Origin of the sequence: Comamonas sp. 7D-2, assembly GCF_022749555.1 — a bacterium.
GTDB lineage: Bacteria > Pseudomonadota > Gammaproteobacteria > Burkholderiales > Burkholderiaceae_C > Comamonas > Comamonas thiooxydans.
In genome coordinates, this window is sequence record NZ_CP094238.1 from 2058193 (window position 1) to 2171878 (window position 113686).

101 protein-coding genes and 2 tRNA genes (2 of these 103 running past the window's edge) are annotated in these 113686 nt (G+C 62.2%); 77 read left to right on the forward strand and 26 right to left on the reverse strand.

Features of this window, described 5'->3' with window-relative positions:
* From MPZ60_RS09530 to MPZ60_RS09585, 12 genes are all read left to right on the forward strand, one after another.
* On the forward strand, positions 1-568 hold the 3' portion of the coding sequence (locus tag MPZ60_RS09530) for an AraC family transcriptional regulator (RefSeq protein WP_012837849.1). Its footprint begins 452 nt before the window's first position; 568 of the gene's 1020 nt are visible here — the last part of the coding sequence; its start codon lies beyond the left edge, outside the window; the stop codon is at positions 566-568.
* A 76-nt stretch (positions 569-644) separates the two neighbouring features.
* The gene (locus tag MPZ60_RS09535; RefSeq protein ID WP_034351691.1) at positions 645-1304 is read left to right on the forward strand and encodes a TetR/AcrR family transcriptional regulator; all 660 of its coding nucleotides are present in this window, start codon (positions 645-647) and stop codon (positions 1302-1304) included.
* A complete protein-coding gene (locus tag MPZ60_RS09540) occupies positions 1304-2194 on the forward strand; it encodes an SDR family oxidoreductase (protein WP_034351693.1) in 891 nt (296 codons plus the stop codon). Before MPZ60_RS09535 ends, MPZ60_RS09540 begins: the two co-directional genes overlap by 1 nt.
* The gene (locus MPZ60_RS09545; RefSeq protein ID WP_034351695.1) at positions 2191-3834 is read left to right on the forward strand and encodes an acyl-CoA carboxylase subunit beta; all 1644 of its coding nucleotides are present in this window, start codon (positions 2191-2193) and stop codon (positions 3832-3834) included. Before MPZ60_RS09540 ends, MPZ60_RS09545 begins: the two co-directional genes overlap by 4 nt.
* A gap of 50 nt (positions 3835-3884) precedes the next feature.
* Positions 3885-5063, forward strand: a complete 1179-nt coding sequence (locus tag MPZ60_RS09550) for an acyl-CoA dehydrogenase family protein (protein WP_034351697.1) — start codon at positions 3885-3887, stop codon at positions 5061-5063.
* A 10-nt stretch (positions 5064-5073) separates the two neighbouring features.
* Positions 5074-5907, forward strand: coding sequence for an enoyl-CoA hydratase/isomerase family protein (locus MPZ60_RS09555; RefSeq protein WP_034351699.1), 834 nt, complete (start codon positions 5074-5076; stop codon positions 5905-5907).
* Positions 5904-7877: a biotin carboxylase N-terminal domain-containing protein gene (locus tag MPZ60_RS09560; protein WP_034351701.1), complete on the forward strand. Its 1974-nt coding sequence runs from the start codon at positions 5904-5906 to the stop codon at positions 7875-7877. Before MPZ60_RS09555 ends, MPZ60_RS09560 begins: the two co-directional genes overlap by 4 nt.
* On the forward strand, positions 7874-9016 hold the full coding sequence (locus MPZ60_RS09565) for an acyl-CoA dehydrogenase family protein (RefSeq protein ID WP_034351703.1): 1143 nt from the start codon (positions 7874-7876) through the stop codon (positions 9014-9016). The genes MPZ60_RS09560 and MPZ60_RS09565 overlap by 4 nt, the downstream gene beginning before the upstream one ends.
* A gap of 102 nt (positions 9017-9118) precedes the next feature.
* Positions 9119-9985, forward strand: coding sequence for a 3-keto-5-aminohexanoate cleavage protein (locus MPZ60_RS09570; protein WP_003069778.1), 867 nt, complete (start codon positions 9119-9121; stop codon positions 9983-9985).
* Positions 9986-10003: 18 nt separating this feature from the next.
* The gene (locus tag MPZ60_RS09575) at positions 10004-11545 is read left to right on the forward strand and encodes a class I adenylate-forming enzyme family protein (RefSeq protein ID WP_034351705.1); all 1542 of its coding nucleotides are present in this window, start codon (positions 10004-10006) and stop codon (positions 11543-11545) included.
* On the forward strand, positions 11542-12345 hold the full coding sequence (locus MPZ60_RS09580) for an SDR family oxidoreductase (protein ID WP_034351845.1): 804 nt from the start codon (positions 11542-11544) through the stop codon (positions 12343-12345). Before MPZ60_RS09575 ends, MPZ60_RS09580 begins: the two co-directional genes overlap by 4 nt.
* A 63-nt stretch (positions 12346-12408) precedes the next feature.
* Positions 12409-13998 carry a class I adenylate-forming enzyme family protein gene (locus tag MPZ60_RS09585; RefSeq protein ID WP_034351707.1) on the forward strand — a complete coding sequence of 530 codons (1590 nt, stop codon included), beginning with the start codon at positions 12409-12411 and terminating at the stop codon, positions 13996-13998.
* A 53-nt stretch (positions 13999-14051) separates the two neighbouring features.
* On the opposite strand, the gene MPZ60_RS09590 is transcribed toward MPZ60_RS09585, so the two are convergent.
* Positions 14052-14852: an SDR family oxidoreductase gene (locus MPZ60_RS09590; RefSeq protein WP_034351709.1), complete on the reverse strand. Its 801-nt coding sequence runs from the start codon at positions 14850-14852 to the stop codon at positions 14052-14054.
* A gap of 310 nt (positions 14853-15162) precedes the next feature.
* Between MPZ60_RS09590 and MPZ60_RS09595 the strand changes: the two genes are divergently transcribed.
* The 3 genes from MPZ60_RS09595 to MPZ60_RS09605 all read left to right on the forward strand — a co-directional run bounded on the left by MPZ60_RS09595 (position 15163) and on the right by MPZ60_RS09605 (position 18393).
* Complete coding sequence (locus tag MPZ60_RS09595) at positions 15163-15912, forward strand: SDR family NAD(P)-dependent oxidoreductase (protein WP_034351710.1); 750 nt, start codon at positions 15163-15165, stop codon at positions 15910-15912.
* A gap of 9 nt (positions 15913-15921) precedes the next feature.
* Positions 15922-17385 carry an NAD(P)/FAD-dependent oxidoreductase gene (locus tag MPZ60_RS09600; protein WP_034351712.1) on the forward strand — a complete coding sequence of 488 codons (1464 nt, stop codon included), beginning with the start codon at positions 15922-15924 and terminating at the stop codon, positions 17383-17385.
* 66 nt (positions 17386-17451) lie between these two features.
* Positions 17452-18393 carry an alpha/beta hydrolase gene (locus MPZ60_RS09605; protein WP_003063290.1) on the forward strand — a complete coding sequence of 314 codons (942 nt, stop codon included), beginning with the start codon at positions 17452-17454 and terminating at the stop codon, positions 18391-18393.
* A 257-nt stretch (positions 18394-18650) separates the two neighbouring features.
* Here MPZ60_RS09605 and MPZ60_RS09610 read toward each other — a convergent pair whose 3' ends face one another.
* Together MPZ60_RS09610 and MPZ60_RS09615 are read right to left on the reverse strand one after the other, a co-directional pair.
* A complete protein-coding gene (locus MPZ60_RS09610) occupies positions 18651-20657 on the reverse strand; it encodes a U32 family peptidase (protein WP_034351714.1) in 2007 nt (668 codons plus the stop codon).
* 59 nt (positions 20658-20716) lie between these two features.
* A complete protein-coding gene (locus MPZ60_RS09615; RefSeq protein ID WP_034351716.1) occupies positions 20717-21451 on the reverse strand; it encodes an NUDIX domain-containing protein in 735 nt (244 codons plus the stop codon).
* 239 nt (positions 21452-21690) lie between these two features.
* Between MPZ60_RS09615 and MPZ60_RS09620 the strand changes: the two genes are divergently transcribed.
* From MPZ60_RS09620 to MPZ60_RS09665, 10 genes are all read left to right on the forward strand, one after another.
* On the forward strand, positions 21691-22242 hold the full coding sequence (locus MPZ60_RS09620) for an RNA 2'-phosphotransferase (protein ID WP_034351718.1): 552 nt from the start codon (positions 21691-21693) through the stop codon (positions 22240-22242).
* A complete protein-coding gene (locus MPZ60_RS09625) occupies positions 22239-22862 on the forward strand; it encodes a phosphate acetyltransferase (protein WP_034351720.1) in 624 nt (207 codons plus the stop codon). The genes MPZ60_RS09620 and MPZ60_RS09625 overlap by 4 nt, the downstream gene beginning before the upstream one ends.
* Positions 22859-23428 carry an NADAR family protein gene (locus MPZ60_RS09630; RefSeq protein WP_034351722.1) on the forward strand — a complete coding sequence of 190 codons (570 nt, stop codon included), beginning with the start codon at positions 22859-22861 and terminating at the stop codon, positions 23426-23428. Before MPZ60_RS09625 ends, MPZ60_RS09630 begins: the two co-directional genes overlap by 4 nt.
* A complete protein-coding gene (locus MPZ60_RS09635) occupies positions 23425-24336 on the forward strand; it encodes an ADP-ribosylglycohydrolase family protein (RefSeq protein ID WP_034351724.1) in 912 nt (303 codons plus the stop codon). The genes MPZ60_RS09630 and MPZ60_RS09635 overlap by 4 nt, the downstream gene beginning before the upstream one ends.
* 503 nt (positions 24337-24839) lie before the next feature.
* Positions 24840-26027, forward strand: a complete 1188-nt coding sequence (locus MPZ60_RS09640) for a branched-chain amino acid ABC transporter substrate-binding protein (RefSeq protein ID WP_034351726.1) — start codon at positions 24840-24842, stop codon at positions 26025-26027.
* A gap of 62 nt (positions 26028-26089) precedes the next feature.
* Positions 26090-27463 carry a tRNA adenosine(34) deaminase TadA gene (gene tadA / locus MPZ60_RS09645; protein WP_034351728.1) on the forward strand — a complete coding sequence of 458 codons (1374 nt, stop codon included), beginning with the start codon at positions 26090-26092 and terminating at the stop codon, positions 27461-27463.
* A gap of 290 nt (positions 27464-27753) precedes the next feature.
* A complete protein-coding gene (locus MPZ60_RS09650; RefSeq protein WP_003063276.1) occupies positions 27754-28803 on the forward strand; it encodes an LD-carboxypeptidase in 1050 nt (349 codons plus the stop codon).
* A gap of 151 nt (positions 28804-28954) precedes the next feature.
* Positions 28955-29413: a hypothetical protein gene (locus MPZ60_RS09655; protein ID WP_034351734.1), complete on the forward strand. Its 459-nt coding sequence runs from the start codon at positions 28955-28957 to the stop codon at positions 29411-29413.
* Positions 29410-31209, forward strand: coding sequence for a hypothetical protein (locus tag MPZ60_RS09660; RefSeq protein WP_034351735.1), 1800 nt, complete (start codon positions 29410-29412; stop codon positions 31207-31209). The genes MPZ60_RS09655 and MPZ60_RS09660 overlap by 4 nt, the downstream gene beginning before the upstream one ends.
* A 134-nt stretch (positions 31210-31343) precedes the next feature.
* Positions 31344-31709: an STAS/SEC14 domain-containing protein gene (locus MPZ60_RS09665; protein ID WP_034351737.1), complete on the forward strand. Its 366-nt coding sequence runs from the start codon at positions 31344-31346 to the stop codon at positions 31707-31709.
* Positions 31710-31773: 64 nt separating this feature from the next.
* Here MPZ60_RS09665 and fusA read toward each other — a convergent pair whose 3' ends face one another.
* Positions 31774-33897 carry an elongation factor G gene (gene fusA / locus MPZ60_RS09670; protein ID WP_034351739.1) on the reverse strand — a complete coding sequence of 708 codons (2124 nt, stop codon included), beginning with the start codon at positions 33895-33897 and terminating at the stop codon, positions 31774-31776.
* Between the two features lie 224 nt (positions 33898-34121).
* On the opposite strand from fusA, the gene MPZ60_RS09675 reads away from it, so the two are divergent.
* Positions 34122-34367, forward strand: a complete 246-nt coding sequence (locus MPZ60_RS09675) for a hypothetical protein (RefSeq protein ID WP_034351741.1) — start codon at positions 34122-34124, stop codon at positions 34365-34367.
* 35 nt (positions 34368-34402) lie between these two features.
* Here MPZ60_RS09675 and MPZ60_RS09680 read toward each other — a convergent pair whose 3' ends face one another.
* Entirely contained in the window at positions 34403-34795 is a 393-nt protein-coding gene (locus MPZ60_RS09680) for a hypothetical protein (RefSeq protein WP_034351743.1), read from the reverse strand.
* Positions 34796-35259: 464 nt separating this feature from the next.
* Here MPZ60_RS09680 and MPZ60_RS09685 point away from each other — a divergent pair, with 464 nt between their 5' ends.
* On the forward strand, positions 35260-37812 hold the full coding sequence (locus tag MPZ60_RS09685; RefSeq protein ID WP_242607141.1) for a penicillin acylase family protein: 2553 nt from the start codon (positions 35260-35262) through the stop codon (positions 37810-37812).
* Positions 37813-37932: 120 nt separating this feature from the next.
* Here MPZ60_RS09685 and MPZ60_RS09690 read toward each other — a convergent pair whose 3' ends face one another.
* The gene (locus tag MPZ60_RS09690) at positions 37933-38913 is read right to left on the reverse strand and encodes an alpha/beta fold hydrolase (RefSeq protein ID WP_052057556.1); all 981 of its coding nucleotides are present in this window, start codon (positions 38911-38913) and stop codon (positions 37933-37935) included.
* A 157-nt stretch (positions 38914-39070) separates the two neighbouring features.
* Here MPZ60_RS09690 and MPZ60_RS09695 point away from each other — a divergent pair, with 157 nt between their 5' ends.
* From MPZ60_RS09695 to MPZ60_RS09725, 7 genes are all read left to right on the forward strand, one after another.
* Positions 39071-40132: an aldo/keto reductase gene (locus tag MPZ60_RS09695; RefSeq protein ID WP_034351748.1), complete on the forward strand. Its 1062-nt coding sequence runs from the start codon at positions 39071-39073 to the stop codon at positions 40130-40132.
* Between the two features lie 69 nt (positions 40133-40201).
* A complete protein-coding gene (gene ybaK, locus MPZ60_RS09700) occupies positions 40202-40702 on the forward strand; it encodes a Cys-tRNA(Pro) deacylase (protein ID WP_034351750.1) in 501 nt (166 codons plus the stop codon).
* A gap of 195 nt (positions 40703-40897) precedes the next feature.
* Positions 40898-41584: a glycerol-3-phosphate 1-O-acyltransferase PlsY gene (gene plsY / locus MPZ60_RS09705; protein ID WP_034351753.1), complete on the forward strand. Its 687-nt coding sequence runs from the start codon at positions 40898-40900 to the stop codon at positions 41582-41584.
* Between the two features lie 85 nt (positions 41585-41669).
* On the forward strand, positions 41670-43196 hold the full coding sequence (locus tag MPZ60_RS09710; protein ID WP_034351757.1) for a DUF4178 domain-containing protein: 1527 nt from the start codon (positions 41670-41672) through the stop codon (positions 43194-43196).
* A gap of 51 nt (positions 43197-43247) precedes the next feature.
* Positions 43248-43466: a DUF350 domain-containing protein gene (locus tag MPZ60_RS09715; protein ID WP_003063240.1), complete on the forward strand. Its 219-nt coding sequence runs from the start codon at positions 43248-43250 to the stop codon at positions 43464-43466.
* 196 nt (positions 43467-43662) lie between these two features.
* Positions 43663-45213, forward strand: a complete 1551-nt coding sequence (locus MPZ60_RS09720; RefSeq protein ID WP_034351759.1) for a polyamine aminopropyltransferase — start codon at positions 43663-43665, stop codon at positions 45211-45213.
* A complete protein-coding gene (locus MPZ60_RS09725; protein WP_034351761.1) occupies positions 45213-46949 on the forward strand; it encodes an FAD-dependent oxidoreductase in 1737 nt (578 codons plus the stop codon). Before MPZ60_RS09720 ends, MPZ60_RS09725 begins: the two co-directional genes overlap by 1 nt.
* Before the next feature lie 6 nt (positions 46950-46955).
* Here the strand turns inward: MPZ60_RS09725 and MPZ60_RS09730 are convergent, their stop codons facing one another.
* The 3 genes from MPZ60_RS09730 to MPZ60_RS09740 all read right to left on the reverse strand — a co-directional run bounded on the left by MPZ60_RS09730 (position 46956) and on the right by MPZ60_RS09740 (position 49214).
* Positions 46956-47948, reverse strand: a complete 993-nt coding sequence (locus MPZ60_RS09730) for an HD-GYP domain-containing protein (RefSeq protein ID WP_034351762.1) — start codon at positions 47946-47948, stop codon at positions 46956-46958.
* A gap of 15 nt (positions 47949-47963) precedes the next feature.
* On the reverse strand, positions 47964-48602 hold the full coding sequence (locus MPZ60_RS09735; protein WP_034351847.1) for a TIGR02281 family clan AA aspartic protease: 639 nt from the start codon (positions 48600-48602) through the stop codon (positions 47964-47966).
* 126 nt (positions 48603-48728) lie between these two features.
* Positions 48729-49214 (reverse strand): YajQ family cyclic di-GMP-binding protein, encoded by a 486-nt coding sequence (locus tag MPZ60_RS09740; RefSeq protein ID WP_003063225.1) that lies wholly within the window; start codon positions 49212-49214, stop codon positions 48729-48731.
* 103 nt (positions 49215-49317) lie between these two features.
* Between MPZ60_RS09740 and murB the strand changes: the two genes are divergently transcribed.
* Positions 49318-50415, forward strand: a complete 1098-nt coding sequence (gene murB, locus MPZ60_RS09745) for a UDP-N-acetylmuramate dehydrogenase (protein WP_034351763.1) — start codon at positions 49318-49320, stop codon at positions 50413-50415.
* 59 nt (positions 50416-50474) lie between these two features.
* On the opposite strand, the gene MPZ60_RS09750 is transcribed toward murB, so the two are convergent.
* On the reverse strand, positions 50475-50966 hold the full coding sequence (locus MPZ60_RS09750) for a hypothetical protein (RefSeq protein WP_034351767.1): 492 nt from the start codon (positions 50964-50966) through the stop codon (positions 50475-50477).
* A gap of 262 nt (positions 50967-51228) precedes the next feature.
* Here MPZ60_RS09750 and phaR point away from each other — a divergent pair, with 262 nt between their 5' ends.
* From phaR to MPZ60_RS09775, 5 genes are all read left to right on the forward strand, one after another.
* Entirely contained in the window at positions 51229-51774 is a 546-nt protein-coding gene (gene phaR, locus MPZ60_RS09755) for a polyhydroxyalkanoate synthesis repressor PhaR (protein ID WP_012837888.1), read from the forward strand.
* Between the two features lie 215 nt (positions 51775-51989).
* Positions 51990-53372, forward strand: coding sequence for a DUF1329 domain-containing protein (locus tag MPZ60_RS09760; protein ID WP_034351768.1), 1383 nt, complete (start codon positions 51990-51992; stop codon positions 53370-53372).
* A 143-nt stretch (positions 53373-53515) separates the two neighbouring features.
* The gene (locus MPZ60_RS09765) at positions 53516-54280 is read left to right on the forward strand and encodes an SDR family oxidoreductase (protein ID WP_034351769.1); all 765 of its coding nucleotides are present in this window, start codon (positions 53516-53518) and stop codon (positions 54278-54280) included.
* Positions 54281-54429: 149 nt separating this feature from the next.
* Positions 54430-54822, forward strand: coding sequence for a VOC family protein (locus MPZ60_RS09770; RefSeq protein WP_034351770.1), 393 nt, complete (start codon positions 54430-54432; stop codon positions 54820-54822).
* Positions 54823-55240: 418 nt separating this feature from the next.
* Positions 55241-56497 (forward strand): tetratricopeptide repeat protein, encoded by a 1257-nt coding sequence (locus MPZ60_RS09775; protein ID WP_242607142.1) that lies wholly within the window; start codon positions 55241-55243, stop codon positions 56495-56497.
* Between the two features lie 53 nt (positions 56498-56550).
* Here the strand turns inward: MPZ60_RS09775 and MPZ60_RS09780 are convergent, their stop codons facing one another.
* Complete coding sequence (locus MPZ60_RS09780; RefSeq protein ID WP_012837892.1) at positions 56551-56943, reverse strand: VOC family protein; 393 nt, start codon at positions 56941-56943, stop codon at positions 56551-56553.
* A gap of 129 nt (positions 56944-57072) precedes the next feature.
* Positions 57073-57636, reverse strand: a complete 564-nt coding sequence (locus MPZ60_RS09785) for a TetR/AcrR family transcriptional regulator (protein WP_003063204.1) — start codon at positions 57634-57636, stop codon at positions 57073-57075.
* A 193-nt stretch (positions 57637-57829) separates the two neighbouring features.
* On the opposite strand from MPZ60_RS09785, the gene MPZ60_RS09790 reads away from it, so the two are divergent.
* The 7 genes from MPZ60_RS09790 (at position 57830) to MPZ60_RS09820 (ending at position 68454) form a co-directional block, all read left to right on the forward strand.
* Positions 57830-58990, forward strand: coding sequence for an efflux RND transporter periplasmic adaptor subunit (locus tag MPZ60_RS09790; protein ID WP_034351773.1), 1161 nt, complete (start codon positions 57830-57832; stop codon positions 58988-58990).
* 64 nt (positions 58991-59054) lie between these two features.
* Positions 59055-62201 (forward strand): efflux RND transporter permease subunit, encoded by a 3147-nt coding sequence (locus tag MPZ60_RS09795; RefSeq protein WP_034351776.1) that lies wholly within the window; start codon positions 59055-59057, stop codon positions 62199-62201.
* Entirely contained in the window at positions 62198-63613 is a 1416-nt protein-coding gene (locus tag MPZ60_RS09800; protein WP_034351778.1) for an efflux transporter outer membrane subunit, read from the forward strand. The genes MPZ60_RS09795 and MPZ60_RS09800 overlap by 4 nt, the downstream gene beginning before the upstream one ends.
* A gap of 328 nt (positions 63614-63941) precedes the next feature.
* Complete coding sequence (locus MPZ60_RS09805) at positions 63942-64433, forward strand: sigma-70 family RNA polymerase sigma factor (protein ID WP_052057557.1); 492 nt, start codon at positions 63942-63944, stop codon at positions 64431-64433.
* A gap of 3 nt (positions 64434-64436) precedes the next feature.
* Positions 64437-65453 carry a FecR domain-containing protein gene (locus MPZ60_RS09810; RefSeq protein WP_034351782.1) on the forward strand — a complete coding sequence of 339 codons (1017 nt, stop codon included), beginning with the start codon at positions 64437-64439 and terminating at the stop codon, positions 65451-65453.
* A gap of 136 nt (positions 65454-65589) precedes the next feature.
* Entirely contained in the window at positions 65590-68052 is a 2463-nt protein-coding gene (locus MPZ60_RS09815) for a TonB-dependent siderophore receptor (protein WP_242608137.1), read from the forward strand.
* A 159-nt stretch (positions 68053-68211) separates the two neighbouring features.
* Positions 68212-68454, forward strand: a complete 243-nt coding sequence (locus tag MPZ60_RS09820) for a hypothetical protein (protein ID WP_131324617.1) — start codon at positions 68212-68214, stop codon at positions 68452-68454.
* On the opposite strand, the gene MPZ60_RS09825 is transcribed toward MPZ60_RS09820, so the two are convergent.
* From MPZ60_RS09825 to MPZ60_RS09840, 4 genes are all read right to left on the reverse strand, one after another.
* A tRNA-Ser gene (locus MPZ60_RS09825) sits at positions 68414-68504 on the reverse strand. The genes MPZ60_RS09820 and MPZ60_RS09825 overlap by 41 nt on opposite strands.
* Before the next feature lie 67 nt (positions 68505-68571).
* Positions 68572-68662, reverse strand: a tRNA-Ser gene (locus tag MPZ60_RS09830).
* Positions 68663-68754: 92 nt separating this feature from the next.
* On the reverse strand, positions 68755-69675 hold the full coding sequence (locus MPZ60_RS09835; protein WP_003063190.1) for an SPFH domain-containing protein: 921 nt from the start codon (positions 69673-69675) through the stop codon (positions 68755-68757).
* 90 nt (positions 69676-69765) lie between these two features.
* Positions 69766-70191: an NfeD family protein gene (locus MPZ60_RS09840; RefSeq protein WP_034351786.1), complete on the reverse strand. Its 426-nt coding sequence runs from the start codon at positions 70189-70191 to the stop codon at positions 69766-69768.
* Positions 70192-70330: 139 nt separating this feature from the next.
* Between MPZ60_RS09840 and MPZ60_RS09845 the strand changes: the two genes are divergently transcribed.
* Both MPZ60_RS09845 and MPZ60_RS09850 read left to right on the forward strand, forming a co-directional pair.
* Positions 70331-72838, forward strand: coding sequence for an arginine/lysine/ornithine decarboxylase (locus MPZ60_RS09845; RefSeq protein ID WP_034351788.1), 2508 nt, complete (start codon positions 70331-70333; stop codon positions 72836-72838).
* An 89-nt stretch (positions 72839-72927) separates the two neighbouring features.
* A complete protein-coding gene (locus MPZ60_RS09850; RefSeq protein WP_034351850.1) occupies positions 72928-73371 on the forward strand; it encodes a VanZ family protein in 444 nt (147 codons plus the stop codon).
* Between the two features lie 91 nt (positions 73372-73462).
* On the opposite strand, the gene MPZ60_RS09855 is transcribed toward MPZ60_RS09850, so the two are convergent.
* The 3 genes from MPZ60_RS09855 to MPZ60_RS09865 all read right to left on the reverse strand — a co-directional run bounded on the left by MPZ60_RS09855 (position 73463) and on the right by MPZ60_RS09865 (position 76780).
* The gene (locus MPZ60_RS09855; RefSeq protein ID WP_242607147.1) at positions 73463-74425 is read right to left on the reverse strand and encodes a tripartite tricarboxylate transporter substrate binding protein; all 963 of its coding nucleotides are present in this window, start codon (positions 74423-74425) and stop codon (positions 73463-73465) included.
* Between the two features lie 159 nt (positions 74426-74584).
* Positions 74585-75799, reverse strand: coding sequence for a CaiB/BaiF CoA-transferase family protein (locus MPZ60_RS09860; protein ID WP_187771871.1), 1215 nt, complete (start codon positions 75797-75799; stop codon positions 74585-74587).
* 45 nt (positions 75800-75844) lie between these two features.
* The gene (locus MPZ60_RS09865) at positions 75845-76780 is read right to left on the reverse strand and encodes a hydroxymethylglutaryl-CoA lyase (protein WP_034351791.1); all 936 of its coding nucleotides are present in this window, start codon (positions 76778-76780) and stop codon (positions 75845-75847) included.
* Positions 76781-76921: 141 nt separating this feature from the next.
* On the opposite strand from MPZ60_RS09865, the gene MPZ60_RS09870 reads away from it, so the two are divergent.
* Positions 76922-77650 (forward strand): IclR family transcriptional regulator, encoded by a 729-nt coding sequence (locus tag MPZ60_RS09870; protein WP_034351792.1) that lies wholly within the window; start codon positions 76922-76924, stop codon positions 77648-77650.
* Between the two features lie 61 nt (positions 77651-77711).
* On the opposite strand, the gene MPZ60_RS09875 is transcribed toward MPZ60_RS09870, so the two are convergent.
* The 3 genes from MPZ60_RS09875 to fabI all read right to left on the reverse strand — a co-directional run bounded on the left by MPZ60_RS09875 (position 77712) and on the right by fabI (position 80290).
* Complete coding sequence (locus MPZ60_RS09875) at positions 77712-78617, reverse strand: DNA ligase (protein WP_080746248.1); 906 nt, start codon at positions 78615-78617, stop codon at positions 77712-77714.
* A gap of 178 nt (positions 78618-78795) precedes the next feature.
* On the reverse strand, positions 78796-79317 hold the full coding sequence (locus MPZ60_RS09880; protein ID WP_034351794.1) for a superoxide dismutase family protein: 522 nt from the start codon (positions 79315-79317) through the stop codon (positions 78796-78798).
* A 172-nt stretch (positions 79318-79489) separates the two neighbouring features.
* On the reverse strand, positions 79490-80290 hold the full coding sequence (fabI, locus tag MPZ60_RS09885; RefSeq protein ID WP_003063172.1) for an enoyl-ACP reductase FabI: 801 nt from the start codon (positions 80288-80290) through the stop codon (positions 79490-79492).
* A 120-nt stretch (positions 80291-80410) separates the two neighbouring features.
* Here fabI and MPZ60_RS09890 point away from each other — a divergent pair, with 120 nt between their 5' ends.
* From MPZ60_RS09890 to MPZ60_RS09910, 5 genes are all read left to right on the forward strand, one after another.
* On the forward strand, positions 80411-82225 hold the full coding sequence (locus tag MPZ60_RS09890; protein ID WP_080746249.1) for an extracellular solute-binding protein: 1815 nt from the start codon (positions 80411-80413) through the stop codon (positions 82223-82225).
* Positions 82226-82420: 195 nt separating this feature from the next.
* Complete coding sequence (locus MPZ60_RS09895) at positions 82421-83449, forward strand: microcin C ABC transporter permease YejB (RefSeq protein ID WP_034351795.1); 1029 nt, start codon at positions 82421-82423, stop codon at positions 83447-83449.
* Positions 83450-83497: 48 nt separating this feature from the next.
* Positions 83498-84598 carry an ABC transporter permease gene (locus tag MPZ60_RS09900; RefSeq protein ID WP_122974407.1) on the forward strand — a complete coding sequence of 367 codons (1101 nt, stop codon included), beginning with the start codon at positions 83498-83500 and terminating at the stop codon, positions 84596-84598.
* Positions 84595-86250 carry an ABC transporter ATP-binding protein gene (locus MPZ60_RS09905; protein WP_034351797.1) on the forward strand — a complete coding sequence of 552 codons (1656 nt, stop codon included), beginning with the start codon at positions 84595-84597 and terminating at the stop codon, positions 86248-86250. The genes MPZ60_RS09900 and MPZ60_RS09905 overlap by 4 nt, the downstream gene beginning before the upstream one ends.
* Before the next feature lie 197 nt (positions 86251-86447).
* Entirely contained in the window at positions 86448-86609 is a 162-nt protein-coding gene (locus MPZ60_RS09910; protein WP_003056362.1) for a hypothetical protein, read from the forward strand.
* A 102-nt stretch (positions 86610-86711) separates the two neighbouring features.
* Here MPZ60_RS09910 and MPZ60_RS09915 read toward each other — a convergent pair whose 3' ends face one another.
* Both MPZ60_RS09915 and MPZ60_RS09920 read right to left on the reverse strand, forming a co-directional pair.
* A complete protein-coding gene (locus tag MPZ60_RS09915) occupies positions 86712-87044 on the reverse strand; it encodes a chaperone modulator CbpM (RefSeq protein ID WP_003063164.1) in 333 nt (110 codons plus the stop codon).
* A gap of 11 nt (positions 87045-87055) precedes the next feature.
* Positions 87056-88036 (reverse strand): DnaJ C-terminal domain-containing protein, encoded by a 981-nt coding sequence (locus MPZ60_RS09920; protein WP_034351852.1) that lies wholly within the window; start codon positions 88034-88036, stop codon positions 87056-87058.
* A gap of 230 nt (positions 88037-88266) precedes the next feature.
* On the opposite strand from MPZ60_RS09920, the gene MPZ60_RS09925 reads away from it, so the two are divergent.
* From MPZ60_RS09925 to MPZ60_RS09960, 8 genes are all read left to right on the forward strand, one after another.
* Positions 88267-88647, forward strand: a complete 381-nt coding sequence (locus MPZ60_RS09925; RefSeq protein ID WP_034349992.1) for a thioredoxin family protein — start codon at positions 88267-88269, stop codon at positions 88645-88647.
* Between the two features lie 180 nt (positions 88648-88827).
* Positions 88828-89406: a ribosome maturation factor RimP gene (gene rimP / locus MPZ60_RS09930; RefSeq protein ID WP_034351798.1), complete on the forward strand. Its 579-nt coding sequence runs from the start codon at positions 88828-88830 to the stop codon at positions 89404-89406.
* A gap of 83 nt (positions 89407-89489) precedes the next feature.
* Positions 89490-90977: a transcription termination factor NusA gene (nusA, locus tag MPZ60_RS09935; protein WP_003063156.1), complete on the forward strand. Its 1488-nt coding sequence runs from the start codon at positions 89490-89492 to the stop codon at positions 90975-90977.
* 23 nt (positions 90978-91000) lie between these two features.
* Complete coding sequence (gene infB / locus MPZ60_RS09940) at positions 91001-93835, forward strand: translation initiation factor IF-2 (RefSeq protein ID WP_034351799.1); 2835 nt, start codon at positions 91001-91003, stop codon at positions 93833-93835.
* Between the two features lie 95 nt (positions 93836-93930).
* Positions 93931-94308, forward strand: coding sequence for a 30S ribosome-binding factor RbfA (gene rbfA, locus MPZ60_RS09945; protein ID WP_003056352.1), 378 nt, complete (start codon positions 93931-93933; stop codon positions 94306-94308).
* Positions 94309-94312: 4 nt separating this feature from the next.
* The gene (gene truB, locus MPZ60_RS09950; protein ID WP_034351800.1) at positions 94313-95305 is read left to right on the forward strand and encodes a tRNA pseudouridine(55) synthase TruB; all 993 of its coding nucleotides are present in this window, start codon (positions 94313-94315) and stop codon (positions 95303-95305) included.
* Positions 95302-97128 (forward strand): translational GTPase TypA, encoded by a 1827-nt coding sequence (typA, locus tag MPZ60_RS09955; RefSeq protein WP_034351801.1) that lies wholly within the window; start codon positions 95302-95304, stop codon positions 97126-97128. Before truB ends, typA begins: the two co-directional genes overlap by 4 nt.
* 16 nt (positions 97129-97144) lie before the next feature.
* The gene (locus MPZ60_RS09960) at positions 97145-97444 is read left to right on the forward strand and encodes a hypothetical protein (RefSeq protein WP_131324619.1); all 300 of its coding nucleotides are present in this window, start codon (positions 97145-97147) and stop codon (positions 97442-97444) included.
* A 12-nt stretch (positions 97445-97456) separates the two neighbouring features.
* Here the strand turns inward: MPZ60_RS09960 and MPZ60_RS09965 are convergent, their stop codons facing one another.
* Positions 97457-97762 (reverse strand): c-type cytochrome, encoded by a 306-nt coding sequence (locus MPZ60_RS09965; RefSeq protein ID WP_034350048.1) that lies wholly within the window; start codon positions 97760-97762, stop codon positions 97457-97459.
* 113 nt (positions 97763-97875) lie between these two features.
* Between MPZ60_RS09965 and MPZ60_RS09970 the strand changes: the two genes are divergently transcribed.
* From MPZ60_RS09970 to MPZ60_RS10000, 7 genes are all read left to right on the forward strand, one after another.
* Positions 97876-98115 carry a TIGR04438 family Trp-rich protein gene (locus tag MPZ60_RS09970; RefSeq protein WP_003063147.1) on the forward strand — a complete coding sequence of 80 codons (240 nt, stop codon included), beginning with the start codon at positions 97876-97878 and terminating at the stop codon, positions 98113-98115.
* Between the two features lie 140 nt (positions 98116-98255).
* Positions 98256-100115 carry a dihydroxy-acid dehydratase gene (ilvD, locus tag MPZ60_RS09975; protein ID WP_003063146.1) on the forward strand — a complete coding sequence of 620 codons (1860 nt, stop codon included), beginning with the start codon at positions 98256-98258 and terminating at the stop codon, positions 100113-100115.
* Positions 100116-100231: 116 nt separating this feature from the next.
* Positions 100232-101239, forward strand: coding sequence for a tripartite tricarboxylate transporter substrate binding protein (locus MPZ60_RS09980; RefSeq protein WP_034351802.1), 1008 nt, complete (start codon positions 100232-100234; stop codon positions 101237-101239).
* Positions 101240-101384: 145 nt separating this feature from the next.
* Positions 101385-102227 (forward strand): prolipoprotein diacylglyceryl transferase, encoded by an 843-nt coding sequence (gene lgt, locus MPZ60_RS09985; protein WP_034351803.1) that lies wholly within the window; start codon positions 101385-101387, stop codon positions 102225-102227.
* Between the two features lie 155 nt (positions 102228-102382).
* A complete protein-coding gene (locus MPZ60_RS09990) occupies positions 102383-103798 on the forward strand; it encodes a malonyl-CoA decarboxylase (RefSeq protein WP_034351853.1) in 1416 nt (471 codons plus the stop codon).
* A gap of 113 nt (positions 103799-103911) precedes the next feature.
* Complete coding sequence (locus tag MPZ60_RS09995) at positions 103912-104928, forward strand: tripartite tricarboxylate transporter substrate binding protein (RefSeq protein ID WP_034351804.1); 1017 nt, start codon at positions 103912-103914, stop codon at positions 104926-104928.
* A gap of 162 nt (positions 104929-105090) precedes the next feature.
* A complete protein-coding gene (locus MPZ60_RS10000; RefSeq protein ID WP_034351854.1) occupies positions 105091-106644 on the forward strand; it encodes a malonyl-CoA synthase in 1554 nt (517 codons plus the stop codon).
* Between the two features lie 330 nt (positions 106645-106974).
* On the opposite strand, the gene MPZ60_RS10005 is transcribed toward MPZ60_RS10000, so the two are convergent.
* Positions 106975-107418 (reverse strand): universal stress protein, encoded by a 444-nt coding sequence (locus MPZ60_RS10005; protein ID WP_003080460.1) that lies wholly within the window; start codon positions 107416-107418, stop codon positions 106975-106977.
* Positions 107419-107606: 188 nt separating this feature from the next.
* Here MPZ60_RS10005 and MPZ60_RS10010 point away from each other — a divergent pair, with 188 nt between their 5' ends.
* The 7 genes from MPZ60_RS10010 to ccoG form a co-directional block, all read left to right on the forward strand.
* Positions 107607-109988: a cation-translocating P-type ATPase gene (locus MPZ60_RS10010; RefSeq protein ID WP_034351805.1), complete on the forward strand. Its 2382-nt coding sequence runs from the start codon at positions 107607-107609 to the stop codon at positions 109986-109988.
* Positions 109988-110125, forward strand: coding sequence for a cbb3-type cytochrome oxidase assembly protein CcoS (gene ccoS, locus MPZ60_RS10015; RefSeq protein ID WP_003056328.1), 138 nt, complete (start codon positions 109988-109990; stop codon positions 110123-110125). Before MPZ60_RS10010 ends, ccoS begins: the two co-directional genes overlap by 1 nt.
* Positions 110126-110188: 63 nt before the next feature.
* Positions 110189-111625 carry a cytochrome-c oxidase, cbb3-type subunit I gene (ccoN, locus tag MPZ60_RS10020; RefSeq protein ID WP_034351806.1) on the forward strand — a complete coding sequence of 479 codons (1437 nt, stop codon included), beginning with the start codon at positions 110189-110191 and terminating at the stop codon, positions 111623-111625.
* 19 nt (positions 111626-111644) lie between these two features.
* Positions 111645-112277 (forward strand): cytochrome-c oxidase, cbb3-type subunit II, encoded by a 633-nt coding sequence (gene ccoO, locus MPZ60_RS10025; protein WP_003063130.1) that lies wholly within the window; start codon positions 111645-111647, stop codon positions 112275-112277.
* Between the two features lie 17 nt (positions 112278-112294).
* The gene (locus MPZ60_RS10030) at positions 112295-112432 is read left to right on the forward strand and encodes a CcoQ/FixQ family Cbb3-type cytochrome c oxidase assembly chaperone (protein WP_003063128.1); all 138 of its coding nucleotides are present in this window, start codon (positions 112295-112297) and stop codon (positions 112430-112432) included.
* 27 nt (positions 112433-112459) lie between these two features.
* Positions 112460-113371, forward strand: coding sequence for a cytochrome-c oxidase, cbb3-type subunit III (ccoP, locus tag MPZ60_RS10035; protein WP_003063126.1), 912 nt, complete (start codon positions 112460-112462; stop codon positions 113369-113371).
* Between the two features lie 82 nt (positions 113372-113453).
* Positions 113454-113686, forward strand: the start of a protein-coding gene (gene ccoG / locus MPZ60_RS10040; RefSeq protein WP_034351807.1) for a cytochrome c oxidase accessory protein CcoG. Its footprint extends 1210 nt past the window's final position; only the first 233 of its 1443 coding nucleotides appear in the window; the start codon lies at positions 113454-113456; its stop codon lies beyond the right edge, outside the window.

The window sequence follows — 113686 nt, forward strand, 5'->3', positions numbered from 1 at the left end:
GCGGCTTACTGCCTGGCTGATGGGCGGTACGCTCAAGGTGCAGCACTTTGACTTTGCCTTCGGCCAGCCTGATTACGCCAACGACTACGGCGATACCTTTCCGGCGCCATTGCATTTCGGTCTGCCGTTTTCGGCATTCTGGTTTGATGCGCGCAAGCTCGCCCGTGTCTGCAGTCGCGACGAGCAGGCACTGCAGACCTTTGTGGCCAGCTGGCCGGCGGCAGCCATCATGCCGCCGCGTACGGGAGAAGGTGTGGATGCCCGTGTGCATGCCCATTTGCTGCAGTCGCGTCCGCAGTGGGCGGGGCTGGAAGCCACGGCCGCTGAGCTGAACATGTCGGCCCCTACGCTGCAGCGCAAGCTGGCGGCTGCGGGCACCTCCTTTCAGGCCATCAAGGATGAGCTACGCCGGGATATCGCGGTCTCCCGACTGGGAACCAGCAAAGTCAGTTTTACGGAGCTAGCGGCAGACCTGGGGTTTGCCGACGCAGCGGCGTTTCAGCGTGCCTTCAAGGGCTGGACGGGCAGCTCGCCAGGCCTTTACCGTGCCAGGCCGGTTGAGAGCTGATTTCTTGAAAACCCTTGCGTACAAGCCCTAGTTATTTTTACAAAGCAAATGATTGGTAAAAATAGCAAAGGCCGATATGCTGCGTCTCATGCAAACAAGTCATGAAGCAGTCATAGTAAAAAAGCGCGGTCGCGGCAGGCCTCCGAAGTCGGCCGATGAGCGCAATGAAAGCATGCGTCGTGGCGAGCTGGTGAAGGTCGCGGCGCAGCTGTTCAGGCAGCGCGGATTTCACGGCACCAGCACCCGTGACATCGCCGCTGCTGCAGGTATGCAGTCGGGGTCTATCTTCTATTTTTTTGAGAGCAAGGAAGCCATTCTGCACGCGGTGATGCAGGATGGGATGACTCAAGCTGCGGTGAGTCAGAACGCTGCGCTGCAAGCACTGGGGGCACGTGCCAACGGCGTGGAACGACTGAGCGCTCTGGTGCGTAATCATCTGCAAATCATGGTCGGCGGCGAGAGCGACTTCATCCCCGTCATGCTTTACGAATGGCGCTTGCTCAGCGATGCGCAGCGCATGGAGGTGAGCGCACAAAAGGATGCCTACGAAGCGCAATGGATGCCCGTGTTGCAGGCGCTGCACCGCACGGGCAAGCTCAAGGCCCGTCCCGAAATCGCGCGACTGCTGATCTTTGGCGCATTGAACTGGACGGCTCAATGGTTTACCGAGGGTCGGGGGCTGACGCTGGATGAGCTTACCGAGCAAGCCCTGGCTTTATTCATTGGAGAGCGTTGATGTACCAATCCGTATTCCGTGCCGCATTGTTTGCGGGGCAGGTGGTTGTGGTGACCGGTAGCGGCTCGGGCATCGGCCGCTGTGTTGCGCACGAGCTGGCATCCCTGGGCGCCACAGTTGCCCTGGTGGGACGTAATCAGGACAAGCTGGTTGCTGTCCAAGCCGAGTTGCAGCAGGCCGGAGTTCCGGCAGACAGAGTCAGCCGGCACGGAGCGGATATACGGGATGAGGCTGCCGTCAAAGCGCTGGTGGCCGAGGTTCTGGCCCGCCACGGGCGCATCGACGCCCTGGTCAATAACGCGGGTGGGCAATACATTGCGCCCCTGGCCAGCATCGGAGCCAAGGGCTGGCAGGCCGTGCTGGACACGAACCTCACAGGAGGCTTCCTCATGGCGCGCGAATGCTTTGTGCAATACATGGCAGAGCATGGCGGCTCCATCGTCAATATGGTGGCCGATATGTGGGGCTCCATGCCGGGCATGGGGCACAGCGGCGCGGCGCGAGCAGGCATGGTCAGCCTTACCGAGACGGCGGCTGCGGAATGGGCGCCCCATGGCGTGCGTGTGAATGCCATCGCACCCGGCTACATCGCCTCCAGCGGCATGGATCACTATCCACCCGAAGCGGCTGCCATGTTGCGCAAGATGCCCGCTACCGTGCCGGCGGGGCGCTTTGGTAACGAGGCCGAGGTTTCCGCCTCCATCGTGTTTTTGCTCAGTCCCGCAGCCAGTTTCATCAGCGGCACGGTGCTGCGCGTCGATGGCGCCCGTCCCCAGGTGCGCATGGGCATGGGGCCGGTGGCCGCCAGTGCCGAGGTGCAGCAACGCGGCGCAGTGCGTGCATTTGATGGCTTTTCTCTCTACCAGACTCCCAAGGTGTTTCAGTCATGAGCGTCTTTGCATCGAAATGGAATGCAGCTGGCGAGCAGGCGCAGCAGCGCCGGGCCGCTACGCTGGCGCGCATCGCCGCGCTGCGTGAGCTGGAGCAGCGCGCCGCGCAGGCATCGCAACGCTCCAAGCCGCAGTTTGAAAAGCGTGGCCAGTTGCTGCCGCGCGAGCGCGTGGCCTTGCTGCTGGACCCGGGGGGCCCCTGGTTGCCGCTGTGCTCACTGGCAGGCTATCTGCAGGACAGGGCAGACCCTGAAAAATCCGTGCCAGGAGGCGGCATGTTGGCGGGCATCGGCTTTGTCAGCGGCGTGCGCTGCATGGTCGTGGCCAGCGACTCGGGCATCGAGGCGGGAGCCATCCAGGAAAAAGGCTTGGACAAGATGCTGCGCGTGCAGGAGATCGCGCTGCAGAACAAGCTGCCCTTCATCCATCTGGTCGAAAGCGCGGGAGCCAATCTCATGCGCTACCGCGTCGAGGGCTTTGTGATGGGCGGAGCCTTGTTTCGCAACCTGGCGCGGTTGTCGGCCGCAGGTTTGCCTGTCATCACCGTGCAGCATGGTTCGGGCACGGCTGGTGGTGCATATATGCCGGGGTTGTCGGATGTGGTCATCATGGTGCGCGGTCGCTCGCGTGCCTTTCTGGCTGGACCGCCCTTGCTCAAGGCGGCGACTGGTGAAATTGCGACCGAGGAAGAGCTGGGTGGTGCCGAGATGCACACCAGTGTCTCGGGGCTGGGCGAGTATCTCGCGGAGGACGACCGCCAAGCCCTGGGCATGGCACGCGCTGTGGTGTCTCAGCTGTCCCAGTGGAAAAGGCCTGAAGCGCTTGATATATCCAAACGGGAGGCTGCCGGTTCAGGAGTCGTCGAGCCGCGTTACGAGGCCGATGAGCTCTTGGGGCTGATGCCAGCGCACCATCGCGAGCCAGTGGATATGCACGAAGTCATGGCGCGGCTGGTCGATGGTTCCGAGCTGCTGCTGTTCAAGTCCGGCTACGGTGCGGCCACGCTGTGTGCGCAGGCGCATATCGGGGGCTATGCCGTGGGCCTGATCTCCAACAACGGTCCCATCGATGTGGCTGGTGCCAACAAGGCTGCGCATTTCATCCAATGGATGTGCCAGCTCGGTCATCCCATCATCTATCTGCAGAACACCACGGGCTATATGGTGGGCAAGGACAGCGAGCAGGCCGGCATGATCAAGCACGGCAGCAAGATGATCCAGGCCGTGACCAATGCCACCGTGCCGCAGATCACTATTCAGTGCGGGGCCAGCTTCGGTGCGGGCAACTACGGAATGTGCGGCCGCGGCTATGCGCCGCGCTTTCTTTTCAGCTGGCCCGGCGCCAAGACGGCAGTGATGGGCGGCGAGCAGGCGGCCAGCACCATGCGCCAGGTCACCGAGGCCGCCATGGCACGCAAGGGCTTGCCCGTCGATGCCGAGCTGATGCAAAAGCAGTACGACCAGATCGTGGCCATGTTCGAGGCCCAGGCTGATGCGCTGGTGACCAGTGGGCTGCTGCTGGATGACGGCGTGATCGACCCGCGCGACACCCGAGAAGTGCTCTCGTTCTGCCTGCAGACCTTGCACGAAGCGCAGCAGCGCACAGTGCGCCCCATGCAGTTCGGGGTCGCGCGCATGTAGTGCCGCACCTTTTCCCTTTTCTTCCAAACAGGACTCGACGGAGACAAGCCATGCAATGGACCCATGAACATCTGGAAGTGCGCAAGACCCTCAAGCGCTATATCGACGAGAAGATCAATCCTCATGTCGATGAATGGGAGCGGGAGGAGATCTTCCCGGCGCACCAGGTGTTCAAGGGGCTGGGTGATCTGGGCCTGCTGGGCCTGACCAAGCCCGAAGCCTATGGCGGCGCGGGGCTGGATTACTCTTACAGCCTGATGATGGCCGAGACATTGGGTCATATCCGCTGCGGCGGTGTGCCCATGGCCATTGGCGTGCAGACCGATATGTGCACGCCCGCACTGGCACGCTTTGGCAGCGACGCCTTGCGCGATCAGTTTCTGGCGCCCGCCATCGCGGGCGATATGGTGGGCTGCATAGGCGTGAGCGAGCCCGGTGCGGGCAGCGATGTGTCGGGTATCAAAAGCCATGCCCGCAAGGATGGCGATGACTACATCATCAGCGGCCAGAAGATGTGGATCACCAACAGCATTCAGGCGGACTGGATGTGCATGCTGGTCAACACCGGTGATGGACCGGTGCACAAGAATAAAAGTCTCATCATGGTGCCGCTGCGGGAGGGCCCGCGCGGCAAGCTGACCAAGGGCGTGGAAGTGGCGCAGAAGCTGCGCAAGATCGGCATGAACTCCTCGGACACGGGCCTGCTGTTCTTTGACGAGGTGCGCGTGCCGCAGCGCTATCTGGTGGGTCAGGAGGGGCAGGGCTTTATCTATCAGATGCAGCAGTTTCAGGAAGAGCGGCTCTGGGCCTCGGCCAGCGGCTTGCTCGCCATGGAGGACTGCATTCAGCAGACTATCGAGTGGGCACAGCAGCGACAGATGTTCGGCAGCACCCTGATCGATCAGCAATGGGTGCAGTTCAAGCTGGCCGAGCTGCAGACCGAAGTCGAGGCGCTGCGCGCGCTGACCTACCGTGCCGCACAGATATATATGGCGGGCCAGGATGCGCTGCAGCTGGCCAGCATGGCGAAGCTGAAGTCGGGGCGGTTGACGCGCGAAGTGGCCGATACCTGTCTGCAGTTCTGGGGTGGCATGGGTTTTACCTGGGACAACCGCGTCTCGCGCCTGTACCGCGACGGGCGTCTGGGCTCGATAGGCGGCGGTGCCGACGAGGTCATGCTGGGCATCATCGGCAAGACCATGGGACTGATCAAGCGCCAGGCGCACTGAGGAGCGGCGCATGACCCAGGTGCTTGAAATCGAACGTCTTCCCTTGGGCAACGGCTTTGTGGAATGGTGGCGGCTGAACTCGCCGCAAACCCGCAATGCGCTGACTGATGAGGTGGTGCAAGCCTTGCGCGATCACGCCGCCAGAGCGCAGAAGGATTCACTGCTGCGCGTGGTCGTGCTGTGCGGCAACGGCGGGCATTTCTGTGCGGGCGGTAGCCTCGGAGGCTTTGCCAGCAGCATAGGCTCTCCGCTGCCTGCGGGCGCGCAGGATCCGCTGGTTCAGGTCAACCGCGAGTTTGGTCATCTGCTGCAGCAGTTGGCAGAGTTGCCCCAGTTGCTGATCGCTGCCGTGCAGGGCACAGCCATGGGCGGCGGTGTGGGGCTGGTCTGCGTGGCCGACTGGGTGGTGGCGGATCAGCAGGCCGTCTTTGCCACACCCGAGGTGACGCTGGGCATCGTGCCTGCGCAGATCGCGCCGTTTGTGCTGCGCAGGCTGGGCGATGGTTCTGGGCGTCAATGGTTGCTGGGCGGTCAGCGCTGGTCCGCAAGCCAGGCGCAGAAGGTCGGTCTGGTGCAGACCGTGATCCAGGCCACAGACGCTGCCCACTGGCGCGAGCAGTTGCAGCATCAGCTTGAAATCTGCGCACTGGCTGCACCGCAGGCGGTGGCAGCCACCAAAAAATTGCTGGCAGCCATTGGCGGGCAAAGTCTGGATACATCGCTGAACCAGGGCGCGCAGGCCTTTGCCAGTGCACTGCGCAGCGCTGAGGCGGGGGCGGGGCTCAAGGCCTTTTCCAGCAAGCAGCCCGCGCCCTGGACCTGCAAGGCAGGAGGCACATCATGAAGCGCATTCTGATTGCCAATCGTGGCGAGATTGCGCTGCGCATCATGGCTACGGCCAGGCGCATGGGCATAGATACCGTGGCGGTGTACTCGGATGCGGACGCGGGAAGCCTCCATGTGCAACAGTCCACGCAGGCCTATGCACTGGGCGGGCTGACATCGGCACAGAGCTATCTGGACATGCACAAGCTGCTGGCGGCCGCCAAGGCAACAGGGGCCGATGCCGTGCACCCCGGCTACGGCTTTCTCAGCGAGGATGCCGGCTTTGCCCAGGCCGTCCAGGAAGCGGGCCTGATCTGGATTGGCCCGCCGCCGGCGGCGATTCGCCAGCTCGGCAGCAAGGCCGCAGCCAAGCAACTGGCCAAGGCCCATGGCGTGCCCTGTCTGCCGGGCTACGAAGGCGATGACCAGTGCGACGCGCGCTTTGCCGATGAAGCCGCCATGATTGGCTACCCCGTCATGGTCAAGGCCGTGGCAGGTGGTGGGGGGCGCGGCATGCGGCTTGTGGAAAGTGCCAACCAGTTGCATGCCGCTCTGAACAGCGCACGTTCGGAGGCTCTGGCTGGCTTCGGCAACGGTGACTTGCTGGTGGAGCGTGCCGTCATGCATCCGCGCCATGTGGAGGTGCAGGTGTTTGCGGACGGGCATGGCCATGTGATTCATCTGGGGGAGCGCGATTGCTCGGTTCAGCGTCGCCACCAGAAGATCATCGAGGAAGCCCCCAGTCCGGCCGTCAATGCCGAGCAGCGCGAGCATATGGGCAGTTGCGCCGTGGCCCTGGCCAAGGCCGCAGGCTATGTGGGGGCTGGTACGGTGGAATTCCTGGTCGAAGGCCGGCAGTTCTATCTGATGGAGATGAATACCAGACTGCAGGTCGAGCATCCTGTGACCGAGGCATTGACTGGTCTGGATCTGGTCGAATGGCAGATTCGCGTGGCGCGCGGCGAAGCCTTGCCGCTGACGCAGCAGCAGGTTCGGCTTGACGGCCATGCCATCGAGGTGCGGCTGTGCGCCGAAGACGAGAACTTTCAGCCCCATACCGGCGTGGTGCGGCATTTCTCGGCACCCGAGGCCGCCGTCTTCAGTCGCGCGCCGCTGCGCTTTGACCACGCGTTGCACACCGGCAGCGAAGTCACTCCCTATTACGACGCCATGCTGGGCAAGCTGATCGTCCATGCGCCAACGCGAGAGCAAGCCATCGACCGGCTGATTCATGCGCTGGGCCGGCTCAGGGTGCTGGGCTTGCCGACCAACCGCGCCTTTCTGATTGAATGCCTGAACGACGAGGTGTTCAGGCGCGGCCAGGCTCTGATCTCCTATCTGGCGGGCGATGCGCCACGCTTGCAGCAGTTGCTGCGAGAAAAGGAAGCTCTGGCGCACCAGCACTGGGGAGCGCTGTGCGCCGTGGGCCAAAGGCCGGGGCCGCTGGCTTGCAGTTATGCCCAGTTGCGCAAGCTGCAGCACCGGGGCCGGACACAGGAGCTGATGCTGCGGCCCGAGACCGCACAAAGCTGGCTGCTGCAGCGGCATGGCGCCGAGCCTGCGCTGCTGCAGGTCGACGAGTTGCTGGGCGATTGCTGGCGAGCGAGATGTGAGGGCCTGACCCAAACCGTGCAGGCCGTGCAACTGCCCGCCGGGCAGGGCGGCTCGCGCTGGCATCTGCAGGCCGGCGGCGTGGACTGGTGGCTCGAAGATGTGAGCTATGCCCCGCCCGAGAATGCGGCAGCAGCGGGCCAGACTGCAGAACTGCGCGCGCCGTTCAACGGCCGTGTGGTGCAACTGGGGGCGGTGGCCGGGCAGGCGCTCAAGGCCGGCGATGTGGTCGTGGTCATCGAATCCATGAAGCTGGAGCACAGTCTGAGCGTGAAGGCCGACTGTCGGGTCGAGGCCGTGCTGGTCAATGCCGGCCAGCAGGTGGCGCCAAGTCAGGTGCTGCTGAAACTGGCGCCCATGTCTGGAGGTCCTGCATGACGGATGCTGCTGAACGCGAAATGCTCTATGACCTGGTGCGTCGCTTTGCGCGCGAGCAAATCGCCCCCCATGTCACGGCCTGGGACGAGGCGGGCGAGTTCCCGCGCCAGCTCTATCGCCAGGCCGCCGAGCTGGGGCTGCTCGGCATTGGCTACCCCGAGGAGCTCGGTGGTACTGCGGCTACACACAGCCTGCGCGCAGCTCTGTGGCTGGCGCTGTGCCGCTACGGCGGCAGTGGCGGCGTGCTGGCCAGTCTGCTGTCGCACAACATCGGCCTGCCGCCCGTGGTGGCTCTGGGAAGTGATGCGCTCAAGCAGCAGGTGGTGCCCGATGTGCTCTTGGGCCGCAAGATCGCGGCGCTGGCGATTACCGAGCCCGGCGGCGGATCGGACGTAGCGGCGCTGCGTACCAGGGCCAGGCGCGATGGCCACGAGTATGTGATCGAGGGCGAGAAGACCTTCATCACCTCGGGCATGCGTGCGGACTGGATCACGGTGGCGGTGCGCACGGGCGAGGAGAGAGGTGCATCCGGCATCTCCCTGATCCTGGTGCCTGGCGGCAGCAAGGGTTTGAGACGCAGCCCGTTGCACAAGATGGGCTGGCAATGCTCGGACACGGCCCACCTGTTATTTGATGGTGTGCGCGTGCCGGCCAGCCATTTGCTCGGCGCCGAGGGTGAGGGTTTTCGCGCCATCATGCAGAACTTCAACGGTGAGCGCCTGGGCATTGCCTGTGGTGCACTGGGCTTTGCCCAGGCCTGCTATGACGAGGCGCTGGCCTGGGCCCAGCAGCGCCAGACCTTTGGCGTGACGCTCAATCAGCATCAGGTCATACGCCACAAGCTGGTGGATATGCAGCAGCGCCTGCGCAGCACCGAAGCCTGGCTCAACGCCGTCTGCGCACGTGCCGATGGCGGCGATAGCGGTGCGGATTGGGTGGGCGAGGTCTGCGTGCTCAAGAACCACGCCACCCAGACCATGCAGTTCTGCGCCGATACGGCGGTGCAGATTCTGGGTGGCATGGGCTTTATGCGCGGCACGCTGAGCGAGCGCATCTACCGCGAAGTCAAGGTGCTGACGATTGGCGGCGGCACCGAGGAAATCATGAAAGAGCTGGCCGCGCGCCAGTGGCGTATCTAGCGCGGCTGTTGCAGCGGCCTCAGCCGTTGCCGGGAAATTTGAGCGAAATCAGCCTGAAACGCTTGTGAATGAAGCGTTATCAGCTTCTATCCAAGGAGCGATATGTCCGACAAAGCCATTATTACCTGTTCCATTACCGGGGTACTGACCGATCCGAATCAGCATCATGTGCCCGTGACGCCAGAGCAACTGGCGCAGGAGGCGCGCCGAGCCTATGACGCAGGCGCATCGGTGGTTCATGTCCACTTCAGGCGCCAGGAGGAGGGCAAGGGTCATCTGCCCAGCTGGGATCCGGCAGTGGCCAGGGCCTGCGTGGATGCCATGCGTGCAGCCTGCCCCGAGCTCATCATCAATCAGACCACTGGCGTGGTCGGCCCCGACTACCAGGGACCGTTGGATTGTTTACGTGCCACGCGGCCAGAGATGGCGGCCTGCAATGCGGGCTCGCTCAACTATCTCAAGACCCGCAGCAATGGAAGCTGGGCCTGGCCGCCCATGCTGTTCGACAATCAGCCCGCCAAGGTGCAGGACTTTCTCGATGTGATGGCAGAGACCGGCACATTGCCCGAGTTCGAGTGCTTTGACGTGGGCATCGTGCGCTGCGTGGGCATGTATGTGGAAACCGGCATGTACCGAGGCCTGCCCGAATACAACTTCGTGATGGGGGTGGAGTCCGGCATGCCGGCAGACCCCGATCTGCTGCCCATACTGCTCAGGCTCAAGATCAAGGATGCGCCATGGCAGACCACGCTGATCGGGCGCAGCGAGATCTGGCCCACCCATTTGCGCACAGCCGAGCTCGGCGGACATCTGCGCAGCGGACTGGAAGACACTTTCTATCTGCCCGACGGCAGCAAGGTCACATCCAACGCTCCGCTGATAGAGCAGCTGGCTCGCTATGCGCGTGATGTGGGCCGTGAAGTCGCCACTCCCAGGGAGGCCAGGCAGATGCTGCACCTGGCGGCCTGAATCAGGGAGAAGTTACAGATGAACGCTTGTACTCTTCCTCGGACCGTGGCGCAGGCACTGGCGCAGACCGTGGCCGACCATCCCCACAGGAATGCCTATATCGACCAGGGGCGCGGCTACAGCTGGCAGCAGGTGGATGTCATGGCCAGCGCCTGGGCCGCCCATCTGTCCTCGCTGGGCCTGCGACCCGGTGAACGCATCGGCATCATCCTGCCCAACGGTCTGCCCTGGGTACTGAGCTATCTTGCGGCGGCGAAGACGGGGCTGGTCGTGGTGGGCCTTAGCGTCCGATACCGCGATGCCGAGCTGGACTTCATGTTGCAGGACAGCCAGGTCAAGGCCGTGCTTGCGCCGCGCGAGTTTGCCGGCTTCGACTACCAGAGCTATCTGGCGCAGGCCCGTCGGCGTTTTGCGGCGCTGGAGCATCTGCTGTGGGTGGATGAAGGATTCGAGCAAGCGCTGCAGTCCGGCGCGAAAGCCTTGCATGAAGGCGACGGTCCTGCACCGGATGACCTGCTGATGATCATTTACACATCCGGCACCACGGGCAGGCCCAAGGCAGCGGGGCTGACGCATCGCTCTCAATTGGGCTCAGCGTTGGCGCAGCATGCGCATGTGAAGGCTGCGGCGGACGACATGGTGCAACTGGCCATGCCGCTCAACCATGTGGGCGGCATTACCTGCGGCGTGCTGACCATGTTGCTGGTGGGCGGTTGCTGCGAGCTGGTGCCCATGTTCAGCCCCGAATCCGTGTTGAGGATGGCGCAAAAGCATCCGCCGACCTGGCTGGTGGGCGTGCCCACCATGCTGACGCTGCTGCTCATGCATCCGCTTCTGGTAGAGGTGGATATGAGCCGGCTGCGCCTGATTGTGGTGGGTGGATCGAATGTGGAGCCGGTTTTGCTGCAGCGGCTGCAGCAGCAGTTTCCGGGCGTGAACATCATGAATCTCTACGGCCTGTCAGAGACTTCCGGGGCCATCGCGATGACACCCTGGCAAGCGGATCAGCAAGCCCTGCTGCACAGCATAGGCAAGCCGCTGCAAGGGGTACAACTGCGCGTGGCCGGGGCTGATGGAGAGGAGCTGCGCAGTGGTGAGGTGGGGGAGCTGTGGTTTCGTGGTGCAGGGGTGATTCCGGCCTATGTGGGGCAGCAGCAGGACGAAGAGGTGTTTGCCGGCGGCTGGCTTCATTCGGGTGATCTGGGGTTTGTGGATGAGCAGGGCCTGATCCATCTCAAGGGGCGGCAAAAAGACATGTTCATACAGGGCGGCTTCAACGTCTATCCCAGCGAGGTGGAGGGCGTGATTGCCGGTCATGCGGGCGTGCTGATGGTCGCCGGCATAGGCGTGCCGGACCCCGTGCTGGGCGAGGTGGGGCGCTATTACATCGTGATCAGACCTGATGCCAGCGTGAGCGAGGAGGAACTGCTCACGCATTGCCGCCAGCAGCTCGCTGACTACAAGCTGCCGCGCCAGCTGGTGTTTCGCACCGAGTTGCCGTTGACCCCGGCAGGAAAGATCCAGAAAGCCTTGTTGCGAGCAGAGGAGTGCTGTTCATGAATGTGCAATTTGATTTTTCGGGCCGCCATGTGATGGTGTTTGGCGGCACCACAGGCATCAACCTGGGCATTGCCCAGCACTACGCGATGGCAGGAGCCCGGGTCTCGGTCGTCAGCCGCAAGCAGGCCAATGTGGACGCGGCCCTGGCGACGCTGGGGGCGCAGGCCTTTGGCGTGGTAGCCGATGTGCGCGATGAACCGGCGGTGGCAGCGGCGCTGGCGCAGGCCGTGGCTTGCCACGGGCCGCTCGACGTGCTGGTGTCTGGTGCGGCAGGCAACTTCCTCGCACCTGCGGAGCAGATGTCGTCCAACGCTTTCAGGGTGGTGGTGGACATCGATCTGCTGGGCAGCTTTCATGTCGCGCGTCAGGCTCTGGCGCACTTGCGGCAGCCGAGGGCGAGCCTGATCTTCATCACCGCGCCGCAGTCCACCGTGCCCATGATGTACCAGGCCCATGTCTGTGCAGCCAAGGCAGGAGTGGACCATCTGGCGCGGGTACTGGCACTGGAGTGGGGTGGCAGGGGCATTCGTGTGAACGCCATTTCCCCCGGCCCCATCGAGGGCACGGAAGGCATGCGTCGGCTGGCCCCGCAGGGAGCTGAAGGAGACGCTCTGGTACGCAGCATGGTGCCGCTGGGACGCATGGGCACGATCGCGGATATTGCCCGACTGGCCATGTTTCTGGGCAGCGATGCGGCCAGCTATATCTCCGGCACGGTCATTGCCTGTGACGGCGGGGCGCAGGGCCAGCTTTCGCCCATGGTTGCTGCCGCCGCGATGGCCATGCCGCAGCAGAATTAGAGACACAACAAGAAAAAGCGTGGGTTATGGGTTCCGGGTTGCACACTATCAAGGAGACAAACCATGATCGAGATGAGTCTGACGAAGGAGGCACGGCGCATCCGGCGCATTGCGCTGGGCGACCTGCTCCACCGCAGTGCGCGCAAGTCTGGCAGCCGCACGGCGCTGGTCGATGGTGCTGAGCGCATCAGCTATGCCGAGCTGGATGCGCGAAGTTCGCGCTTCGCGCATTATTTGCTCTCGACGCTGGGGACGGGCAAGCAGATCGGCATGCTGTGCGCCAATTCCATAGACATGGTGGTGGCCTGCAATGCCATTCACAAGGCGGGGCAGGTGTGGGTGCCCGTCAATATCAAGCTGGAGGTATCGAGCATCGACTACATCCTGCGGCATGCAGAGGTGTCGGCAGTGGTGGTCGATCAGGAGTTGCTGGCCCTGCCCGGGCTGGCCGAAATTCTGCAGCAATTGCAGGTGCCGCTCATCATCACGCGCCCGCAAACGCAGCAAGTACAGCCAGGACTGCCGGGCATATCGTTGGCACAGTCCGAGGCAGGCCAGTCCGATGCTTTGCCCGAGGTTGATATTGACGACAACCAGGCGGCCTTGCTCATGTACACCAGCGGCACCACGGGCAATCCCAAGGGCGTGGTGCATTCCCATCTGTCGGTATACGCGTCGGTCAAGGGCAATATCGACGAGATGAAATATGGCGAGGCCGATGTGCTCAGCGGCTGGTTGCCTCTGTTTCATTGCGCTCAGCATGCACTGGTGCAGACTGCGCTGGCGGCAGGTGCTTGCACCGTGCTCACGCGGCAGTTTGTGCCGGCGGAGGTGGGGCAACTGGTGATGAAAGAGGGTGTGACGATCTTTGTCGGGCTGCCCCTGATGTATGCAGCGGTGCTGGCCGATCCGGGTTTTGCGCCCACCACCATCCGGCAGTGCATCTATGCCATGGCACCCATTCCCAAACCCTTGATCGCCCAGATTGCGCAGCGCATGTGCCGCAATATCTCTCTAGCCACGGGGCAGACCGAGATATATCCGGCCACCATGACTTTCTACCCCTTGCTCAATGCCGAATGCGATGCCAATTTCTGGGGGCGCTCTCTGAGCACGTGTGAGACCGCCGTTATGGACGACGATGGCAATCTGCTGGGAGCGGGCCAGGTCGGCGAGATCGTGCATCGCGGCCCCAATGTCATGCTGGGTTATTTCAAGGACCCAAAGGCGACGGCAGAGGCACAGAAGTTTGGTTGGCACCATACCGGCGACCTGGGCATGTGGGACGCGCAGGGGCGCATGGAGTTCATAGATCGCAAGAAGGACATGATCAAGACCGGCGGCGAGAACGTGGCCAGCGTGAAGGTTGAAGCCGTGGTGCTGGCGCATCCTGAAGTGGCGGCCGCCGCCGTGTTCGGTCTGCCGCATCCCCACTGGAGCGAGGCGGTCTGTGCCTTTGTCATGCGCAAGCCGGGGGCTCAAGTGGATTCGGAGTCGATACTGGCCCATTGCCGCAATCATCTCAGCGGCTTTGAAGTGCCAAAACTAGTCCATTTTGTGGAGGCCTTCCCGTCCACGGCGACGGGCAAGGTGCAGAAAAACGTGATGCGACGCCAGTTCGAGCAGGTGGCCAGAGAGCTTTGGGGCACCTGATATCCGGGCGTGTCCGCAAATGCTGCCAGGGCCTGCAAAAGCAGGCCCTGGTTTCACTCTGCGATCTCCTGCGTCCAGGACAGCACCGGGTCGGTGCGCGTCTCGATGAGCTTGTTGCGGGCCTTGAGCAGCGGGTCCAGCATTTCCGGCTGAGGCACGATCCAGTATTCACCACGGTCAATGGCTGCAAAGACGCGGTTGGCAAACTCCTCGGTGTCCATACCGTTTTCGTCTAGCAAATGGGTCATCATGCCGTGAAACTTTGCCGACGCCGCGTCAGGCGCTTCTCGGAAGATGGCTGTCCTGACGGGGCCTGGTGCCAGCAGCGAGACCTTGATTTGCGGATCAATGGCCGCGAGTTCGCCAGCCAGACCTTCGGTCAGCGCGACCACTGCGAACTTGGTGGCGGAGTAGGGGGCCATCATGGCGCTGGGCAGAAAGCCGCCTACCGATGCTGTGTTGACGATGCGGGCAGGCCGGTTGGCCTTGAGCAGACGCGGCACAAAAGCGCGCAGGCCATTGACAATGCCGTTGACGTTGACTTGCCAGGCCTGCTGCCACTTGGCATCGCTGATCTCCCAGCTATTGCCGGTGCTGAGAACGCCTGCGTTGTTGAACAGCAGATCGACCTGACCGAAAGCTGCATAGGCCTTGTCGGCCAGTGTATCCAGCGACGCCTGGCTGGTGACATCGGTGGCCACGGCCAATGCCTGATCTCCCAGTTCCAGCGCGACTTTCTCAAGACCCGCCTGGTCGCGGTCTGCAACCACGACTTTCATTCCAAGAGTGACTGCCTTTTTGGCAAGGCCTGCACCAATTCCGCTGGCTGCACCGGTGATGACTGCAACTTTCATGATTTCCTCATTGGCTAAATGCGAATGAATTAAAGCATTTCCGGCTTATCTATATTTCTCACGAATTCCCGCTTGACAGTTATTGAAGGTGTTTACAGTATTTATTGATTTATTAAATGGAAAGACCTGCTTGACATATAAAAAATCCGGGCACAGTACGTCCAAATGAATTAATGGTTTCCACTAGGGACTGTAAACACAAACTTATTTTGTAAAGAGGAAAACTCAGAGTGATTTGAATTTGAAAAGAACAAAGAATCTCAATCCTCATCGCCAATTGGTGGCGGTCAGCCAGTATTGAGGTTTGAAAATGAATCCATTCATCAGTGGTTTGGAAGGAAAAGTGGTTCTGGTTACAGGTGGTGCCTCGGGCATAGGCCTGGCCAGCGCCCAGGCCCTGGCAGCCAGCGGAGCCAAGGTGGTGTGTGCCGATCTTCAGCAAAGCCAGGATTTGCCGCAGGGCTGCGAATTTCGCAAGCTCGACGTGAGCAGCGAGAAGCTGACCAATGAGTTGGTTGCTTACATGCTGGACCGCTATGGGCAGATTGATGGGCTGGTGACTTCGGCTGGCATTTCCCGCGTGGGTGATCTGGAGAGCATGCCCTTGCATGAGTGGGAGCAGGTACTGCAGGTCAATTTGACGGGGACCATGCTCAGTGCTCGTGCCGTGGCCAGCCACATGAAACGGCGGGGTCAGGGCTCCATCGTCACCATCGCCAGCATCAACGGAATGCTGGGCAACCCGACCAATCTGGCCTATTGCACCTCCAAGGGGGCTGTGATTCAGATGGTGCGCAGTCTGGCATCGGATCTCGGTCCTTACGGCGTGCGGGTCAACAGCATCAGCCCCGGCTATATCCATACACCCATGACCACCATGCTTGATGAACTGCCTGTAGGCCAGGCTTTCGAGGCCATGCATTTGCTCAAGCGTGCGGGCAGGCCGCAAGAGGTAGGTAATGCCGTGGCATTTTTGCTTTCCGATATTTCTTCATTTATTACCGGGGTCAATCTTCCGGTGGATGGTGGATTCTCTGCAGCAAAAGTAATTAATATTTAAGGAATTCCAATGAAATATGACGTCATAGTGATTGGTTGCGGAATGTCCGGAATTCTGGCTGGTATTCATCTGAAGAATAGCGGGAAGAAATTCATTATTCTGGAAAAGGCCGGGACATTGGGGGGGACCTGGCGGGATAATACTTATCCAGGCCTGACTTGCGATGTGCCATCGCACGCCTATACCTATTCTTTCGAGCCCAACCCCGAATGGTCTCGGGTACTTCCGCCCGGAGCCGAGATTCAGCAGTATTTCGAAGGCGTGTTCCAGAAGCACGGTATTGCCGATTTTTCGCAGTTCGGCACCGAAATCACGCGTGCCGAATGGACGTGCGATGCATGGACGCTGCAGGATCAGCATGGCAAGCAATACCAGGGCAAGGTGGTGGTTGCCGCCACAGGTGTGCTGCACCACCCCAACTATCCGCAGATCAAGGGCCTGGAGGAGTTCGAGGGGGACACGATTCACAGTGCGCGCTGGGATCATTCTGTACCGCTGGACGGCAAAAGGATCGCCGTCATCGGCACGGGATCAACGGGTGTGCAAATTGTCTCGGCACTGGCGTCGCGTGCCAGGGTGCGACATTTTCAGCGCACGGCACAATGGATTTTTCCGGTCGAGAATCCAGCTTTCAGCGAAGAGCAGCGTGCCGAATTCCGCAGCAACCGCGATCTGCTGGTTTATCTGCAGCGCGAACCCACTTATGTAGCCAATGTGGAGCGCTTTACCGAGGGTGTGCTGGATCCGAATTCGGAGCAGATTCAGGAAATTCAGAAAATCTGCCAGGACAACCTGGATGGCTCTGTTGCAGACGCAGCCTTGCGTGAAAAACTGCAGCCTCATTACCGGGCTGGTTGCAAGCGCCTGATTTATTCGCCCGACTATTACAAGGCGATCCAGCACCCCGATTCCGAGTTGATCACCGAAGCTATTGCCAAGGTCGAGAAAAAGGGAGTGCGTACCAGCGACGGCATGCTGCATGAGGTGGACATCATCGTCCTGGCCACGGGATTCAAGGCCGACCGCTATGTGCGCCCCATGAATGTGACGGGCCTGAACGGAGCCACGCTGGAGCAGGCCTGGAGCGATGTGCCCACGGCATACAAGTCCATCTCGGTGCCGGGCTTTCCCAACTTTTACTTCATGAACGGGCCGACCTCTCCCGTGGGCAACTTCTCGCTGATCGATACCTCGGAAATGCAGTGGGGCTATATCTCGCAGCTGATAGAGCGTGGTCAGCAAGCCGGTGTGGCAGGGCTTTCGGCCAGGCCCGAAGCCCTGGCTCAGTACGACCAGGAGCGCTTGCAGGCCGCCAAAGGCTCGGTCTTCGGCTCGGGCTGCAACAGCTGGTACCTGGACAGAAACGGTGTGCCCAACACATGGCCCTGGTCGCAGTCGCGCTTCCGGCAGGAGATGAGTGCGCCGGTATGGCAGGACTATATCCACCACCAGACCGAAGAGCTTGTGGCCTGAGTGCCGTCTTGCGCCCGTCCTGGCCTGTCCTGGTCGGGCGCGCTCCATCAACTTCAAGGAGTCCCAATGCAGATACACCCAGAAATGGCTGCTGTGCTGGAGCAGTTCAAGGATGCTCCGCCCATGGATTTTGTGGCCACTCCGGTGCCCGAAATCCGCAAGCTCATGGACCACATGGCCTTTCCGCCTGCCGACCTGCCCATGCATGAGGTGCGCGAGATCGACATTCCCGGTGGCGATGGCCAGCCGCTCAAGCTGCGCCTGTACCGTCCCGGCACCGCGCAGGCAGCGCCGGTCATGGTCTATTTTCACGGCGGTGGCTGGTGCATAGGCACGCTGGAAACGCATGACAATCTGTGCCGCCACCTGGCGCGTATAACCGGCATGAATATTGTGTCGGTCGATTACCGGCTGGCTCCCGAGCATGTCTTTCCTGCCGCGCTGGACGACGCCTATGCCGCCACGCGCTGGGTGGCACTGCATGCGGCCGAGCTGCATTGCGATGCGCGGCAGCTGATGGTGGCGGGCGACAGCGCGGGGGGCAATCTGGCCGTCGCCACCTGCCTGCGCGCAAAAGAAGACGGCTGGAGAGGCATATCCCAGCAACTGCTGTTCTATCCGGTCTGCGATGCGCATATGGATGCGCCATCGCATGCGCTTTATGGGCAGATGCCGTTTCTCACCACCGAAGCCATGGCCGCGATGTGGCATCACTATCACCCTGCCAGGCCTGCACATCCACTGGCCTCCATCATGCAGTACCCCGATCTCGCTGGTTTGCCGGCAGCGGTGCTGGTGACGGCGGAGCTGGACATATTGCGCGACGAAGGAGAGGCCTTTGGCCTGCGCCTGCAGCAGGCCGGCGTACCCGTTTCCAGCCTTCGTGCGCAAGGCATGTTGCATGGGTTTGCCAACTTCAGCACCCTGGTGCCGGCAGTGGCAAAGTTGCTGCAGGAGGCTTGTACAAAGCTGTCTTTTGGCAAGATATCGGCTGTTGGACAAGCCTGATACATGCAACTGTTCATGTATACAGTTATGTGTGGTGGATGCCTCAGTTTTATCCCCGCATCATGTGGACGCTCTTGTGGAAAACTATGCTTTCAAGCCTTGAAACCCGCGCCAGATGGTGATTTGCACGGATTGCCTAAAAAATAGACGATTTGAGCAAAGGGATTGAACCGAGGGTTTTTACCAGTGGTTTTGAGGCTGTAAAAAAGCCCGCCAACCGTTGCCGGTAGCGGGCTTTTTTGTGGGCTCAAACGTGCTCAGGAAAGTTGCTGAGGCGTGGGGCGTGTGCGGTAGAACTGCATGGGAGACTCTTTCATTTCCTTGGCATGCTGGTTGAGCACCGACTTCTTCATCTTGCCAACCACATGCATCTCGCAGGGCTTGCAGTCAAAGCGCAGCGTGAGCTTTTCCTTGCCGTTGATCAGCTGCAGCGGCTCTGCCTTGATGGTGCCCTTGACGCCGATCACGCCCTTGGCCTGTTTGGGACACAGGCTCATCGAGAAGCGCACGCAGTGCTTGGTGATCATCAGCGAGACTTCGCCTTCCTCTTCCTTGCTCTCGTAGGCGGCGTCGATGATCTTCACACCATGCTTCACATAGAAGTCATGGGCCTTCTGGTTGTAGACATTGGCCAGATAGGTCAGTGTGTCTTCAGGAAAAGGCGCGGGCGGCTCCACGGGCTTGGCGCGGGGCAGACGCACAAAGCCGTCGGCGCGGGCCTGTTCCAATGCGGCAACGGCATCGCGACGCAGCTGGTTGAGCACGGAGGCGGGTACAAACCAGGGCTGACTCAGGCTCAGTGAAATATCGTTCACCTCGAAAACCGTCGCGCCAAAGCGTCCCAGTTGCTCGCGCAGCGTGGCTTCTGCCTTGGCTGGGTCGGTGGCGCTCTGGTGCTCATGCGCGATGGCGGCAGCCCCGACAAACCCGTCCTCGTCGGTCAGCGTCAGCGCAAAGCCGGCAGCAGCTTCCTTGAACTCGGCCCATAGACCGATACGGCGCTCGCTGGACTTCTTCTCCAGCGTGCGTACCCAGTCCATATCGCGGTTGCGGTTGATTTCCAGGCCCTTGCGCAGATCCTTGAATTCGGCGATCTCGTTTTTGGGGAAGACGCGCCAGATGCCTTTTTTGGCGCTCACGCATTCGGCACGGTTGATGTGCACGCCCACCAGTTCCTTTTGCAGATCGTAGTAGCACAGACCGTCGCCGTTGTGCAGCTCGGCGGTCTTGTCGCTGGTTTCGATCTCGAACCATTTGTCGCCGACCTGTGTCACCCAGCCGATGGCACGACCCGGTGTCTTGGGCGTGTCGAAGGCGCCGATGTCATCCTTGCGGCCATTGACGAAGTAGTCTGTGAACTCGCGGTTGAAATTCTGGTCCGGATCGGGTTCGAACGAGAAAGTGGTGCGGCCTGACGACGAGCGCGCCAGCGGCTGATCGGAGAACTCGCGCTCCTCGATGATTTCGTCGAGCAGCTTGCGGTAATGGGCCGTGATGTTCTTCACATAGCCCATGTCCTTGTAGCGGCCCTCGATCTTGAAGCTGCGCACGCCGGCGTCGATCAGGGCGCGCAGGTTATCGCTCTGGTTGTTGTCCTTCATGGACAGCACGTGCTTTTCATGCGCGATGATGCGGCCGCTGGCGTCCGTTACTTCATAAGGCAGGCGGCAGGCCTGGTTGCAGTCGCCACGGTTGGCGCTGCGTCCGGTATGGGCATGGCTGATGAAGCACTGGCCCGAGTAGGCCACGCACAGCGCGCCATGCACAAAGTATTCGATGGTGGTGCGGCTCGGGTCTGTCGCGGCGCGCACGGCGGCAATCTGTTTCAGATCCAGCTCGCGCGCCAGCACGATCTGCGACAGGCCGGCGTCCTGCAGAAAGCGGGCCTTCTCGGGCGTGCGGATATCGGTCTGGGTGGACGCGTGCAGCTGGATGGGTGGCAGATCGAGTTCCAGCAGACCCATGTCCTGGATGATCAGCGCATCGGCGCCGGCGTTGTAGATCTGCCAGGCCATATCGCGTGCGCCCTGCAGCTCATCGTCGCGCAAGATGGTGTTGAGCGTGATGAAGATGCGGCTGCCAAAGCGGTGGGCGTGCTTGATGAGCCGCTCCAGATCGCGGATGTCATTGCCTGCAGTCGCTCGCGCGCCAAAGGCCGGTCCGCCGATATAGACGGCGTCCGCGCCGTGATTGACGGCTTCGATGCCGATATCGGCGTCGCGCGCCGGGGACAGGAGTTCGAGCTGGTGGGGCAGGAGAGACATAGGGGCAGGATTATCTCAGCAAGCCCCGGTTTCGGCACAGCGGCGGGTAATCGCCTGTATCAATGGCCGCGTGGGCTGAATGTGCGCGGAAATACCACGGGCCCGCTGCGGTCCGCCAGCCGGTAGCCCATGGCGGGGCGGTTCGACACGCCTTCCACATGGCCGGCTTCGACCAGAAAGTTCGCTGCCAGCATGCGGGTGCGAAAGCCGCTTTTGTCCACGCTGCGACCCAGCACGGTTTCATAGACTTGCTGCAACTGGGGCAGGGTGAAGGGCTCGCTCAGCAAAAAAGCGGGCAGCGAGGTGTATTCGACCTTGCTGCGCAGTCTCTCCACCGCCGTCTGCAAGATGCTGCCATGGTCAAACGCCAGTGCAGGCCGGCGCAGCAATTCATCCACTTCGAACCAGGCCACATCGGCCGCATTGGCGCCTTTGGTCAGTTGCAGCTCATGGGCGGGAATCAGCGCAAAGTACACATGGGTGGCCGACCAGCCACGCGGATCACGTGCCGCGCCGCCCCAGCTGCCAAGCTGTTCCAGATAAGGGCTGTCCACACCCGTCTTCTCCTTGAGCTTGCGCGCGGCGCAGGCCTGCAGATCGGCATCGAGATCCACATTCACAAACCCCCCGGGCAAGGCCCAGAGGCCGGGAAATGGATCATCGTCGTGACCTGGGCGTTGCACCAGCAATACATTCAAGCGGCCTTGCGCAATCGTGAAGATCACCACATCCACCGTGGTGTAGGGGCGAGGAAAGTCCGGCGCTGGCTTGGAGTGACGCTGTGTAACGCTCATAAATCAGGCTTGACGGGATGAATGATGGGTTGTATTGTACAACTTTCTTAAGTTGTTCAATGCAACTTATATCCTGTAGCTGGAGCCCGCTCCAAGCATGCAGACGCATGCCGACAAAGCCGGGCCTGGGTTTGCGACCAGGCTGTGGCACCGTGGAAAGTACGCCAAGGTCGGGCGCTGGGCAGCGCTAGAACCTGTCATGAGCCAGGTCGACAGCTTCAAACAAAGAGAACAAGAAAATGAAAAATCAAAACACCACCGCACGCAGCAAATTCCTCAGCCTGGTGCTGAGACACAGTCCCGAGACTATAGGCCTCAAGCTCGACGATGCAGGTTGGGCTCAGACCGATGAACTGCTGGCCTGTCTGGCGCGCTCCGGCCGACCCACCAGTCTGGAGGATTTGCAGACCATCGTGGCTGACAACAACAAGCAACGCTATTCCTTCAGCGCAGATGGCAAGCGCATACGCGCCAATCAGGGCCATTCCATCAAGGTAGAACTGGGTCTTGAGGCAAGGCGCCCTCCGGCAGTGCTCTACCACGGCACGGCCACGCGTTTTCTGGATGCGATCTTTCATGAGGGCCTGAACCGGCAGTCACGCCATCATGTCCACTTGTCCGAAAGCCAGGCAGTGGCTGCTCAGGTCGGCAGTCGTCACGGCAAGCTGGCCTTGCTGCAGGTGGACGCCGCGCGTATGCAGGGCGAGGGCCATGTGTTCTATCGCTCCGACAACGGCGTGTGGCTCACCGATGTCGTCCCGGCCCGGTATCTGCTGAAGCTGCCGTCATGAAAGTTTCAAAAATCATATCTATCGACGCAGATGGCGTGCTGCTGGACTACAACCTCGCCTATGCCTCAGCCTGGGAGCGGGTATTTGGCGAGCGTCCGGTGTTGAAGCAGCCTGACGCCTACTGGGCCATGGAGCGATGGGGTGTTGCCAACTTGCAGGGCGAGGCTCTGAACCGTTTTCGCGCCAGCTTTGATGCGCAGTTCTGGTCCGGCATTCCAGCGATTGCAGGTGCGATACAGGCTTGCGAGCAGCTGTGCGCCGCCGGTTACGAGCTGGTCTGTGTGTCGGCGATCAAGCCGCAGTTCGCCGAGGCTCGGCAGACCAATCTGCGCAAGCTGGGCTTTCCCATATCGCGTGTGATCGCCACCAGCAGCCGTACTGATCCAGGCCTCAGCCCCAAGGCTCAAGCCCTGGCCCAGTTGCAGCCCCTGGCATTTGTCGATGACTTTCTGCCGTATTTCGAAGGCGTGGGCGAGCGGATTCACAAGGCACTGGTGCTGCGCGAGCAAGGCGGGTCGCCCAATACCGGGCCGGGTCTGCAGGCTATTGACTCCACTCACGCCACGTTGGCGGGCTTTTCCCGTTGGTGGCTGAACCATTATCAAGAAGAACAGACATGAACCGAGATTACGAAATTCGATCCCTGACGGACCTGTTGGTCCAGCTCGATCAAGGCTACCGCCCCAAATTCCTTTGCTTCTGGGGCCATCAGCCCGAAAAGAATGGCTCGGTGGGCAAAGGCTGCCTGAGCCAGTGGTTTTCTGCTCCATTTACCGTCGAAGGAGACCGCTTTGCCACGGCAGAGCATTTCATGATGGCAGCCAAGGCGCGGCTGTTCGGGGATGAAGAGGCGCGCGCGCAGGTGCTGGCTGCGCCGTCTCCGGCCAGTGCCAAGCAGATAGGGCGCAGCGTGCGCAATTTTGACGAGGCACGCTGGAAGGCGGAGTGCTTCGATATCGTGGTGCGCGCCAGTGTGGCCAAGTTCTCGCAGAACCCGGCCATGGGGGAGTTTCTGCTGAGAACTGGTGAGCGTGTACTGGTCGAGGCCAGTCCGCGCGACCGCATCTGGGGCATCGGCATGGGCGCGGCCAATCCCGACGCAGAGCAGCCGCGCAAATGGCGCGGACAGAACCTGCTGGGTTTTGCGCTGATGGCCGCGCGTGCGCAGCTGAGGGCCGGACAATGAACACGCTGGACCGTTTTGAAGGAGCTCTGCTGGGCCTGGCCTGCGGCGATGCCGTGGGCACGACGCTGGAGTTCCGGGCGCGCGGCAGCTTTGCGCCGCTGACCGATATGGTGGGGGGCGGGCCGTTTTCACTGAGGGCCGGACAATGGACGGATGACACATCCATGGCTTTGTGCCTGGCCGAGAGCCTGGTCGTCAAGGGAGGTTGCGACCCCGGGGACCAGATGACGCGCTACGCCAACTGGTATCAGTGGGGTTACTGGAGCTCCACCGGTCACTGCTTTGATATCGGCATGGCAACGCGCGAGGCGATACAGCAATACCTGCGCACCGGCAATGCACTGGCGGGAAGTGAAGATGCGCGCAGCGCCGGCAATGGCTCGCTGATGCGGCTGGCTCCGGTGGCCATGGCGTATGCCCATGACGAGCAAGAGGTGCAGGAGATGGCGGCGCTGAGCTCCCGCACCACACATGCCGCTGCGGAGTGCCTGGATGCCTGCCGTCTGTTTGCCGTGACATTGAGCCGCGCCCTGCTGGGCGCCAACAAGGCGCAGGTGCTGGATCTTGCCGCGCTGCCGTTTGGCAGCCCACGCATTGCCGAGATTGCACAAGGCAGCTGGCGCGGCAAAAGCCGCGAGCAGATCCAGAGTTCGGGCTATGTGGTGCACAGTCTGGAAGCAGCTTTGTGGTGTTTTGACAGGCTTGAGAGCTTTGAAGCCGTCGTTCTGGAGGCGGCCAATCTGGGTGACGATGCCGACACCACAGCGGCCATTGCCGGCCAGATCGCGGGGGCGTTCTGGGGGCGCAGCGGCATTCCTGCGCACTGGCTGGAAAGACTGCATCAGCAGGCTGATATTCGCGCGCTGGCGCAATCGATTTATGCGCTGAATCAGGTGCTGGCCCGATAGATTGCGCGTGGCCATGCTCCCCATCGCGGGACCAGCTCACACCGTGCAGGCAGGTCACAGATCCTTGATTGTTACCGCGGAGGTCGCGAAAGCCGCACCGGGTCTGCGCGGTCTGCGGGTGCCTGTGGTCGTGCCAGTGGTGAACATGCAGGCCTCCAAAAAAGCTTGCCCGGCAGCCAGGAAAGTCCGGCCAAGCGTGCACCATCCCTGTCAACGCGGCACAATCAAGGCCGCTGAGTCGGCGACGGTGCGAGAGCCAGGTCGGCAGCTTCAGCCGAAATCCGAAATATCCCCAGCAGCCGGAGTCTGTGTTCAACGCAGGAAGAGTCGGGCCTGCTCGGGCTTGCTAGCAATTGCTCCAATGGAGTTCTGGTCCCTAGACTCCAGGGTTTGCCCCTTCGCTTGCACATCGAGTTGGTATCGCAGGCTTTGCCGCTACGCTTGAGGCTTTGGCCTGGCGTAGGCTTGCGTGCCACAGCCTTCCGCTTCATCAAGGAGAAAGCATGTCCATGACTGATCGCTCGGCCCAGAGCCGCTGTGTTCGCACCTCGTCTGCCCTGAGCCTGGCCCTGGTCGCCGCATCCCTGTCGTCCGCTTACGCGGCGGATGCGGAAAAGCCTCTGGTGGTGCGCATTGCCCATGGCGGACCGGTCTCCGGTCCTATCGCAGCCCTGGGCAAGGATGAGGAGAACGGCGTGCGCATGGCGATTGACGAGCTCAACGCCCGCAAGCTGCAACTGGGCGGCCGTCCCGTGCACTGGAAGCTGGAGGCCGGTGACGATGTGGGCGACCCCGGCCAGGCCACGGCGCTGGCACGCCGCTTCTGCGACAGGAAGGTGGCGGCCGTGGTGGGGCATCTTCAGTCGGGCACGACCTTGCCGGCTGCCAAGATCTACAACGACTGTGGCATTCCCAATATCACCCCCGCAGCCACCAACCCCGCGATTACCGAGGCAGGCTATGACGACACCTTCCGCGTCATCGCCAATGACCGGGCCATGGTCAATGCCCTGCTGGACTATGCCGTCAAGCACCAGGGCGTCAAACGCATCGCGATCGTGGACGATCGCACGGCCTATGGACAGGGCATCGTCAAGCTGTTTGAAGCCGCTGCGGCCGAGCGCGATGTGCAGATTGTCGACAAGCAGTACACCAGCGACAAGGCCACGCAGTTTTCGTCCATTCTCACGGCCATCAAAGGCCGCAAGCCCGATGCGATCTTCTTCGGCGGGCTCGACGCGCAGGCCGGTCTCATGCTGCGTCAGATGTCGCAGCTGGCCATGAATCAGGTGAAATTCCTGGGCGGTGATGCGCAATGTTCGGAGCGCCTGCCTGCCATGGCCGACAAGGTGCCAGCGCTCAAAAACGTGGTTTGCGTGATGAGCGGCAGCTCCCTGGGCAATATGCCAGGCGGTCTGCTCTGGAAGCAGAAATACGACCAGCATTTTCCCGGCCAGTATCAGGTTTACAGCCCTTACGCTTATGACGCGACCATGGTGCTGGCCAAGGCCATGCTGAGTGCCGATTCAGCCCAGGCCGAGGCCTATTTGCCCCGCTTGCGCCAGACGCGCTACGAAGGGGTGACGGGCACGATTGCCTTTGATTCGCAGGGCGAGTTGCAAAGCCCGCGGGTCACGCTCTACGGCTATGACTCCGGCGAGCGCAAGGAACTGGTGATCAGCGGTCATTGAGCGGTATCGGTGTTTCTTGAAGGAATATCTGCCAAGCCTTTGTCTGTCAGGCACATATAGCTATGGATTCTGATGCTTCCGTGCACGAACACTTCATGCGCCAGGCGCTGGAGCAGGCGCGCCGCGCCGCCGCCTGTGGCGAGGTGCCGGTGGGGGCCGTGGTCGTCAAGGACGGGCAGGTCATAGGCCGCGGTCATAACAGTCCGCTCTCTGCCCAGGACCCCACGGCCCATGCCGAGGTGCTGGCCCTGCGCGAAGCGGCTCGGACTCTGGGCAATTACCGGCTTGAGGGCTGCACGCTGTATGTGACGCTGGAGCCCTGCACCATGTGCAGCGGCGCCATGCTGCATGCGCGTGTGGATGCCGTGGTCTATGGCGCGGCCGAACCCAGGACCGGCGCCGCCGGTTCGGTGCTCGATGTCTTCGGCTACCCTGCCATCAATCACCAGACGCGGGTGCTGCGTGGCGTGCTGGCCGCGCAATGCTCGGCGCTGATGGCAGAGTTCTTCCAGCAGCGACGCCAGGAAAAAAAGGCGCGGCAGCCGCATCCGCTCAAGGACTGGGCGCTGCGCAATGCCGATGAGGCGTTTGCCGACCTGCCCGCCTGGCCCTGGCGGCCGCAGTGGCGCAGCGACCTGCCGGCGCTGCAGGGCCTGCGTCTGGCGGTGGTCGATGAAGGGCCAGAGGATGCAGCACTGACCTGGCTGTGCCTGCATGGCAGCCCGGGCTGGGGCTATGGCTTCCGGCATCTGCTGCCCGATTTGCTGGCCGCCGGTCATCGTGTGGTGGTGCCCGATCTGCCAGGGTTCGGGCGCAGCGACCAACCCAAGAAAGACAAACGGCACAGCGCGCAGTGGCATTTGCAGGTTATCGCCGAGCTGATCGAAGCGCTCAACCTGCGGCGGCTGGTCCTGGTCGGGCAGGGCGATGGTGGCCGCCTGGGTCTGGCTGCAGCGCAAGCCCTGCCAGAGCGCTTTGCCGGCGCGTGGCTGATCGATACCTGGCCGCTGAATGCGCAGCCAGAGCAGCGTCAGCAATGGTTTGAGCAGGCAGCGCGCAAGCCCGGCTGGGACGTGGCCAGGGCCATGGCCGAATTGGAAGGGCGCAGCAATGCCGAAGAGGACCGCGCCTGGAATGCACCGTTTGCGCAGCCCGGCCATCGGGCCGCACTCAAAGCCTGGCCGCGTCTGCAGACCGAGCTGGCTGCGCCTCCCGCCGATCTGCTGCAGCAATGGGCGCAGGCCGGCAGGCTGTGGCTGCAGCCCGCAGCCACGCAGCAGCCCGTGTCTGCTGCGCAATGGCAGGCAGCCTGGCTCCAGGCCGTGCCGCAGCTGGCGGCACAGGCCAGGGTCTGGCGGCAAACCCGGCCTGGCGCTCCGGTTCCTACAGCACAGCAGGGCGGTGGTGCAGCGGCTGTGGAATACTTTGCGCCGTAGCCCGATCGGTCAGACCGGCGGAGCAAGAATCTGAACCAGGACTTACGCAAACAAGAATGCAACAAGGGCTCGCCTTCCGAGGCAGTCGCCCGGCCTGAACCTGTTTTGCGGAAGTCGTATGAACTTCTGAATCTGCGGATTCACCCACTTTTCACGGAGCATGCGGCCGATGGCCGCATGAAAAGGCTTTGGCAACCTCGCGCAAATCCCCTGGATCCACTACCGCGCCCCAGCAGCAAGATCCTCACCACGCCCACTCGCACGGGCAGGAGCCGGACCACCAGGCTCATGTGCATGACGAGCACTGCAGCCATGAGCACGGTCACCACGATCATCACGACCATGTGCACAGCGCCGATGGCAGCTGCTGCGGCCATGATCACAGCCATGGCGGCAAGCATGTCTATATCTATTCGCCCTCGGGGGCGGTGCGCGACAAGGCAGCCTTCAAACGCGGCATCAAGCAGCTGGAGGCCCTGGGCCACGAGGTGGAGGTCGATGCCGATGCGCTGGCCAGCAGCCAGCGCTTTGCGGGTGACGACGCCACCCGCCTGGCTGCTATCCACCGTGCAGCGGCCAGCGGAGCCGACGTGGCGCTGATTTCGCGCGGCGGCTACGGTCTCACGCGCATTCTGCCGGGCATCAAGTACAAGACCGTGGCCAAGGCGATTGCGGGCGGCACCAAGTTTGTCGGCCTCAGCGACTTCACGGCTTTTCAGCTGGCCATGCTGGCACAGACCGGTTCGGTCACCTGGGCGGGGCCCGCGCTTAACGCCGACTTCGGTGTGGACAGCAAAAAGACCGGCGAGCCCGTGGACGACATCATGCTGGACTGCTTCGAGGACCTGCTCAGTGGTCAGGGCGAGGGCGCGGGCTGGCAGATGCCCAGGATTGGCGAGCTGCCCAATGGCAAGCCGCAACTCAAGGACTTTTATGTTCCTGGCGGGGCCACCTTGTGGGGCGGCAACCTGGCGGTGCTGGTGTCCTTGCTGGGCACGCCTTACTTCCCGCAGGTCGACGGCGGCATTCTGTTCATCGAAGACGTGGGCGAGCACCCCTACAAGATCGAGCGCATGCTGACCCAGTTGCTGCTGGCGGGCGTGCTGCAAAAGCAAAAAGCCATCATCTTTGGCCAGTTCACCGACTTCAAACTCACCACCCACGACAAGGGCTTCAAGCTGCAGACCGTTGTCGACTGGCTGCGCATGCAGCTTAAGCGCCCCGTGCTGCAAGGCCTGCCCTTCGGCCATGTGCCCACCAAGGTGCTGCTGCCCGTGGGCGCGCAGGTATCGCTGTCTGTGGAAGGGCGGGATGCGCTGATCTACTGGGGACATGTCTGACGACAGACTGCCGCTGAGGTTGAGCCGCCAGCATGGCCTGCGCCTCGTGTCTGTGCCTAAGGAGATTCAGTTTTAATAGCTGTTAACATAGACTACATATGGGCTGAATGCCAATCTGGCTTGTATTTTTGAGATCGGGAAGGACGCACGCATGGGCAAGGCTGCACTGCCGTGGACCGAGGAAATGCTGGCCCTGCTGGGCCAGGAAAAAGACGCCGTGCTGGCCCAGCGCTGGGGCACATCGGCCAAGACGGTCAACCTCAAGCGCAATGCGCTGGGCATTCCCGCCTTCGGGCATTTCCAGTGGACACAGTCAGCGCTGGCTCTGCTGGGCCGGGAAGCGGACGCCGAGGTGGCGAAGCAGCTGGGCATCAGCAAGGCCAGCGTGGTGGCCAAGCGCACCGAGCTCGGTATTGACTCGGTGACAGGAGTTGCTGCTAGCAGCGCTTTCGACTGGAGCGACGAGGCCGTGGCTTTGCTGGGTACGGCAGCCGACGCCAAGATTGCCGGGCAACTGGGCCTGAGCCGCCTCACGGTCTACAACGCGCGCATCGCCAGGGGGATTGCTGCTGCAGGCCGTGGGGCAGCGGGCAAGAGCCGCGAACCATGAACCGTGCTGGCGCGCCAGCGACCGAGCTTGGGCCGACCCGGCCGCGGACTCTGCTGCGCGCGGTACTGCTGGGCTGGCTGTGGCTGGCGGCCCTGGCCGGCTTTTCCCATCTGCTGACGCGCTTGCCGCCCTGGGGCTGGCTGTTCGCAGTCCTGTTGCTGGTGCTGTTGCCAGCCTGGGGGCATTGGCTGCTCCTGATGCTGCGCAAAAAGCTGCTGCGCTTGCAGTTCGCGCCGCAGGGGCATATCGGTCGCTGGCTTGGCGGCGGTTGGTGGCCGGCCTGTAAGGCATTGGCACTGGCCTTGCTGCTGTGCACCAGCTCACTCTGGCAGGCCTGGTTTCTGGCGCCCTGGGAATGGGCGCTGCTGGCGCTGGCACCCTTGCTTTATGTCTTGCTGGCCTGTGGCATGCAGGCGGGCCTGAAGCGAGAATTTTCATCGCCGGCCTTTGCCTGGGCCTGGGCCCAGCGCGCTGCCACCTGGCTGCTGCTGGTGCTTTGGGGCGGCAGCTGGCTCTGTGCCATGGCCAGTCAGCAGGATCTGGGGCGGGGGCTGGCCCCCGGCATGGAGCCTGAAGCGCTGAATCTTGCTCTGGCCCAGATTCACGCAGCGCCCTCTGGGCTGGTGCGCTGGGGGCTGGATGCCCTGCTGGCCGTGCAGCTGGCGAGTGGCGCCATGGCCGACCTGCCCCAGTTGCCCGTGCTGCGCCTGTTGCTGCTGGCGCTGTTCGGCCCGGTAGGCGTGTTGCTGTGCCTGGGGCGCGCCATGCAGGGGGCATCGGCTTCCTCGGCGCTGCTGCTGCAGGCCAGGCCTTCGGGGGCAGTGCGCAATGCCGCGCCTTTGCCTGCCGCGCCTTTGCTGGCCCTGGTTGCCGTGCTGGTGCTGGGCATTCTGGTGCAGACCACGGCCGCCCTTGACGGTCTGGCGCGTGCGCAGGAGAGCCCGCTGGCGCTCAAGCGCCTGCCCGAGTGCGAGCGCATCGGGCAGCAACTCTATCGCCTCGGCACGCTGGACGCCACACGTCAGCAGGTCCTGCAACTGCTGGGGCGGGCCCAGGCCGGGCAGGCCCTGTGCCAGAGCATCCCGGAGATGAGCCGGCAGCTGGATGCCGCCGTCGAGCGCTATCTGGACTGGTATTTCAGTCTGGGGGCGGAGTGGGGCCGCATCCTCAGTCTGCTCACGGGCGATGTGAGTCAGTTTCTGCAGAACAAGCTCAGCGAAACCCTGGGAGCCACGCCAGGGCTGGAGGGCTGGGTGCAGACCCTGCAAAAACAGGCGCAGACCAGCGGCGCCGCTCTGGCCGAGGGCCAGCAGCGCATCGAGCAAACCCTGGCGCGTCATCATCTGGCCCTGAGTCCCGAGCAATGTCTGGTGCGTGCCGAGGTTGCCAGCCTGCCTGCTCTGGAACTGCTGGGCGATGCACGCCAGCGGCTGACGGCTAGCGCCCTGGTGGGCACGGGGGGCGGTGCTTTTGCCGCGGCCGTCGCGGGCAAAGCCATGGCCAAGGCCTCGATGAAGGCCGCCAGCAAGGTGCTGGCCAAGGCGGCTGCCAAGCAGGGTCTGGGCAAGGCCGGGGCAGCGGTAGCCGGTGCGGCTGTGGGCTCTGTCGTTCCCGGTGTCGGCACGACAGTGGGGGCGGTGGCGGGAGCGGTCGCCGGTGTGGTGCTGGGCGTGGGGATTGACTGGGCGGCACTTTATGCCGAAGAACTGCTGACACGCGATGCCATGCGCGCCGATCTGCGTGCCGCGCTGGGCGAGCAGATGCAGAGCCTGAGCCGTGCCATGGGCTGCCAGTAAGCGAATCAGTCGCGTTTCAGCAAGTACGTACAGAGCGGCGGCAAGGGCAGAGAAAACCTGTGCTGCGGGTGCTGTCTAGGGCTGCATTCCAGTGAGCGCAGGCGTACAGTGAAGTTTCGCTGCAGGAGTTGCATATGCTCAATTACTCCCTCATGAAACCCGAAGGCATCTTGCTGCTGGAGCCCCATGGGCCCCTGACCGAGCAGGATTTTGACGGCGTCAGCCAGGATGTGGACGAATTCCTGGCCGAGCATCCCAAACTGCATGGGGTGATGATTCAGTCCAAGGACTTTCCAGGCTGGGAAAACTGGGCCGGCTTCAGCGCCCATATGGGCTTTGTCAGAGACCATCGCCATCAGGTGGAGCAGATCGCTCTGGTGACCGACAGTCATCTGGCGGGCATGGCCGAGTTCGTCGGCAGACATATCACGCATGCCGAGGTCAGGCATTTCCCCTTTACCGAAGATGCCATGGCCATGCAGTGGCTGCATGCGTCCTGAGTCGTCTGTCTGAACCCGCCCGGCAACTCTGCCGCCGAGCCGCGGCGGAGTTGCCTGGATCCGCCTAGCCCTGTTTTCGGTGACCGGTCGTCGCGTTCGCTGCGGCCGCCGCCTGCTGCGGGGCCTGCGCGTAGCGCTTGAACTCCATGGTGTAGGTGGCGCGGCCCTGAGTCATGGAGCGCAGATGCGTGGCATAGCCGAACATTTCCGATAGCGGCACCTCGGCCCTGATGGTCTTGCCGTCGCCTGCGATATCGTCCATGCCCTGCACGGCGCCGCGGCGCGAGGACAGATTGCCCATCACGGCGCCTGCGTATTCCTCGGGCGTCTCCACCTCGACGGCCATGATGGGCTCCAGGATCACCGGGTCGGCTTTCTTGCAGGCTTCCTTGAAGCCCAGGATGGCGGCCATGCGGAAGGCCTGCTCCGAGGAGTCCACCTCGTGGTAGGAGCCGAAGGTCAGCCGCACCCGCACATCGACCACCGGGTAGCCGGCCAGAACGCCCGAGTTCATGGCTTCGCGCAGGCCTTTTTCCACGGCGGGGATGAACTCGCGCGGAATCACGCCCCCCTTGATTTCATCGACAAATTCAAAGCCCTTGCCCGATTCCAGCGGCTCCACGCTCAGCACCACATGGCCGTACTGGCCCTTGCCACCGGACTGGCGAACGAACTTGCCGTCCACATCGCTGACTGTTTTGCGAATGGTTTCGCGGTAGGCCACCTGGGGCTTGCCCACATTGGCGGCCACATTGAATTCACGTTTCATGCGGTCGACGATGATTTCCAGGTGCAACTCGCCCATGCCGGCAATGATGGTCTGGCCCGATTCCTCGTCGGTGCTGACTCTGAAGGACGGGTCTTCGGCCGCGAGGCGCGCCAGTGCCAGGCCCATTTTTTCCTGGTCGGCCTTGCTCCTGGGCTCCACCGCCTGGGCGATCACGGGTTCGGGGAAGGAGATTTTTTCGAGCACGATGGGCGCTTGCGGATCGCACAGCGTCTCGCCCGTGCTCACGTCCTTGAGGCCCACGCAGGCCGCAATGTCGCCGGCGCGGATTTCGTCGATCTCCTGGCGTGCGTTGGCATGCATCTGCACGATGCGGCCTATGCGCTCCTTTTTACCGCGGGTCGGGTTGTAGACCAGATCGCCCTTGGCCAATACGCCCGAGTAAACGCGTACAAAGGTCAACTGGCCCACGAAGGGGTCGGTCATGAGCTTGAAGGCCAGGGCGGCGAATCTTTCGTCATCGCTGGCATGGCGTATCAGCGTGGTGCTGGCGCTGTCGTCCTCGCTATGCCCTTCGATGGCAGGAACATCGAGCGGCGAAGGCATGAGCTCGACAATCGCATCGAGCAGACGCTGCACGCCCCGGTTCTTGAAGGCCGAGCCGCAGAGCATGGGCTGAATTTCGGTGGCGATGGTGCGCAGGCGCAGGCCGGTGATGATGTCCTCGGCACCGAGGTCGCCGCTGTCCAGGTATTTCTCGGTCAGGGCTTCATTGGCCTCGGCAGCGGCTTCCACCATCTTCTGGCGCCATTCCTGTGCGCTGGCCAGAAGTGCAGCGGGGATCTCCTGGTACTCGAACTTCACCCCCTGCGACTCGTCGTCCCAGAAGATGGCTTTCATCTTGATGAGGTCGACCAGACCATGAAAATCGGCTTCGGCTCCGATGGGGATGACGATGGGAACCGGGTGGGCCTTGAGGCGGTCCACCATCATCTGGCGCACACGAAAGAAATCGGCGCCCACGCGGTCCATCTTGTTGACGAAGGCCAGGCGCGGCACCTTGTACTTGTTGGCCTGGCGCCAGACGGTCTCCGACTGTGGTTGCACGCCGCCCACGGAGTCGTAGACCATGACCGCGCCGTCGAGAACGCGCATGGAACGCTCGACCTCGATGGTGAAGTCCACGTGGCCGGGTGTGTCGATGATGTTGATGCGATGGGCCGGGAAGTTGTGCTCCATGCCCGACCAGAAGGCCGTGGTGGCCGCCGAGGTGATGGTGATGCCGCGTTCCTGCTCCTGCTCCATCCAGTCCATGGTGGCAGCGCCGTCATGGACTTCGCCCAGCTTGTGGTTGACCCCGGTATAGAACAGTATGCGCTCGGTGGTGGTGGTCTTGCCGGCATCGATATGCGCGGAGATGCCGATATTGCGATAGCGTTCTATGGGCGTGTGGCGAGCCATGATGACCTCCCTGAAACACAGTTCTGAAACTGAAGCGCCGGCACCATGTTGCGGAGCCGGCAAGCAGAGGAAACGCATCGGAAATACTAGAGAGATGGCTACAAACTCACTGCCAGAGTGGGTATGGCTCGCGGCATAAAACACAAGCAGCAGGCCAGGGTGCAAGGCCTGGAGCCTGGCGGGCATCCGGCTTTCCCTTCATTCAAGAACAAGGACTTGTGAACATGACACAGCAGAGCATTCAGATCGCAGCCCACAAAATGGTCTACATCCTGGTGGTGGAGCAAAGCCTGCGTGCCGGCGAAGGAATGAGCGAGAAAGCGCTTGCTGCCGACCTGCAAAAGCATGGCATCTTCGACGGCGAGCGTCAGTCCGCGCTGGACTGGGCCGTCACCAGGGGCTGGCTGCAAAAAGCAGGCGGCGAGGTGCGCTTGACCGAAGCCGGCTTTGACATGAATTTCACGCAGTAGCGGCAGGCGTCGGGCAGCAGCCGCCGCCCCGGCGTCTATTCCAGATAGACGCCTTTTTCCTTTTTGCGTGCCCGCATGCCGGTGCGCAGGAACAGCTCGCTGCCGCCCTGCACGGCCAGGGGCTGACTGGGCTTGCCGGCTGCTTTGGCCAGATGGGCATCGGCGCGCGCATTCCAGTGCTCCAGCAGATCCTGAAGGGCAAGGCGCTCTGCTTCGGTCAACTGCGGATGCTGCTCCAGGAAATTCTGCAGATACTGGCGCGCATCCTGCTCCAGCTGCTCGCGCGTGGTCGCCAGCGAGATATAGCTGATGTCATCGTCGCGCCCGCTGGTATGCGTGCCCAGCAGATAGCAGCCGATATAGTCGCCCCGGGGCTGACCCACGGCCGGGTCCTGGCTGAGTTTCTTGAACAGACTGAAGGGCCACATGCGTTGAATTCCTTGGGACTGACGCGAACGGGGAAGCACGACAGGCATGGAGCGCCATGCCTGATCCGAATCTGCGTAAGTCGTTTTACTAAGAACGCGTTTACGATCTCTACGCAGCCGCGTTGGAGCGCAATCGGGATGAGTTCGAAGCGATGGCTCGCCGCTTGCACCGGGGTGCAAGCAAGAGACAGCGCGCAGTAAATCGCCCGATTTCGCTCCAACCCTCCGGGACAGTGTCTTTGCGGACGCCCGGTCAGGGGCGGTCTGCGGCGTTGCGAATCCTCGCAATAGCAGAGCTATTGCTGCGGTATCGCGCCTAGCATTCCATCCCGCAAAGCCACTGTCGCGGCGCGAGGAGATCGTAAACACGTTCTACGGGCCGTGGCCCAAACAGGTATTGTCGCCCATGGCTGGACGCGATCAGCATGTGGATGTTGCGCACCGGACGCATGACAAGAGGCGATATGGGAGACATCACTTCGGCGGCAGAGCCCTCTGCCCGTCCCTGGCTCAGGTGCACACTGCATCTGGCGGCTGCGGCCACCGGGCTGGTTTTGCTGGCAGGGGCCGCGTTGGCGGTCTATGGCGTGCGGGCCCAGCCGCGCATGGATGGCAAGCTGGTCCTCGCCGGGCTTGAGCGCAGCGTGTGGGTCAGGCGCGACGAGTCCGATATCACGCATATCAGCGCCCGGTCGCCGCAGGATGTCTGGCGGGCCCTGGGCTTTGTCCATGCGCAGGAGCGCGGCTGGCAGCTGGAGTTCAACCGCCGTCTCATGCAGGGGCAGCTGTCGGAGATTCTGGGGCCAGCCACGCTGGAGCTGGACAAGCTGATGCGTGCTCTCGATATTCATGGCGCGGCGCGTCGCCAGTACGCGGCGCTGCCGCCCTCGGTGCAGGAGGCCTTGCAGGCCTACAGTCAGGGTATCGCCGCCTTTTATGCCAGGCCTTCGCAGGCTGCAGCGCCGGAGTTCCTGCTGCTGGGCACCAGGGCCGGAGCAGGAGGGCCATCGACCTGGGAGCCTGAAGACACCGTGGGCTGGGCGTTGATGATGGCGCTGGATCTGGGTGGCAACTGGGGCAACGAGTTCGCACGGCTGAATCTGCTGCAGGTCCTGAGCACCGAGCAGCTGTGGCAGCTGATGCCAGCCTATCCGGGCGAGCAGCCCGCGACGGCCGTTGATCTAGCCCAGCTTTACCGCCAGTTGGGCGTGTACCGCGAGGCCGATGCGTCGCAGAAGCTCTCTGTCCCGGTGCAGCAGATTGAATCTGCCCTACAGCAATGGGCGGCCTCCATGGCGAGGGACATGGGCAGCAACGACGGACTGGGCAGCAACAACTGGGTGGTGGCCGGCAGCAAGACCCGAAGCGGCAAGCCCTTGCTGGCCAACGATCCGCATCTGGGGCTGAGCGCTCCAGCCATCTGGTACTTCGCGCGCCTTCAGTCGCCAGAGGGCCGGGCCGGTGACGGCAGCGTCCTGAGCGCGCTGGATGTGACAGGGGCTACCTTGCCCGGCATGCCCTTCGTGGTGCTGGGCCGTACGGCTCAGGTGGCCTGGGGCTTTACCAACACCAACCCCGATGTGCAGGATCTGTATTTGGAGCAGATCAACCCGACCGATGCCAGCCAGTACCGCACGCCCATGGGCTGGGAAAAGTTTGTCGTGCGTGAGGAAATCTTCAAGGTCAAAGGGCAGAGCGATGTCAGGGTGACGCTGCGCAGCACGCGCCACGGCCCGGTGATCAGCGACGCGCAGCAGCAATACGGCAAGGTCATCAATACCGATCGCTATGCGCTGGCCCTGCGCTGGGCAGCGCTGGACACGGACAACCGCACGGTGGAGGCCGGCCTCAGGGCCAACGGGGCGCAGACCGTGTCCGAATTGTTCGAGGCATTTTCCATCTACCACTCGCCCATGCAAAGCATTGTGGCGGCCGATGTGCAGGGACATATCGGCTTCAAGGCCGCGGGCAGGGTGCCTGTGCGTGCGCCGGGCAATGACTTGCGCGGCGTGGCGCCGGCGCCCGGCTGGGATGCGCGGTATGACTGGCAGGGCTGGCTGGGATACGACCAGACGCCGCAGGACGATGGCGGCACGCGCGGCTTTGTGGCCACGGCCAACCAGCGCGTGACGGATGCCGGCTATGCGCATTTTCTGACCCAGGACTGGAGCCTGCCTTACCGCCACCAGCGCATAGAGCAACTGCTGGCGGCAGGCAGCCAGCATGACGTGGCCAGCATGGCGGCGATTCAGAACGATGTGCAGTCCCTGGCCACCCAGGCCTTGCTGCCCGTGCTGCGCAAGGCGCAATCGAGCCACGCCCTGGCAGAGCAGGCGCAGCAACTGCTGGCGGGCTTTGAGGGGCAGATGGAGCGGGACAGGCCCGAGCCGCTGATCTTCTCGGTATGGGTCGACGAGCTGACGCGCGGCCTGGTGATTCCGCGCATCGGCGAGCAGCGCTTTGCCATGAGCTACGGCAAGCGTGACTTCCGTGCCGGGCTGGAAGGAATCCTCGCGCGCAATGACGCCTGGTGGTGCGCGCCTCTGAGCTGCGAGCAACAGGCCGGGCAGGCGCTGACCCGCACGCTGGACAAGTTGCAGGCGGCCTATGGCAATGATCCGCGCCAATGGCGCTGGGGCGCGGCGCATCCGGCGCTCAGCGCGCACAAGCCGCTGGGCGCGGTGGCGGCGCTGGCCGGCGTGTTCAATGTGAACGTGGCCTCGGGCGGTGACACCTATAGCGTCAACGTCGGGCAGTACAACGCCAACCCGTCGCCCGCCGATGCCAAAGGTCCGCTGGGAGGGCGCTTTGTCAGCCGCCATGCGCCCTCGCTGCGCGCCATTTACGACCTCAGCGATCCGGAGTCCTCGCAGTTCATCTACCAGACCGGGCAGAGCGGGCTGGCGCTGTCGGGCCGCTATGCCGACATGAGTGTGGAATGGGCCGACGGCCGCTATCGCCCGCTGTGGATGCAGCCCGGGCGCTGGCGCCATGTGCTGGAGCTGCAGGCGCGGTGATCCAGAGTTTGCTATTGTTAAATGAGCTGATGGCGCATGTATTCAATTGATTTAAGAGGTAAATATATCTGAAATCATTTGATAACATGCGCCAAAAGCTCTTTTTTAGATAGCAATCGGTCAGCGCAGAAACTCCTCGATCAGCCTGGCCACGGCCTCGGGCTGGTCGTGGTGCAGCATATGGCCGGCGTCTTGCACGCGGGCGATCTCGCATTGCGGGATGTGGCGAATGCGCTCGTGGTACTGCTCCAGCGTGTAACGGCCCTGGTGCCAATGGCCCAGGCTGTCGTCCGAAGCTTCGACCGACAAGGTAGGTGCACTGATGGCGGCCAGGCAGGCCAGGGCCTCGTCCACGCGGTAGAGGTAGGGGTTGGAGAGCTTGTGTGCGGCGTCGCCCAGAATATGCCAGCGGCCCTGGGCATCCGGGGCCGACCAGTGATGAGCCAGCCATAGGGCCTTGTCGCGGGGCAGGCGGCGATTGGTTTTCTGCAGGCGATTGGCCACGGCCTCCACGCTGTCGTAGGGGGCGAGACCCATGCCGCCCGCCCGCTGCTCGCGCAGCTGATCCATCCATTGGGCCAGACGCCCGGGGGCCTGGTCGGGCCTTGTGGGCTCCATGCCGAAGCCCTCGAGATTGACAAAGCGGCGTATGCGCTCGGGCCGCGCCCCGGCATACATGCAGGAGATATTGCCGCCCATGCTGTGGCCGACCAGGTCGATGGGCCGATCGGGCGAAATCTGCTCCAGCAGCATGTCCAGGTCGGCCAGGTAGTCGGTGAAGTAGTAGCTGTCGCAGGGCTCGGTGCTGCGGCTCAGGCCGAAGCCGCGCCAGTCGTGGGCAAGGATGCGGCGGCCCTGCACAAAGGCGTCGCTGAAGGCATCGACCACAAACTGGTAGGAGGCGGCCACATCCATCCAGCCATGGGCCAGCACCAGCACGGGTAACTCGGGATCGATTCCAGAAGCCGGCTCGGGCTCCCAGCTTCGCTGGTGGTAGTGCATATTGCGCACGGGCAGCATCTGCGAGCGCCACTGGCGGCGCGGCTGATAGGGCGGGATATCGGTGAGCTGGCCGGTCTGCGCGGGGTTGTGCGTTGTCATATTGTCTCCGTTGTTTTGATTATTGCTGCGCTTGCAGCATGGCCCGTCGTGCGCGGGACAGCGGTGTCAGCAAAAACAAGGAGTCTGCCCTGATCTTGTACTGTCAGGCTCTAAACTTGGAAGCATGACTTCTGCTGCATCCACTTCCCGTCTTTCCATGAATCCCGTTGCTCTGGGGCAGAGCGATCTGCGCGTCAGCCCCATCTGTCTGGGCACCATGACATTCGGCGAGCAGGTTGATGAGGCTCAAGCCTGGCGCATCATGGACCGAGCCGTCGAGCGCGGCGTGGATTTCTTCGACACGGCCGAGATGTATGCCGTGCCCGCCCGTGAGGCCACCTTTGGCGCGACGGAATCCATCATCGGTCGCTGGCTCAAGGCCCGCCCCGGCATGCGCGAGCGGATCACGCTGGCCAGCAAGGTGGCCGGCCCCTCGCGCGGCATGCCCTGGATCCGCGAAGGCTCTGGCATGTCGGCGGATGACATTGTTCGTTCCTGCGACGCCAGCCTTGAGCGCCTGCAGACCGAGGTGATCGACCTCTACCAGATTCACTGGCCCGAGCGCCATGTGCCGGCCTTCGGCACCATGTATTACGACCCGCAGAAGGAAAGCTCGCTCACGCCCATTCACGAGCAGTTGCAGGCGCTGGCCGGCCTGGTCAGGCAGGGCAAGATTCGCCATATCGGTCTGTCCAACGAGACGCCTTATGGCGTGCACGAGTTTGTGCGACTGGCCGAGCAGCATGGACTGCCGCGTGTGGCTGCGATCCAGAATCCTTACTGCCTGATCAACCGCAGCTATGAGAACGGGCTGGACGAAAGCTGTCACCGTCTCGAGGTGTCGCTGTTGGCCTATTCGCCGCTGGCTTTCGGCCTGCTTACGGGCAAGTTCGATCAGTTTGCGCCGACCGAGGCCGGTGCGCCCAAGGAGGCACGCATTGCCAGGTATGAATCCGTGCAGAAACAGCGCTGGGGTCGCCCCGATGCGCTGGCCGCCGCGCGCCGCTACAACGCGCTGGCGCGCGAGCACGGCCTCACTCCCACGCAGCTGGCATTGGCCTTTTGCTACACCAAGTGGCAGGTGGCCAGCACCATCATCGGTGTGACTTCGGTGGCCCAGCTCGACGAGGATCTCGATGCCTGGGGAACCGAGCTGTCTGCCGAGCTGCTGGCCGAAATCGACCGCATCCGCTGGGAGATGCGCGATCCTGCTGTCTGATCGCTTTATTGAGGGAAAATGGCTAGTGGCCCATATCGGGTATGCGCCACTAGCTATCAAAATTGAATCATGGCAAAAAAAGACAAAAACGCCCATGTGAGCGAGACTCCGGCCACGCAGATGCTCAGGGCCCACAAGGTGGAGTTCACCGAGCACCCCTATGACTATGTGGAGCATGGCGGTACCGAAGAATCAGCGCGTCAGCTGGGACTGGACGAGCATGCGGTGGTCAAGACCCTGGTGATGCAGGATCAGGATGCCAGGCCGCTGATCGTGCTCATGCATGGCGATTGCAAAGTATCGACCAAGAACCTGGCACGCCAGATCGGGGCCAAGAGCGTGGAGCCCTGCAAGCCCGAAGTGGCCAACCGCCACAGCGGCTATCTGGTGGGCGGCACCTCGCCCTTCGGCACCAGGCGCGAAATGCCGGTCTATATCGAGGAAACCATACTCGCGCTGCCACGCATCGCCATCAATGGCGGGCGGCGCGGCTATCTGGTGCAACTGGCCCCTGAGGTCTGCACCCGTTTGCTCGATGCCCGGCCGGTGCACTGCGCGCTGGCAGAATAGGGGGCTGGTCAGCCGGGGCAGACGCTGGCTGGCAAAAAAGCAAACAACTAAAACATACGCAATCAAGGATCTACAACGGCATTGCTATCGACAAGACAGCATGCACGGTCCGAACTTGCGTAAGTCGTGACAACAATCGGCTCCGTCGACTTGGGTTGGCGGGCCTAAGGGCCAGTCTCTGGCCGAGGAATTCCTTTGAACGCCCTCTATCCCGTTATTGCCGTCATCGCGGCCTATCTGATTGGTTCGCTGTCTTTCGCCGTCATCGTCAGCCGCGTCATGGGCCTGAACGATCCGCGCACCTATGGCAGCGGCAACCCCGGTGCCACCAATGTGCTGCGCTCGGGCAGCAAGGCGGCTGCGGCTGTCACGCTGCTGCTGGATGCGCTCAAGGGCCTGGTGCCCGTGGTGCTGGTCAAAGCCTTCGGCGCGCAGTTCGGGCTGGGCGACAGCACGGTCGCGTTGGTCGGCCTGGCGGCTTTCCTGGGCCATCTGTACCCGGTGTTCTTCGGCTTCAAGGGTGGCAAGGGCGTGGCCACGGCCTTGGGCGTGCTGCTGGGCATCAGCGGCTGGCTGGGTCTTGCGACGGCCCTGACCTGGGTCATAGTGGCCGTGTTCTTCCGCTATTCCTCCCTGGCCGCGCTGGTGGCATCGGTGTTCGCGCCCGTGTATTACGTGCTGTGCAGCGGCATCGTCTGGGATGCGGAAACGCCCATTACTGCCGCGATTGTCGTGATGGCGATCCTGCTGGTCTGGCGTCATCGCGAAAACATCCAGCGCCTGATCGCCGGCAAGGAATCCAGGCTGGGACAGAAAAAGACCGATGGCTCCAAGCCTGCAGAGGGCGCGGCCCGCAAGAACGGCAAGAGCAAGCATCGCTAGGACGCGGCTGCTACATTTCGCCGAGGCCGCCTTCAGGCCTCTTCCATTCAAGCGCAAGAAGCTCCTGATTAAATAGCAAAAAGATATGGCTTCCAGCCCATCGCAGCGCGACTACAGCGCTCCCTGTCCTGGTTGTGGCGCGCCGGTCCACTTCGCCAGTGCGCAATCGAGTTTTGCCGTCTGCGAGTTCTGTCGCAGCACCGTGCTGCGCGATGGCGAGACGCTCAAGCGCATTGGCTCCATGGCCGAGGTGTTCGAGGACTACAGCCCGCTGCAACTGGGCGCCTCGGGCATGGTCAAGCGCAACGGCAAGCCCGAGCCCTTCACCATCGTGGGCCGCGCGCAGTACAAAAGCGCGGCTGGCAACTGGTCGGAATGGGTGGCTGTGCTCAGCAACGGCGAGCTGGCCTGGCTGAGCGAGGACAATGGCAGCTTTGTCTTTGCCGTGAGCTGGCAGCCGCCGGGCTGGAACGTGACCGAGTTCCAGCAGCGTGAATGGCGCATGGGCCGCGAGCTCAAGGCAGGCACCGAATCCTTCACCGTCACCAGCATTCAGGATGCGCAACTGATGGCGGCTCAGGGCGAGCTGCCCCAACTGCCTCAGCTGGGCAAGAGCTTCAAGCTGGTGGAGCTGCGCAGCGACAAGAACCAGATTCTCTCCATCGACTTCAGCGACAAGACACCGGCCTTCAGCCTGGGGGCAGCCGTGGCGCTGGATGCTTTGCAGATGCAGGGTCTGCGCAGCAGCGCCCAGCAGAAAACCCAGGGCCGCCACTTCAACTGTCCCAAGTGCGGTGCCGTGGTGCCCGTGCGCTTCGACACCACCAAGGCCCTGAGCTGCCCCAGCTGTGGCAGCCTGATCGACATGTCCAAGGGCATGGGGGCGGAGCTGAGCTATGCCGAGCAGCGCAGAAAGGTCAAGCCTCTGATCCCGCTGGGCAGCGAAGGCACGCTGGATGGCCTGAAATGGCAGGTCGTGGGTTTTCAAAGGCGCAGCGGGCGTGGTCTGGGCGAGGATGAGGACGACAGCTTCACCTGGGACGAGTACCTGCTCTACAACAAGAAGGCGGGCTTTTCGTTCATCGTCGATTCGGAAGACGGCTGGAGCACGGCCCGCGTCATCACGGGTGCTCCCAAGCTCAGCAAGAACGGCGCCACTGCGACCTATTTGCAGCGCAAATACCAGCGCGACTACGCCTACCTGGCGGAGACGGAATATGCAGAGGGCGAGTTCTACTGGCCCGTCTTCAAGGGCGCCAAGTCCAGCAATGTGGACTTTGCCAATGGCGGCAAGCAGTCCACGTTGGCGCTGGAGACTGCCAATCAGGAAACGACCTGGACCCATGGCCAGCGCGTTTCGGCTGAGACGGTGGCCAAGGCGTTCGGCACGGCCAAGCTCAAGGATCGCTCCCAAGTCAGTCCTCTGTCGGGCAGCGGCTTCAGCTGGGGCACGATTCTGTTCTGGTTGTTCCTGCTGCTGTTCATCCTGCCGTTCCTGCGTGCCTGCATGTCCAGTCCCAACTGCGACCCGCGCACAGATCCCAACTGCACGTACAGCCGCTCCAGCAGCGGCTCCTACGGTGGTTACACCTCCGGTGGCAGCCATAAATAAGCGTCGCTGCTCTCACAGGCAGGCCCCCTATCTCATTACAGGAGAGACATCATGAATTTCGACTGGTTCAGCGCCCAGAACTTCTTCGGCTCCATCATCTACGCCCTGGTGGGCGTGGTGGTGTTCTGGCTGTGCTTCATCATCATCGACAAGATCACGCCCGTGGACATGTGGGCCGAGATTGTGGAGAAGCACAACAAGGCACTGGCCATGGTGGTTGCGGCCATGTGCCTGGGGATCAGCATCATCGTCGCTGCGGCGATTCACTAAACACCCCCTGAGGCGCCCGTGCCTTCCCCCTCTCTCGCTACGCGGGAGGGGGACGACTGCATCGCTGCGCGGCGGCGCTTGCTGGCAGTCCCTCGTTTGCAGCGCGCCGGGTCTGAGCTTCAGAGTCCAATGGGAAGTGCTGATTCCTGAGGAGTGCAGGCCGATGGTGTGCTGAACTAGATAGAAAGTACCTTTGATGACTTCGATGGTGGCCGAGCAGGACAGCGCTGGCCTGGGGCCTAGGCCCATTGATGTGGCGCTGCTGGCCAGCGTCTTCGTGATTGCGGCCTGCGGTCTGCTCTATGAGCTGGCGGCAGGCGCGCTGGCATCCTATCTGCTCGGTGATTCGGTGCTGCAGTTCTCCACCATCATCGGCACCTATCTGTTTGCCATGGGCATAGGCTCGTGGCTGTCGCGCTATTTCGAAGATCAGCTGCCCGCGCATTTTCTGCGTGTGGAGCTGATGGTGGCTCTGGTCGGCGGTGCCTTGCCGGCCGTGCTGTTTCTGGCCAACGCCTATGCGCCGGGCGCGTTCCGCTTTCTGCTCTACGGCATGGTGATGGTGGTGGGAACGCTGGTGGGGCTGGAGATTCCGCTTGTCATGCGCATTCTCAAGCGCAATGCATCGCTCAAGGATCTGGTCTCCAAGGTGCTGACCTTCGACTATCTGGGGGCCTTGGCCGTGTCGCTGGCGTTTCCCATCGTGCTGGTGCCCAAGCTGGGGCTGGTGCGCACAGGTCTGCTGTTCGGCTTCATGAACGCGGCCATTGCCGTGTGGGCCCTGGTGCTGTTCAAACATGAGCTGCGCAATCTGCGCGCCCATGCCTGGGCCTGTGCGCTGGTGCTGCTGGCCCTGGGTGGCGGCATCGCGGGCGCGGATCAGCTGACCCGGCTGGCCGACGACCATTTCTACCAGGACCGCATCGTGCTGAGCAGCAGCTCGCCCTACCAGCGCATCGTGGTGACACAGGGACGCCAGGGCGCGCGGCTGTACCTGAACGGCAATCTGCAGTTTGCCCAGAGCGACGAGTACCGCTATCACGAAGCGCTTGTCCACCCCGCCATGGCCGCACATGGTGCACCGAGGAAGGTGGCGGTGCTGGGTGGCGGCGACGGCATGGCTGTGCGCGAGGTGCTCAAGTACCCCGGCGTGGAGTCCGTGGTGCTGGTGGAGCTGGACCCGGCCATGACCGGCCTGTTCAAGAGCAATGCCATGATGACGGCGCTCAATGGCAATGCACTCAACGATGCCCGCGTGAGCATCGTCAACACCGACGCCTTTCACTGGTTGCAGGAGACTGCAGACACCTTCGATGTGATCGTGGTGGACTTTCCCGATCCCACGAATTTCGCCATAGGCAAGCTGTTCACCAATAGTTTTTATTCGCTGCTGGACAAGCGTCTGGCGGCCAGCGGCTATGCCGTGATTCAGACCACCTCGCCGCTGATTGCGCGCCAGAGCTTCTGGACCGTGGTGCAGACCGTGGAGTCCGTGGGTCTGACGGCGAAGCCCTATCACGTGCATGTGCCCAGTTTTGGCGAATGGGGTTTTGTGCTGGCCAGCCACCGTCCCTGGCGCGAGCCCGAGGCTTTGCCCGCTGGCATGCGTTTTCTGACCCCGCCCACGCTGCGCCTGATGTTTGATTTCCCTCTCGATATGGCGCGCCTGCCGACCGAGGTGAATCGCCTGTCCAATCAGGTCCTGGTCAACACCTATGAGCGCGAGTGGGGCAAGGTGGAGCATTGATGCGGGCCGATCTGAAGCGGCGCGACTGGCTCGGGCTGGCTGCTGCCAGCGCTTTGGGCGCAGCTGGCCTGGCCGGCTGCAAGCAGCCAGCGCCCAGACTGGAGGACTTGCCTGGCGGCTTCAGCGGCGTGGCGCTGGAGCGTGGTCATGGCCTGCGCCCTTTCTGGCAGCGCCTGGCGCAGGGGCTGGAGCTGCCTGCACCTGCGGTGGTGCACCGGGCGCCGGTCGTGATTGCGGGCGGGGGCATGGCCGGGCTGGCGGCGGCACGCGCGCTGGAACTGGCTGGCGTGCAGGGCGCAGCCTTGCTCGATACCCAGGCCGCCATGGGAGGCAACAGCCAGGCCGGGCAAGTCAAGGGCATTGCCTGCCCCCTGGGTGCCCACTATCTGCCCGTTCCCGGCGACGATGCCCATGAGGTGCAGGACTGGCTCGAGGAGCTGGGCGTGCGCCAGCGCTTCGCTGGCCGCTGGCGCTATGACGAGCGCTATCTCTGCCATAGCCCGCAGGAGCGTCTGTACTGGCAGGGCGGCTGGCACGAAGGACTGTTGCCGGTGCAGGGCGTGAGCCAGCGCACGCTGGAGCAATATGCGCTGTTTGAAAAGCAGGTCGAGGCAGCGTCTCGGGCGGCGGCCTTTGCCATGCCTTCCATCCGTGTCTGGCAGCGCGAAGCGGGTCTGCCTGCCTCTCATGCCGTGCTCGATGCACAGCGTTTCGACCAATGGCTGGCGGTGCAGGGCCTCGATGACGAGCGTCTGCTCTGGTATCTGGACTACAGCTGCCGGGATGATTTCGGTGCCGGTCTGAGCCGCGTATCGGCCTGGGCGGGGATTCACTATTTCGCCAGCCGCCATGGTTTCCACGCGCCGCGTCCGCAGTCCGAGCACGAGAGCGAAGCGGATGGCGAGCAGGTGCTGACCTGGCCCCAGGGCAATGGCTGGCTGTCGCAGCAACTGGCGGCGGGACTGAAAGCCACGCAGCTGCAGACCGATTGCAGCGTGCTTGCCGTCACCGAGGACGCGGGCGGCGTGCAGATCGAGGTTTATCACCATGGCCGCCAGCAGCATGAGCGCTGGCTGGCGCGCCATTGCGTGGTGGCGCTGCCCAGCTTTGTTGCTGCAAGAGTGCTGCGCAATGCGCCCGATTTTCTGCGTGCTGTGGCGGCTCGCCTGGACTGGGCCCCCTGGCTGGTGGCGAACATCCATATCGACCGACCGTTGGCCGACTACCCCGGCGCCGAGCCCGCCTGGGACAATGTGCTGTATCGCGATGGCAATGCGGGCGGGCTGGGCTATGTGGATGCGGGCAATCAGCGACTGGACCGCATCCGCAGCCAGCCCACGGTGCTGAGCTACTACCAGGCGCTGGGCGACTGGGCCGATGGGCGCCGGCAATTGATGCAGCAGCCGTTTGCCTTCTGGCGCGAGCGCATTGTGAACACGCTGAGCGAGCCGCACCCAGACTTGCTGCAGCATGCCACACGCATGGAAATCACCCGCTATGGCCATGCGATGGCGATTCCGCGTCCTGGCGATCAGCGGATATTGAGCGAAATAGCCGTCAAGTTCAGTGCCAGCAAGCGCAATCTGCTATTGAATGGGGAGCGAGTGCAAGGCCTGCCCACGCCTGCGACGGCGCGGCTGAGCTTTGCGCATTCGGACTGGGCCGGCTACTCGGTACTGGAAGAGGCGTTCACGCGTGGCCACCATGCCGGCCTGATCGCTGCACAAGGCGTCTAGAAAGGGTCAGCGTCTGCTGCCCGGCAGCTTCACCATGCGGTACAGCTCGGCATTGCCGCGTGCACTGTGAATGCCCAGCTGTGCCATGGAGCGCAGGTCCAGATCCAGCGTCAGCGACGAACGAGCCAGCGCGGAGGTGATGGCCGGCCTGCGCCCGTCCAGATGCCAGATGGGCGGGTACATGCTGTGACCGTCACGGTCGATCACGCTGGCAATCTCGGGCTCTTCCAGACTTTTTCCGCGGCGCAGCACCACGGCCACTTCGCCATTGTCCAGCTGCACATAGGTGCCGGGCGGGTACAGGCCCACGACATCGATCAAGGCCTGCTTGACCTCATCGGCGTATTGGCCGCCCTGCTGCAGCACTTGCAGCGACTCGGTAGCCGAGCGGCCGCTACGGGTCTTGCGTGGGCTGATCAGGGCCGCATATCGGTCTACCGTGCCCAGAATGCGTACCAGACGCTCCAGCGGCTGCAACTGTGCCAGCGGCGCGGGCTGCAGCACCACGTGGTGGTATTGCACGGTGTCCAGCCAGAGTCGGTCACGCACCATGAGCCGCTCCAGCATCAGCCGGCCCTCCGTGGGGTGCTGCTTGACGGCTTCGGCTTGCTGGCTGCTCAGCGATGTACGCTGCTCGGCCAGCTGATTCTGCAGCACGGTCATGCCGATGTTCATGGTCAGAGCGGCCTGGATCAGCGTGTCGCGCTCGGATTGAGGCAGGTCAAGCTCCTTTGCAAGGATATGGCACAGGCCCGCGCAGACCACGGCGTGAGACGGGCTATAGCCCACGGTTGTCGAGCTGGCACGTTGAAACATCAGATACAGCGCGGCATCGCTGTCCTGCGTGATGAGGTCTTGCAGCCATAGATCAAGCTGGTGCAGCTTGATGGCAAAGCCGGGGATGCGCAGCGGCTCGGTCAGCAAAACCGCGAGTGCGGCCTCCAGATCCGACCATAGGCCCAGCAGGTCTTCATAGGGGTCGTCGTAGCGTGCGTGCATGGGCGAGAGGCGGGTTCAGTTCTTTTCCAGAACCATCTCATTGCCCTTGCGGGTCATCTGAAACCGGGTCAGCAGACTGTTGCCCAGCAGCACATAGGGCATGGACTGGGGGGCAACGACGGCCTCTATCCCGTAGACCTCCATCTCGCCCAGTCTGACGCTGTCGAGCTTGATGCGCCAGCCCTGGGCAGTGCCGTTGGCCGTGCGCATCAGGACGGGGGCACCCTGCTCGTAGGGCAGTCCCATGCGATCGGCATCGGCACGGCCTATGGCAATGGTGCTGGCGCCGGTGTCCACCATGTACTGCATGGTTTTCCCGTTGATATAGCCTCGATCCACAAAATGGCCGCGCGAGTCGGCGATCAGGACCAGCCGGCCCGAGCGCGCGGCGCCGCCAATGCCGCCCCTGCTGCCCACGCTGACCGGAGCTGCTCCCAGATGCACGGTCTGGCGCTGGCCCTTGATATCCACCACGGCGGAGTCGCCGCTGATCTGCAGCAGGCGCACCTCCTTGTGGCTTTCGTTGACGGCCAGCGCCTTGGGGGCACTGCCATCAATGACCAGCAAGGCCTTGCTGCCCAGCACGCCGGTCAGGGCTACGGACTGTCCAAAGGCACTGCTGGAGGCCACAGCGACTGAAAGCAAGAGCCCCATGCGACGCAGGCGAGAGGCGCGGGGCAAGGAGCTGAGCTGGCCGCGTCGCCCTGTGGCAAGGGCCTCGCCCCCCTCCCGCAAGGCGAGGGAAGGGGAAGCAGCGGAGCTGCGCAGGGGGGGCTTCATTCAATCGCGGAAGTTGTTGAACGACAGAGGGTGGTCGGCCAGATCCTTGCGGATCAATGCCATGGCCGCCTGCAGATCGTCACGCTTGGCTCCGGTGATGCGGACCTTCTCTTCCTGAATGGCAGCCTGCACCTTGAGCTTGCTTTCCTTCATCAGCTTCTGGATCTTCTTGGCCAGCTCGGACTCGATGCCGTTCTTGACCTTGATGAGCTGCTTGACCTTGTCGCCGCCAATCTTCTGTGCCTTCTGGATGTCCAGGAAGCGCACGTCAACATTGCGCTTGGTCAGCTTGTTGCGCAGCAGGTCCTCGACTTGCTGCAGCTGGAACTCGGCATCGCCGTAAATGGTGATTTCCTTGTCCTTGAGTTCGACGGCGGCCGATGTGCCCTTGAAGTCGAAACGGGTGCCAATTTCCTTGGTGGCGTTGTCAACGGCGTTCTTCACTTCGACGAAATCGGCTTCGCAAACAGTGTCAAAAGAAGGCATGTGTAATTCCTATCAGTATCAGAGCGGTAAACAGCCACAGTGCGCCGGGCCGTGATGTGCTGCTTGCCAGCAGCAGAGCAGGCGCAGTGCGACAATTGGATGGATGTTAGTCGAGAAAAATGTTCCCCTGCAGCATTGCAACACCTTTGGCATTGCCGCGCGCGCCGAAACGCTGGTGCGCATTCGTAGCCAGGACGATATCCGTCAGTTTCTCGCCGACCCGCTATGGGGGCGGCAGCCTGTGTTCGTCCTTGGCGGTGGCAGCAATGTGGTGCTGACGGGCGACGTGGCCCCCGTGGTGCTCAAGATGGAAATCATGGGCATGCGGCTGCTGCGCGAAACCGACAGGCACTGGATTGTCGAGGTCGGGGCGGGCGAGCGCTGGCATGACATGGTGGCATGGACGCTGGCCCAGGGCTATACAGGCCTTGAAAACATGGCCCTGATTCCAGGCACGGTAGGCGCGGCCCCGGTGCAGAACATCGGCGCTTACGGGATGGAACTGCAGGATCGCTTCGACTCCCTGGACGCGATCGATCTGGTCACCGGCGAGCAGTTCAGCCTCAATGCCGCGCAATGTGCCTTCGGCTACCGTGACTCGGTGTTCAAACATGCACCGGCTCAGCCCAAGTACTGGCCCGTGACGGGCTCGACGGCTGTCCCGCGCGGCCTGGGTCTCAAAGGACGGGCGGTGATCACCCGGGTGCGTTTGGCGCTGCCCAAGAGCTGGCAGCCGGATCTGGGCTATCTCGATCTGCAGCGCAAGCAGGCGGAAAAAGGCATAGAGCAGCCGACTGCACAGCAGATCTTTGAATGGGTCTGCGAGATTCGTCGTGCCAAGCTGCCGGACCCCGAAGTCATCGGCAATGCGGGCAGCTTCTTCAAGAATCCCACGGTGACGACCGAGCAATGCGCGGACATCATCGCGCGCGAGCCCAAGATTGTTCACTATCCCATGGATGACGGCTCCATCAAGCTGGCGGCCGGCTGGCTGATCGATGCCTGCGGCTGGAAAGGCAAGACCATGGGCCGCGCGGGCGTCTACGACAAGCAGGCGCTGGTGCTGGTCAATCGCGGAGATCGCCACAGCCTCGACGCCAGCGTGACCGGCGGCGAGGTGATGACGCTTGCAGGGGCAATTCAGACCAGTGTCTACGAACGTTTTGGCATTCGCCTGGAGCCCGAGCCGGTGGTGATCTGACTTTGTCGGTACCAACAAAAAATGGAGCCAGGAGGCTCCATTTTTGGTGGTGAAAGCACTTATTTCCAGAAGGCCGGGCGCAGCAAGATACCGGAGATGCGGTAAGGCGCCTTGGGCTCGACCGCCAGTTCCATGGGCACAAAGCCCTTGGTGCAGCTCAGCAGCACGCTGGTGGCCAGAGGTGTGGAGCTTTCCATGCGGCCAACCGCCTGGCAGCTGCCGACGCCGGTGCGCACGGAGTCCAGGGCTTTCTGCACGGTGTCGATGGGGGAGTTCTTGAGGAACTCCTCGTTGAAATTGTTGGCAGCCAGCTTGGACTTGCCGTCCATGGCTGCGACAACTGCCTGCAGGCGCTTGCGCAATGCGGCGTCTGCGGCAGCGGCATCCACATTGGCAGGGGCTGCCTGAGCTGCGGGTGCTGCCTGCGGCGCAGCGGGCTTGGCGGCATCGGCCGCAGCAGCATCGGGCTGGGCCTGTGCTGCAGTCATGAAGCCGGCGGCAGCCAGCAGGGCGGTCAGACAAACAGCATTGCGTGTTTTGGTGGTAATCATCCGTTGAGCCTTTCGTCAAACAACGAGAGGCACTGTAAACCTTCTGCAAGCTTGATTTCGATAGACGGCAAACTGTTTTTTGTGAATAAATGGCAAAGACCTGATGCTGGCTGTGACGGTGGTGCGACTTTGTTGCAACACGGACAAGCAGGGTTGTCAGGGTTACTGCTTGCCGATGCGGCTTGTGCACTGCCTAAAATCTGTTGCACTGCAATAGCTCAATTGACGACGGGGCCGACCCCCAGAACATAAAGGACTTGCGATGCAAGAAAGCAAAGAGGGCAAAGAGGGTGATGTCCAGGTGGGGAGCCAGCGAATCATCAAGAAGTATCCCAATCGCCGCCTCTACGACACCAATACCTCTTCATACATCACTCTGGCCGAGGTCAAGCAACTGGTCATGGATAGCGAGCCAGTGGTCATCAGGGATGCCAAGACCAATGAAGACCTGACGCGTTCCATCCTGCTGCAGATCATTCTGGAAGAAGAAGCGGGTGGAGCCCCCATGTTCTCCGAGGCAATGCTGGCCAACATCATTCGCTTCTACGGTCATGCCATGCAGGGCTTCATGGGGAGCTACATCGAAAAGAACGTGCAGATGTTCACGGACTTCCAAAGCAAGCTTGCGGGCCAGTCCCAGGGCATGAACCCCGAGGCCTGGAAGCAGTTCATGAGCATGCAGCCGCAAGCCATGCAGGGTTTGATGGGCAGCTATATGGAGCAGTCCCAGAACATGTTCACGCAGATGCAGGAGCAGATGCAAAAGCAGACGGAGCAGATGCTGGGTGTGTTCGGCATCAAGCGCTGAACGAAAACTGCTTTTCCCGAGCGGGCCAATGGCCCGCTTTTTTGTGTCTGTTGCTGGCGTCTGCCTGCGCTAGTCCTAATTGACGATGTTTGCGATTGTCGCCGGTCGAACAATGATTTCGTTGCTTCCGAATCGCGAGTGGGCAAGGAAGAAGAACGATAAGAGAAGTTCAATGACAGGTAGATGCATGGCGGATGCATCCAAGGAGACTAGGCATGAAGTTAGGAGAGGGACCCCGTTTGCTGGCGGTCTTGGCTGCAGGTGTATTGTTTGTGGGGGGGGCTTGGGCCAAGGCGACGCCCGATGAGCTGGCCAGGCTGGGCAAGTCGTTGACCTGCACGGGAGGAGAAAAAGCGGGTACAGCCAGTGGTGTACCCGAGTTCACGGGCAAATGGCTGGGTACGCCGCCTGGCATTCAATACAACCCGCATGCTGGCCAGCACCCGGTGGACCCCTATGCCGGTGAAAAGCCGTTGCTCACCATCACGGCTGAGAATCTGGCGCAGTATGGCGAGCGCCTGAGCGAGGGGCAGAAGGCCATGTTTGCCAAATACCCCAAGACCTATCGCATTCCGGTCTATCAGGGCCACCGTGACTTTCGCTTCTCGGATGCCGTCTGCGCGGCGGCCAGAAAGAATGCCCAGGATGCCGTGATGAACGCAGACGGTCAGGGCACAACGGGTGCGGTCAAGGGGGCGCTGCCCTTCCCGTTCCCCAGAAATGGACTTGAGCTGGCCTTCAACAATCTGCTGCCTTCGCGTGCTTTCACCGAACACACGCTGCGTGACAACGCCAATGTGTTGGCCGATGGCAGCATCGTCTGGGGTCGTGCCGACAATCGCGCTTTCAGTCAGATCAACGACCCGGCCAACGCAGGACAGCCACTGGGCAGTCCCATGTCCCAGGGCATGAATGCGGTCAAGTTGCCCGAACGCGAGAAAGGCGGCGTCAGCGTGGTTTCCGAGCCGGTTGAGTTTGGCAAGGAAAAGCGCCTGGGCTGGAGCTATGACCCCGGCACACGTCGTGTGCGCCAGATTCCCGAGTACGGTTTTGACCAGCCATTGTCGGGCACCGGTGGCAAACTGACGATTGACTCCGATCGCCTGTTCAACGGCTCGCCCGAGCGCTACAACTGGAAGTCGCTGGGCAAGAAGGAAGTCTATGTGCCGGCCAATGCCTACAAGATTCACGGCAGCAACGTGAAGTATGCCGATCTGCTCAAACCTGGTCATGAAAACCCCGACTACATGCGCTACGAGCTGCGCCGGGTCTGGGTGCTTGAGGCTTCGCTCAAGGATGGCTACCGCCACATGTTCGGCAAGCGCGTGCTGTTCCTCGATGAAGATACCGGGCAGGCACTGATGAGCGATTACTACGATGCACGCGGCCAGCTGTGGCTGCAGGCGGTGGTCAATCATTACTACGCCTTCGACGCAAGGATCTGGCATGCGGGCACCAGCTTCTATCACGACCTGAACTCTGGCGGCTATGTGGCCTACAACCTGTTCCAGGAGCGCCCCCAGGGTCCCGTCTTGAACAAGGGCAATATGACTGCAGCCATGTTTACGCCCGAAGCAGCGCGTAACGCAGGCAACTAAAAATGAATCCGGCAAACAGCTTGTGGCGTAGTTTGTGTGGCTGCGGGCTTTTGCCATTCAAGTCAGGAGGCGCTTGCGCCTCCTTTTTTATGTGGCAGTAGCAATGCCCTGCTCAGGGCTTGGAAAAATAAGAGGAGACGTAGATGACAAATCGTTTGCAGGGCAAGGTGGCGCTGGTCACTGGTGGTGCCAGCGGTGTGGGTCTGGAGGTGGTGAAGCTGCTTCTTGGTGAAGGCGCCAAGGTCGCATTCAGCGATATCAATGAAACGGCGGGGCAGCAACTGGCGGCTGAATTGGGCGAAGGCTCCATGTTTGTTCGCCATGACGTGAGCAGCGAGACGGACTGGACGCTTGTGATGGCGGCGGTGCAGCAACGTCTTGGCAGGCTCGATGTACTGGTCAACAATGCCGGCATCCTGCTGTCTGGTGATATGGAAACAGGGCGTCTGGAGGATTTCAGCCGCCTGCTCAAGATCAACACCGAGTCGGTCTTCATCGGTTGCCAGCAGGGCATTGCGGCGATGAAGCAGGCCGGTGGCTCCATCATCAATATGGCTTCGGTATCCAGCTGGCTGCCCGTGGAGCAATATGCCGGCTACAGCGCCAGCAAGGCTGCAGTGTCCGCGCTGACGCGCGCCGCTGCGCTGAACTGTCGCAAGCAAGGCTATGCGATTCGCGTCAACTCCATTCATCCCGATGGCATTTATACGCCCATGATGCAGGCTTCGCTGCCAAAGGGCGTGAGCAAGGAAATGGTCTTGCACGACCCCAAACTCAACCGCGCCGGCCGCGCCTATATGCCTGAGCGCATCGCGCAGCTGGTGCTGTTCCTGGCCAGCGACGAGTCCAGTGTCATGAGCGGTAGCGAGCTGCATGCCGATAACTCGATTCTGGGCATGGGGCTATAGATGAGAGCTTGAGTCTGACGTTCCCCCGGAAGGCCTTGAAGCGTTTCAAGGCCTTTGCCGTTTTTGCTGAGTAGGATGATGCAGGCAATGGTCTTGAGCGGTAAAGATGTGACCGTTCAAATTCGGTTGGGTTTTGAGAGGATGCCTTCATGAAATTGGGTTACACAATCATCTACGTCCCGGATGTCTCGGCATCGCTGGAATTCTTTAGCCGGGCATTCGGCATACAACAGCGTTTTCTGCATGAATCCGGAACCTACGGCGAGCTCGAGACAGGGCAGACCACGCTGGCATTCGCCGCCCATGAACTGGGCGCGTTGAATTTTCCTGGAGGCCATGTCGAAGCGCACAGCTCTGCCAAGCCATTGGGATTTGAAATCGCGCTGGTCACGGAGGAGATCGTGCAGGCTCATCGGAACGCGCTGAGCGCCGGCGCCATCGAGATGGCCGCTCCGACGGCCAAGCCCTGGGGTCAGATGGTGTCTTATCTGCGTTGCCCCGACGGCTGCGTGGTGGAGCTTTGTACGCCCATGGCTGCCTGATCCGCAGAGATGCCTGCCCGCAAAGGTGCAAGGTCCGGGCCTGGCTTTCCGCACTGTTTGCAATATCGCGAGCATGCGACGCAAATTGCACTCCGGCGGAGTTTGACCGGGCAGATCTCTGTGCTGCCGCCTGGGCGAGCATCAAGCAGCAATGCTGTCCCGAGACAAGAGAGACTTCGCGGGCGTATAGCGGCTCTGTGACTACAGTTAAGGACGAGCCCTATCGGCAGTCATTTCCGTGCTGAGGTGGGTCAGTATGGTTTTGATAGCTGCCAACGCTTTATGGGCAAGGTATTGCTTCTATATACTCCCCTTTTTTCTGTGAACAGGGGAAGCAATGCTTGCGCGATGGTCTGGTGCTTTGGTTCTGTCGGCTTGGCTGTCAGTTTGGGGCTGTGCGCAGGCTCAGCCCAGCGAAATGGTCAATGTCGCGAAGACAGGAGATGTCGCGGCACAGTACGAGTTGGGAAAAGCCTATCTTTACGGCAAGGGCGTGGAAAAGAATGCCGACGATGCCTTGCGCTGGCTGCGGCTGGCCGCAGAGCACAATCATGCGCCGTCCCAGTATCTGCTGGGTCTGGTCTATGTGCTGGGTGCCGAAGGTGTGAAAAAGGATCCTGAGGCAGGCCTGGCACACATTCATCAGGCTGCAAACGCCGGAAATCTCGATGCGCAGAACCTGCTGGGAACTATTTATCTAAAAGGCGAAGCGGTTGAGAAGGATGCCGCAACAGGTGTCGCATGGCTGGAGCGCGCCGCGCAACAGGGCTCTGCAACGGCACAAAATAGCCTGGGCTTTGTCTACCGCAAAGGCGAGTTGCTTGCCCAGGATTTGCAGGCCTCGTTTCGCTGGTATCTGAAGGCGGCCCAGCAAGCCGATGTGCTTGCGCAGTTCACCGTGGCCGAGATGTACTACCTTGGCGAAGGCGTGGAGAAGAATCGTGCCGAAGCTGCGAAATGGCTGACCCCGCTGGCAGACAAAGGCGTGCAGAAGGCCCAATTGCTGCTGGGAAAGATTTGCTTCGAAGGCCAGGGTGTGGCCCCCGACTACAAGCGGGCCGTGCTGCTGCTGCACGCTGTTGCCATCCGCGGCTCGGGCGAGGCTTACTATGAACTGGGCCGCCTGTTCGAACAGGGAGAGGGCGAGTATCGCAACGAAAAAGAAGCGATTGCCTATTACACCCAGGCGCTGAAGTACCAGCATGCAGCGGCGGCGCAGCGGCTGGAGCAGCTCTCCGCTTCGTCGCCCAAGTCCGCGGAGTTTGCGCAGTCCATGGAATACATGGAGAACCTGAACTCGGCTCTCAAGGGCAATGCTCTGGCCCAGTACAACGTCGGTGTCTTTCAATATCTGGGCAAAGGCTTTGCGCAACCCAACTACACGGAGGCCGCCAAGTGGTTCACCATGGCAGCCAATCAAGGCTATGCCAAGGCCCAGTACAACCTGGGCATCTTGTACGAGAACGGCGAGGGTGTGGGCAAGAGCCTGGCTCAGGCGCTCAAGTGGTATCGGCTTGCCGCCGAGCAGCAGGATGCCCCGGCCCAGTACGCGCTGGGAACTTTGTACCGGGACGGTCTGGGTGTGAAGAAGAATGCCAAGCAGGCTCGTGAGTGGTTGCAGCGCGCCGCAGAGCAAGGCCATGCACCGGCAAAAAAGGCTTTGGCACAGCTCTGAGCTGACAAGCGGGGGCCGTTTTCAGAGGCCCCGGCTTGCAAGCGCGAGGGCGGCTAGGCCGGCTCCGAGATCTCGATCAGGTTCAGGTCGGGGTCACGCACATAGATGGAGCGGATTTTCGATGTGGCACCGGTGCGCATCACAGGGCCTTCGGCGATGGGAACCGACAACTGCTGCAGACGCGCAATGACCTCGTCCAGCGGCACCGAGGCCAGAAAGCACAGATCAAGGGCACCGGGCACAGGCGTGTGAGCCTTGGGTTCGAACTCGCGCCCTTTCACATGCAGATTGATCTTCTGCCGGCCGAACACAAAGGCCTTGCGCTCCACGGGCGGGGTGCCGCCGATGAAGGATTCCAGCCGCATGCCCAGGACTTCGGTGTAAAAGCGTATGCATTGGGCTTCGTTGGCCGTGGTGAGAACCAGGTGGTCGAGGTGACTGATCATGACAAGGCTACTCTCTGGTTGTGAAAACGAGTGTGAAGGCACGCGAGATCGCGTTGCAGGGGAACGGCATGACCATGGTGCAGCTGGAGGCAGGCATTGCCGGTAAGGCCGCAGTCCGGGTCGATTCTGTCAGGCTGTCGCCGTTCCGTCCTGGCGCATGACTCCCTGCAAAAACGCCTGCTCGGCAAGCTGTGCCAGCGGGGCGCGCGGGATGCGACCGCGGCGCTCGCCGTCGATCAGGGCGATCACGGTTCCCAGCCACAGCTCGGTCAGCGTTGCGGCGCTGAAATCGATGCGGAACACACCTTCCTGCTGGCCGCGCAGGAAAAAAGCGTCGACCTTGGGTTCCCAGATCGCATTTTCCTCCATGGGTTTTTCGACTTCGTTCCAGTAATAGGTCAGGAACAGCGTGAATTCGCGATGTTCAAGATGCTTGGCATTGAGGCGCTTGAGTGCTTCGAGCACCGGGCCTTCCTCGATGCGGGCTTCGTCCAGCGCATCGTCCAGCGTGCGCAGGCTTTGCTCCAGCAGGCGCTTGATCAGCAGATCGCGGGTGGGGCAGAAGCGATAGAGGGTGGCCTTGCTGATGCCTATGGCCTTGGCCAGTTCTTGCAGCGTGGCGCGCGGGTGGTTGACCAAGGCCAGGGCCAGTGGGGGGAGGATTGCTGTGTTGTCGTGGGGGGCGGTCGTCATTCGTGGCTCCGGTTGGGGCGGATACGGATGAACCTATTTTGATTCAAGCGGCGGGCCTAAAAGCTTGGGATAGCAACTTTACTTGGTATCAAAATGCCATGAATCAATATAGGTCTTAATGAATCAAATTTGATTCAAAAAATATTTTCATGCATCATGCGCTTCTTTCAAGATTTGACAAGACTCAAAAGCCATGAAGAAGAAAAGCCAGAATGTGCGTGCCTGGTCGGCCCTGGCCGCATTGGCGGCCGCAATGATGTTGGCCGGCTGTATCAAGTCGGAAGCGGGCGGACCGCCTCAGGAATTGCCGCTGGTGGATGTGGTGACCGTCAAGCCCAGGGCGCTGAGCCTCAGCGCTGAGCTGCCCGGGCGCATCGAGCCCGTACGTGTGGCGGAGGTGCGTGCGCGGGTGCCAGGTATCGTGTTGAGCCGCAACTTCAAAGAAGGTGCCGATGTGAAGGCCGGAGAGGTGCTGTTCAACATCGACCCGGCACCGCTGCGCGCGGCGCTGTCGCGGGCCCGGGGCGAATTGGCGCGAGCGGAAGCCGCGCTCTCCGATGCTCAGTCCGTGGTGCGTCGTTACGAGCCGCTGGTGGAACAGGAAGCCGTGAGTCGCCAGGATTTCGACAGCGCCAAGGCTGCGCTGCACAGCGCCTTGGCCACGCGTCAATCGACCCAGGCCGAAGTAGAGGCGGCACGCCTGAACCTGGACTATGCGACGGTGAGGGCCCCGATTGCGGGTCGCATCGGCCGTGCGCTGGTGACGGAAGGCGCCCTGGTCGGCCAGGGGGAGGCCACACCGATGGCAGTGATACAGCAGCTTGACCCTATTTATGCCGATTTCCGTCAGACCGCAGCGCTGGCCACGCGCTTGCGTTCACAGCAACAGGGAGAGCAGTCGCAGAAGAGTGCTCCAGTGACGCTGGTGGCAGACGGCCTGGACGATAAGCGCCAGGGACGCATGCTGTTTTCGGATGTGACGGTGGATCGCGGCACCGGCCAGCTTGCACTGCGCGGTGAATTCCCCAACAAGGATGGCTTGCTGCTGCCCGGCATGTATGTGCGCGTGACCATGGGCCTGGGCGAGGATCCCGCGGCCATTCTCGTGCCTCAGCGCGCGGTGCAGCGCGGCGCCGACGGACTGGCCCATGTGCTGGTGCTCGACGAGAACGACATTGTGCAATCCCAGAAGGTGAGCACCGGTGCCATGTACGGCTCCGACTGGCATATCACCGAGGGCCTGAAGGAAAACGCCCGAGTGCTGGTCGGAGGCCTTGCGGCAGCCGTGCCCGGCACCAAGGTGCAGATCAGAGCTGCCGCTGTCAAAGATGCGGAAGTCACGGAAAAGAAATGAGCACTATGCGCTGGTCCTGCAAGCGCTGAATGCCAAAAAGACAAGCCTTATTCAAGGATAGACAATGTCCCGGTTTTTTATTGATCGCCCCAAGCTGGCCTGGGTGGTCGCGATCTTCATCCTGCTGGCCGGCCTGCTGGCGATCCCGGCTTTGCCCGTGGCGCAGTTTCCCAACGTGGCTCCGCCGCAGATCTCCATCTCTGCAACCTATCCGGGGGCATCGGCCACCACGGTGATGGAGTCGGTGACCAGCGTCATCGAGGAGGAGCTCAACGGCACCAAGGGTCTGCTGTACTTCGACTCGTCCAGCGGTGCCACGGGCCTGGCCGAGATCACGGCTACCTTCGCGCCGGGCACCGATCCCGCACTGGCCCAGGTCGAGGTGCAGAACCGCATCAAGAAGGCCGAGGCCAGACTGCCCGCATCGGTGATGCAGATGGGTCTGCAGGTCGAGCAGGCCAGCGCCAATTTCCTGATGATCTATTCGCTGACCTACAAGGGTGACGACAGCGGCAAGAACGAGGTCCGCCTCTCCGACTATGCGGTGCGCAACATCAATAACGAGATCCGCCGCGTGCCCGGGGTGGGCAAGGTGCAGTACTTCGGCGCCGATGTCGCCATGCGAGTCTGGGTCGATCCGCAGAAGCTGCTGGGTTACGGCCTGTCGGTGGCGGACGTGAATGCGGCCATTGCCGCGCAGAACGCCCAGGTGCCGGCAGGCAGTTTCGGCAGCCAGCCCGGATCGTCCGAGCAGGAGCTCAGCGCCACGATTGCCGTCAAGGGCACGCTGAGCTCGCCCGAGGAGTTCGGCCAGATCGTGCTGCAGGCCAGGGCCGATGGCTCGGCCGTGCACCTGGCCGATGTGGCGCGTCTCGAAGTCGGCCAGCTCGACTACAGCTTTGCCTCGCGCGAGGACGGCCACAAAGGAGTGGCGGCCGCCGTGCAACTGGCACCTGGTGCCAATGCTATGCAGACCGCCAAGGCGGTCAAGGCGAGGCTAGCCGAGCTGTCGCAGAACTTCCCCGACGATATTCAGTACGCAGTGCCCTACGACACCTCGCGCTTTGTCGAAGTCGCCATCGGCAAGGTGATCCAGACCCTGGTCGAGGCCGTGGTGCTGGTGTTTCTGGTGATGTGGCTGTTTCTGCAGAACCTGCGCTATACGCTGATTCCCACCATCGTGGTCCCGGTGTGTCTGGCCGGTACCCTGGCGGTGATGTATGCGCTGGGCTTCTCGGTCAATATGATGACCATGTTCGGCATGGTGCTGGCCATCGGCATTCTGGTCGACGATGCCATCGTGGTGGTGGAGAACGTGGAGCGCCTCATGGCCGAGGAGGGGCTCTCACCGCTGGCCGCCACCGCGCGCGCCATGCAGCAGGTCTCGGGGGCCATCGTCGGCATCACGCTGGTGCTGGTGGCCGTGTTCCTGCCTCTGGCCTTCATGAGCGGCTCGGTGGGCGTGATCTACCGTCAGTTCTCGCTGTCGCTGGCGGTCTCCATCCTGTTTTCGGGCCTGCTGGCGCTGACTTTCACGCCGGCGCTGTGCGCCACGCTGCTCAAGCCTGTTGCCGAGGATCACCACAAGGAGAAGAAAGGCCTCTTCGGCTGGTTCAACCGCCGCTTTGCCAAGCTGACCGAGCGCTTTTCGCTGCTCAACCAGCGTCTGGTCAGGCGCACAGGCCGCTATATGCTGATCTATGCGGCCATCGTGGGCGGGCTCGGCTTTGCCTATACGCGCATGCCCGAGTCCTTTGTGCCTTATGAAGACATGGGCTACTACATCGTCAGCGTGCAACTGCCTCCTGGTGCAACCGAAGCACGTACCGAGGCCGTGGTGCGCGACATGGAAGCCTATGTGCAAAGCCGCCCCGCCACGGCCCAGGCCGAGTTCCTGATGGGCTACAGCTTCTCAGGCATGGGGCAGAACGCGGCCATGGCCTTCGTCACGCTCAAGGACTGGTCCTTGCGCGGCAAGGGCCAGGCGTCGTGGGACGAGGTCCAGGCCTTCAATCAGCGCTTCGGCAGCTTGTCCGACGGTGCGGCCATGGCGGTGGACCCGCCACCCATCGACGGCCTGGGCAATTCCGGCGGCTTTGCGCTGCGTCTGCAGGACCGCGCCAATCTGGGTCGCGAGGCCCTGGTCGCCGCGCGCGATGAGCTGCTGAAGAAGGCCAATGCCTCGCCGGTGATCGCCTACGCAATGATGGAGAACCTCGAAGACGCGCCGCAGCTGCGCCTGGACATAGACCGACGCAAGGCCCAGGCCCAGGGCGTGAGCTTCGCGAGCATCAGCGCCGTGCTGTCCACGGCCTATGGCTCGGCCGTGATCAACGAGTTTCCGAATGCGGGGCGCCTGCAGCGCGTAGTGGTGCAGGCCGACACGGCAGCGCGCATGACGCCCGAGGCCCTGCTGCGGCTGTATGTGCCCAATGCCCAGGGCGAGCAGGTGCCGCTGGCCTCGTTTGCCAGCGTGGAGTGGGAGCAGGGGCCGGTGCAGATCTCGCGCTACAACGGCTATCCGGCCTTCCGTATCGCGGGCGACGCCAAGCCCGGCCACACCACGGGTGAGGCCATGGCCGAGCTCGAACGCATCCTGGGCGAAATGCCGCGCGGCATAGGCTACGAGTGGACGGCGCTGTCCTATCAGGAAAAGGCCGCTGGCGCACAGGCTCCCAAGCTGTTCGCACTGGCCATCGTGGTGGTGTTCCTGCTGCTCGTGGCCCTGTACGAAAGCTGGAGCATTCCCGCAGCCGTGATGCTGATCGTGCCCATAGGGGCGCTGGGCTCGGTGCTGGCCACCTCGGCGCTGGGTCTCTCGAATGACGTGTATTTCAAGGTCGGTCTGATCACCATCATCGGCCTGGCGGCCAAGAACGCCATCCTGATCGTGGAGTTCGCCAAGGACCTGCACGAGCGCGGCCATTCGCTGGCGGAAGCGGCATTGCAGGCAGCCCGTTTGCGCTTCCGACCCATCGTGATGACTTCGCTGGCCTTCATCCTCGGGGTGGTGCCGCTGGCACTGGCCACCGGGGCGGGTGCCTCCAGCCAGGCCGCAATCGGCGTCGGCGTGATCGGCGGCATGCTCAGCGCCACCTTGCTGGGCGTGCTGTTCGTGCCCATCTTCTTTGTCTTTGTGCTCTCGCTGCGGCGCAAGCGCCGCGCAGTGCCGGAGGAAAAAAACACAGACTCCGAAGGAGAACCCGCATGAACGGGCGAAACACCATGCGTACCGCGGCGCTGACGCTGATTGCCGCGATGCTTGCCGGCTGCTCTTTTGCACCGACCTATGAAAGGCCTGCTGCGCCCATTCCCGGCAGCTGGAGCGCGGCATCATCGGCCTCGGCTGCATCGATGCAGAGCTTGCACTGGAGGGATTTCGTGATCGATGAGCGCCTGCGCTCGCGTATCGAAACGGCGCTGGCCAACAACCGCGATCTGCGTCAGACACTGCTCAATGTTCAGACCGCACGCGCGGCCTATCGCGTGCAGCGTGCGGACCAACTGCCCGGTCTGGAAGCTCAGGCCGGCGGCAACCGCCAGCGCCTGCCTGCCGACCTGAGCGGCACGGGAGCGGCCAGGGTGCAGAGCAACTATCAGGCTGGCGTCGGGCTGATGGCTTTCGAGCTTGATCTCTTCGGCCGCGTGAGCTCGCTGTCCGAGGCTGTGCTGATGGAATACCTGGCCACCGAAGAGGCCGCGCGCAGCGTGCAGATCAGTCTGGTTGCCGAAGTGATCCAGGCCTCGCTGGCGCAGGACAGCGCGCGGCAGCGCCAGGCCCTGGCGCTGCGCACCTTGCAGGCGCGCGAGAAGGAATCGCAGCTGATGAGCGAGCGCAGAAAGACCGGCACGGCAAGCCGCCTTGACGAGCAGGAGGCGCAAGGACAGCTCGAGCTGGCGCGCGCCGAAGTCGAGCGCTTCGAGCGCGAGCTGCGCCAGGCCGGCAATGCTCTGGACTGGCTGGTGGGTGATGGCAGGGTCCAGCCGGCAGCAGATCTGAGCGCCACGCCCCTGGTGCAGGAGATAGGCCCGGGTCTGCCCTCAGATCTGCTGGTGCTGCGTCCCGATATCCGCGCCGCCGAATATCAGCTGCGCTCACGCAATGCAAGCATTGGCGCGGCGCGGGCCGCGTTTTTCCCGCGCATCTCGCTCACGGGCTCCTATGGCTCGGCCAGTGCAGAGCTTGGCGATTTGTTTGCCGGCGGTCAGCGCTCCTGGTCCTTCATGCCGCAGCTGAGCCTGCCGATTTTTGATGGCGGGCGCAATCGCGCCAATCTGGAAATCGCGCAGCTGCGCAAGGACATGGCGATAGCCAGCTACGAGCGCAGCATTCAGATGGCGTTTCGTGAAGTCAGTGATGCACTGGCCTCCGTGGAGACGCTGAGGCGCGAGGAGCTTGCGCGCCAGCGCCTGGTGCAGACCAGCGCGAATACGCTCAAGCTCGCCGAGCTGCGCTATCGCGCCGGCGTGGACAGTCATCTGCGCTATCTGGATGCGCAGCGCACGGACTATGCGCAGCAGATGGCGCTGATCGAGGTCAGCGCGCAGCGGCAGATGGCCCTGGCCACGCTGTTCAAGGCCTTGGGCGGCGGCTGGCAGGCCAGTCCTGGCGCCCAGGGTTGAGTGCGCCTAACCCGTTCGCTGCATGAGAAGAGCGTTGGTGTGGCCTATGAAGCCGCTCCAACGCTCATGAGACTCAGCCAGATTGGACAGATGGGCCGAGCCTTGCTTGGCCTCTGAAATCAAGGAACCGAGCCGGTCGTCGAAAGCCGTGCGGTTTGCAGGGTGCCGGTGAATTTGTTGGCGATGAGGGGATGGCCGGCAGGCGAAGCACAGGCCGAGCCGAAATTCCCCAAAAACCACATCTATTTCATTTTTGACCCTGATCGATAATAATTCTCATTATCAAAAATGAGTAACCTATCGTATCTTGTCATACCCATTCCACTCCTTGACCGACGTGGCCAAGATTTATGGAGAGCATCACCCCTGGCTTTTGGGCTGGCTGAGGCGCAAGCTCGGCGGAGCTGATCATGCCGCGGATCTTGCGCAAGATACCTTTGTGAGAGTGCTGGCTGCCCAGGCGGAGCAGCGCGCGCTGGTGTTGCGCGAACCGCGCGCCTATCTGACCACGGTGGCGCGCAATCTGCTCATCAATCATGTGCAGCGGCTGTCGCTGGAGCAGGCATGGCTGGACGCGATGGCCCAACTGCCGGAGCCTCTGGCGCCTTCGCCCGAGCAGCAGTTGCTGGTGCTGGAGTCATTGCATCAGGTCGATGCCATGCTCAACGGCTTGCCACCCAAGGTGCGCGAGGCGTTTCTACTATCCCAACTCGATGGTCTGAGCTATGCACAGGTGGCAGAGCGCCTGGGAGTCACGTCTCGCACCGTCAAGCGCTATATGGCCCAAGCATTCGAGCAGTGCATTTTGCTGGTGATTTGAGTGATGGTCGTTGTACCCCCTTCGGCTCTCGATATCGATCCGAGCGCAGCACGGCAGGCTGCACAGTGGCTTGTGCGGCTGCATGCCGGCGATGCCGACATGACAGTGCATGCCGAACTCATGCGCTGGCGCAACTCGGATCCGAGTCATGAAATGGCCTGGCAGCGCGCCGAACTGGTTCTTGGCAAACTGAATGCAACCCGGGCCGGCAACAGTGCCGAAGCAGGCAATACGCTGGGCGGCCTGAGCGCTGCAGCGCTGCGTGAGGCGAATCGCTCGCAGCGGCGTGCCGTCGCGCGGCTGCTGGCGACAGCGATTGTGGCGGGGCCGATCGGCTATGGGGTCTGGCGTCTTGCGCCCTGGCATGAATGGTCGGCGGACATGCGTACCGACACGGGCGAGAGCCGTGAATCGACGCTGGCCGACGGCAGCAGAATCCAGCTGGATACCGGGAGCGCCGTCGACATGGCGTTCACATCATCGGAGCGTCGCCTGATCCTGCGCGCGGGCGCCATCTGGGTGCAGACTGCTGCCGATGCCGCGCTGCGGCCTTTTCTGGTCCAGACAGCGCAAGGAACGGTCCGGGCATTGGGGACGCGTTTTACCGTGCGCATCGCGCCGCCCTTTGCGCGAACGGAACACAGCTGTCTCATTGCGGTTCAACAAGGAGCGGTGGAGTTGAGTCCCGTCAACGACGACACAAGCGTGCGCATCGATGCGGGAATGCAGGCACAGATGAGCGCGGGGAAGGTCGGCGTACCCGAAGCAGCCGGCCTGGCCTCCGATGGCTGGACTCATGGGGTGCTCTATGCGGAAAAGACACCGCTGGGGATTTTTGCTGCCGAGCTTTCGCGCTATCGCCCGGGCATCGTGCGATGCGATCCGGCTGTTGCTGCGCTGCCTGTGAGCGGAGCCTTTCAACTGCGCGATACGGACCAGGCGCTGGCGGCGCTGGCTGCCTCCATGCCCATCAGAATCTTGCAGCGCTCGCGTTACTGGGTGACTATCGTGCCGCGCTGAAACACTCGATTTCTTCACCTTCCATGTCCCCTTTTTGCCAGGACGCCGGTCATACAAGAAAGGCAACACATTTATCGGCATTTTCAAAAAGGGTTACTCCATGGTCTTGGCGCAGCATATTCCCGGGCATATTTCAGTGCCTTCATCCTCCTTTGTGCCCGTCGAGAGCCTGGGCCTCAAACAGAACGCAGTTCAAGCTGCGCTGATCCTGCTGCTCGGGGTGGCAGGTGCCGGCGGCGTCCAAGCCCAGTCGAGTCAGGGCTCCGCCAGTAGTCAGCAAGTGAGAGAGTACAGTCTCCCCAGGGGGCCATTGAGCCAAGCGCTGGCGCGCTTTGCGGGGGAATCGGGGGTGACGCTATCCGCGGACTCTGCACTGACCGGGGAGCTCCAGACGGCTGGTTTGAATGGCAGATTTGCCGTCGCTGAGGGCTTTGCGCAGCTGCTGCGTGGTAGCGGGCTTGAGGTCGCGCAAACCCAGCCCGGTATTTTCATTCTGCGCAAAAGCACTCAGGCCCCTGTGGCGGCGGGTGCAGCCCCCAGTCTGGCGGAAGTGCTGGTGACTGCTGCGGCCGAAGCATCGACCTTCTCGGAAGGCACGGGCTCCTATGCTGCACAGCTCGTCACGATCGGCAAGAGTGCACAGAGTCTGCGAGAAATTCCGCAGTCGGTGTCGGTGGTGACGCGCCAGATGCTCGAGGACCAGAATATCCAGAGTCTCGATGACGCCATGCGCACAGTGCCTGGAGTCACTGTGGAGCCAGGCAGCACAGGGGGCAATCATGGCAATTTCTACATGCGGGGCTACGCGGTAGATACCGTGCAGATCGACGGTGTCAACACTCCTGCGAGCACCGGCAATGATCTTTCCAGCGGATTCGGCATGGCCATGTACGACCGTATTGAGGTCCTGCGCGGTCCTGCAGGACTGTTCCAGGGGGCCGGCGACCCTGGCGGCTCCATCAATCTTGTGCGCAAGCGCCCCAAGGCACAGCGGGAGTTCAGCACGCAACTATCGGCCGGCTCTTGGAATCGCTATTACGCCGAGGCGGACATGAGCGGGCCTCTGAGCAGTGATGGACGCATACGCGGGCGTCTTGTCACGGCCTACCAGGACCAGGGCTCTTTTGTGGATCATGTGTATTCAAGGAAGCCGCTGATCTATGGCGTGCTGGAAGCCGACCTCACTCCCTCGAGCACGCTTACCGCCGGAGCCAGCCATCAGCAATACAAGGGGCGTCCCGCCTTCGGCCTGCCAGCCTATCCGGATGGCCGCCTGCTGGATATTCCGCGCTCCAGCTATCTGGATCCCATCTGGAACCACATCACCGAACGCAACACCGAGTACTTCGCAGAATTTCAGCATCGCCTGGACAATGGCGGGCAGATCAAGCTCAATGCGACCTACCGGGAGCAGGATGAGCCCTCTCGTCTGTTCGGCTGGTCGGACTGCGCGGCCGACCCTGCTACCGGCGACAGCTGCCTCATCAGCTGGGCTTACCGCAGCCACTGGAAGACCCATGGCCTTGACGGCTTCATCACCACGCCGTTTGCTGCGCTGGGCTCATCCAATAATGAGCTGACGCTGGGAGCGGACTATCGCAAGGTGCACAAGAGCTTCAAATACGGCGGCGGAGACGGTGCTCCCATCAATATCTTCGATCCCGACAACAACGTTCCCAAGCCTGCGAATTACAGCTTCTCCAACGGCAACGACAACCGAACCGAGCAGTACGGGCTCTATGGACGAATCAATCTGCGCCCGGCCAGCGGCGTGTTGCTCAGCATGGGAGGGCGCATGACCTGGTGGGACAACCATGCCGTCAATCGCAATGCCTATTTCAACCAGTTCTCCGAAACCGATACGCGCATCAGCGGCAAGTTCACTCCCTATGCGGGAGTCGTGTTCGACCTGAGCGAGCAGTTGTCTGCCTATGCCAGCTACACCCGCATTTTCGCGCCGCAGACCGCCAGCGATGCTGAGGGCATGACATTGCGCCCACGCGTGGGCCAGCAGTACGAGGCAGGTCTGAAGGGCGAATGGCTGAACAAACAGCTCAATGCCCGTGCGGCTGTTTTCCGTATGGAGGACAGCAATCGTGCAATGACCGATCCGGCCAATCCGCTGTTCTCCCTTGCCGCTGGCAAGATGCGAAGCCAGGGGGTGGAGGCGGAAATCAACGGTCGCATAGCTCCGGGCTGGAATCTCGCTGTCGGATACGCGTACACACAGACCAAAACGCTGGAAGGAACACCGGACGAGAAGGCTCAGCTCTATACCTTCATCGCTCCGCGCCACAGCTTCAACCTGTGGACACGCTACCAGTTCGGTTCGGGGCCTCTGGAAGGCTTCAGTGTGGGGGGCGGTCTGCGCAGCGTCAGCCGGATGTACCGCCTCAATGGTGACGTGAAGTTCTCTCAGGGTCCGGTGACTACGGCTGCACTGCAGATCGGCTATCGCTTCAACAAGAATCTGGATGTAACGCTGACCGTCAACAATGTCTTTGACAAGGTGTATTACCAGCGTGTCTGGGCGGCTTATGGCTCCAACTACTATGGCGAGCCGCGCAATGTGATGCTGACACTGCGCGGCAAGTTCTGAGCTCCATGCCAAGGGGGCTGGGTAGCCCTTGAAAGCCGAGGCAATACAGGCTCGAGAGCCCAGGCGCACAAGCGGGGGCGGAGCTATCGCTTTTCGTCTGGGTTGGCGTTGCCATTCAGCGCGTCAGTGCTTGCTGCGCTGGGCTTGCCAGCAGGCAGCTTGAGCACTGCGGCTGTTTGTGTGATGCCTAGCCTGAAGCAGTTGCTTGGTACGCATGGGCTGTTAGTTCCCGTGGTATTCGCCGGGGCTGAGTTGGATAAACATGCGCAGCCATCGCTGAAAGGTCCATTCAAATCTCCTTCCAGGGGAGAAGCGCACCAAAGAAAAAAGGCCTTGAATTTCTTCAAGGCCTTTTGTCATTTGGCGGAGCAGGCGGGATTCGAACCCGCGGTGGGCTATTAACCCACACACGCTTTCCAGGCGTGCGACTTAAACCACTCATCCACCGCTCCACAGCGATCCCAAAATACTTCATTTCTGAAGTAAAAAACCAAGTGTGGTCGACTTGATTTTAAAATCTGGCGGAGCAGGCGGGATTCGAACCCGCGGTGGGCTATTAACCCACACACGCTTTCCAGGCGTGCGACTTAAACCACTCATCCACCGCTCCGTGTGATGAAGCCTCTATTCTAACCAGAAATTTCGACCTCAAAATGAAAGTGCAGAAAGTTCTTTTCTGCACGCAGCCTGAAGCAAGCAGGCTCAGGCGCTCTTGCCCACCTGAACCATCTTCATGGCAGAGGCAATCAGGCCGGAGACCTCGGTCATGTTCGCAGGAATGACCAGAGTGGTGTTGGAGTCCGCTGCCACCTTGCTGTAGGCCTCCACGGCGCTCTCAGCCACCTTGAGCTGAACGGCCTGCTCGCCACCGGGCTGGCGAATGGCCGTGGCCACGCGCTCCAGCGCCTGTCCGGTGGCTTCGGCCACGGTGGTGATGGCGGCAGCTTCACCTTGCGCCTTGTTGATGGCGGCTTGCTTCTCGCCTTCGGAGCGGGCGATGAAAGCTTCGCGCTCGCCGGTGGCAATGTTGATCTGTTCCTGGCGTCGACCTTCGGAAGCTGCGATCAGGGCGCGCTTTTCGCGTTCTGCCGTGATCTGGGCCTGCATGGCACGCAGGATTTCAGCGGGCGGTGTCAGGTCCTTGATTTCGTAGCGCAGCACCTTCACGCCCCAGTTCAGCGCGGCCTCGTCGATGGCATTGACGACCTGGGCGTTGATCATGTCGCGCTCTTCAAAGGTCTTGTCCAGCTCCAGCTTGCCGATCACGCTGCGCAGCGAGGTCTGGGCGAGCTGAGTCACGGCCATGATGTAGTTGGACGAGCCATAGCTGGCGCGCATGGGGTCGGTGACCTGGAAGTAGAGAATGCCGTCCACGGTCAGCTGCGTGTTGTCGCGCGTGATGCAGACCTGGCTGGGCACGTCCAGGGGAATTTCCTTGAGGCTGTGCTTGTAGGCGATGCGGTCCACGAACGGGATCAGAAAGTTCAGGCCGGGTGTGAGCGTGCCTGCGTATTTGCCCAGACGCTCCTTGACCCATGCATGCTGCTGGGGAACCACCTTGATCGAGCGGACGATGAAGATGACGGCAATGATGGCGATGGCGAGAGGGACTGCGTAATCCATATTGTCTCCAGCCCTTGTGGGGCGTTGGTGTGAAGAAAGAGAGCGAAGCGTTCCGGCGTCCAGCATAACCATGCCGGGGCCGGTCGATGATCAGATCTTGTCAACCAGCAGGCGGTTGCCAATGACTTCGGCCACGCGATGCGGGCCCGGGATGGGCAGCGCGCCCTGGCGTCCCATGACGGTCCAGGTGGCGCCGCGATAGCGGACCTGGGCCGTGCCGTCGGTGTTCCACTGTTCGATGACCACGGTTTCGCCCACATCCAGGTTGACATCGCGATTGCTGGAAGCGGGCTGTCTGCGCGGGCTGCGCTTGCGCAGCAGATAGCAGACGAGGACGGCACCGGAGCCCAGCAGGGCCGCAGCGACGATCTGGCTGCTGGTGCCCAGGCTGAAATGAGCGCAAAGCGCTCCGGCAATGGCACCCAGAGCCAGCATGAGGAGATAGAAAGTGCCGGTCAACAGCTCCGCAATGACCAGCAAACCGACAAGCAACCACCACGCGGTGGAGTGATCCATACCTGAGCTCCTGTTAAGGCCTGTATTTAGTGCACCACATTCTGGGTTAAAAACAGCCTGTTTCAAAGCCGCAATAAGGATATTCCTTACACTTCGCGGCTGTTTCGTTTTTTAGGCCTGATTGGTACGGAGGCTGTTCATGAAGTTTCGCTTTCCCATCGTCATCATTGACGAGGACTATCGTTCCGAGAACACCTCGGGACTGGGCATCCGCGCCCTGGCTCAAGCCATTGAAGAAGAGGGCTTTGAAGTCCTGGGCGTGACCAGCTATGGCGATCTGTCGCAGTTCGCACAGCAGCAAAGCCGGGCCAGTGCCTTTATTTTGTCGATCGACGACGAGGAATTCCAGCTCGGCGGCGACAAGGACCCCATCATTCACAGTCTGCGCGACTTCATCGGTGAAGTGCGCCGCAAGAATGAGGAAGTGCCCATCTATATCTACGGCGAGACCAAGACCAGCCGTCACCTGCCCAACGACATTCTGCGTGAGCTGCATGGCTTCATTCACATGTTCGAGGACACGCCCGAGTTCGTGGCCAAGCACATCATCCGCGAAGCCAAGAGCTATCTGGAGAGCGTGCAGCCGCCGTTCTTCAAGGCGCTGCTGGATTACGCCGAAGACGGCTCCTACAGCTGGCACTGCCCCGGTCACTCGGGTGGCGTGGCCTTTCTCAAGAGCCCCGTGGGCCAGATGTATCACCAGTTCTACGGTGAGAACATGCTGCGCGCCGACGTCTGCAATGCCGTGGAAGAGCTGGGCCAGTTGCTGGACCACAACGGCGCCATCGGCGAGTCCGAGCGCAATGCCGCGCGCATCTTCAATGCCGATCACTGCTACTTTGTGACCAATGGCACATCGACCTCCAACAAGATCGTCTGGCACCACACCGTGGCACCCGGTGATGTGGTGGTGGTGGATCGCAACTGCCACAAGTCCATCCTGCACTCCATCATCATGACGGGTGCGATTCCGGTGTTCCTCAAGCCCACGCGCAATCACTTCGGCATCATCGGTCCCATCCCGCAGAGCGAGTTCTCGGTCGAGTCCATCCAGGCCAAGATTGCCGCCAACCCCTTGCTCAAGGGCGTGGATGCCAAGGCCGTCAAGCCCCGCGTGCTGACGCTGACGCAGTCCACCTACGACGGCGTGCTCTACAACACCGAGACCATCAAGGGCATGCTGGACGGCTATGTGGCCAATCTGCACTTCGATGAAGCCTGGCTGCCCCACGCTGCCTTCCATCCCTTCTATGGCAGCTATCACGCCATGGGCAAGAAGCGCAAGCGCCCGATGCACTCGGTGGTCTATGCCACCCAGTCCATCCACAAGCTGCTCGCTGGCATCAGCCAGGCCTCGCATGTGCTGGTGCAGGACAGCCAGACCGAGAAGCTGGATCACCCTCTGTTCAACGAGGCGTATCTGATGCACACCTCGACCAGCCCTCAGTACAGCATCATTGCCAGCTGCGACGTGGCTGCCGCCATGATGGAGCCGCCCGGCGGCACGGCGCTGGTGGAGGAGTCGATTGTCGAGGCACTGGACTTCCGCCGTGCCATGCGCAAGGTGGAGGACGAGTTCGGCGACGACGACTGGTGGTTCGAGGTCTGGGGCCCTGAAGCCCTGGCCGAGGAAGGCGTGGGCACGGCCCAGGACTGGATCATCCGCGGCACAGACGCATCGACCAAGACCCGCTCCAAGAAGAACGGCAAGGAGTTCGACAACTGGCACGGCTTTGGCGATCTGGCCGATGGCTTCAACATGCTGGACCCGATCAAGTCCACCATCGTCACGCCCGGCCTGGATCTGGACGGCGACTTTGCCGATACCGGCATTCCTGCGTCCATCGTCACCAAGTACCTGGCCGAGCATGGCGTGGTGGTCGAGAAGACCGGCCTGTATTCCTTCTTCATCATGTTCACCATCGGCATCACCAAGGGCCGCTGGAACACCATGCTGACCGCGCTGCAGCAGTTCAAGGACGACTACGACCGCAACCAGCCGCTGGCGCGCATCCTGCCCGAGTTCTGCCAGCAGCACCGCCGCTACGAGCGCATGGGCCTGCGCGATCTGTGCCAGCATGTGCACGAGCTGTATGCCAAGTACGACATCGCACGCCTGACGACCGAGATGTATCTGTCGGATCTCAAGCCCACGATGAAGCCCTCGGATGCCTACGCGCATATCGCGCAGCGCAAGACCGAGCGCGTGGAAATCGACCATCTGGTCGGCCGCACCACCGTGGGACTGGTCACGCCTTACCCGCCCGGAATTCCGCTGCTGATCCCCGGTGAAGTCTTCAACAAGAAGATCGTTGACTACCTGGTGTTCGCGCGCGAATTCGCCAAGGAATGCCCGGGCTTCGAGACCGATATCCACGGTCTGGTCGAGCTGGAAGACGAAAACGGCGAGATCCGCTACTACGCGGACTGCGTGGCCGAGGAAAGCGTCAAGCCTGTGGCAGTGAAGAAGACTGCTGCGGTGAAGAAGCCCGCTGCCAAGAAGACGGCTGCGGCGCCCGTAACCACGCCAGTTGCCAAGACACCCGCCAAAAAGCCGGCAACAAAGCCGGTAACAAAGGCGGCAGCCAAGTCCGTCGCAAAGCCTGCGGTGAAGGCTGCGGCCAAAACGGCAAGGAAAGCTGCATAAGCCTTGGCTTTTGCAAGGTCGGGGCGATCCCGGCCTTTTTGCACATCAGCCCGGAGTGCCTGCACTTCGGGCTTTTTCATATCCCTGCCATGCATTCATTCCTGCAACTGGCTGGCGCCGTGCCTCTGTGGAAGCGGTTGGCGGCAGCCAGCCTGGGCTGGGCCTTGTTCATGCTCTGGGGCTGCCTCAATGAGACAGGCAGCAGCGGTGGGCTGATTCTCAGGCTGTTCCCGTTTCTGCGTGGCTTCGAGCACATGGACAAGCTGGTGCATGCAGGCCTGCATGCTGTGCTGGCGGGTCTGCTCTGCTGCGCGGGGCTGGCGCGTGCGCATGCTACGGGCTTGCGCTGGACCGCCGGGCAAGCACTGGCCGTGGTGCTGGTCTGTGCCGGCTACGGCGGCGTGATCGAGCTGCTGCAGGCCGGCGTCGCCCCCACGCGGTCAGCCGAGTGGCTGGATGTGCTGGCCAATGCCGCGGGCGCGAGCCTGGCTGTGCTGTTCATTCAGGGGCTGCGCTACATGAAGCAAAAATAGTAGCTGCTTGCGCTTGACCTGTATCGTATATAGAAATGAATCTATTTGAAACATAGGTGGTTATTGCGCAGGCGGCTACTGATTTTGATGACTATTCCAGAGTGATCTTCGCGTCGCGGATGAGCGCGGCCCAGCTGGCTTGCTCTTTTTGCAGATAGGCCTGGGCATCCTGCAGGCTGCCCCCCATGGGTGTGCTGCCTTCGGACTGCAGCTGTTTGAGCACTGCAGGGTCCTGCAAGCCGGTGTTCACTGCGGCGTTGATCTTCTGCGCCAGCGCTGCAGGCGTGTTCCTGGGGGCCACGATCAGCTTCCAGTCCACGGCTTCAAAGCCCGGAAAGCCGGACTCGGCCACGGTGGGGACCTGGGGCAGGATGGCAAGACGCTTGGCCGAGGTCACGGCCAGTGCGCGCAGGCGCTGGCCCTTGATCATGGGGTAGACCGCCTGAGGCGTGCCGAACATATAGTGGGTCTGCTTGCCCAGCAGGTCGGTCACGGCCGGCGCGGCGCCTTTGTAGGGCACGTTGAGCACATCGATCTTGGCCTTGTAGGAAAGCATTTCCCCCGCCAGATGGCCCACGGTGCCTGTGGAAGCCAGACCTTGCTTGATGGCTCCAGGCTGGGCCTTGGCCGCGGCGATCAGATCCTGCAGTGATTTCCAGGGCGAATCGGTGGGCACGGCCAGCACCACGGGCTGCGAGGCCACCAGCGCCACGGGAAGCAGATCGGTCTTGGCGTTGAACGGCATGCTGGGCAGCAGCGAGGGATTGATGGCCAGATTGGCGGTCTGCCCCATGCCGAAGGTATAGCCGTCGGCCGGCGCCTTGGCGACGGCATCGAGGCCGATATTGCCGCCCGCGCCAGGCTTGTTGTCCACTACGATGACCCAGCGATTCGCGGTCGCCATGCGTTCGCTGATCTGGCGCGTCACCGTGTCGGTGCCGCCGCCAGGCGTGAAGGGCACGACCATGCGGATCGACTTGGCGGGCCATTCGCCGGGCTGGGCCGCAGCACTGCCGGCGGCCAGCGTCATGGCCGTCAGCGCGCATGCTGCCATCGCCAGGCGACGGTTCGGGTGTCGGGAAGAGGGGCTGTATGGCATGGTTTTGTCTCCTGAATGATGGAAATGGGGCGAAAGAATCCCCCGCAGGGCGCGCCTGGGCATCCTGTTCTGGGGGGGCGTGGGTCGTGCGGAGCGATGGCCCCGCAGGGGCGCTCAGTCGGGCTGGCCCTGTGCCAGTGCCTGGGCCTGGGCCTGGCTGTAGCCCAGGGCAGTCAGAATCTCCAGGCTGTGCTCGCCGAGCTTGGGCGGCGAGAGGCGCACCTGCAGATGCTTGCCGTCCAGGGTCAGCGGCAGCAGCACGGTCTTGCTGTCGCGGCCGTCGGGCAAGGTGATGGGGGCCAGTGCGCCCGTGGCGTTCAGGTGCGGGTCCTCGAGCAGATCGTGCGGGCGGGCGATGGGCGCGAACGGCAAGCCCTTGTCCTCGAAGACGCTGGCGATATGCGCGGCGCTGTAGCCGGCCATGGTTTCGCGCAGCAGCGGCATTAGCCAGCTGCGGGCCTGCACGCGGTCGTTGTTGCTGCCAAGGCGCGGGTCGTCACGCAGCTGCTCCAGACCAAAGGCATCGCAGAACTCGCGCCATGCGCCGTCGCTGACCACGGCCAGAAAGATCTGCTCGCCGCCCTGGACCTCGAACACGTCGTAGATCGCCCAGGCCGAAATGCGCGCGGGCATGGGTGCTGCAGGCTTGCCGGTCACCGCGTACTGCATCATGTGCTGGGCGATCAGAAACACATTGTTCTCGAACAGAGCGCTCTGCACTTCCTGGCCCTTGCCGGTCTTCTCGCGCTGAGCCAGGGCGGCCATGGCTCCCATGGCACCGAACATACCGCCCATGATGTCGTTGACACTGGTGCCCGCGCGCAGCGGGTCGCCGGGCCGGCCCGTCATATAGGCAAGGCCCCCCATCATCTGCACCACCTCGTCGAGGGCCGTGCGGTGTTCGTAGGGGCCGGGCAGAAAGCCCTTGTGACTCACATAGATGAGGCGTGGGAATTGTTGCTTGAGACTTTCATAGTCCAGGCCCAGCTTCTTCATGGTGCCGGGCTTGAAGTTTTCGGTCACCACATCGGCCGTGGCGATCAGCCGCAGCGCGGCTTCCTTGCCCTCGGGGGTCTGCAGATCCAGCGTCAGGCTTTTCTTGTTGCGGTTGAACAGCGGGAAAAAGCCCGAGCCCGAGCCGAGCAGCTTGCGCGTGGCATCGCCGTTGCGGCCGTGGCCCACGGGCTCGACCTTGATGACTTCGGCGCCCAGGTCGGCCAGCATCAGGCCGCAGCTGGGGCCCATGACCATATGGGTGAACTCCACCACGCGGATGCCGCTATAGGGCAGGGGGGAGGAAGTCTCGGCGGTTTCGGTTGAGGCGTGCATATTCATCTCTTCTTGTCTTCGGCTCATGGGCGAGCCGCTGTGTGATCAGTAGCGCTGAGGCACAAAGCCCTTGGGCAGGCCCGCGGGTGGCAGCATGCCGTAGAGCGCCTCGCCCGGCAGGCCGGCGGCCAGCGTTTCTCGCGCTGCAAGCAATCGCTCAATGTCAATGCCGGTGCGCAGCCCCATGGCTTCGAACATGAAGACCAGATCTTCGGTCACCACATTGCCCGAGGCGCCGGGGGCATAGGGGCAGCCGCCCAGTCCGGCCTGGGAGGCGTCGAAAGTGCGCACGCCGGCTTCATAGGCAGCCAGGCAGTTGGCCAGGCCCAGGCCTCGGGTGTTGTGCATATGTGCGGCACCGGCCTTGTCGCCGAGTTCGTTGCGCAGGCGTGTGAACAGGCGCTTGACCTGGGCCGGGTTGGCCATGCCCGTGGTGTCGGACAGGCCCGATTCGTCGGCGCCGGCGGCCACGCAGGCGGCAGCCAGCGCAATCACCTCGTCCTCGGGCACCAGGCCCTGCAGGGTGCAGCCGAAAGCGGTGGAGATGCCGGCCTCGATATGCACGGCAGGGGCGATCTCATCGCGCAGCCTGGCGATGGCGCGCACTTCTTCCACCATCTGCGCGGGTGTCTTGCGCACATTGGCCATGGAGTGCGCGGGGCTGGCCGATACGGGCAGCGTGATCTTGTGCGCGCCGGCGCGCATGGCGGCTTCGGCGCCCTTGAGATTGGGCACCAGGGCCATGATGGTGACGCCGGGATGGGCGGTGGCGTGGCGTACGACCTCGGCGGCATCGGCCATCTGCGGCAGCAGTTTGGGCGAGACAAAGGAGCCGACCTCGATCTCCTGCACGCCCGCTGCCACCAGAGCATCGATCCATGCATGTTTGTGGGCCGTGCTCATGGTGGCCGAGATCGACTGCAGGCCGTCGCGGGGGCCGACTTCGCTGATCAGGAGATCGAAACGCTGGGGGAATGACATGGTTGCCTCACTTGGATTTCATGCTTGCATTGCGGCTGGCACAATGCTTTAATGATGTTCTGTCTGATAGAACTTAATTCTTTCTATTGAAATATTGCCTTGCGTACTGATGCCCTGTCAAGATGCGGGGCAGGAGTTTCCATGCCGCGTAAATCCCTGAATGAATCCGTAGCCGACGAAAATGCCGCACCTGGCGGTGTGGCTGCAGTGGACCGCGCTCTCAGCGTGCTGAGTGCATTCCAGGATGGCGATGCCGCGCTGAGCCTGGCCGAGCTGGCCGAGCGCACCCGGCTCTACAAGAGCACGGTGCTGAGGCTGCTGGCCTCTCTGGAGCATGGCGGCTGGGTTCAGCGCCAGGATGACGGGCGCTATGCGGTGGGCCCGGCCGTGGCCAGGCTGCATGTGGTTTATGAGCAGAGCTTTTCGCTGGATAAACTGGTCATGCCGGTGCTGCGCGCACTGGTTCAGGCCACGGGCGAGAGCGCTGCCTACCATGTGCGCCAGGGGCGTGAACGCCTGTGTCTGTACCGTGTGGATTCGCCGCACCCGGTACGCGATCATGCGCGTGCCGGCGATCTGCTCCCCCTGGATAAGGGAGCTGGCGGGCGTGTGCTGGTCGCTTTCGATCCGGAGCTGGGCGACTGGGTGAAGAAGAATCGCAACCACTATGCGCGTGTACGGGCCGATGGCTACGAAGCCCTGGTGGGCGACAGACATAGCGAGATCGCCGGCATCTCGGCTCCGGTCTTTCGCCGCAGCGGGGAGCTGGCGGCCGCCCTGACGCTGACCATGCCTGCGCATCGCTATGACGAGCGCTATGTCAAAAACGTGCTGCAGGCCGCGCGCGACCTGGGGGCGCAACTGCCGTAGGTTTGGGCGCCCTGGGCTTGAGGCGCAGGGTCGGCAGTCGCAGGTAGCGATGAAGCCAGAGTCACGGGCCTGCCGGCTCGGGCTGAAAGCCCGGCTCGCTGCGTACGCGCAAAAAGCGGGCAAAGCGCGGCAGCCCGCTTTTTTCGTGCAGGCCCTGGTAGCGGTAGGTGACCCAGCTGCCGAGCGCGGGCGGACTTTTGCGCATCTGCACCGTCAGTCCGGAGCCCAGTGAAAACTGCTTGCCGTCCGGGGTCTGCACCAGCAGCGCACCCGTCATGCCCTGCCATTGTCCGCGTCCGTTTTTGTAGCCTATGACCCGGGCTTCGGCATCATCGAAAGGCTTGAGCTTGAGCAGATCGTCGCTGCGGCCCGGGCGATAGGGGGCGCTGCCTTTGTGCAGCATCAAGCCCTCGCCGCCGCCTTTGACGACTGTGTGCAGCCATTGCCGCAACTCGGCTTCCGAGCCCAGCTTGCGCTGCTCCACCATCTGCACCCAGTCCTGGGCAATGGCCCCGACGGTGCGCTGCAGCAGCGGCAGGCGCTGGTCAAAGCTGCCCGGAGCCGCGGGCAGATCAAACACCATGAATCTCATCTGGCGCCAGGCCCGATCGTCCGGGATGGCCTGTGCCGTGGTGGACTGGGCATGGGAAAACCGGCCGCGTCCGGCCCAGAGCTCGCCATCCATGGGGGTGGCCGGCCAGTCCCGAACAAACCACTCTGGCGTCGCGATCCGCTGCCCGCCACGGCTGACGAGCTGGTGGCCGTTCCAGTAGCCGCGTACGCCATCCAGTTTCTCGCTGATCCAATAGTCCTGCAGCGGCAGGCCGCTGCGCCAGACCTGGGCCAGCATCAGCGAAGGCGGCTGTGTCGTGGTCTGGGACCGCACGGCAACAAAGCCCATGCAGAGACAGGCACAGACCAGCCAGAGAATGCATTCCCGCAGGGGGCGATGCCGTGGCTCAGGCATGGCTATCTCCCGGTAAAGAGGCAGCTCATGCTAGAGCGCGGAGCCTATGCTGTCGATGCGGGTACGAACCCATATCAAAAAACATGGCTATCAGCGGCTTATCCATAAGTAATTGCGGTGATTTCAATGAAAAAGCCGCTGCAGCCAGGCAGCGGCTTTTGTCAAAGGGGCAAGACCTTCAGTCGCGGCTGATGACGGCGCAGGCGATGCGCGCGCCGGCATTGCCCGTGGGCTGGGTGGTGTAGTCGTCGGGCTGTGCATGGACGATGACCGCCCGGCCCATGACATTGCCAGGGCCGGCCAGCAAGGTGATGTCCGCCGACTGTACGTTGACGGTGGCCACGCCGTTGGAGTCGGCCTTCAGGCTGGGCAGGTCGCCCATATGGTGCTGGGTCGAGTCATATTTGCCATGCGGATTGCCCAGCGGGTTGAAGTGGCCGGCAGCGGCATTGCCATTGTCGCCGCAGTCGCCCTTGTCGTGGATGTGAAAGCCATGCTCGGAATTGGGCTTGAGGCCGTGAATCACGGCATTGACCATCACCTGCTGGCCGGTCTTCTGGGTGAATTTCACATCGCCGCCGACCTTGCTACCCGAAGTGGCCTGCAGCCTGGCGATGGCCTGGGCGGGCTGGGGCTCGGGGGTGCTGCAGGCCGTCAGGGCAGCAGCGAATGCGGTCAGGATGAGAAAACGATATGGCATGTAAGCTCCTCTTGAATATTCGTCAGAACCATAGAGAAAACACTGTGAACCATAGCGTCAGTGCTTTGCCGCGCTTGTAGGGCAAGGGCCAAGATGTCGGGCACGGCCCCAAAAAACAAAGCCCCGCAGGCTGCTGAGGCCTGCGGGGCTGGTGTCGTCAAAAGCCTGGGGCTCAGACCTGATCGGCAGACAGGCCTGCGGTCTGGCTGAAGCCGCCGTCCACATAGGTGATCTCGGCGGTCACGCCGGAGGCCAGGTCGGACAGCAGGAAGGCCGCGACATTGCCCACGTCTTCAATGGTCACGTTGCGGCGCAGAGGAGCGGCGTCGGCCACACGGCCCAGCAGCTTGCCGAAGTCCTTGATGCCGGAGGCAGCCAGGGTCTTGATGGGGCCGGCGGAGATGCCGTTGGCACGAATGGCGCGGCCGTCGGCAGTGCGACCCACGGCTTCTGCCAGGTAACGCACGGATGCTTCCAGCGATGCCTTGGCCAGGCCCATGGTGTTGTAGTTGGGGATGGAGCGCAGAGCGCCCAGATAGGACAGGGTCAGCAGCGAGGACTTGTCGTTCAGGTAAGGCAGGGCTGCCTTGGCCATGGCGGGGAAGCTGTAGGCGCTGATATCGTGGGCGATCTTGAAGTTCTCGCGGCTCAGACCGTCGAGGAAGTTGCCGGCAATGGCTTCACGGGGGGCAAAACCGATGGAGTGCACAAAGCCGTCGAACTTGCCCCAGGTGGCACCCAGGTCGGCGAACAGCTTTTCGATCTGGGCGTCGTCGCCCACGTCGCAGTCGAACACCAGCTTGGAGTCGAAGTCGGCAGCAAATTCGGTGATGCGGTCCTTGAAGCGTTCACCCACATAGCTGAAAGCCAGTTCTGCGCCTTGCTCATGGCAGGCCTTGGCAATGCCGTAGGCAATGGAACGGTTGGACAGAACGCCCGTGATCAGCAGCTTTTTACCGGCGAGAAAACCCATTGTTGTTCTCCAAAGAAAATTGAAAGAGACGATGGCTGCATCTGTGGCAGACGCGCCATCTTTGAAAACGTATCTGTTCGAACTGGGTGCGAATCAGTCGGGGTAGGGCAGAATTGTCGCATGCGCCATTGGATGATTTGCTCAGCCCTGATTGTCAGCAGCCAAGTTGCCACACCTGCCCTGGCAGCACATGGCTATGCGCTCTGGGGCCAGCCCAGGTACGCGGCCGACTTCAAGCACTTTGACTATGTGAACCCTCAAGCGCCCAAGGGCGGCGAGTTGCGCATGGTCAGCAATCTGCGCTATTCGACCTTCGACAAGTACAACCCCTTCACCATCAAGGGTTCGCCGCCTGCCTATCTGGCGGACATGCTGTTCGAGACCCTGCTGACCCCCAGCCTCGACGAGACGGCCACGGGCTACGGCCTGCTGGCCGAGGATGTGGAGGTGGCGGCCGACGGCCTGTCCGCGACATTCAAATTGCGCAAGCAGGCGCGCTTTCACAACGGCAAGCCCGTGCTGGCCCAGGATGTGAAGCACAGCTACGAGACGCTGCTGAGCAAATATGTCTCGCCCGGCTACAAGACGCTGTTTGCCGAGGTGGCTGCCTGTGATGTGCTCGACGAGCGCACGGTGCGCTTTCGCTTCAAAAAGCCCAACCGCGACCTGCCGCTGACCGTGGGCGCCCTGCTGCCGGTGTTCAGCCGTGACTGGGGGCTGGGCGCGGATGGCAAGCCCAAGGCCTTCGATCAGGTGGTGATGGACACGCCCATCGGCAGCGGGCCCTACAAGATAGGGCCGGTCAAGTTTGGCAAGGACATCAGCTATGTTCGCGACCCTAAGTATTGGGGGGCAGCCTTGCCGGTGCGTGTCGGTTTGGCCAATTTTGACCGAGTCACCATCAAGATCTACAAGGACAACACGGCGCGGCTGGAGGCACTCAAGGCCGGTGAGTTCGATCTCATGCGCATCAACAGCGCGGGCGACTGGGCCAGGCGTCTGACGGGGCGGCGCTTCGCCTCGGGCGAACTGGTCAAGGGCGCGTTCGAGAACAAGCTGCCCTCGGGCTTTCAGAGCTTCTTTCTGAACCTGCGCCGCGAGCAGCTCAAGGATGTACGCGTGCGCGAGGCCCTGGGCCTGGCTTATGACTTTGAGTGGATGAGCCGTCAGATGTTCTATGGCGCATATCAGCGCGTGCATGGATTGTTTGGCAACACCGCTTGCGAAACCACGGGCGATCCCAGCGATGCCGAGTTGGCCCTGCTCAAGCCCTATGAGAGCAGTCTGCCGCCAGGCACGCTGGGGCAGATGGCCCAGCCGCCACGCACCGACGGGCCTGATGGCCTGCGCGGCAATCTGCGGCGTGCGCAGAAGCTGCTGGCCGATGCCGGCTGGACGGTCAGGGATGGAGCCTTGCGCAACGCCAAGGGCGAGCCCATGGTGCTGGAATATCTGGACAGCAGCGAGAGCGGTGTCAAGATCGTCAGCAGCTGGATGCGCAATCTGGAAAAGCTGGGCATCACGCTCAAGGTGCGCAATGTGGACTACGCGCTCTATCAGCAGCGCATGGACAAATACGATTTCGACATCGTGACGCTCAACGTGCCCGGCACGCACAATCCGGGGCAGGAATATGCCGAGCTGTTCGGCAGCGCCGCCGCCGATGTGGAGGGGGCCTCGAACTATGTCGGTCTCAAGAGCAAGGCCGTGGATGCCATCATCGCCCAGATGGCTGCGGCCAAGTCCGAGCAGCAGATGCTGCCCGCCTGCCACGCGCTGGAGCGCATCATCGTCCACGGCCATTACCTGATCCCGCAGTATTACTCGGGCACGCACCGCATGGTCTATGACGCCTGGAAGTTGGCGCTGCCGGGGCAGATTCCGGCCTATTCGCCGGGCGAGCTATGGGCCGTCTATGCCTGGTGGGCCAAGTAAGGTGGCCCCCACGCTCCACCGTTGCACGGGTCGCTGCCCCCCGAGGGGGCTGGCCTTGCTTGGGGCGGCCCGGCGCTGCGGCCCAGGTAAAGTGGCCCCCACGCTCCGCCGTTGCACGGGTCGCTGCCCCTCTGCTTTGGGCGGCCCGGCGCTGCGACCAGCGCTGCCGCGGCTGAAAACAAGGGTTGATCGAAGATGTTTGCCTATATTCTCAAACGCATTTTGCTGATGATCCCCACGCTGCTGGGCGTGCTGCTGCTGACCTTTGTCGTCATCCAGTTCGTGCCCGGTGGCCCGGTGGAGCAGTATCTGGCCGAGGCCAAGGCCGGTGCCGGACACGGCGCCGAAGGCGCTTCCATGAGCTACCGGGGCGGCCAGGGCGTGGACCCCAAGCGGCTCGAAGAGATCAAGGCGCTGTACGGCTTTGACAAGCCGCCGGTAGAACGCTTTGTGCAGATGCTGGGCCAGTTCGCGCGCTTCGATCTGGGCACCAGCTTTTTTCAGAACAAAAGCGTCTGGGCGCTGGTCAAGGAAAAACTGCCGGTCTCCATCAGCCTGGGGCTGTGGACGTTTTTCATCAGCTATCTGGTGGCTGTGCCCCTTGGCGTGGCCAAGGCCGTGCGGGCCGGCTCGCGCTTCGATCTGGCGACCACAATCGTGATTCTCATCGGCTATGCCATTCCGGGCTTTGTGCTGGGCGTGGCGCTGCTGGTCGTCTTTGGCGGGCAGCTGCAGTGGTTTCCGCTGCGCGGGCTGACATCGGCCAATTTCGACGAACTCAGCACCATGGGCAAGGTGGCGGACTATCTCTGGCATATCGCGCTGCCTGTGACGGCCATGGTGGCCGGCAGCTTTGCCGTGACAGCCATGCTGACCAAGAACTCGTTTCTCGAAGAGATCCGCAAGCAGTATGTGCTGACGGCCCGCGCCAAGGGGCTGTCCGAGCGCCAGGTGCTCTACAAGCATGTGTTTCGCAATGCGCTGATTCCCATCGTCACGGGCTTTCCCTCGGCTTTCATCGGCGCCTTCTTTGCCGGCGCGCTGCTGATCGAGACCCTGTTCTCGCTCGATGGCCTGGGTCTGCTCAGCTATGAAAGCGTGATCCGGCGCGACTTTCCCGTGGTGCTGGGCACGCTGTATCTGTTCACGCTGATCGGCCTGGTGACCAAGCTCATCAGCGATCTTTGCTATGTCTGGGTAGACCCCCGGGTCAAGTTTGATTGATTTATGCAAAATAAGCCTCAAACCAATGCCCTGCAAGCGCAAGAAGCTATGAATACAGGAGTAGAGCGTGTGCCGGCGGCGCCTGCTGCCAAGTCCGAATCCCCTGGGCGCCGGGCCTGGCGGCGCTTCAAAGGCAATCGACTGGGCTTTGCCAGCCTGCTGGTCTTCTCGGTGCTGGTGCTGCTCAGCCTGTTTGCCGAACTGCTGTCCAACGACAAGCCGCTCATCGTGCGCTACGAGGGGCAGACCTATCTGCCGCTGCTGCACGATTACCCGGAAACCACGTTTGGCGGCGATTTCCATACGCCGACCGATTACCTCGATCCCTTCATCCAGCAAAGGCTCGGCGAGGGCGACAACTGGGCGATCTTCCCCATCAACCGCTATGGCAAGTCCACCATCAATTACTTTGCCAAGTCGCCCAATCCTTCTGCGCCGTCGGTCGACAACTGGCTGGGCACCGACGACCGGGGGCGCGATCTGCTGGCGCAGCTCATCTACGGTTTTCGCGTCAGCGTGCTGTTCGGCCTGGCGCTGACGGCCGTGGGCGTGCTGCTGGGCGTGCTGGCGGGAGCGGTGCAGGGCTTTTTTGGCGGCAAGACTGATCTGGCCTTCCAGCGCCTGACGGAAATCTGGGGCTCCATGCCCGAGCTCTACCTGCTCATCATCTTCAGCGCGCTGTTTGCGCCCAGTGTCTCGCTGCTGCTGATCCTGCTGAGCCTGTTCGGCTGGATGGGGCTGGCCGACTATGTGAGAGCCGAGTTTCTGCGCAATCGCCAGCTCGACTATGTGAAATCCGCCCAGGCGCTGGGTGCCAGCAATCGCTCCATCATCTTTCGCCACATTCTGCCCAACAGCATGACGCCGGTGATCACCTTTTTGCCGTTTCGCATGAGCGGGGCCATCCTGGCGCTGACCTCGCTCGATTTTCTGGGTCTGGGCGTCCCGCCAGGCACGCCCAGCCTGGGCGAGCTGCTGAGCCAGGGCAAGAACAATATCGATGCTTGGTGGATTTCCCTGTCCACCTTTGGCGTGCTGGTCATCACGCTGCTGCTGCTGACCTTTATGGGGGATGCCCTGCGCGATGCGCTGGACCCGCGCAAGCAGGCGCACACCGGGGCTGCAAAGCGCGCAGGAGGCAAGCCATGAGCCAGGAAAAGTATGGGATTGAGAGCCGCAGCCAGCTGCTGAGCGTGCACGATCTGAGCGTGTCTTTTGCGGGCAAGCCCGTGGTTCAGGGTGTGAGCTTCGAGATGGCTGCCGGTGAAAAGCTGGCGCTGGTGGGGGAGTCCGGCTCGGGCAAGTCGGTCACGGCGCTGTCGCTGCTGCGCCTGGTGGGCGATGCGCAACTGGGTGGCCGGGCCCTGCTGGACGGGCGCGATCTGCTGGGGCTTTCGGAGCGCGAGATGCAGGGCATACGCGGCGGCGATATCGCCATGATCTTTCAGGAGCCGATGACGGCGCTGAACCCGCTGATGACCGTCGGCGCGCAGGTGGCGGAGGTGCTGCAGCTCAAGCAGGCCTTGAGCCGGGCGCAGGCCTTGAAGCAGGCCGTCGAGCTGCTGGCCACTACCGGCATCCCTGAGCCCGAGCGTCGCGCGCAGAGCTTTCCGCACCAGCTCAGCGGCGGCCAGCGTCAGCGCGCCATGATTGCCATGGCCCTGGCCAGCCGTCCCCGGCTGCTGCTGGCCGACGAGCCGACAACGGCGCTGGATGTGACGCTGCGTGGCCAGATCCTGGATTTGCTGGCCGATCTGCAGCGGCAGACCGGCATGGCCGTGCTGATGATCACGCATGACCTGAACCTGGTGCGCCGCTTTGCCGACCGCGTGGCCGTCATGGAAAAAGGCCGTCTCGTGGAGCAGGGCGCGGTGGCCGATCTCATGCAGAACCCGCAGCATGCCTATACCCGCAAGCTGCTGGCCAGCCGGCCGGTACGCAATGTGGCGGATGAGACCGTGCCGGCCGGTGAGGCTGCCGTGGTGCAGACCCGGGCCTTGCAGGTGAGCTATGCCACGCCCTTGCCCGGCATTCGCGGCTGGTTCAAAAAGGGCGCGTTCGTCGCGGTCAAGGGCGCGGATATGCTGCTGCGGCCCGGCCGTACCCTGGGCGTGATCGGTGAATCGGGCTCCGGTAAATCCACGCTGGCCCAGGCCGTGCTGGGGCTGTTGCCTGCGGCCGGGGAGCTGCAGGTGGCTGGCAGACAATGGCAGCAGCCGGCAATCCGCAACAGCGCCGCCAATCTGGCGCTGCGGCGCAAGATCCAGGTGGTGTTTCAGGATCCGTTCTCCTCGCTCTCTCCGCGCATGACGGTGGAGGAGATCGTCGGCGAAGGCCTGCAGATCCATGCCCCTGAGCTCGCTGCCGGGCCGCGGCGCGAGCGCGTGCTCAAGATGCTCGAAGAGGTGGGCTTGACCGAGGCCCAGTTTCCCGGCCTGCTGCAGCGCTATCCGCATGAATTCTCGGGCGGGCAGCGGCAGCGCCTGGCGATTTCACGCGCGCTCATCATGGAGCCCGAGGTCCTGGTGCTGGACGAGCCCACGAGTGCGCTCGACGTCACCATTCAGCAGCAAGTGCTGGCCCTGCTGCAGCGGCTGCAGAAGGAGCGTGGTCTGGCCTATCTGCTCATCACCCACGATGTGGACGTGATTCGCGCCATGGCCCATGAGGTGCTGGTCATGAAGGACGGGCAGATCGTGGAGCAGGGCGATGTGCAGGCGGTGCTGACTGCGCCGAGGCAGGCATACACGCGCCAGTTGGTCGAGGCCGCCGGGGTCGTTGCCGAGCCTTCGGCGGTCTGAATGTGATAGCGAGCAGCGCTTTCCCTTCAAAGGTTTGAGGCTTTGAATGCCTGCAATTGCTGTCGATTCACTGATTCGCGAGGCAGGCATTCGCTGAAAAACACTGAATCCGCACTCGAAAGTTTGTATTTATTTGGCGCGAATTCTCTGGCTGTGGCCTAATTGATCCTTTTCAACCTCCCAATTGAGAATTCGACATGGGCAATAAGATCGTTACCGAAGCAGACCGCAAGGCCACTCCCCGTCCCCAGGCACCCAATGGCGTGACCCTGCCCACTCCCGGCCGTGGCCAGCGCGTGAGCCTGGAGCGTGGTTCGCACACTCGCAGCAAGAAGCAGCCCGGCAAGCGCCACGGCTAATTCCTGCGGCAGGCTGCGCCCTGGTGTGCGGCCCGCAAAAAAGCCCTCGTCACTTCGGTACGAGGGCTTTTTGCTTTTCACGGCTTCAGAGCGTTGGTTTGCTCATCCTTGCAGATTTTTCAGCTTGCGGCGCAGTTGCTGCACTTCCTCAATGAGATCGGTGGTCAGGGCGGCGAGCTGAGGGTCGGCGTCGAAGCTGTGTTCCAGCTGGGCAATGCGGCGTGCACGTACCAGCGTCTGGCTGCTGAAGCGCCATTGCTCGTGGCTGATCTCGCGCAGCTGACCTTCGTTGTCGTAGCTGATGACGCCTGTCTGCACATGCTCGATCACCCATTGCGGGCTGGTGCAGCAATGGCGCGCCAGTTCGTGCAGATCGAGCACGGCCTGTTCCAGCAGCTCGGCAGGTTCGTAGAAAGGGTAGTGGGAGGGGCTCATGGGAAAACCTTTCAACTCAGGCTGCGGGCATCGAACTGCGGGAAGGCCCTGGCAAAGTCGGCATAAGCCTGCTTTTGCGCGGGTGTCGCCGCGGGCGGGAAGACCACATCCAGCACCAGGTACAGATCACCTGGCGTGGCGGCGGGCAGGCCCTTGCCCTTGAGGCGCAGTTTGCGGCCCGAGCGATAGCCGGCGGGCACGGTGACTTCCAGTTCCCCGGCCAGCGTCTTGAAGGGGACGGGGCCACCCAGCTCGGCTTCCCAGGGCGCGAGCGGCACTCGCTGGTAGACATCCTTGCCTTCGGACCACCAGCGCGGGTCGCTGCGGAAGTGCACCTCCAGCAGTAGATCGCCTGGAGCACCCTTGCCCAGGCCCGGGTTGCCCTGACCGGCAAGGCGAATCATCTGGCCCTCGCGCACGCCCTTGGGAATGGTGACCTGCAGCTCCTTGTCCTTGTGGGTGGGGATGCCCTGGTCGTCGAGCACGGTGCTGCGCAGATGCAGCGAGCGCACGGCGCCGCTATAGCTGTCCTGCAGATCCAGCTCTATGCTGGCATGCTGGTCCTGGCCGCGCATGTCTGGGGTGCTGCGCGCGCCTTGCTGGCCCTGATGGCGCCGTGCACGAGCGGCCTGGCCGAACATCTGCGAGAAAAAGTCGCTGAAATCGGCGTCGCTGCCGGCATCGCCCTGGCTGCTGAAGTGAAAGTCCCGCTGATCCCAGTCGGGCGGCGGGCGAAAGCCTCCGCTGCCCTGAGCTCTGGCATTTTGAGCAAACTGCATCTCGTCGCCCATGGCGTCGTAGGCGGCGCGCTTTTCGGGGTCGGAGAGCACGGTGTTGGCTTCGTTGACCTCGGCCATGCGAGCAGCCGCGTCTTTTTCCTTGCTGATGTCGGGGTGGTATTTGCGGGCGAGTTTGCGATAGGCCTTTTTGATGTCCTCGGTGGAGGCCTTTTTGTCCACGCCAAGTATCTTGTAATAGTCCTTGTAATCCATGGAGTCACCAATCTTCTTGTCAAAAGATGGGCGCAAGACTGTTGCCTTGGCTGCTGCCATTGCTGCGCCCGCATTCAGGAAAATAATAGGGATAGAGTGCGGCAGCTTCAAGGGTCTCAATGCGCGCTGGTGGGGTGATGACCGGGGTTTGAGTCCTTAAGGGCATCTGGCGCTACCATTGCCGGGATCAATGCAGGGGCGTGTGCGAAGGCCTGCCCAGAGTTCGTGAAATGAAACAAGAAATTACAAAAGCAGACGCATGGCTGGTTGTCTGCCTCTGTGCTGACTGGTGCGGTACCTGTAAACAGTACCGGCAGCCCTTCGAGGCTCTTGCTGCCCAGTTTCCACAGATGCGTTTTGTCTGGCTCGATGTGGAAGACCGTGAGGATGTAGCTGGCGATCTGGACATAGAAACCTTTCCGTCCATTTTGGTGGCGCAGGGCGAGCAGGCCAGATTCCTGGGGCCTGTGCTTCCGCAGACGGGGGTGCTGGCGCGGATGCTGCAATCCCTGCCCGCAGATGCGGCGGCGAGGCCCGCCGATGTGCAGGAGGCCCAGGATTTGCTGCAGCGATTGTTGCGCGCTGATGACCTGCAGGAAGTCTTGCGTTGATCGCTGTTTTATGCGAGACACTTTTTGCGAAAACAGTGGTTTGCGGCTACAATTACGGCTTCACGACCAAACGGGCGGGTACATACCGCCCGTTTTTTTTGGGCAATTCATGGCGAAACCTGTTTTTGGCAGAGCTAAGTCCATGATTTGACAGATTTTTCGGGATTGAACTGAATACACGTGGCACTACAGCAAATCGTTGAACAAACCGTGACAGGTCTGGGCTATGACCTGGTTGAAATCGAGCGCTCGGCCGGCGGCCTGCTGCGCATCACGATTGATTTGCCTTGGCAGGCGCCGGAGGACGGTGCGCCTGAGCTGCCCGAGCAGTTCGTGACAGTGGAAGACTGCGAAAAGGTCACGCGCCAGCTTCAGTTTGCGCTGGAAGTCGATGGTGCGGACTACGCCCGCCTGGAGGTCTCTTCTCCAGGCATTGATCGTTTGCTGCGCCATGAGCAGGACTTCATCCGCTTTGAAGGCTCGGAGGTGGATCTGACGCTCAAGGCTCCCATCGGGGCTGCAGGTGGCGACAAGATCAATGCAAACCGCAAGAAATTTCGTGGCACGCTGGAGCGGACTGAAGAAGGTGGCTGGCAGATCGTCTGGAGCGATGAGCCGCCTCCCAAGCCGGGCGTGCGCGTCAGCAAGAAGCGTGAGCCTGCGCCGTTGAACGCGATGGGCTTTACGCTTGACGAGTTGCGCGAAGCTCGTCTGGCACCGATTGTGAATTTCAAAGGACGCGCAGCCAAGCCCGAGTGAGGCAGCTGAAGCGTTTGAATCTTTTGGGGCAAAGAGGTCGCATGCAAATCCTCTTTGTGTGATTGAAATAGGAGAGTCGTCGCATGAATCGCGAACTGTTGATGTTGGTTGAAGCCATTTCGCGTGAAAAGAACGTGGAACGCGATGTGGTTTTTGGTGCCGTGGAATCCGCACTGGCACAGGCCACCAAGAAGCTGTACCAAGGTGAAGTAGACATCCGCGTGTCCATCGATCGCGAAAGCGGCGACTACGACACCTTCCGCCGCTGGGTGGTGGTGTCTGACGATGCCGGTCTGCAGAACCCCGACGCCGAAGAAATGCTGATGGATGCGGAAGACCGCGTGCCCGGCATTCAAATTGGTGAGTTCATTGAAGAGCAGATCGAGTCGCTGCCCATCGGCCGTATCGGTGCCATGGCTGCCAAGCAGGTCATCCTGCAGAAGATTCGCGACGCCGAGCGCGAAATGCTGCTCAACGAATTCCTGGCCCGTGGCGAGAAGATCTTTACCGGTACCGTCAAGCGCATGGACAAGGGCGACATCATTGTCGAATCCGGCCGTGTGGAAGGCCGACTCAAGCGCGGCGAGATGATCCCCAAGGAAAATCTGCGCAATGGCGACCGCGTGCGCGCCATGATCATGGAAGTCGATGCCACCTTGCGCGGTGCTCCCATCCTGCTGTCGCGCTCGGCTCCCGAATTCATGGTGGAATTGTTCCGCAATGAAGTGCCCGAGATCGAGCAAGGCCTGCTGGAGATCAAGAGCTGCGCCCGTGACGCCGGCTCTCGTGCCAAGATCGCCGTGCTCAGCCACGACAAGCGCGTGGACCCCATCGGCACCTGCGTCGGCGTGCGCGGCACCCGCGTGAATGCGGTGACCAACGAGCTGGCCGGCGAGCGTGTGGATATCGTGCTGTGGTCCGAAGACCCCGCCCAGTTCGTGATCGGTGCCCTGGCTCCTGCCAATGTCTCTTCCATCGTTGTGGATGAGGAAAAGCATGCCATGGACGTGGTCGTGGACGAGGAAAATCTGGCCATCGCCATCGGTCGCGGCGGTCAGAACGTGCGTCTGGCCTCCGAGCTGACAGGCTGGAAGATCAACATCATGGACGCTGCAGAGTCTGCCCAGAAGCAGGCCGACGAGTCGGCTGTCTCGCGCAAGCTGTTCATGGAAAAGCTGGATGTGGACGAGGAAATCGCCAACATCCTGATCGAAGAAGGTTTCGAGACCCTGGAAGAAGTGGCCTATGTGCCGCTGCAGGAAATGCTCGAAATCGAATCCTTCGACGAAGAGACGGTGAACGAGCTGCGTAGCCGCGCCAAGGATGCACTGCTGAGTCAGGAAATTGCTCGCGAAGAAAATGTGAGCAAGGCATCCGAGGATCTGGTGTCTCTGGACGGCATGACTGCCGAGCTGCTGGACAAGCTGGCGCAAGCTGATGTGCACACACGTGACGATCTGGCCGACCTGGCGATCGACGAGCTGACCGAAATCACCGGTCAGACTGCCGAAGAAGCCAAGGCCTTGATCATGAAGGCGCGTGAGCACTGGTTTACCGATGGGCAAGAGTAAGGTCAGGGAGGTACAGAGCATTTATGTCGAGTAATACGGTTGCAGAATTTGCGAAAGAGCGCAACACGACCCCTGATACCTTGCTGCAGCAGCTCAAGGCCGCCGGGGTTGACAAGGCCAATGCGGCTGACGCGCTGACCGAAGGTGACAAGCAGCGCTTGCTGTCTCACCTGCAGGCAAGCCATGGCAGCGGTGCCAAGAAGATCACGCTGACCAAGAAGTCCACCAGCGAAATCAAGCAGGCGGATTCATCGGGCCGTGCCCGTACGATTCAGGTGGAAGTGCGCAAGAAGCGCACTTTCGTGAAGCGGGAAGACACTCCCGCCGAGGCTCAGGCCAATGCGGAAAGCATGGCTAAGGCTGTGCAGGAGCGTGCCGCTAGTCAAGAGCTGGTACGCCGTGAAGAAGATGCTCGCCGCGAGGCCGAGCTGTTGAGCCATCAGGAAGAACAATTGGCCAAGGAACGTCAAGAGCGCGAAGAGCGCGAGCGCCGCGAGCGCGAAGCCGAGGAACGTGCTGCAGCCTATGCAGCCGCGGAAGTCGCCAAGGTGGCTGAAGCCAAGGCGGCAAAGGAAGAAGAAAAGCGCGAGCACGCAGCAGGCGCTGCCGCACGTGCTGCGGCCCAGGCCGAGGCACGCGCCAAGGCGGAAGCCGAATCCCAGGCCAAGGCTGCTGAAGAAGCCAGCCGCGCCAAGGATCTGGATGAGCGCCGCCGCAAGGCCCTGGCCGAAGCGGAAGCCATCCGCGCCATGATGGCTGCGCCTAAGAAGGTGCTGGTCGCCAAGAAGCCCGAGGAGCCCAAGAAGGCTGCTCCGGTCGCTGCGGATGCCAAGAAGCCTGTTGCCACCAAGGATGGCAACAAGCCTGCAGGCAGCGCTGGCGCGGCCAATGCCGGCGGCGGTGCCCGTCCAGGCAAGGAAGTCAAGTCCGCCAAGCTGTCTTCGAGCTGGTCCAACGACGCCGGCAAGAAGAAGGAAATCAAGACCCGTGGCGACAGCTCCGGCGGCGTGGCTGGCCGTTCCAACTGGCGCGGTGGTCCCAAGGGCGGCCGTCGTGGCAATGATCGTCACGAGCAGCAACAGCAGCAGGCTCCCGAGTTCCGTCAGCTGGAGATTTCGGTGCCCGAGACCATCACCGTGGCCGAACTGGCTCACAAGATGGCCATCAAGGCATCCGAGGTCATCAAGGTTCTGATGAAGATGGGCCAGATGGTCACCATCAATCAGCCGCTGGACCAGGACACCGCCATGATCGTGGTGGAAGAAATGGGCCACACCGCCAAGGTGGCTGCGCTGGACGATCCCGAAGCCTTCACCGCCGAGGAAGTCTCCAACTCCGAAGCCGAGCAACTGCCGCGCGCTCCCGTGGTGACCGTCATGGGGCACGTGGACCACGGCAAGACCTCGCTGCTGGACTACATCCGTCGCACCAAGGTGGCGTCGGGCGAAGCCGGCGGCATCACTCAGCACATCGGTGCCTACCATGTGAAGACGCCTCGCGGCATCATCACCTTCCTGGACACCCCCGGTCACGAGGCCTTCACGGCCATGCGTGCTCGCGGTGCCAAGTCCACCGACATCGTGATTCTGGTGGCTGCTGCCGACGACGGCGTCATGCCCCAGACCAAGGAAGCCATCAAGCACGCCAAGGCGGCTGGTGTTCCCATCGTGGTGGCCATCACCAAGGCCGACAAGCCCGAAGCCAACCCCGATCGCGTCAAGCAGGAGCTGGTCGTGGAAGAGGTGCTACCCGAAGAATACGGCGGTGACTCTCCCTTCGTGGCCGTGTCCTCCAAGACCGGTCAGGGCATCGACGAGCTGCTGGAGCAAGTGCTGCTGCAGGCCGAAGTGCTGGAACTCAAGGCGCCCGTGGACGCCGCTGCCAAGGGTATCGTGATCGAAGCCCAGCTGGACAAGGGTCGCGGTACCGTGGCTACGGTGCTGGTGCAGTCCGGTACGCTGAAGGTCGGCGATGTGGTGCTGGCTGGCCAGACCTATGGTCGCGTGCGAGCCATGCTCGACGAAGACGGCAAGCAGACCAAGGAAGCCGGTCCTTCCATCCCTGTCGAGATCCAGGGTCTGAACGAAGTGCCCCAGGCGGGTGACGACTTCATGGTGCTGAGCGACGAGCGTCGTGCCCGTGAAATCGCGACCTACCGCGCCGGCAAGTTCCGCAACACCAAGCTGGCCAAGCAGCAGGCTGCGAAGCTGGAAAACATGTTCGCCGAAATGTCCGCTGGCGATGTGCAGACCCTGCCCATCATCATCAAGGCCGACATGCAAGGCTCGCAGGAAGCTCTGGCAGCCTCGCTGCTCAAGCTGTCCACCGACGAGATCAAGGTTCAGTTGGTGTACTCCGGCGTGGGCGGTATCTCCGAGTCCGACGTCAACCTGGCGCTGGCTTCCAAGGCCATCATCATCGGCTTCAACGTGCGTGCGGATGCTCAGGCCCGCAAGACCGCTGAAGGCAACGATGTCGACGTTCGCTACTACAACATCATCTACGACGCCGTGGATGAGGTGAAGGCTGCGATGTCCGGCATGCTGGCTCCCGAGAAGCGCGAAGAGATCATCGGTATGGCCGAGATCCGTACCGTGTTCGTGGCGACGAAGATCGGCACCATTGCCGGCTCGTACATCACGCAAGGTCACGTCACCCGCAATGCACACTTCCGTCTGCTGCGCGACAACGTGGTCATCTACACGGGCGAGATCGAGTCGCTGCGTCGCATGAAGGACGATGTCAAGGAAGTCAAGGAAGGCTTCGAGTGCGGTATCAAGCTGCGCAACTACAACGACATCAAGGAAGGCGACGTGCTGGAAGTCTTCGAGATCAAGGAAATCGCTCGTACGCTGTAAAAGCAATAGCTGCTAGCGCCTGTTACGCAAGGGTTTGAGGCTGAAAATGCCTTGAATTCCTTGTGCAGCAAGCGCAAATAGCTCCTTTTTTATTCATGGCAACCAAACGCAAATCTGCTGCTCCCAACCGCAGCTTCAAAGTTTCCGACCAGATCCAGCGTGATCTGTCGGAGCTGATCGCCCGCGAGTTGAAGGACCCGCGCGTCGGCATGGTCACGCTGCAAGGCGTGGAGGTGACTCCTGACTATGCCCACGCCAAGGTGTTCTTCAGCGTGCTCGTCGGCGATCCCGAAGTGACGCTGGCAGCACTCAATCAGGCCGCAGGCTTTCTGCGCAACGGCCTGTTCAAGCGTCTGCACATTCATACCGTGCCCACGCTGCATTTCGTCTACGACCGCACTACAGAGCGCGCTGCCGACATGAACGCCTTGATCGCCAAGGCTGTGGCGTCGCGCGGACCCGAACAGGAATAAGCACATGAACGCCCCTCGCACCCGGGTGCAGCGGCGCCCTGTGCATGGGGTGTTGCTGCTCGATAAACCGCTGGGCTGGTCCAGCAACGATATCTTGCAGAAGGTCAAGTGGCTGCTGCGCGCCGAAAAGGCCGGGCATACAGGCACGCTTGATCCGCTGGCCAGTGGCGTGCTGCCGCTGTGTTGCGGCGCTGCCACCAAATTCAGTCAGCTTCAGCTCGAAGCCGAGAAAACCTACGAAGCCATTGCCCGCCTGGGCCAGACCACGACCACGGCCGATGCCGAGGGCGATGTGGTGCTGGAGCGTGCCGTCGATCTGGCAGCCATCACGCCCGAGCGCCTGGCGCAGGTGCAGGCCCAGTTCACAGGCGACATCAAGCAGGTGCCGCCCATGCACAGTGCGCTGAAGAAGGACGGCAAGGCACTCTATGAATATGCCCGTGCGGGCGTGGAAGTGGAGCGCCCCGCACGCGATGTCACCATTCATGCATTGGATCTGACTCTGGTGCAGGACGATCAGGGGCATCCGGCTGTCAAGATGAGAGTGACCTGCAGCAAGGGCACTTACATCCGCACATTGGGCGAAGACGTGGGCGAGGCCTTGGGCTGTGGCGCCCATTTGCGTTTTCTGCGCCGTGTGGAAACCGGCGGTCTTGAAGTGTCGCGTTGCGTGACGCTGCAGGCGCTGGAAGCCATGAACGATGAAGAGCGCATCGCGCAGGTCCAGCCTGTCGATACCCTGCTGCATCGTCATGCCGTCGTCACCTTGGGTGAACAGGATGCAGGACGCTTTCTATCAGGCTTGCGCCGTCGAGGGTCTTGGGCGGATGCCCCGGCCGTGGCGGTGTATGGTGAGCGCCCGCATGCCCTTTTAGGGGTAGGCCGTGTGGCGAGCGGGGAATTGATTCCCGAGCGCCTGCTCAGTCCGCTAGAAATTCAACAAATTTTGGAAGGAACGCCGCGTCCACAAGCAAGCGGCATTTTGGAAACATTATGAGCAAACAAATCCGCAACATTGCGATCATCGCGCACGTTGACCACGGTAAGACCACCATGGTGGACCAGCTGCTGCGCCAGTCCGGCACTTTTGCCGAGCACGAAAAAGTCGTCGACACCGTGATGGACAACCATGCCATCGAACGTGAGCGCGGCATCACCATTCTGGCCAAGAACTGTGCCGTGTCCTGGAAGGACACCCACATCAACATTCTCGACACGCCCGGTCACGCGGACTTCGGCGGCGAAGTGGAGCGTGCCCTGTCCATGGTCGACGGCGTGGTGCTGCTGATCGATGCGCAGGAAGGCCCCATGCCCCAGACGCGCTTCGTGACCAAGAAGGCTCTGGCCCTGGGCCTGCGCCCCATCGTGGTGGTGAACAAGGTGGACAAGCCCGGCGCCAACCCCGACAAGGTGATCAACGCCGCTTTCGACCTGTTCGACAAGCTGGGCGCCACCGACGAGCAGCTGGACTTCCCCGTGGTCTACGCCTCCGGCATCAACGGCTGGTCGTCCAAGGAAGAGGGCGAGCCCGGTGCCAAGTGGGGTGAGGACATGTCCGCCCTGTTCGACACCATCCTCGACCATGTGCCTTCCGTGCAGGGCGATGCCAGCGCTCCCCTGCAGCTGCAGGTCTCCGCTCTGGATTACTCCACCTTCGTGGGTCGTATCGGCGTGGGCCGCATCACCCAGGGCACGCTCAAGCCCGGTCAGCAAGTGGCCGTGATGGCCGGTCCTGACGGCAAGAGCTACAGCGGCAAGATCAACCAGGTGCATACCTTCCAGGGTCTGGACCGCGTGCAGGCCACCGAAGCCGGTCCTTCCGAGATCGTGCTGATCAGCGGTATCGAAAACATCGGTATCGGCGAGACCGTCACCGACCCCGCCAATCCCCAGCCTCTGCCCATGCTGAAGATTGACGAGCCCACCCTGACCATGAACTTCTGCGTGAACACCTCGCCCCTGGCAGGTCGTGAAGGCAAGTTCGTGACCAGCCGCCAGATCTGGGACCGTCTGCAAAAGGAACTGCGCTCCAACGTGGCTCTGCGTGTCAAGGAAACCGACGAAGACGGTATCTTTGAAGTCTCCGGCCGCGGCGAACTGCACCTGACCATCTTGCTGGAAGAAATGCGCCGCGAAGGTTACGAGCTGGCCGTGTCCAAGCCTCGCGTCGTGATGCAGATGATTGACGGCGAAAAGCACGAGCCTATCGAGCTGGTGACTGCCGACATCGAAGAAGGCCATCAGGGCGGCGTGATGCAGGCACTGGGCGAGCGCAAGGGCGAGCTGGTGAACATGGAACCCGATGGCCGCGGTCGCGTCCGTCTGGAATACCGTATCCCTGCCCGCGGCCTGATCGGTTTTACCAACGAATTCCTGAACCTGACACGTGGTTCCGGCCTGATCGCCAACATCTTCGACAGCTACGAACCCCATAAGGGCGACATCGGCGGCCGCAAGAACGGCGTGCTGATCTCCATGGACGACGGTGAAATCTTCACCTACGCCCTGGGCAAGCTGGACGACCGTGGCCGCATGTTCGTGAAGGCCGGCGACCCCGTGTACGAAGGCATGATCATCGGCATCCACAGCCGCGACAACGATCTGGTGGTGAACGCCACACGTACCAAGCAGCTGACCAACTTCCGTGTTTCCGGCAAGGAAGACGCGATCAAGATCACGCCTCCCATCGAGCTGTCGCTGGAGTACGGCGTGGAATTCATCGAAGAGGACGAGCTGCTGGAAATCACCCCCACCAGCCTGCGCGTGCGCAAGCGTCACCTGAAGGAACACGATCGCAAGCGTGCTTCGCGTGATGCGTAATTCACTGGCCTAGGCCGTGAATCCAAAAAAGGCCCTTCGGGGCCTTTTTTATTGCACGCTGCTGCCTGACAGTCTGCATTGCAACGGCTGCGGTATTGATTCGTCGCGAAGCGAGCCACGGGCCGAGTTGCTGCCGAGCAGCAGCAGTCAAGTGTTGCAGATGCTGATCTCACGGGTGTGGAGCGAAGTCTGGAATCCTGGTGCCGGTGGGCTGATGGAAGAGCAGGGCGATCCGCTGAGTCGCGGTAGCTTCAGAAACAAAAAACCGCATGGGAGCCATGCGGTTTTTGATAACGGCCCTGTCTCGCGCCGTTGAGAAGCAGTCGATTTACTTCTGCGCCAGAATCCAGGCCACCAGCTTCTTGGCATCGGCGTCGTTCACCTGGGGATTGGCGGGCATGGGCACGGGGCCCCACACGCCGGAGCCGCCCTTGATGACCTTGGCAGCCAGCTTGTCGGCTGCGTCCTTCTGGCCTGCATACTTGGCGGCCACATCCTTGAATGCGGGACCAACCAGCTTCTTGTCAACAGCGTGGCAGGCCATGCAGTTCTTGGACTGTGCCAGGGCCTGATCGGCCATGGCAGGTGCCACGGCAGCGGCGGAAAGGGCGAAAGCGATCAGAAATTGCTTCATCATGAGTTCCCAGGGTGCGGGGTTAAAGTTGATCTTTTAGCGCATTGTAGTGCTTGGCTTGTGTACTCTCCAGTGCACTCTGTGTTCTGGAAAATCAACAAAAAAGGGGATGTATGTATCTGTTAGGTTTGGCGATCGTGTTGTCGCTGCTCAAGCTGGCTCAGATCGGGCCTGTTGCAGGCTGGAGCTGGTGGCCGATTCTGGGCGTTTATGGCGCGGCTGCCGCCTGGTGGGCCTGGGCCGATGCTTCGGGCTATACCAAGCGCAAGGCCATGGAGAAGATGGACCAGCGCAAGAAAGAGCGTATCGAACGTCAGAAGCAGGCCATGGCACCGGGTCAGCGACGTCGTTGAGCAGTGAATCAGGCATCGTGATTGACGATGTCTTGTGATTGTTTTGCCTGACAGCCCGCCATGGGCTAGGCATCGCTGCCTTGCAGTGCTGGGCCATAATCCAAAGAATCATTTCCCGATAACGTCTTATAGCGAACCCCATGCCCGCATACCGTTCCAAAACCTCCACTGGCGGCCGCAACATGGCCGGTGCGCGCGCCCTGTGGCGTGCCACCGGCATGAAAGATGGCGATTTCGACAAGCCCATCATTGCGATTGCCAACTCCTTCACCCAGTTCGTGCCCGGCCATGTGCATCTGAAGGATCTGGGGCAACTGGTCGCGCGTGAGATCGAAAAGGCCGGCGGCGTGGCCAAGGAGTTCAACACCATCGCCGTGGACGATGGCATCGCCATGGGCCATGACGGCATGCTGTATTCGCTGCCCAGCCGCGACCTGATCGCGGACTCGGTCGAGTACATGGTCAATGCCCATTGCGCCGATGCGCTGGTGTGCATCTCCAACTGCGACAAGATCACCCCCGGCATGCTGATGGCCGCGATGCGCCTGAACATTCCGGTGATCTTTGTTTCCGGCGGCCCCATGGAAGCCGGCAAGACCAAGCTGGCCAACCCCGAAACCAAGACCATAGAGTTCAAGAAGCTGGACCTGGTGGACGCCATGGTGATCGCGGCCGATCAGCGCTATTCCGACGCCGAAGTGGCCGAGGTGGAGCGCTCCGCCTGCCCGACCTGCGGTTCCTGCTCGGGCATGTTCACCGCCAATTCGATGAACTGCCTGACCGAAGCGCTGGGCCTGTCCCTGCCCGGCAATGGCACCGTGGTGGCCACGCATGCCGACCGCGAAGAGCTGTTCCTGCGCGCCGGCCGCCGCATCGTCGAGCTGGCCCGCGACTACTACGAGAACGACAACGACAGCGTGCTGCCGCGCTCCGTGGGCTTCAAGGCCTTCGAGAACTGCATCACGCTGGACATCGCCATGGGCGGCTCCACCAATACCATCCTGCACCTGCTGGCCATCGCCCAGGAAGCGGGTATCGACTTCACCATGGCCGACATCGACCGCCTCTCGCGCGTCGTGCCCCAGCTGTGCAAGGTGGCACCCAACACGCCCAAGTACCACATCGAAGACGTGCACCGCGCTGGCGGCATCATGGCCATCCTGGGCGAGCTGGACCGCGCCGGCAAGCTGCACACCGATGTGCCCACGGTGCATGCCAAGACCATGAAGGATGCGCTGGAGCAGTGGGACATCATGCGCACGCAGGACGAGGCCGTGCGCCACTTCTACATGGCCGGCCCGGCCGGCATTCCCACGCAGGTGGCGTTCAGCCAGAACACCCGCTGGCCCAGCCTGGACCTGGATCGTGCCGAAGGCTGCATCCGCAGCTACGAGCACGCGTTCAGCAAGGAAGGCGGCCTGGCCGTGCTGCGCGGCAACATCGCGCTGGACGGCTGCGTGGTGAAGTCCGCAGGCGTGGACGAGTCGATCCTGGTCTTCGAAGGCCCGGCCCATGTGGTCGAGTCGCAGGACGAGGCCGTGGCCAACATCCTGGCCGACAAGGTCAAGGCAGGCGATGTGGTCATCGTGCGCTACGAAGGCCCCAAGGGCGGCCCCGGCATGCAGGAAATGCTCTACCCCACCAGCTACATCAAGTCCAAGGGCCTGGGCAAGGCCTGTGCGCTGCTGACGGACGGCCGCTTCTCGGGCGGTACCTCCGGCCTGTCCATCGGTCACTGCTCTCCCGAAGCGGCAGCCGGCGGCGCGATTGGCCTGGTGCAGAACGGCGACATCATCCGCATCGACATTCCCAACCGCAGCATCAACATGCTGGTCAGCGACGAAGAGCTGGCCCGCCGCCGTGAAGCGCAGAATGCCAAGGGCTGGAAGCCTGCCCAGGCCCGTCCCCGCAAGATCTCTGCGGCCCTCAAGGCCTATGCCAAGCTGGTGACCAGCGCCGACACCGGCGCCGTGCGCGATCTGTCGCTGCTCGACGATTAAGTTACGTTTGTTTCGTCATTTCGTCAGCGCGGACTTTGCCTGCTGACGGACAATCCCACAGCCGCTCGATGCAAGTCGCGCGGCTGTTTTTATTGTCTTGCCAGAAAGTGATCTCCATGTCTTTCGCTGTTCGCCCCTCCTTCTTGTTGAAGACAGCAGGGCTGCTGGCCTTGCTGGGGGCATTGACGGCGCAGGCTGCAGAAGGGCGTTACCCGCAGCGTCCCGTGCGTCTGGTGGTCCCTTTCACGCCCGGAGGCTCCACCGATATCGTGGCGCGCCTGGTTGCCGATGCCATGCACACGACGCTGGGTCAGCCCGTGGTGGTCGACAACCGGTCCGGCGCCAGCGGCTTCATCGGGGCCGAGGCCGTGGCCAATGCGGCGCCTGACGGCTACACGATAGGCCTGGGCACCATCAGCACGCTGGTGGTCAATCCCGTCATGCTGCCGCAGTCGGCACGCATAGATCCTGCCAAGGCCTTTGTGCCGGTGGTTGCACTGGCGTCCATTCCGTCGGTGTTTTCCGTGCATCCCAATATGGGTGTGCAGAACTACGCCCAGTTCCTCACTCTTGCGCGCAGCAAGCCGGGTCAGTTCAATATCGGATCGGCCGGAATCGGCTCCATCGGGCATCTGATTGCCGAGCGCCTCAATGCCGATCTCAAGCTCAAGCTGCACCACATTCCCTACAAGGGGCAGGGGCCGGTGATCAGCGGCGCGCTGTCGGGCGAGACCCAGGTGCTCAGCGATCAATACCCTTCGTCGGCTCCGCATGTGGCTGCGGGCCGCCTGGTTCCGTTCGCCGTGGCCGCGCAGGAGCGCTTGCCGGCCCTGCCGCAGGTGCCCACGTTCAGGGAGTTGGGCCACCCTGCGCTCAACGATCTGGCCATCACCTGGTTCGGCATCGTTGCTCCGGCAGGAACACCGCAGGCCGTCGTGACCAGGCTCAACGGCGCTGCCAACGCGGCCTTGCAGGATCCTGCCGTGCAGGAGCGGTTGCAGGCCATGGGCGTGAATGTATTGGGCGGCACACCGCAGCGATTGAGCACCATGATGGATGAGACCGCCAAGGTCGTGCGCCAGACCGTGCGCGAGCAGGGCCTGGCGGTGGACAAGCCGCATTGACGCTTGAAAGAGCGCCGCTGGCGCCGGATGCAGCAGGATGCCAGGTCGAGGTTTTTCGCATCAGGGGGCTTTGAGCCGGTGAATGAGGCTCTGCAGCGTTCTCGGAGCATACAGTTTTGCAGAAACGTCATCGGCCTGCGGCACAATGCCTGACATGCTGATGTATCCGCACATTGATCCTGTAGCCGTGCAGATTGGCCCGCTGGCCGTGCACTGGTATGGCATTACCTATCTGGTGGCCTTTGGTCTGTTCCTGTTTCTGGGCACGCGCCGACTGCACCACCCTCCATTCAAATACATGACGGGCGATCGTGCCTGGGCGCGCAAGGATGTGGAGGACATTCTCTTCCTTGGCGTGCTGGGCGTGGTCGTGGGCGGGCGCATCGGCTACTGCCTGTTCTACAAGCCCGGTTACTACCTCTCGCATCCGCTGGAGATTCTTGCCGTCTGGCAGGGCGGCATGAGCTTTCACGGCGGCCTGCTGGGCGTCATCGGCTCCATGATCTGGTTTGCGCGCTCGCGCAAGCGCAACTGGCTGGAAGTCGCAGATTTTGTGGCGCCCTGCGTGCCTACAGGGCTGGCTGCGGGCCGCATCGGCAACTTCATCAACGGCGAGCTCTGGGGGCGTTTTGCGAGTGCAGATCTGCCCTGGGCCATGGTGTTCCCGCAAAGCGGCTCCATGCTGCCGCGTCATCCCTCGCAGATCTATCAGTTCCTGATGGAAGGGCTGCTGCTGTTCATCATCCTGTGGCTTTACGCGCGCAAGGAGCGCAAGCCCGGCCAGGTCGCGGCGGTTTTTCTGATCGGCTATGGGGCATTCCGCTTCATCGCAGAGTACTTCCGCGAGCCCGACGACTTCCTGGGCATTCTCTCGCTGGGCATGAGCATGGGGCAGTGGCTGTGCATTCCCATGATCGTGGCCGGTGTGCTCATGTGGGTGTGGTGTGGCAAGCGCCAGGCCTACGCGGTTCAGCGGACTGCGGCCTGAAGGCCAAATCCTGAAAAACGCAGACTTCGGTCTGCGTTTTTCATGGTGTGGTGTGCGAGGCGGAAAAACTGCACATAATGGCTGAAAGCGTTACTGCAATTGCGGTATCTGCTTCTTCAATGAGAGCATGATGGTGCTGGAACAAGGAGATGCATATGGGGTGGGCAGCCGAGTGGATTGAGCAAACCAAGCTGTGGGTGCGCGGTGCCGAGGGCGAGAAGGGCGACGCCCAGCATCGCCCGCTGGCGCAACGCCTGGAGGCCACCTTGCGTCGTGGGGAGGAGGCGCTGTCGCCGCGCGAGCTGCGCCGCTTGCTGCTGGACATGCAGCAGGTGGCGGATACCGCGCTCAGCGACGTGGAGGGCGGCCGTCACGCGCAGTTGCTGATGGATTGGTATGCCAAGGCCGATCTGGCAGCGCGAAAGGACTTCTGGCTGCTGGCGATCGAAAAGTTCGGCCCCGATGCCAAGGCGCTGCAGGCGGCCCGCGAGCGCTACGACAAGGCGGGCAGCGATGTGGAACGCGGCGAGGCCGAGATGAGCCTGCGCCGCGCCCTGGTTTCGTCGCGCACGCGGCTGCTGCAGCGTTTTGCCCAGCCCAAGGGCGGCATGGGCTTTCTGGTCGACATGCGCGCCGAGTTGCTGGCCTTGCCCAAGGCGGAGCAGCACTATGTGGCGCTGGACGCCGAGCTGGAGCATCTGTTTTCCAGCTGGTTCGATGTGGCCTTGCTGGAGCTCAGAAGCCTGAACTGGGACTCGCCCGCATCGCTGCTCGAAAAGCTGATCAAGTACGAGGCAGTGCACGATATTCGCAGCTGGGCCGATCTGAAGAATCGCCTCGACAGCGACCGCCGCTGCTATGGGTTCTTTCACCCGCGCATGCCCAATGTGCCGCTGATCTTTGTGGAGGTGGCACTGCTGGACAAGATGGCCGGCAGCATGGCTCCGCTGCTGGACGAGGCCGCAGCGGCAGCCGATCTGGCCAAGGCCAACACCGCCATCTTCTATTCCATCAGCAACACCCAGACCGGACTCAAGGGCGTGAGCTTCGGCGATTCGCTCATCAAGCATGTGGTGGAGACGCTCACCGAGGAGTTTCCCAAGCTCAAGCAGTTCGCCACGCTGTCGCCGATTCCGGGACTGCGCAGCTGGCTGAGCAAGAACGGCGATGCGGCTCTGGCGGAGCTCGACGACAAGCAAAAGGCAGCCCTGGAAAAAGTCGCCGGCGGAGTGAGCGCCGCGCAATTGCTGGCCGCGCTGGACGATCCGGGCTCGCTGCCGGAGAAATCGGTGGTGCGTCAGGCCGCCATGTTTTGCGCCGCGCGCTATCTGGGTCGGGAAACTGCCAAGGGTCGTCCGCTGGATGCCGTGGCACGCTTTCACCTTGGCAACGGTGCGCGCGTGGAGCGCCTGAACTGGGCGGCAGACCTGTCGTCCAAGGGGCTCAAGCAATCCATGGGGCTGATGGTCAACTATCTGTATGACCTCAAGCGCCTGGACAAGCACCGCAGCCTGTTGGCGCAGAGCAAGATTCCCGTTTCCTCGGAGATCGAATCGCTGTGCAAGGGTTGAGTGCATCGCGACTCGCGCTGCGCCCGGCCTGAGCCGGCTTGTTGCTGCTGCGTCTTCCAACCACAAGTCTGGCTGCGGCGATGCTGCTGACCAGGCGCGCAGAGGAGACATAGATGCAGGATTCTTGGGAAAAGAGCGTGGGTTTGCAGCGGCGCACGCTGCTGGGGGCGACGGGGGCGCTGCTGGCGGCTGGAGCATCGGGCTGGACGGGCATGGCCCAGGCATCGGAGTGGCCGAGCAGGCCTGTCAATCTGATCGTGCCTTTTCCTGCCGGCGGCGGCACCGACACCTTTGCCAGGCCTTTTTCTGCCCAGTTCGCCAAGACCTCGGGCAAGACCTTGGTGATAGACAACCGCGGTGGCGCGGGCGGTACGCTGGGCGCCAGCATTGCGGCCAAGGCCGTACCCGACGGCTACAACTTCTTCATGGGCGGCACTCACCATGTGATTGCGCCATCGGTCTACCCCAAGCTCGAATACGATCTGGAGCGCGACTTCATCCCGCTGGCGCTGCTGGCCAGCGTGCCGCAAGTCGTGGTGGTCAATCCCAAGAAGGTGACGCATGCCAGCTTGCAGGCTCTTGTACAGGACCTGCGTGCCAACCCCGGCAAGTACAACTATGCCTCGGCAGGGCCGGGCTCCTCGCACCATCTGGCGGGCGAGCTGTTCAAGCTGCAGACCAAGACCCAGATCACCCATATCCCCTACAAGGGCGCAGGGCCGGCGCTGCAGGACCTGATTGCCGGCAATGTGGACATGCTGTTCGATGGCCTGGGCTCATCGGCCCAGCATATCAAGGGCGGCCGCATCAAGGCCTTGATGGTGGCGGGCGCCAAGCGCAATCCCGCCTTCCCCGATGTGCCCAGCGCGGCCGAGTGCGGCCTGCCGGACTTCACCGTCACCACCTGGTATGGGCTATGGGCCCCCAAGGGCACGCCTGCCGCCGTGCAGCAGCAGATGCTGGACGAGGTGCGCAAGATCGGAGCCGCCGAGGACATCAAGGCTGCCTGGGCCAAGAACGGCGCCGATTACGGCCAGCTGAGCCAGCCGCAGTTTGCCGCCATGGTGCAAAGCGAGATCCAGCGCTGGGCCCATGTGGTCAAGGCGGCGAATGTGAAGATTGACTCCTGAGCCAGCTGGCTGCCTTGCGGGGCGCCCTTTGCTGGCGCCCCATTTTGAAGAAGTGATTTTTTCAGTGCCTGGCGCCACCGGCCAGGCCAGGGCCGGGCCTATGATGGCCATGGACCTTTTGCTTTCACCGTTTCCGAGTTCGACAGCATCACGATGACCGACATGCCTCAAGCCAATCTTTTCAGCGCGCTGCGCGCTGCGTTTCCTGCGGATCTGACGAAAATCGCCGTGGAGGCCATCGAGCCCGATGGCTCCAGCCTCTACTACACCTGGGCCGATCTGGAGCAGGGCAGTGCACGCATGGCCAATCTGCTGGCCTCGCTGGATCTGCCCGAGGGCAGCCGCATTGCGGTGCAGGTGGAAAAGTCGGTCGAAGCCATGATGCTCTACCTGGCCACGCTGCGCAGCGGCCATGTGTTCCTGCCGCTGAACACCGCCTACCAGAGCGCCGAGATGGAGTACTTCATCACCAATGCCGAGCCGGCCGTGGTGGTGTGCGCCCCCGGCTGTTTTGGCTGGGTGTCCAAGATTGCCTTCAACCACGGCGTGGGCCATGTCTACACCCTCGGCACCGATCGCACGGGCAGCTTGCTGGAGCGAGCGGCCCACCACAGCGACGAGCATCAGGTCGTGCCACGTCGCGCCGACGATCTGGCGGCGATTCTCTACACCAGCGGCACCACGGGACGCAGCAAGGGCGCCATGCTCAGCCACGGCAATCTGCTGAGCAATGCGGCCATGCTCAAGGTGTACTGGGGCTGGCAGGAAGGCGATGTGCTGATTCACGCGCTGCCCATCTTCCATGTGCATGGCCTGTTTGTCGCCATTCACGGGGCGCTGCTCAACGGCAGTCCCATGATCTGGTTTGCCCGCTTCGAGCCCGAGGCCGTCATGGCGCGCTTCAAGGATGCGACCGTCTTCATGGGGGTGCCAACCCTTTATGTGCGCATGCTGGCCGATGCCAGGCTGGATCGCGACATGGCCGCGCACATGCGTCTGTTCATCTCGGGCTCGGCTCCCATGCTGATCGAGACTTTCCGTGCCTGGAAGACGCGTACCGGCCACGCCATTCTTGAGCGCTACGGCATGAGCGAGACCATCATGCTGACCTCCAACCCCTATCAGGCAGATGCGCGCTATGGCAACGAGGCCGAGCGTCGCGGCGCAACCGTGGGCTTTCCCCTGCCTGGCGTGGGCGTGCGCATTCATGGCGATGACGGCAAGGCCATGCCCGCAGGCGAGATCGGCAATATCGAGGTGCAGGGCCCCAATGTCTTCAAGGGCTACTGGCGCATGCCCGAGAAGACGGCAGAGGAGTTCACGGCCGACGGCTGGTTCAAGACCGGCGATGTGGGCCTGCAGGACGAGCGCGGCTATTTCAGCATCGTGGGGCGCAGCAAGGACTTGATCATCTCGGGCGGCTACAACGTCTATCCGGCCGAGGTGGAGGGCTTCATCAACGATCTTCCCGGCGTGGACGAAAGCGCCCTGGTGGGCGTGCCTCACCCGGACTTTGGCGAGGTCGGCGTTGCCGTCATCGTGCCGCGCAAGGGCGCGCAACTGGATGGGCTGAAGATTCTGGAGTCGCTCAAAGCCAGGCTGGCCAATTTCAAGGTGCCCAAGCGCTGCTATGTGGTGGACAGCCTGCCGCGCAACACCATGGGCAAGGTCCAGAAGAAGCTGCTGCGCGATCAGTATCAGCAGGAGTTCTCCTGAACCCGGTCGAAGCGGACACCAGGCGTTGGTTTTTGGCTGCACTATTGGCTGCGTTTCAGGCGCTTGTCTTTTGACTTGACTCCTGAAAAGTGAGCTTATTGCGCAGCTTGCAAGGCAGATTCAGCATTGAATCGACCCAAAAATAAAGCAGCTTGTACGCAAGCTGCTTTTAATTTGTGAGTAGCAAACGGCGGCCCATGAGCAGCCTGTGTCACTGGATATCAGGGGTAAACCCAGCAAGGGGCGCCCGGCCAGGGGCGTCTCCCAGTACAGATGCCATCAGATGCCATCCTCTCAAGGGAAGCCGCTAAGCGGCTCAGAGAGATCCGATCAGCGCAGCACCAGCACCGGCACCGGTGAGTGCGTCAGCACATGCTGGGTTTCGCTGCCCAGCAGCAGGCGCTGCAGACCCTTGCGACCGTGCGAAGCCATGACGATCAGGTCGCAGTCATGCTTTTTGGCCATCTCCACAATCGACTCGGCCACCAGGTCGGAGTGGGCGATTTCGGTGGTGACATTGACCTTGCGCTCATGGCCAAAGGCTTTGACGCCGTTCAGCAGGGTCTGGGCCTGATTGGTCCATTGCTCCTCAACGCGCTTGGCTTCCTTGATGTCCAGCAAGTCGCTGCCTTCCAGGTAGCTGCGCGGATAGTGCGAGACAACCTTGAGCGCAATCACGCTGGCGCCGCACAAAGCGGCCAGATCCAGGCCTGCATGCACAGCCTTGTCTGAGAGTTCGGTGCCGTCGGTAGCAATCAAAATGCGGTTGTACATAGCTTTCTCCTTGGGTTGCATGCGTTGTAAATACAAGCATATGTCGATTGGGCAGTTAACGGTTGATTAATGTCAAGGTGGGTATCATCTGGCGTCGTTACGCTTGAAACATGTCCCAACACACTACTGTCCAGCCTTCCGCGGCAGAGCATGCTGTTGCTGACACCGGTTTCCTGAACTTGTCCCAGATGCACAGTCATCTGCTGGACGATCCGCAAGAATGGAGCTCGTTTGGTCGCCCCGCTGGCCAGAGCTCCAAGGCCCCAATCTCCGAGAACGCAACCGAGTCCCCGGTGTGGGATTCCTTTGTGGTTCTGGAGGGCATGCACTGTGCTGCATGTGCGCTGACCATCGAGGAGGCGCTTCGGGCTGTTCCCGGAGTGCAGGCAGCCGAAGTCAGTGCCGCAACGCGCCGAGCCCGTGTCGAGTGGCGTCCCGCCCAGGTGCTTCCATCGCAATGGATGGAGGCCGTATCGCGTGCCGGCTATCGCGCCTTGCCCGCGCGCGACGCATTTGCGCGCGAGCTGCGCCAGGCCGAGACGCGCCGTGCCCTGTGGCGCTGGCTGGTGGCCGGCCTGTGCATGATGCAGGTGATGATGTATGCATGGCCCGCCTACACGGCGCGGCCCGGCGACCTGTCGCTGGAGATGGAGACCTTGCTGCGCTGGGCATCCTGGGTGATTTCTCTGCCCGTGGTGCTGTTTTGCTGCGGGCCCTTCTTCAAGAGCGCGCTCAAGGACATCACCCAGCGCCGCGTGAGCATGGACCTGCCCGTGGCCCTGGGCATGTTGATCACCTTTGTCATCAGCACGCTGGGCACTTTTGATCCCTCCGGTCCCTTCGGTCAGGAAGTCTTCTTCGACTCGCTGACCATGTTTGTCTTCTTCCTGCTCACAGGACGCTGGCTGGAGCTGCGCCTGCGCGACCGCACGGCCGGTGCATTGGAAGCCGTGATGAACCGGCTGCCGGATTCGGTGCTGCGTCAGCAGCCCGACTCGGGAGAGTTCGAGCGTGTGGCCACGCGCCGCCTGCGTGTGGGTGATGTGGTGCGTGTGCTCACGGGCGAGGCTTTCCCCGCAGACGGCCGGATTCTGCGCGGCACCACCCATGCCGATGAGGCGCTTCTGACTGGCGAGTCCACGCCTGTTTTGCGCGCACAAGGCGATGCAGTCACCGCCGGCAGCTACAACCTGGACAGTGTTGTCGATGTGAGAGTGGACAGCGTGGGTGAGGGCACCCGCTTTGCGCAGATCGTGAATCTGATGGAAAGCGCTTCGCTGCAAAAGCCAACCCTGGCCCAGTTGGCCGACAAGGTGGCCCGGCCTTTTCTCGTTGTGGTGCTGCTGGCGGCGCTGGCCGCCGCCATCTGGTGGTGGCCCACCGACCCGGGCAAGGCCATGATGGTGGCCGTGGCCGTGCTCATCGTCACCTGTCCCTGTGCGCTTTCGCTGGCCACGCCCGTGGCCATGCTGACGGCGGCCGGCACCCTGGCGCGCAGCGGCGTGCTGGTGCGCAATCTGCAGGGGCTGGAGGCGCTGGCCGCCGTGGATACGCTGGTGTTCGACAAGACCGGAACGCTGACGCGCGACGGCCTGGTGCTGCGCGCGCTGACACCTGCTGAAGGTCAAAACACTGATGAGCTGCTGGCGCTGGCCGCCTTGCTGGCGCGCCAGTCCATGCATCCCGCTTCCAAGGCACTGGCGCAGGCTGCCGAGGTGGCCGAACTGTCTGCCAGCGCATGGCTGCTGGATTCCGTCCAGGAAATCGCTGGCAGCGGCCTCGATGTCTGGGTGCAGGCGCGCAGCAATACCGCCTTGCGCCGCCATCTTCGTCTGGGCTCGGCCGCGCATTGCGGCGTGCCCGAGTTGGCTCCGCATGAGCCAGGGCAGAGCGTGATGCTGGCCGAGGAATCGAAAGGTGGCTGGCTGCCCTTGGCGCAGTTCCATCTGAGCGAGGACGTGCGTCCCGAAGCGGCCCAGGTCATTGCCGACCTCAGGCAGCAAGGTGTGGCGGTGCAACTGCTCTCGGGTGACCGCTCTGCAGCGGTGCAAACTGTGGCCGCCAAGCTGGGCATAGAGCAGGCGCAGGGCGACTGCAAACCGCAGGACAAGCTGGCCGCCATGCAGGCGGCACAGGCGGCAGGGCATAAGGTTGCCATGGTCGGCGACGGCCTGAATGACGGCCCAGTTTTAGCCGGAGCGCATGTCTCTTTTGCTTTTGGTAAAGCAGTGCCGCTGGCACAATCGCAAGCAGACTTCGTGGTACTGGGAGACAGCCTGGAGTTAGTGTTGCAAAGCCTGTTGCTGGCCCGACGGACCCTGTCCGTGGTGCGCCAGAACCTGGGCTGGGCAGCAGCCTATAACGCGATCTCTATTCCTCTGGCCCTCGCGGGCTGGATGCCTGCCTGGCTGGCAGGGCTCGGCATGGCGCTGAGCTCCTTGCTGGTCGTCGCCAACGCAGCCCGTCTTGCACGTGCGTTGCCGCTGCAGGCTGCAGATAGCAACGCGTCCGCCCCCGCGCACCTTGCGCCGCGGGGCACCGTCATGCCACTGACTCAAGGAGGCCATTGATGGACATTTTGTATGTATTGATTCCGCTGTCGGTTGTTCTGGTCATGGCCATTGTGGCTGCCCTGTGGTGGGCCGTGTACCGGGGCCAGTTCGAGAGCGTGGAACAAGAAGGCGAGCGCATTCTTCGCGACGATTGATGTGGCTCAACGAGCCCGACCAGAAACCAATGAACACTTTGCAAGATATCTAAGAGGTGCCCGATGGAAGCAACAAATAACAATGCTGTCTATTACGACGACACCGTCGTAAGACAGTTCTCTATCATGGCCGTGGTATGGGGGGTGGTAGGTATGGCGGTGGGCGTGTTTATCGCGTCCCAGCTGGCCTGGCCGGAACTCAACTTCGGCATTCCATGGCTGAGCTACGGACGTCTGCGTCCGCTGCATACCAATGCCGTGATCTTCGCTTTTGGTGGCTCGGCGCTGTTCGCGACCAGCTACTACGTGGTGCAACGCACCTGCCAGACCAAGCTGTTCATGCCCAAGCTGGCCAGCCTGACCTTCTGGGCCTGGCAACTGGTTATCGTCGGCGCGGCCATCAGCCTGCCTCTGGGTTACACCCAGGGCAAGGAATACGCCGAGCTGGAATGGCCTCTGGACTTGCTGATTGCCGTGACCTGGGTGTCCTATGCCATCGTGTTCTTCGGCACTATCGGCATCCGCAAGGTCAAGCACATCTATGTGGCCAACTGGTTCTTCGGTGCTTTCATTCTGGCCGTGGCCCTGCTGCACATCGTCAACAATATTTCCATCCCCGCCGGCTGGATGAAGAGCTACTCGGCTTACGCCGGCGTGCAGGATGCGATGGTTCAGTGGTGGTACGGGCATAACGCCGTGGGCTTCTTCCTGACCGCCGGCTTCCTGGGCATGATGTATTACTTCATCCCTAAGCAGGCGGGCCGTCCCGTGTATTCGTATCGCCTGTCGATCGTGCACTTCTGGGCGCTGATCTTCACGTACATGTGGGCGGGTCCTCACCACCTGCACTACACCGCTTTGCCTGACTGGACTCAGTCCGTGGGCATGGTGTTCTCGCTGATCCTGCTGGCTCCCAGCTGGGGCGGCATGATCAACGGCATCATGACGCTGTCGGGTGCCTGGCACAAGCTGCGCGACGATCCCATCCTGCGCTTCCTGATCGTGTCCCTGTCGTTCTACGGCATGTCCACCTTCGAAGGCCCGATGATGGCCATCAAGACCGTGAACGCGCTGAGCCACTACACCGATTGGACCGTGGGCCACGTGCACTCCGGCGCTTTGGGCTGGGTGGGTCTGATCACCATGGGCTCTCTGTACTACCTGATCCCTCGTCTGTTCGGCCGCGAGAAGATGCACTCCGTGCCCGCGATCGAGCTGCACTTCTGGATGGCGACCATCGGCATCGTGCTGTACATCGCCGCAATGTGGATTGCCGGTGTGATGCAGGGCCTGATGTGGCGCGCTGTCAACCCCGACGGCACGCTGACCTACACCTTCGTGGAAAGCGTGAAGGCGACCTATCCCTTCTATGTGATTCGCGTGACTGGCGGTCTGCTGTATCTGGGCGGCATGCTGGTGATGGCATGGAACACCTGGAAGACCGCAATGGCCGGCCGTTCCGTCAAGGTGGCAGTGCCTGCCGTGGTGGCTCACGCCTGAGCATTGAGGAGCAAAAGCAATGTCTGATCAAAATAACGCAGCTCCCAAGAGCTTTTCGCACGAGAAGATCGAGACCAGCAACTTTTTGCTGATCGCGCTGACGCTGTTCGTGCTGACCATTGGCGGCCTGGTGGAAATCGTGCCGCTGTTCTTCCAGAAGTCCACGACCGAAGCCGTGGCGGGTCTCAAGCCCTACACGCCGTTGCAGCTGATGGGGCGCGACGTCTATCTGCGCGAGGGTTGCTACAACTGCCACTCGCAGATGATCCGTCCCTTCCGCGCCGAAACCATGCGCTACGGCCACTACTCGGTGGCTGGCGAGTTCGTCTACGACCACCCCTTCCAGTGGGGCTCCAAGCGTACCGGCCCCGACCTGCATCGCGTGGGCGGCAAGTACAGCGACGAATGGCATCGCATCCACCTGAACAACCCGCGTGACGTGGTGCCCGAGTCCAACATGCCTGCTTACCCCTGGCTGGAAGCCAACAAGGTGGATGACACGGCCGTGGCAACGCGCATGAGCGCGCTGCGCAAGGTGGGCGTGCCGTACACCGATGCGGAAATCGCCGGTGCTCAGGCCGAGGTCAAGGACAAGACGGAGATGGAGGCAGTGATTGCCTATCTGCAGGTCCTTGGTCGCGCCGTCAAGTAAGAGAGAAAGGGCTGGAAATGGATATCACCACCATGCGTATCGTGGCCACGCTGGCATCGCTGGCGTGTTTCGTGGGCATCTGGTGGTGGGCGTATGCCCGCCGCAACCAGGCCCGTTTTGACGAGGCAGCTCAGGTTCCATTCCTGGAAGACTGAGTCTGATCACCACAACGAGAACATCCCATGAGCGATTTCATTAACAATTTCTGGTCGGTGTATGTCGCGGCGATTACGCTGATCGGCATCTTTGGCTGCTTGCTGCTGCTGATTCTGGTGGCCCGCAAGAAGGTCGTTCCCTCGGGCGACAACACCACAGGCCATGTCTGGGACGAAGACCTGCGTGAACTCAACAACCCCATGCCCAAGTGGTGGATGGGTCTGTTCGTGATCACCGTGGTTTTCAGCCTGGGCTATCTTGTGGTCTACCCAGGTCTGGGCGGCTTCGGCGGCAAGCTGGACTGGAGCCAGACCGGCGCCTACGACAAGGAAATGGCCAAGGCCAAGGCGGACCTGGAGCCTCTGTATGCCAAGTTCACCAGCATGCCCACCGAAGAAATGGCCAAGGATCCTCAGGCCATGGCCATTGGCGAGCGTCTGTTCATGAACAACTGTGCGCAATGCCACGGCTCTGACGCTCGCGGCAGCAAGTCCTTCCCGAATCTGGCGGACGGCGACTGGTTGCATGGCGGATCTCCCGAGAAGATCAGGGAGACCATCACCAACGGCCGTATCGGCATGATGCCGCCCATGGCGGCAGCCGTGGGCTCGGCGGAGGATGTGCGCAATGTGGCGCACTATGTGCTGAGCCTGTCGGGCAGCCCTCACGATGCCGTCAAGGCTTCGCAAGGCAAGTCCAAATTCGTGGCCTGTGCGGCTTGTCACGGCATGGACGGCAAGGGCAACCCCGCGCTGGGAGCGCCCAACCTGACCGATGACATCTGGCTGCATGGCTGGGGCGAGGCGGCAATCGTCAACATCGTCAACAACGGCAAGCACAATGAGATGCCTGCCCAGAAAGAGAAGTTGACGGAGGCGCAAATTGCCGTGCTGGCTTCCTATGTCTGGAGTCTTTCGAATACGCAAAACCAGAAGTAATGCGTTTTTAAAAGGCGGTGCCCTGGCACCGCCTTTTTCGCGTTTCAATTTTCAGTAATTACAAAAATATTAAGGAACTGCGATGCCGTGCGATCAGGGGAAGCCCCGAAAAGTCATACCGATCACGCCTGAGCCTCATGAGGGCGGGCCTGAGTTGGTGCCTATGTTCGCTTCCGAGCAAAAAGTGTACTCACGCTCTATTAGCGGCGTGTTCTCACGGTGGCGCTGGGCCATGGTGTTTCTGACCCAGATCGTCTTCTACGGCCTGCCCTGGCTGCAGTGGGGCGAGCGCCAGATGGTGCTGTTCGATCTGGG

Excerpts from the sequence above, each read along its gene's own strand:
- nusA (WP_003063156.1), top strand. The coding sequence starts at position 89,490 with ATGAATCGCGAACTGTTGATGTTGGTTGAAGCCATTTCGCGTGAAAAG.
- truB (WP_034351800.1), top strand. The coding sequence starts at position 94,313 with ATGAACGCCCCTCGCACCCGGGTGCAGCGGCGCCCTGTGCATGGGGTG.
- MPZ60_RS09565 (WP_034351703.1), top strand. The coding sequence starts at position 7,874 with ATGACGGATGCTGCTGAACGCGAAATGCTCTATGACCTGGTGCGTCGC.
- MPZ60_RS09845 (WP_034351788.1), top strand. The coding sequence starts at position 70,331 with ATGAAGTTTCGCTTTCCCATCGTCATCATTGACGAGGACTATCGTTCC.
- MPZ60_RS09675 (WP_034351741.1), top strand. The coding sequence starts at position 34,122 with ATGACACAGCAGAGCATTCAGATCGCAGCCCACAAAATGGTCTACATC.
- ccoS (WP_003056328.1), top strand. The coding sequence starts at position 109,988 with ATGGACATTTTGTATGTATTGATTCCGCTGTCGGTTGTTCTGGTCATG.
- fabI (WP_003063172.1), bottom strand. The coding sequence starts at position 80,290 with ATGGGTTTTCTCGCCGGTAAAAAGCTGCTGATCACGGGCGTTCTGTCC.
- MPZ60_RS09630 (WP_034351722.1), top strand. The coding sequence starts at position 22,859 with ATGAACCGAGATTACGAAATTCGATCCCTGACGGACCTGTTGGTCCAG.
- MPZ60_RS09690 (WP_052057556.1), bottom strand. The coding sequence starts at position 38,913 with ATGACAACGCACAACCCCGCGCAGACCGGCCAGCTCACCGATATCCCG.
- MPZ60_RS09810 (WP_034351782.1), top strand. The coding sequence starts at position 64,437 with ATGGTCGTTGTACCCCCTTCGGCTCTCGATATCGATCCGAGCGCAGCA.
- MPZ60_RS10005 (WP_003080460.1), bottom strand. The coding sequence starts at position 107,418 with ATGTACAACCGCATTTTGATTGCTACCGACGGCACCGAACTCTCAGAC.
- MPZ60_RS09760 (WP_034351768.1), top strand. The coding sequence starts at position 51,990 with ATGAAGTTAGGAGAGGGACCCCGTTTGCTGGCGGTCTTGGCTGCAGGT.
- MPZ60_RS09800 (WP_034351778.1), top strand. The coding sequence starts at position 62,198 with ATGAACGGGCGAAACACCATGCGTACCGCGGCGCTGACGCTGATTGCC.
- MPZ60_RS09965 (WP_034350048.1), bottom strand. The coding sequence starts at position 97,762 with ATGAAGCAATTTCTGATCGCTTTCGCCCTTTCCGCCGCTGCCGTGGCA.
- MPZ60_RS09600 (WP_034351712.1), top strand. The coding sequence starts at position 15,922 with ATGAAATATGACGTCATAGTGATTGGTTGCGGAATGTCCGGAATTCTG.
- tadA (WP_034351728.1), top strand. The coding sequence starts at position 26,090 with ATGGATTCTGATGCTTCCGTGCACGAACACTTCATGCGCCAGGCGCTG.
- MPZ60_RS09770 (WP_034351770.1), top strand. The coding sequence starts at position 54,430 with ATGAAATTGGGTTACACAATCATCTACGTCCCGGATGTCTCGGCATCG.
- MPZ60_RS09555 (WP_034351699.1), top strand. The coding sequence starts at position 5,074 with ATGACCCAGGTGCTTGAAATCGAACGTCTTCCCTTGGGCAACGGCTTT.
- MPZ60_RS09680 (WP_034351743.1), bottom strand. The coding sequence starts at position 34,795 with ATGTGGCCCTTCAGTCTGTTCAAGAAACTCAGCCAGGACCCGGCCGTG.
- MPZ60_RS09910 (WP_003056362.1), top strand. The coding sequence starts at position 86,448 with ATGGGCAATAAGATCGTTACCGAAGCAGACCGCAAGGCCACTCCCCGT.
- MPZ60_RS09835 (WP_003063190.1), bottom strand. The coding sequence starts at position 69,675 with ATGGATTACGCAGTCCCTCTCGCCATCGCCATCATTGCCGTCATCTTC.
- murB (WP_034351763.1), top strand. The coding sequence starts at position 49,318 with ATGTTAGTCGAGAAAAATGTTCCCCTGCAGCATTGCAACACCTTTGGC.
- MPZ60_RS09995 (WP_034351804.1), top strand. The coding sequence starts at position 103,912 with ATGCAGGATTCTTGGGAAAAGAGCGTGGGTTTGCAGCGGCGCACGCTG.
- MPZ60_RS09595 (WP_034351710.1), top strand. The coding sequence starts at position 15,163 with ATGAATCCATTCATCAGTGGTTTGGAAGGAAAAGTGGTTCTGGTTACA.
- MPZ60_RS09735 (WP_034351847.1), bottom strand. The coding sequence starts at position 48,602 with ATGGGGCTCTTGCTTTCAGTCGCTGTGGCCTCCAGCAGTGCCTTTGGA.
- MPZ60_RS09720 (WP_034351759.1), top strand. The coding sequence starts at position 43,663 with ATGACTTCGATGGTGGCCGAGCAGGACAGCGCTGGCCTGGGGCCTAGG.
- MPZ60_RS09635 (WP_034351724.1), top strand. The coding sequence starts at position 23,425 with ATGAACACGCTGGACCGTTTTGAAGGAGCTCTGCTGGGCCTGGCCTGC.
- MPZ60_RS09665 (WP_034351737.1), top strand. The coding sequence starts at position 31,344 with ATGCTCAATTACTCCCTCATGAAACCCGAAGGCATCTTGCTGCTGGAG.
- infB (WP_034351799.1), top strand. The coding sequence starts at position 91,001 with ATGTCGAGTAATACGGTTGCAGAATTTGCGAAAGAGCGCAACACGACC.
- MPZ60_RS09640 (WP_034351726.1), top strand. The coding sequence starts at position 24,840 with ATGTCCATGACTGATCGCTCGGCCCAGAGCCGCTGTGTTCGCACCTCG.
- MPZ60_RS09790 (WP_034351773.1), top strand. The coding sequence starts at position 57,830 with ATGAAGAAGAAAAGCCAGAATGTGCGTGCCTGGTCGGCCCTGGCCGCA.
- MPZ60_RS10000 (WP_034351854.1), top strand. The coding sequence starts at position 105,091 with ATGCCTCAAGCCAATCTTTTCAGCGCGCTGCGCGCTGCGTTTCCTGCG.
- MPZ60_RS09895 (WP_034351795.1), top strand. The coding sequence starts at position 82,421 with ATGTTTGCCTATATTCTCAAACGCATTTTGCTGATGATCCCCACGCTG.
- fusA (WP_034351739.1), bottom strand. The coding sequence starts at position 33,897 with ATGGCTCGCCACACGCCCATAGAACGCTATCGCAATATCGGCATCTCC.
- MPZ60_RS10010 (WP_034351805.1), top strand. The coding sequence starts at position 107,607 with ATGCACAGTCATCTGCTGGACGATCCGCAAGAATGGAGCTCGTTTGGT.
- rbfA (WP_003056352.1), top strand. The coding sequence starts at position 93,931 with ATGGCAACCAAACGCAAATCTGCTGCTCCCAACCGCAGCTTCAAAGTT.
- MPZ60_RS09900 (WP_122974407.1), top strand. The coding sequence starts at position 83,498 with ATGAATACAGGAGTAGAGCGTGTGCCGGCGGCGCCTGCTGCCAAGTCC.
- MPZ60_RS09550 (WP_034351697.1), top strand. The coding sequence starts at position 3,885 with ATGCAATGGACCCATGAACATCTGGAAGTGCGCAAGACCCTCAAGCGC.
- MPZ60_RS09855 (WP_242607147.1), bottom strand. The coding sequence starts at position 74,425 with ATGGCAGCATGCGCGCTGACGGCCATGACGCTGGCCGCCGGCAGTGCT.
- MPZ60_RS09870 (WP_034351792.1), top strand. The coding sequence starts at position 76,922 with ATGCCGCGTAAATCCCTGAATGAATCCGTAGCCGACGAAAATGCCGCA.
- ilvD (WP_003063146.1), top strand. The coding sequence starts at position 98,256 with ATGCCCGCATACCGTTCCAAAACCTCCACTGGCGGCCGCAACATGGCC.
- ybaK (WP_034351750.1), top strand. The coding sequence starts at position 40,202 with ATGGCAAAAAAAGACAAAAACGCCCATGTGAGCGAGACTCCGGCCACG.
- MPZ60_RS10030 (WP_003063128.1), top strand. The coding sequence starts at position 112,295 with ATGGATATCACCACCATGCGTATCGTGGCCACGCTGGCATCGCTGGCG.
- MPZ60_RS09780 (WP_012837892.1), bottom strand. The coding sequence starts at position 56,943 with ATGATCAGTCACCTCGACCACCTGGTTCTCACCACGGCCAACGAAGCC.
- MPZ60_RS09890 (WP_080746249.1), top strand. The coding sequence starts at position 80,411 with ATGCGCCATTGGATGATTTGCTCAGCCCTGATTGTCAGCAGCCAAGTT.
- MPZ60_RS09915 (WP_003063164.1), bottom strand. The coding sequence starts at position 87,044 with ATGAGCCCCTCCCACTACCCTTTCTACGAACCTGCCGAGCTGCTGGAA.
- phaR (WP_012837888.1), top strand. The coding sequence starts at position 51,229 with ATGCAAGAAAGCAAAGAGGGCAAAGAGGGTGATGTCCAGGTGGGGAGC.
- ccoP (WP_003063126.1), top strand. The coding sequence starts at position 112,460 with ATGAGCGATTTCATTAACAATTTCTGGTCGGTGTATGTCGCGGCGATT.
- MPZ60_RS09570 (WP_003069778.1), top strand. The coding sequence starts at position 9,119 with ATGTCCGACAAAGCCATTATTACCTGTTCCATTACCGGGGTACTGACC.
- lgt (WP_034351803.1), top strand. The coding sequence starts at position 101,385 with ATGCCTGACATGCTGATGTATCCGCACATTGATCCTGTAGCCGTGCAG.
- MPZ60_RS09740 (WP_003063225.1), bottom strand. The coding sequence starts at position 49,214 with ATGCCTTCTTTTGACACTGTTTGCGAAGCCGATTTCGTCGAAGTGAAG.
- MPZ60_RS09545 (WP_034351695.1), top strand. The coding sequence starts at position 2,191 with ATGAGCGTCTTTGCATCGAAATGGAATGCAGCTGGCGAGCAGGCGCAG.
- MPZ60_RS09585 (WP_034351707.1), top strand. The coding sequence starts at position 12,409 with ATGATCGAGATGAGTCTGACGAAGGAGGCACGGCGCATCCGGCGCATT.
- MPZ60_RS09685 (WP_242607141.1), top strand. The coding sequence starts at position 35,260 with ATGGGAGACATCACTTCGGCGGCAGAGCCCTCTGCCCGTCCCTGGCTC.
- MPZ60_RS09695 (WP_034351748.1), top strand. The coding sequence starts at position 39,071 with ATGAATCCCGTTGCTCTGGGGCAGAGCGATCTGCGCGTCAGCCCCATC.
- MPZ60_RS09905 (WP_034351797.1), top strand. The coding sequence starts at position 84,595 with ATGAGCCAGGAAAAGTATGGGATTGAGAGCCGCAGCCAGCTGCTGAGC.
- MPZ60_RS09925 (WP_034349992.1), top strand. The coding sequence starts at position 88,267 with ATGAAACAAGAAATTACAAAAGCAGACGCATGGCTGGTTGTCTGCCTC.
- MPZ60_RS09775 (WP_242607142.1), top strand. The coding sequence starts at position 55,241 with ATGGTCAATGTCGCGAAGACAGGAGATGTCGCGGCACAGTACGAGTTG.
- MPZ60_RS09970 (WP_003063147.1), top strand. The coding sequence starts at position 97,876 with ATGTATCTGTTAGGTTTGGCGATCGTGTTGTCGCTGCTCAAGCTGGCT.
- MPZ60_RS09980 (WP_034351802.1), top strand. The coding sequence starts at position 100,232 with ATGTCTTTCGCTGTTCGCCCCTCCTTCTTGTTGAAGACAGCAGGGCTG.
- MPZ60_RS09730 (WP_034351762.1), bottom strand. The coding sequence starts at position 47,948 with ATGCACGCACGCTACGACGACCCCTATGAAGACCTGCTGGGCCTATGG.
- MPZ60_RS09580 (WP_034351845.1), top strand. The coding sequence starts at position 11,542 with ATGAATGTGCAATTTGATTTTTCGGGCCGCCATGTGATGGTGTTTGGC.
- MPZ60_RS09860 (WP_187771871.1), bottom strand. The coding sequence starts at position 75,799 with ATGCACGCCTCAACCGAAACCGCCGAGACTTCCTCCCCCCTGCCCTAT.
- MPZ60_RS09785 (WP_003063204.1), bottom strand. The coding sequence starts at position 57,636 with ATGACGACCGCCCCCCACGACAACACAGCAATCCTCCCCCCACTGGCC.
- MPZ60_RS09715 (WP_003063240.1), top strand. The coding sequence starts at position 43,248 with ATGAATTTCGACTGGTTCAGCGCCCAGAACTTCTTCGGCTCCATCATC.
- MPZ60_RS09625 (WP_034351720.1), top strand. The coding sequence starts at position 22,239 with ATGAAAGTTTCAAAAATCATATCTATCGACGCAGATGGCGTGCTGCTG.
- MPZ60_RS09850 (WP_034351850.1), top strand. The coding sequence starts at position 72,928 with ATGCATTCATTCCTGCAACTGGCTGGCGCCGTGCCTCTGTGGAAGCGG.
- MPZ60_RS09710 (WP_034351757.1), top strand. The coding sequence starts at position 41,670 with ATGGCTTCCAGCCCATCGCAGCGCGACTACAGCGCTCCCTGTCCTGGT.
- ccoN (WP_034351806.1), top strand. The coding sequence starts at position 110,189 with ATGGAAGCAACAAATAACAATGCTGTCTATTACGACGACACCGTCGTA.
- MPZ60_RS09920 (WP_034351852.1), bottom strand. The coding sequence starts at position 88,036 with ATGGATTACAAGGACTATTACAAGATACTTGGCGTGGACAAAAAGGCC.
- MPZ60_RS09865 (WP_034351791.1), bottom strand. The coding sequence starts at position 76,780 with ATGTCATTCCCCCAGCGTTTCGATCTCCTGATCAGCGAAGTCGGCCCC.
- MPZ60_RS09795 (WP_034351776.1), top strand. The coding sequence starts at position 59,055 with ATGTCCCGGTTTTTTATTGATCGCCCCAAGCTGGCCTGGGTGGTCGCG.
- typA (WP_034351801.1), top strand. The coding sequence starts at position 95,302 with ATGAGCAAACAAATCCGCAACATTGCGATCATCGCGCACGTTGACCAC.
- MPZ60_RS09750 (WP_034351767.1), bottom strand. The coding sequence starts at position 50,966 with ATGATTACCACCAAAACACGCAATGCTGTTTGTCTGACCGCCCTGCTG.
- MPZ60_RS09620 (WP_034351718.1), top strand. The coding sequence starts at position 21,691 with ATGAAAAATCAAAACACCACCGCACGCAGCAAATTCCTCAGCCTGGTG.
- MPZ60_RS09540 (WP_034351693.1), top strand. The coding sequence starts at position 1,304 with ATGTACCAATCCGTATTCCGTGCCGCATTGTTTGCGGGGCAGGTGGTT.
- MPZ60_RS09990 (WP_034351853.1), top strand. The coding sequence starts at position 102,383 with ATGGGGTGGGCAGCCGAGTGGATTGAGCAAACCAAGCTGTGGGTGCGC.
- MPZ60_RS09605 (WP_003063290.1), top strand. The coding sequence starts at position 17,452 with ATGCAGATACACCCAGAAATGGCTGCTGTGCTGGAGCAGTTCAAGGAT.
- ccoO (WP_003063130.1), top strand. The coding sequence starts at position 111,645 with ATGTCTGATCAAAATAACGCAGCTCCCAAGAGCTTTTCGCACGAGAAG.
- MPZ60_RS09575 (WP_034351705.1), top strand. The coding sequence starts at position 10,004 with ATGAACGCTTGTACTCTTCCTCGGACCGTGGCGCAGGCACTGGCGCAG.
- MPZ60_RS09535 (WP_034351691.1), top strand. The coding sequence starts at position 645 with ATGCTGCGTCTCATGCAAACAAGTCATGAAGCAGTCATAGTAAAAAAG.
- MPZ60_RS09765 (WP_034351769.1), top strand. The coding sequence starts at position 53,516 with ATGACAAATCGTTTGCAGGGCAAGGTGGCGCTGGTCACTGGTGGTGCC.
- MPZ60_RS09725 (WP_034351761.1), top strand. The coding sequence starts at position 45,213 with ATGCGGGCCGATCTGAAGCGGCGCGACTGGCTCGGGCTGGCTGCTGCC.
- MPZ60_RS09560 (WP_034351701.1), top strand. The coding sequence starts at position 5,904 with ATGAAGCGCATTCTGATTGCCAATCGTGGCGAGATTGCGCTGCGCATC.
- MPZ60_RS09615 (WP_034351716.1), bottom strand. The coding sequence starts at position 21,451 with ATGAGCGTTACACAGCGTCACTCCAAGCCAGCGCCGGACTTTCCTCGC.
- MPZ60_RS09875 (WP_080746248.1), bottom strand. The coding sequence starts at position 78,617 with ATGCCTGAGCCACGGCATCGCCCCCTGCGGGAATGCATTCTCTGGCTG.
- MPZ60_RS09610 (WP_034351714.1), bottom strand. The coding sequence starts at position 20,657 with ATGTCTCTCCTGCCCCACCAGCTCGAACTCCTGTCCCCGGCGCGCGAC.
- MPZ60_RS09660 (WP_034351735.1), top strand. The coding sequence starts at position 29,410 with ATGAACCGTGCTGGCGCGCCAGCGACCGAGCTTGGGCCGACCCGGCCG.
- MPZ60_RS09840 (WP_034351786.1), bottom strand. The coding sequence starts at position 70,191 with ATGGATCACTCCACCGCGTGGTGGTTGCTTGTCGGTTTGCTGGTCATT.
- MPZ60_RS09590 (WP_034351709.1), bottom strand. The coding sequence starts at position 14,852 with ATGAAAGTTGCAGTCATCACCGGTGCAGCCAGCGGAATTGGTGCAGGC.
- MPZ60_RS09655 (WP_034351734.1), top strand. The coding sequence starts at position 28,955 with ATGGGCAAGGCTGCACTGCCGTGGACCGAGGAAATGCTGGCCCTGCTG.
- MPZ60_RS09880 (WP_034351794.1), bottom strand. The coding sequence starts at position 79,317 with ATGCCATATCGTTTTCTCATCCTGACCGCATTCGCTGCTGCCCTGACG.